Annotated in this window: 102 protein-coding genes, 3 tRNA genes and 2 pseudogenes (1 of these 107 cut by a window edge); 50 read left to right on the top strand and 57 right to left on the bottom strand. The window is 62.7% G+C overall.

Annotated elements, in window-relative coordinates; all coding sequences use genetic code 11:
- From EN885_RS16650 to EN885_RS16635, 4 genes are all read right to left on the bottom strand, one after another.
- Positions 1 to 907: the 5' portion of an ABC transporter permease gene (locus EN885_RS16650; RefSeq protein ID WP_128242844.1), read on the bottom strand. Its footprint begins 71 nt before the window's first position; only the first 907 of its 978 coding nucleotides appear in the window; the start codon lies at positions 905 to 907; its stop codon lies off the left edge, out of view.
- Complete coding sequence (locus tag EN885_RS16645; RefSeq protein ID WP_126103682.1) at positions 904 to 2445, bottom strand: sugar ABC transporter ATP-binding protein; 1542 nt, start codon at positions 2443 to 2445, stop codon at positions 904 to 906. The genes EN885_RS16650 and EN885_RS16645 overlap by 4 nt, the downstream gene beginning before the upstream one ends.
- Positions 2446 to 2530: 85 nt before the next feature.
- Positions 2531 to 3526 carry a rhamnose ABC transporter substrate-binding protein gene (gene rhaS, locus EN885_RS16640; RefSeq protein WP_126103681.1) on the bottom strand — a complete coding sequence of 332 codons (996 nt, stop codon included), beginning with the start codon at positions 3524 to 3526 and terminating at the stop codon, positions 2531 to 2533.
- A gap of 45 nt (positions 3527 to 3571) precedes the next feature.
- Positions 3572 to 4381 (bottom strand): DeoR/GlpR family DNA-binding transcription regulator, encoded by an 810-nt coding sequence (locus tag EN885_RS16635; protein WP_095488051.1) that lies wholly within the window; start codon positions 4379 to 4381, stop codon positions 3572 to 3574.
- 212 nt (positions 4382 to 4593) lie between these two features.
- On the opposite strand from EN885_RS16635, the gene EN885_RS16630 reads away from it, so the two are divergent.
- The 3 genes from EN885_RS16630 to ggt all read left to right on the top strand — a co-directional run bounded on the left by EN885_RS16630 (position 4594) and on the right by ggt (position 10334).
- Positions 4594 to 6696 (top strand): bifunctional rhamnulose-1-phosphate aldolase/short-chain dehydrogenase, encoded by a 2103-nt coding sequence (locus tag EN885_RS16630; RefSeq protein WP_128242843.1) that lies wholly within the window; start codon positions 4594 to 4596, stop codon positions 6694 to 6696.
- Between the two features lie 158 nt (positions 6697 to 6854).
- Positions 6855 to 8147, top strand: a complete 1293-nt coding sequence (gene rhaI, locus EN885_RS16625; RefSeq protein ID WP_128242842.1) for an L-rhamnose catabolism isomerase — start codon at positions 6855 to 6857, stop codon at positions 8145 to 8147.
- 447 nt (positions 8148 to 8594) lie between these two features.
- Positions 8595 to 10334 (top strand): gamma-glutamyltransferase, encoded by a 1740-nt coding sequence (gene ggt / locus EN885_RS16620; protein WP_128242841.1) that lies wholly within the window; start codon positions 8595 to 8597, stop codon positions 10332 to 10334.
- 9 nt (positions 10335 to 10343) lie between these two features.
- Here ggt and EN885_RS16615 read toward each other — a convergent pair whose 3' ends face one another.
- A complete protein-coding gene (locus EN885_RS16615; protein ID WP_164547040.1) occupies positions 10344 to 10688 on the bottom strand; it encodes a hypothetical protein in 345 nt (114 codons plus the stop codon).
- Between EN885_RS16615 and EN885_RS16610 the strand changes: the two genes are divergently transcribed.
- A complete protein-coding gene (locus tag EN885_RS16610) occupies positions 10665 to 10940 on the top strand; it encodes a hypothetical protein (RefSeq protein ID WP_128242840.1) in 276 nt (91 codons plus the stop codon). The two genes, EN885_RS16615 and EN885_RS16610, sit on opposite strands and share 24 nt — an antisense overlap.
- Here the strand turns inward: EN885_RS16610 and EN885_RS16605 are convergent.
- Positions 10937 to 13090: a TonB-dependent siderophore receptor gene (locus tag EN885_RS16605; protein WP_164897860.1), complete on the bottom strand. Its 2154-nt coding sequence runs from the start codon at positions 13088 to 13090 to the stop codon at positions 10937 to 10939. The two genes, EN885_RS16610 and EN885_RS16605, sit on opposite strands and share 4 nt — an antisense overlap.
- 234 nt (positions 13091 to 13324) lie before the next feature.
- Here EN885_RS16605 and EN885_RS16600 point away from each other — a divergent pair, with 234 nt between their 5' ends.
- The 3 genes from EN885_RS16600 to EN885_RS16590 are packed head-to-tail and all read left to right on the top strand — an operon-like array spanning position 13325 to position 17143.
- Entirely contained in the window at positions 13325 to 14200 is an 876-nt protein-coding gene (locus EN885_RS16600; RefSeq protein WP_128242867.1) for an ABC transporter substrate-binding protein, read from the top strand.
- The gene (gene fhuB, locus EN885_RS16595; protein WP_128242838.1) at positions 14193 to 16238 is read left to right on the top strand and encodes a Fe(3+)-hydroxamate ABC transporter permease FhuB; all 2046 of its coding nucleotides are present in this window, start codon (positions 14193 to 14195) and stop codon (positions 16236 to 16238) included. The genes EN885_RS16600 and fhuB overlap by 8 nt, the downstream gene beginning before the upstream one ends.
- 23 nt (positions 16239 to 16261) lie before the next feature.
- Positions 16262 to 17143: an alpha/beta hydrolase-fold protein gene (locus EN885_RS16590; protein ID WP_128335195.1), complete on the top strand. Its 882-nt coding sequence runs from the start codon at positions 16262 to 16264 to the stop codon at positions 17141 to 17143.
- A 444-nt stretch (positions 17144 to 17587) separates the two neighbouring features.
- Here the strand turns inward: EN885_RS16590 and EN885_RS16585 are convergent, their stop codons facing one another.
- From EN885_RS16585 to EN885_RS16580, 3 genes are read right to left on the bottom strand one after another with little or no spacing between them, the layout of a single operon-like run.
- Complete coding sequence (locus EN885_RS16585) at positions 17588 to 18040, bottom strand: VOC family protein (RefSeq protein ID WP_206616828.1); 453 nt, start codon at positions 18038 to 18040, stop codon at positions 17588 to 17590.
- A gap of 5 nt (positions 18041 to 18045) precedes the next feature.
- Positions 18046 to 18390 (bottom strand): hypothetical protein, encoded by a 345-nt coding sequence (locus EN885_RS33865; RefSeq protein ID WP_206616827.1) that lies wholly within the window; start codon positions 18388 to 18390, stop codon positions 18046 to 18048.
- A gap of 40 nt (positions 18391 to 18430) precedes the next feature.
- A complete protein-coding gene (locus tag EN885_RS16580; protein ID WP_128242836.1) occupies positions 18431 to 18766 on the bottom strand; it encodes a hypothetical protein in 336 nt (111 codons plus the stop codon).
- Positions 18767 to 19845: 1079 nt separating this feature from the next.
- Here EN885_RS16580 and EN885_RS16575 point away from each other — a divergent pair.
- The gene (locus EN885_RS16575; protein ID WP_128242835.1) at positions 19846 to 20034 is read left to right on the top strand and encodes a hypothetical protein; all 189 of its coding nucleotides are present in this window, start codon (positions 19846 to 19848) and stop codon (positions 20032 to 20034) included.
- Positions 20035 to 20040: 6 nt separating this feature from the next.
- Here the strand turns inward: EN885_RS16575 and EN885_RS16570 are convergent, their stop codons facing one another.
- The 12 genes from EN885_RS16570 to EN885_RS16515 all read right to left on the bottom strand — a co-directional run bounded on the left by EN885_RS16570 (position 20041) and on the right by EN885_RS16515 (position 27472).
- Complete coding sequence (locus tag EN885_RS16570) at positions 20041 to 20481, bottom strand: hypothetical protein (protein ID WP_095483500.1); 441 nt, start codon at positions 20479 to 20481, stop codon at positions 20041 to 20043.
- A 259-nt stretch (positions 20482 to 20740) separates the two neighbouring features.
- Complete coding sequence (locus tag EN885_RS16565) at positions 20741 to 21277, bottom strand: MgtC/SapB family protein (RefSeq protein WP_095483501.1); 537 nt, start codon at positions 21275 to 21277, stop codon at positions 20741 to 20743.
- Positions 21278 to 21610: 333 nt separating this feature from the next.
- Positions 21611 to 21686: transfer RNA gene (locus EN885_RS16560), tRNA-Phe, on the bottom strand.
- A gap of 197 nt (positions 21687 to 21883) precedes the next feature.
- Entirely contained in the window at positions 21884 to 22081 is a 198-nt protein-coding gene (gene yacG, locus EN885_RS16555; RefSeq protein WP_095483502.1) for a DNA gyrase inhibitor YacG, read from the bottom strand.
- A gap of 31 nt (positions 22082 to 22112) precedes the next feature.
- On the bottom strand, positions 22113 to 22739 hold the full coding sequence (locus EN885_RS16550; RefSeq protein ID WP_128242834.1) for a Maf-like protein: 627 nt from the start codon (positions 22737 to 22739) through the stop codon (positions 22113 to 22115).
- Positions 22740 to 22766: 27 nt separating this feature from the next.
- Positions 22767 to 22985: a translation initiation factor IF-1 gene (infA, locus tag EN885_RS16545; RefSeq protein ID WP_006200926.1), complete on the bottom strand. Its 219-nt coding sequence runs from the start codon at positions 22983 to 22985 to the stop codon at positions 22767 to 22769.
- Between the two features lie 92 nt (positions 22986 to 23077).
- The gene (locus EN885_RS16540; protein ID WP_281035144.1) at positions 23078 to 23542 is read right to left on the bottom strand and encodes a low molecular weight phosphatase family protein; all 465 of its coding nucleotides are present in this window, start codon (positions 23540 to 23542) and stop codon (positions 23078 to 23080) included.
- Between the two features lies 1 nt (position 23543).
- Entirely contained in the window at positions 23544 to 24029 is a 486-nt protein-coding gene (locus EN885_RS16535; RefSeq protein WP_126103672.1) for a UPF0262 family protein, read from the bottom strand.
- Positions 24030 to 24035: 6 nt separating this feature from the next.
- On the bottom strand, positions 24036 to 25328 hold the full coding sequence (gene hisD, locus EN885_RS16530) for a histidinol dehydrogenase (protein WP_128242832.1): 1293 nt from the start codon (positions 25326 to 25328) through the stop codon (positions 24036 to 24038).
- 10 nt (positions 25329 to 25338) lie between these two features.
- A complete protein-coding gene (locus EN885_RS16525) occupies positions 25339 to 25770 on the bottom strand; it encodes a DUF2948 family protein (RefSeq protein ID WP_095483507.1) in 432 nt (143 codons plus the stop codon).
- A 91-nt stretch (positions 25771 to 25861) separates the two neighbouring features.
- A complete protein-coding gene (murA, locus tag EN885_RS16520) occupies positions 25862 to 27154 on the bottom strand; it encodes a UDP-N-acetylglucosamine 1-carboxyvinyltransferase (RefSeq protein WP_128242831.1) in 1293 nt (430 codons plus the stop codon).
- Between the two features lie 129 nt (positions 27155 to 27283).
- Entirely contained in the window at positions 27284 to 27472 is a 189-nt protein-coding gene (locus EN885_RS16515) for a hypothetical protein (RefSeq protein ID WP_095483509.1), read from the bottom strand.
- Between the two features lie 214 nt (positions 27473 to 27686).
- Between EN885_RS16515 and EN885_RS16510 the strand changes: the two genes are divergently transcribed.
- Positions 27687 to 27761: transfer RNA gene (locus tag EN885_RS16510), tRNA-Thr, on the top strand.
- 771 nt (positions 27762 to 28532) lie between these two features.
- The gene (locus EN885_RS16505; RefSeq protein ID WP_095483510.1) at positions 28533 to 28832 is read left to right on the top strand and encodes a DUF1236 domain-containing protein; all 300 of its coding nucleotides are present in this window, start codon (positions 28533 to 28535) and stop codon (positions 28830 to 28832) included.
- Here the strand turns inward: EN885_RS16505 and EN885_RS16500 are convergent.
- A pseudogene (locus tag EN885_RS16500) lies at positions 28823 to 29705 on the bottom strand (transglutaminase family protein). The gene EN885_RS16505 and the pseudogene EN885_RS16500 overlap by 10 nt on opposite strands.
- A 70-nt stretch (positions 29706 to 29775) precedes the next feature.
- Positions 29776 to 30666 (bottom strand): transglutaminase family protein, encoded by an 891-nt coding sequence (locus EN885_RS16495; RefSeq protein ID WP_095483512.1) that lies wholly within the window; start codon positions 30664 to 30666, stop codon positions 29776 to 29778.
- Positions 30667 to 30884: 218 nt separating this feature from the next.
- Between EN885_RS16495 and EN885_RS16490 the strand changes: the two genes are divergently transcribed.
- Positions 30885 to 31085 carry a hypothetical protein gene (locus EN885_RS16490; protein ID WP_095483977.1) on the top strand — a complete coding sequence of 67 codons (201 nt, stop codon included), beginning with the start codon at positions 30885 to 30887 and terminating at the stop codon, positions 31083 to 31085.
- Between the two features lie 145 nt (positions 31086 to 31230).
- On the opposite strand, the gene EN885_RS16485 is transcribed toward EN885_RS16490, so the two are convergent.
- Both EN885_RS16485 and EN885_RS16480 read right to left on the bottom strand, forming a co-directional pair.
- On the bottom strand, positions 31231 to 31431 hold the full coding sequence (locus tag EN885_RS16485) for a CsbD family protein (RefSeq protein ID WP_095483513.1): 201 nt from the start codon (positions 31429 to 31431) through the stop codon (positions 31231 to 31233).
- Between the two features lie 191 nt (positions 31432 to 31622).
- Positions 31623 to 31886, bottom strand: coding sequence for a hypothetical protein (locus tag EN885_RS16480; protein WP_029348484.1), 264 nt, complete (start codon positions 31884 to 31886; stop codon positions 31623 to 31625).
- Between the two features lie 220 nt (positions 31887 to 32106).
- Between EN885_RS16480 and EN885_RS16475 the strand changes: the two genes are divergently transcribed.
- Positions 32107 to 32391 (top strand): DUF3606 domain-containing protein, encoded by a 285-nt coding sequence (locus tag EN885_RS16475; protein WP_095483514.1) that lies wholly within the window; start codon positions 32107 to 32109, stop codon positions 32389 to 32391.
- On the opposite strand, the gene EN885_RS16470 is transcribed toward EN885_RS16475, so the two are convergent.
- Entirely contained in the window at positions 32348 to 33349 is a 1002-nt protein-coding gene (locus tag EN885_RS16470; RefSeq protein ID WP_128242830.1) for a YihY/virulence factor BrkB family protein, read from the bottom strand. The genes EN885_RS16475 and EN885_RS16470 overlap by 44 nt on opposite strands.
- 339 nt (positions 33350 to 33688) lie before the next feature.
- On the opposite strand from EN885_RS16470, the gene EN885_RS16465 reads away from it, so the two are divergent.
- From EN885_RS16465 to EN885_RS16450, 4 genes are all read left to right on the top strand, one after another.
- A complete protein-coding gene (locus tag EN885_RS16465) occupies positions 33689 to 34291 on the top strand; it encodes an outer membrane protein (protein WP_245461339.1) in 603 nt (200 codons plus the stop codon).
- A 352-nt stretch (positions 34292 to 34643) separates the two neighbouring features.
- Positions 34644 to 35957, top strand: coding sequence for an NAD(P)H-dependent oxidoreductase (locus tag EN885_RS16460; protein ID WP_128242829.1), 1314 nt, complete (start codon positions 34644 to 34646; stop codon positions 35955 to 35957).
- A 104-nt stretch (positions 35958 to 36061) separates the two neighbouring features.
- On the top strand, positions 36062 to 36304 hold the full coding sequence (locus EN885_RS16455) for a type II toxin-antitoxin system VapB family antitoxin (protein ID WP_128242828.1): 243 nt from the start codon (positions 36062 to 36064) through the stop codon (positions 36302 to 36304).
- On the top strand, positions 36304 to 36696 hold the full coding sequence (locus EN885_RS16450) for a type II toxin-antitoxin system VapC family toxin (protein ID WP_095483519.1): 393 nt from the start codon (positions 36304 to 36306) through the stop codon (positions 36694 to 36696). The genes EN885_RS16455 and EN885_RS16450 overlap by 1 nt, the downstream gene beginning before the upstream one ends.
- A 15-nt stretch (positions 36697 to 36711) precedes the next feature.
- On the opposite strand, the gene proC is transcribed toward EN885_RS16450, so the two are convergent.
- The 3 genes from proC to EN885_RS16435 form a co-directional block, all read right to left on the bottom strand.
- Positions 36712 to 37527 (bottom strand): pyrroline-5-carboxylate reductase, encoded by an 816-nt coding sequence (proC, locus tag EN885_RS16445; protein WP_128242827.1) that lies wholly within the window; start codon positions 37525 to 37527, stop codon positions 36712 to 36714.
- A gap of 74 nt (positions 37528 to 37601) precedes the next feature.
- Positions 37602 to 38921 (bottom strand): O-antigen ligase, encoded by a 1320-nt coding sequence (locus EN885_RS16440; protein ID WP_128242826.1) that lies wholly within the window; start codon positions 38919 to 38921, stop codon positions 37602 to 37604.
- Positions 38890 to 39888 carry a glycosyltransferase gene (locus EN885_RS16435; protein WP_128242825.1) on the bottom strand — a complete coding sequence of 333 codons (999 nt, stop codon included), beginning with the start codon at positions 39886 to 39888 and terminating at the stop codon, positions 38890 to 38892. The genes EN885_RS16440 and EN885_RS16435 overlap by 32 nt, the downstream gene beginning before the upstream one ends.
- Before the next feature lie 174 nt (positions 39889 to 40062).
- Between EN885_RS16435 and EN885_RS16430 the strand changes: the two genes are divergently transcribed.
- From EN885_RS16430 to EN885_RS16420, 3 genes are read left to right on the top strand one after another with little or no spacing between them, the layout of a single operon-like run.
- Complete coding sequence (locus EN885_RS16430) at positions 40063 to 41235, top strand: glycosyltransferase family 4 protein (RefSeq protein WP_128242824.1); 1173 nt, start codon at positions 40063 to 40065, stop codon at positions 41233 to 41235.
- On the top strand, positions 41232 to 42050 hold the full coding sequence (locus EN885_RS16425; protein ID WP_128242823.1) for a WecB/TagA/CpsF family glycosyltransferase: 819 nt from the start codon (positions 41232 to 41234) through the stop codon (positions 42048 to 42050). Before EN885_RS16430 ends, EN885_RS16425 begins: the two co-directional genes overlap by 4 nt.
- Positions 42047 to 42967: a DUF6492 family protein gene (locus tag EN885_RS16420; RefSeq protein ID WP_128242822.1), complete on the top strand. Its 921-nt coding sequence runs from the start codon at positions 42047 to 42049 to the stop codon at positions 42965 to 42967. Before EN885_RS16425 ends, EN885_RS16420 begins: the two co-directional genes overlap by 4 nt.
- Positions 42968 to 43049: 82 nt before the next feature.
- Here the strand turns inward: EN885_RS16420 and EN885_RS16415 are convergent, their stop codons facing one another.
- Both EN885_RS16415 and EN885_RS16410 read right to left on the bottom strand, forming a co-directional pair.
- Complete coding sequence (locus EN885_RS16415) at positions 43050 to 44198, bottom strand: alpha-hydroxy acid oxidase (RefSeq protein ID WP_128242821.1); 1149 nt, start codon at positions 44196 to 44198, stop codon at positions 43050 to 43052.
- 165 nt (positions 44199 to 44363) lie between these two features.
- Positions 44364 to 45659 carry a lipopolysaccharide biosynthesis protein gene (locus tag EN885_RS16410; RefSeq protein ID WP_128242820.1) on the bottom strand — a complete coding sequence of 432 codons (1296 nt, stop codon included), beginning with the start codon at positions 45657 to 45659 and terminating at the stop codon, positions 44364 to 44366.
- A 196-nt stretch (positions 45660 to 45855) separates the two neighbouring features.
- Here EN885_RS16410 and EN885_RS16405 point away from each other — a divergent pair, with 196 nt between their 5' ends.
- The 4 genes from EN885_RS16405 to EN885_RS16390 all read left to right on the top strand — a co-directional run bounded on the left by EN885_RS16405 (position 45856) and on the right by EN885_RS16390 (position 52241).
- Positions 45856 to 48429, top strand: coding sequence for a Wzz/FepE/Etk N-terminal domain-containing protein (locus tag EN885_RS16405; protein WP_128242866.1), 2574 nt, complete (start codon positions 45856 to 45858; stop codon positions 48427 to 48429).
- A gap of 118 nt (positions 48430 to 48547) precedes the next feature.
- Positions 48548 to 49447, top strand: coding sequence for a bifunctional methylenetetrahydrofolate dehydrogenase/methenyltetrahydrofolate cyclohydrolase FolD (gene folD, locus EN885_RS16400; RefSeq protein WP_128242819.1), 900 nt, complete (start codon positions 48548 to 48550; stop codon positions 49445 to 49447).
- A 17-nt stretch (positions 49448 to 49464) separates the two neighbouring features.
- On the top strand, positions 49465 to 50463 hold the full coding sequence (locus EN885_RS16395; RefSeq protein WP_095483530.1) for a GlxA family transcriptional regulator: 999 nt from the start codon (positions 49465 to 49467) through the stop codon (positions 50461 to 50463).
- A 110-nt stretch (positions 50464 to 50573) separates the two neighbouring features.
- On the top strand, positions 50574 to 52241 hold the full coding sequence (locus EN885_RS16390; protein WP_128242818.1) for a VWA domain-containing protein: 1668 nt from the start codon (positions 50574 to 50576) through the stop codon (positions 52239 to 52241).
- A 62-nt stretch (positions 52242 to 52303) separates the two neighbouring features.
- On the opposite strand, the gene edd is transcribed toward EN885_RS16390, so the two are convergent.
- From edd to zwf, 3 genes are all read right to left on the bottom strand, one after another.
- Positions 52304 to 54148: a phosphogluconate dehydratase gene (gene edd, locus EN885_RS16385; RefSeq protein WP_128242817.1), complete on the bottom strand. Its 1845-nt coding sequence runs from the start codon at positions 54146 to 54148 to the stop codon at positions 52304 to 52306.
- A 72-nt stretch (positions 54149 to 54220) separates the two neighbouring features.
- Positions 54221 to 54937 (bottom strand): 6-phosphogluconolactonase, encoded by a 717-nt coding sequence (gene pgl / locus EN885_RS16380; RefSeq protein ID WP_128242816.1) that lies wholly within the window; start codon positions 54935 to 54937, stop codon positions 54221 to 54223.
- Complete coding sequence (gene zwf / locus EN885_RS16375) at positions 54919 to 56388, bottom strand: glucose-6-phosphate dehydrogenase (RefSeq protein WP_126103655.1); 1470 nt, start codon at positions 56386 to 56388, stop codon at positions 54919 to 54921. Before zwf ends, pgl begins: the two co-directional genes overlap by 19 nt.
- Positions 56389 to 56694: 306 nt before the next feature.
- Here zwf and EN885_RS16370 point away from each other — a divergent pair, with 306 nt between their 5' ends.
- Together EN885_RS16370 and EN885_RS16365 are read left to right on the top strand one after the other, a co-directional pair.
- Positions 56695 to 57441: an SDR family oxidoreductase gene (locus EN885_RS16370; RefSeq protein ID WP_128242815.1), complete on the top strand. Its 747-nt coding sequence runs from the start codon at positions 56695 to 56697 to the stop codon at positions 57439 to 57441.
- A 99-nt stretch (positions 57442 to 57540) separates the two neighbouring features.
- A complete protein-coding gene (locus EN885_RS16365) occupies positions 57541 to 58842 on the top strand; it encodes a Mur ligase family protein (protein WP_095483536.1) in 1302 nt (433 codons plus the stop codon).
- Between the two features lie 28 nt (positions 58843 to 58870).
- On the opposite strand, the gene EN885_RS16360 is transcribed toward EN885_RS16365, so the two are convergent.
- The 4 genes and pseudogenes from EN885_RS16360 to EN885_RS16345 form a co-directional block, all read right to left on the bottom strand.
- Entirely contained in the window at positions 58871 to 59698 is an 828-nt protein-coding gene (locus tag EN885_RS16360; RefSeq protein ID WP_164759002.1) for an SH3 domain-containing protein, read from the bottom strand.
- Positions 59699 to 59892: 194 nt separating this feature from the next.
- Positions 59893 to 61179, bottom strand: a complete 1287-nt coding sequence (locus EN885_RS16355) for an FAD-binding oxidoreductase (protein WP_128242814.1) — start codon at positions 61177 to 61179, stop codon at positions 59893 to 59895.
- Between the two features lie 98 nt (positions 61180 to 61277).
- Positions 61278 to 61639: pseudogene (locus EN885_RS16350) on the bottom strand (four helix bundle protein).
- 21 nt (positions 61640 to 61660) lie between these two features.
- Entirely contained in the window at positions 61661 to 63097 is a 1437-nt protein-coding gene (locus EN885_RS16345; RefSeq protein ID WP_164547036.1) for a glutamine synthetase family protein, read from the bottom strand.
- 148 nt (positions 63098 to 63245) lie between these two features.
- On the opposite strand from EN885_RS16345, the gene EN885_RS16340 reads away from it, so the two are divergent.
- On the top strand, positions 63246 to 63962 hold the full coding sequence (locus tag EN885_RS16340) for an HAD family hydrolase (protein WP_126103649.1): 717 nt from the start codon (positions 63246 to 63248) through the stop codon (positions 63960 to 63962).
- 27 nt (positions 63963 to 63989) lie between these two features.
- Here the strand turns inward: EN885_RS16340 and EN885_RS16335 are convergent, their stop codons facing one another.
- From EN885_RS16335 to aceA, 3 genes are all read right to left on the bottom strand, one after another.
- On the bottom strand, positions 63990 to 64379 hold the full coding sequence (locus EN885_RS16335; RefSeq protein ID WP_245465510.1) for a response regulator: 390 nt from the start codon (positions 64377 to 64379) through the stop codon (positions 63990 to 63992).
- 312 nt (positions 64380 to 64691) lie between these two features.
- Positions 64692 to 64934 carry a hypothetical protein gene (locus EN885_RS16330; RefSeq protein ID WP_095483542.1) on the bottom strand — a complete coding sequence of 81 codons (243 nt, stop codon included), beginning with the start codon at positions 64932 to 64934 and terminating at the stop codon, positions 64692 to 64694.
- Positions 64935 to 64997: 63 nt separating this feature from the next.
- Complete coding sequence (aceA, locus tag EN885_RS16325) at positions 64998 to 66287, bottom strand: isocitrate lyase (protein WP_095483543.1); 1290 nt, start codon at positions 66285 to 66287, stop codon at positions 64998 to 65000.
- Between the two features lie 246 nt (positions 66288 to 66533).
- Here aceA and EN885_RS16320 point away from each other — a divergent pair, with 246 nt between their 5' ends.
- The 6 genes from EN885_RS16320 (at position 66534) to EN885_RS16295 (ending at position 73563) form a co-directional block, all read left to right on the top strand.
- Positions 66534 to 67988 (top strand): helix-turn-helix domain-containing protein, encoded by a 1455-nt coding sequence (locus EN885_RS16320; protein ID WP_128242813.1) that lies wholly within the window; start codon positions 66534 to 66536, stop codon positions 67986 to 67988.
- Between the two features lie 148 nt (positions 67989 to 68136).
- Complete coding sequence (locus tag EN885_RS16315) at positions 68137 to 69078, top strand: DMT family transporter (protein ID WP_127205507.1); 942 nt, start codon at positions 68137 to 68139, stop codon at positions 69076 to 69078.
- 373 nt (positions 69079 to 69451) lie between these two features.
- A complete protein-coding gene (locus EN885_RS16310; RefSeq protein ID WP_095483546.1) occupies positions 69452 to 70549 on the top strand; it encodes a polyamine ABC transporter substrate-binding protein in 1098 nt (365 codons plus the stop codon).
- Between the two features lie 75 nt (positions 70550 to 70624).
- Entirely contained in the window at positions 70625 to 71764 is a 1140-nt protein-coding gene (locus tag EN885_RS16305; RefSeq protein ID WP_095483547.1) for an ABC transporter ATP-binding protein, read from the top strand.
- A 9-nt stretch (positions 71765 to 71773) separates the two neighbouring features.
- The gene (locus EN885_RS16300) at positions 71774 to 72748 is read left to right on the top strand and encodes an ABC transporter permease subunit (protein WP_128242812.1); all 975 of its coding nucleotides are present in this window, start codon (positions 71774 to 71776) and stop codon (positions 72746 to 72748) included.
- Positions 72745 to 73563 (top strand): ABC transporter permease subunit, encoded by an 819-nt coding sequence (locus EN885_RS16295; RefSeq protein WP_126103645.1) that lies wholly within the window; start codon positions 72745 to 72747, stop codon positions 73561 to 73563. Before EN885_RS16300 ends, EN885_RS16295 begins: the two co-directional genes overlap by 4 nt.
- 70 nt (positions 73564 to 73633) lie before the next feature.
- Here the strand turns inward: EN885_RS16295 and EN885_RS16290 are convergent, their stop codons facing one another.
- A complete protein-coding gene (locus EN885_RS16290) occupies positions 73634 to 75484 on the bottom strand; it encodes an AsmA family protein (RefSeq protein ID WP_095483550.1) in 1851 nt (616 codons plus the stop codon).
- 182 nt (positions 75485 to 75666) lie between these two features.
- Here EN885_RS16290 and EN885_RS16285 point away from each other — a divergent pair, with 182 nt between their 5' ends.
- Positions 75667 to 77637 carry an acetoacetate--CoA ligase gene (locus tag EN885_RS16285; RefSeq protein ID WP_128242811.1) on the top strand — a complete coding sequence of 657 codons (1971 nt, stop codon included), beginning with the start codon at positions 75667 to 75669 and terminating at the stop codon, positions 77635 to 77637.
- Between the two features lie 281 nt (positions 77638 to 77918).
- Here EN885_RS16285 and EN885_RS16280 read toward each other — a convergent pair whose 3' ends face one another.
- Positions 77919 to 81596 carry a PAS domain S-box protein gene (locus tag EN885_RS16280; RefSeq protein WP_128242810.1) on the bottom strand — a complete coding sequence of 1226 codons (3678 nt, stop codon included), beginning with the start codon at positions 81594 to 81596 and terminating at the stop codon, positions 77919 to 77921.
- 253 nt (positions 81597 to 81849) lie between these two features.
- Between EN885_RS16280 and EN885_RS16275 the strand changes: the two genes are divergently transcribed.
- Both EN885_RS16275 and EN885_RS16270 read left to right on the top strand, forming a co-directional pair.
- A complete protein-coding gene (locus EN885_RS16275; protein WP_128242809.1) occupies positions 81850 to 82308 on the top strand; it encodes a phasin in 459 nt (152 codons plus the stop codon).
- A 452-nt stretch (positions 82309 to 82760) separates the two neighbouring features.
- Positions 82761 to 82837 (top strand) — tRNA-His (locus EN885_RS16270).
- 47 nt (positions 82838 to 82884) lie between these two features.
- On the opposite strand, the gene EN885_RS16265 is transcribed toward EN885_RS16270, so the two are convergent.
- Both EN885_RS16265 and EN885_RS16260 read right to left on the bottom strand, forming a co-directional pair.
- Complete coding sequence (locus EN885_RS16265; protein WP_095483554.1) at positions 82885 to 84354, bottom strand: ROK family protein; 1470 nt, start codon at positions 84352 to 84354, stop codon at positions 82885 to 82887.
- Positions 84355 to 84504: 150 nt separating this feature from the next.
- On the bottom strand, positions 84505 to 85410 hold the full coding sequence (locus EN885_RS16260; RefSeq protein ID WP_128242808.1) for a tagatose-bisphosphate aldolase: 906 nt from the start codon (positions 85408 to 85410) through the stop codon (positions 84505 to 84507).
- A 277-nt stretch (positions 85411 to 85687) separates the two neighbouring features.
- Between EN885_RS16260 and EN885_RS16255 the strand changes: the two genes are divergently transcribed.
- From EN885_RS16255 to EN885_RS16235, 5 genes are all read left to right on the top strand, one after another.
- Entirely contained in the window at positions 85688 to 86593 is a 906-nt protein-coding gene (locus EN885_RS16255) for a sugar-binding domain-containing protein (protein WP_095483555.1), read from the top strand.
- A 467-nt stretch (positions 86594 to 87060) separates the two neighbouring features.
- Positions 87061 to 88041, top strand: coding sequence for an ABC transporter substrate-binding protein (locus tag EN885_RS16250; protein WP_095483556.1), 981 nt, complete (start codon positions 87061 to 87063; stop codon positions 88039 to 88041).
- 101 nt (positions 88042 to 88142) lie between these two features.
- Positions 88143 to 89204, top strand: a complete 1062-nt coding sequence (locus EN885_RS16245) for a ribose ABC transporter (protein ID WP_128242807.1) — start codon at positions 88143 to 88145, stop codon at positions 89202 to 89204.
- Positions 89197 to 89952, top strand: coding sequence for an ATP-binding cassette domain-containing protein (locus tag EN885_RS16240; RefSeq protein WP_127289236.1), 756 nt, complete (start codon positions 89197 to 89199; stop codon positions 89950 to 89952). The genes EN885_RS16245 and EN885_RS16240 overlap by 8 nt, the downstream gene beginning before the upstream one ends.
- Before the next feature lie 636 nt (positions 89953 to 90588).
- Positions 90589 to 90843, top strand: a complete 255-nt coding sequence (locus EN885_RS16235; RefSeq protein WP_095483559.1) for a DUF768 domain-containing protein — start codon at positions 90589 to 90591, stop codon at positions 90841 to 90843.
- Between the two features lie 93 nt (positions 90844 to 90936).
- Here the strand turns inward: EN885_RS16235 and EN885_RS16230 are convergent, their stop codons facing one another.
- The 3 genes from EN885_RS16230 to EN885_RS16220 all read right to left on the bottom strand — a co-directional run bounded on the left by EN885_RS16230 (position 90937) and on the right by EN885_RS16220 (position 94713).
- A complete protein-coding gene (locus tag EN885_RS16230) occupies positions 90937 to 92055 on the bottom strand; it encodes a P1 family peptidase (protein ID WP_128242806.1) in 1119 nt (372 codons plus the stop codon).
- Between the two features lie 68 nt (positions 92056 to 92123).
- Positions 92124 to 93689, bottom strand: coding sequence for an exodeoxyribonuclease VII large subunit (xseA, locus tag EN885_RS16225; protein WP_128242805.1), 1566 nt, complete (start codon positions 93687 to 93689; stop codon positions 92124 to 92126).
- 67 nt (positions 93690 to 93756) lie between these two features.
- Positions 93757 to 94713, bottom strand: a complete 957-nt coding sequence (locus EN885_RS16220) for a LysR substrate-binding domain-containing protein (RefSeq protein WP_128242804.1) — start codon at positions 94711 to 94713, stop codon at positions 93757 to 93759.
- Positions 94714 to 94944: 231 nt separating this feature from the next.
- On the opposite strand from EN885_RS16220, the gene EN885_RS16215 reads away from it, so the two are divergent.
- Positions 94945 to 95235, top strand: a complete 291-nt coding sequence (locus EN885_RS16215) for a DUF1127 domain-containing protein (RefSeq protein ID WP_128242803.1) — start codon at positions 94945 to 94947, stop codon at positions 95233 to 95235.
- A 120-nt stretch (positions 95236 to 95355) separates the two neighbouring features.
- On the opposite strand, the gene EN885_RS16210 is transcribed toward EN885_RS16215, so the two are convergent.
- A complete protein-coding gene (locus EN885_RS16210) occupies positions 95356 to 96447 on the bottom strand; it encodes a DUF937 domain-containing protein (protein WP_128242802.1) in 1092 nt (363 codons plus the stop codon).
- A 258-nt stretch (positions 96448 to 96705) separates the two neighbouring features.
- Here EN885_RS16210 and EN885_RS16205 point away from each other — a divergent pair, with 258 nt between their 5' ends.
- A complete protein-coding gene (locus tag EN885_RS16205) occupies positions 96706 to 97449 on the top strand; it encodes a class I SAM-dependent methyltransferase (RefSeq protein WP_164897859.1) in 744 nt (247 codons plus the stop codon).
- Between the two features lie 23 nt (positions 97450 to 97472).
- Here EN885_RS16205 and EN885_RS16200 read toward each other — a convergent pair whose 3' ends face one another.
- The 3 genes from EN885_RS16200 to EN885_RS16190 all read right to left on the bottom strand — a co-directional run bounded on the left by EN885_RS16200 (position 97473) and on the right by EN885_RS16190 (position 100364).
- Entirely contained in the window at positions 97473 to 98846 is a 1374-nt protein-coding gene (locus EN885_RS16200) for a glutamate--cysteine ligase (protein ID WP_127289246.1), read from the bottom strand.
- Positions 98847 to 98950: 104 nt separating this feature from the next.
- Positions 98951 to 99685: a 16S rRNA (uracil(1498)-N(3))-methyltransferase gene (locus EN885_RS16195; protein WP_126103632.1), complete on the bottom strand. Its 735-nt coding sequence runs from the start codon at positions 99683 to 99685 to the stop codon at positions 98951 to 98953.
- Between the two features lie 31 nt (positions 99686 to 99716).
- The gene (locus tag EN885_RS16190; RefSeq protein WP_128242800.1) at positions 99717 to 100364 is read right to left on the bottom strand and encodes a hypothetical protein; all 648 of its coding nucleotides are present in this window, start codon (positions 100362 to 100364) and stop codon (positions 99717 to 99719) included.
- Between the two features lie 87 nt (positions 100365 to 100451).
- On the opposite strand from EN885_RS16190, the gene EN885_RS16185 reads away from it, so the two are divergent.
- Positions 100452 to 101150: a type 1 glutamine amidotransferase gene (locus EN885_RS16185; RefSeq protein ID WP_128242799.1), complete on the top strand. Its 699-nt coding sequence runs from the start codon at positions 100452 to 100454 to the stop codon at positions 101148 to 101150.
- Positions 101151 to 101419: 269 nt separating this feature from the next.
- Positions 101420 to 101551, top strand: a complete 132-nt coding sequence (locus EN885_RS34690; protein WP_281032964.1) for a hypothetical protein — start codon at positions 101420 to 101422, stop codon at positions 101549 to 101551.
- A gap of 101 nt (positions 101552 to 101652) precedes the next feature.
- Here EN885_RS34690 and EN885_RS16175 read toward each other — a convergent pair whose 3' ends face one another.
- The 3 genes from EN885_RS16175 to EN885_RS16165 are packed head-to-tail and all read right to left on the bottom strand — an operon-like array spanning position 101653 to position 104457.
- Positions 101653 to 102426, bottom strand: a complete 774-nt coding sequence (locus EN885_RS16175) for a metallophosphoesterase (RefSeq protein ID WP_127289793.1) — start codon at positions 102424 to 102426, stop codon at positions 101653 to 101655.
- Positions 102427 to 102461: 35 nt separating this feature from the next.
- Positions 102462 to 103598, bottom strand: coding sequence for an alpha-hydroxy acid oxidase (locus EN885_RS16170; RefSeq protein WP_128242798.1), 1137 nt, complete (start codon positions 103596 to 103598; stop codon positions 102462 to 102464).
- A gap of 55 nt (positions 103599 to 103653) precedes the next feature.
- Entirely contained in the window at positions 103654 to 104457 is an 804-nt protein-coding gene (locus EN885_RS16165; protein WP_127289252.1) for an FCD domain-containing protein, read from the bottom strand.
- A 196-nt stretch (positions 104458 to 104653) separates the two neighbouring features.
- On the opposite strand from EN885_RS16165, the gene EN885_RS16160 reads away from it, so the two are divergent.
- The 5 genes from EN885_RS16160 to glcF all read left to right on the top strand — a co-directional run bounded on the left by EN885_RS16160 (position 104654) and on the right by glcF (position 111060).
- A complete protein-coding gene (locus EN885_RS16160; RefSeq protein ID WP_127289254.1) occupies positions 104654 to 105976 on the top strand; it encodes a DUF3422 family protein in 1323 nt (440 codons plus the stop codon).
- Between the two features lie 292 nt (positions 105977 to 106268).
- Complete coding sequence (locus tag EN885_RS16155) at positions 106269 to 107765, top strand: FAD-linked oxidase C-terminal domain-containing protein (RefSeq protein WP_128242797.1); 1497 nt, start codon at positions 106269 to 106271, stop codon at positions 107763 to 107765.
- Positions 107766 to 108005: 240 nt separating this feature from the next.
- Entirely contained in the window at positions 108006 to 109262 is a 1257-nt protein-coding gene (locus EN885_RS16145) for an FAD-binding protein (RefSeq protein WP_128244375.1), read from the top strand.
- Positions 109259 to 109660, top strand: coding sequence for a DUF4870 domain-containing protein (locus EN885_RS16140; protein ID WP_127289258.1), 402 nt, complete (start codon positions 109259 to 109261; stop codon positions 109658 to 109660). The genes EN885_RS16145 and EN885_RS16140 overlap by 4 nt, the downstream gene beginning before the upstream one ends.
- Before the next feature lie 68 nt (positions 109661 to 109728).
- Positions 109729 to 111060, top strand: coding sequence for a glycolate oxidase subunit GlcF (gene glcF / locus EN885_RS16135; protein WP_127289260.1), 1332 nt, complete (start codon positions 109729 to 109731; stop codon positions 111058 to 111060).
- A gap of 18 nt (positions 111061 to 111078) precedes the next feature.
- Here the strand turns inward: glcF and EN885_RS16130 are convergent, their stop codons facing one another.
- Positions 111079 to 111999 carry a bifunctional 5,10-methylenetetrahydrofolate dehydrogenase/5,10-methenyltetrahydrofolate cyclohydrolase gene (locus EN885_RS16130; RefSeq protein WP_128244376.1) on the bottom strand — a complete coding sequence of 307 codons (921 nt, stop codon included), beginning with the start codon at positions 111997 to 111999 and terminating at the stop codon, positions 111079 to 111081.
- A gap of 282 nt (positions 112000 to 112281) precedes the next feature.
- Positions 112282 to 113028, bottom strand: coding sequence for a L,D-transpeptidase (locus tag EN885_RS16125; protein ID WP_126103623.1), 747 nt, complete (start codon positions 113026 to 113028; stop codon positions 112282 to 112284).
- 213 nt (positions 113029 to 113241) lie between these two features.
- Between EN885_RS16125 and EN885_RS16120 the strand changes: the two genes are divergently transcribed.
- On the top strand, positions 113242 to 113877 hold the full coding sequence (locus tag EN885_RS16120; RefSeq protein ID WP_126103622.1) for a DNA-3-methyladenine glycosylase I: 636 nt from the start codon (positions 113242 to 113244) through the stop codon (positions 113875 to 113877).
- Positions 113878 to 114121: the final 244 nt, after the last annotated feature.

Here is a 114121-nt window from a genome sequence, read left to right as displayed (position 1 = left end):
CCAGGATGATGGCGCTGCCCGAAATCGCCATCTGCCAGAAGGGCGAGATGTTGATGACCGGCAGCGCGTTGGAGATGATGCCGAGGAACAGCGCGCCGAGCACCGCGCCGCCGACCGAGCCGATGCCGCCGGCAATCGAGATGCCGCCGATGACGCAGGCTGCGATGATGTTGAGCTCGTAGCCGTTGGCGACCTCGACCGAGGCGATGACGTAGCGCGAGATCCAGAGATAGCCGCAGAGACCGGCGGCCATCCCCGAAATGCAGAAGACGACGAACTTGGTCCGGCCGACATCGATGCCGGCATAGACCGATGCTGTCGGGTTGACGCCAATGGCGTAGATCGAGCGGCCGAGCGCGGTGCGCGTCATCAAGAGGAAGAAAAGTGCGATGACCAGTATGGCGATCCACGACAGGACCGGAATGCCGAGGAAAGCCGCGCGTTGCAGGCCGATGAAATCAGGGCTCATCTGATCGGCATTGACCCAGGCGCCGCCGGAAATGACGAAGGTGACGCCGCGATAGATGGTGAGCGTGCCGAGCGTCACCACGATCGAGGGAATATTCAGCCGCCACACCAAAAACCCGTTGATGGCGCCGAGCACCAGTCCAACCAGAAGTGCGATGACGATCAGCAGCGGGATCGGGATTGCCGGATGCGCGGCGTTCAGCATCGCCACCACCATGCCGGTGAAGCAGAGATTGGATGCCATAGACAGGTCGATCGAGCGGGTCAGGATCACCACCATCTGACCCAGCGCCAGGATCATCAGGATCGAGGTGTCGTTGAACACCTGGCGCAGATTCACGGGGGCGGCAAAGCCCGGGAAGCGCATCGAGATCAACCCGATCAGCACGACGATTGCCGCGAGCAGCCAGACTTCGCGGTATTTGAGAAGAGCCTTCATGCCGCGATCCCTGCTGCCGTCTTGACCAGCGTTTCCGCGTCGAGCCCCTTGTTGTCGTAGACCGAGGCGATGCGGCCCTCGCGCATGACGACGACCCGGTCGGACATGCCGAGGATTTCGGGCAGTTCGGACGACACCATGATCACCGACAGGCCTTGCGCGACGAGCTCGGCCATGAAGCCGTGCACGGCGGCCTTGGAACCGATGTCGATGCCCTTGGTCGGCTCGTCGAGGATGATCACCTTGGGGGCGGTCGCCAGCCATTTGGCGATGACGATCTTCTGCTGGTTGCCGCCCGACAGCGTGCCGACATCCTGGCTGAGCGAGGAGGCGCGCAGGTCGAGGCGCTCGGTGTAGGAGCGAGCCAGCGCGAACTCCTCGCTCAGCCGCAACATGCCGGATTTGGATGTGCGCCTGAGCGAGGGCAACGAGATGTTCTGGAAGATCGGCAGGCCGATTACCACGCCTTGCTTGCCGCGTTCTTCCGGCACATAGACGATGCCGGCGTCGATCGAATCCGCCGCCGATTTCGGCTCGATCGCCTTGCCTTCCAGCGTGATCGTGCCGCTGCTGGTGCGGGTGATGCCTGATATCGCTTGCATCACTTCGCTGCGGCCGGCGCCGACAAGGCCGTAGAAGCCGAGAATTTCGCCTCTGTGCAGCTCGAAGCCGATGTCGTCGAACTCGGTTGGATGCGACAGGCCGGAGACAGTGAGCACCGGCGCGCCGATCTCGGCCTTGCGCTGCGGAAAGATGTGATCGACGGCGCGACCGACCATCATGCGCACGATCTGGCTCTGGCCGGCGTCCTTGATCAGGCCTTCGCCAACCATCTCGCCGTCGCGGAACACCGTATAGCGGTCGGCGATGCGGTAGATCTCGTCGAACTTGTGGCTGATGAACAGGATGGCCTTGCCTTCGCTCTTCAGGAATTCGATCAGCAAGAAGAGTTCCTCGATCTCCTTCAGCGAAAGCGCCGCGGTTGGCTCGTCCATGATGACGATCTGCGCGTCGATCGACATGGCGCGGGCGACCGCGACGAGATGCTTGTTGGCAATGCCGAGATCCTTCAGTCGCGCGTCGGCGTCGATGTGCCCGGCACGCATCGTATCGAGCACCTCGCGGGCATTCTTGCGCATGGTGCGCCAGTCGATCGTGCCGAAGCGCGACCGCGGCGCATGGCCGAGAAAGATGTTCTCGGCCACCGTCAGGTCGTCGAACAGCACGGTTTCCTGGTGGATGGCGGTGATGCCGTGCCCGAAGGCGGCATGAGCGCTGGGCAAGGTCACGGCCTGGCCGTCGATACTGATGGTGCCTGTGTCGGGCTGGTAGATGCCGGTCATGATCTTGACCAGCGTCGACTTGCCGGCGCCGTTCTCGCCGATCAGCGCGGTGACTTGGCCGGGGTAGAGCGACAGGCTGACATCGTGCAGCGCGCGCACGCCGGGAAAACTCTTCGAAATGCCGGACAGGGTCAGGCGCGGAGCCGGAGCCAAAGGCTGCTCGGTCGTCGGGTTGAGTTGGGCTGTCGTGTCCATAGTCGTATCAAGCCCTGAAGCAAGGTTCGTTTGAAGGTGCGGCGGGACCTGAGGTCCCGCCGCACCGGCTTGAAGGGCTCCAGGATCAATAGATCTTGGAGAACTCTTCGATGTTCGACTTGTCGAACTTGAAGGGCGGAGCCATCGCGGCCGAGTTGGTATCGTCGAGCGTGACTTTTCCGACGCGGCCGATCGACAGCGTGGCACCCGGCTTGGCTTCTTCCTTCTTCACCGCCAAATCATGGGCGAGGTAGACGGCCGAGTAGCCGAGGTCGATCGGGTTCCATAGCGCAACCGCTTGGCTGGCGCCGTTGTCGATGAACTTCTTGAACTCCGACGGCAGCGCCAGGCCGGTGACGTTGACCTTGCCGATCAGGTTCTCGTCGGTCACCACCTGGGCGGCAGCGACGACGCCGACCGTGGTCGGTGCGATGATCGCCTTGAGATTCGGATAGGACTTCAAAAGGCCCTTGGCCTCGTCCGTGCTCTTGGCCGAGTCGTCGTCGCCATAGACGGTGGCGACGAGGTTGATCTTGGGGAATTTCTCCGGCAGCACCTTCTTGGCCGCGTCGATCCAGGCGTTCTGGTTGGTCGCGGTGGACGAAGCCGACAGGATGGCGACATCGCCGCCTTCCGGCAGGTAGTCGGCGGCAAGCTTGATGATGGTCTCGCCGATCAGGTTGGTGTCGGACGGGTTGAGATGGAGCTGGCGGCCTTCCGGGGCGACGCCAGAATCCCACGAGATGACGGTGATCCCGCGATCCATCGCCTTCTTCAGCGCCGGAACCAGCGCGTCGGCGTCATTGGCCGAAATGGCGATGGCGTTGACCTTCTGGGCGATCAGCGAATTGATCACTTCGATCTGCGCTTCGGCGGTCGCCTTGGTCGGGCCGGTGTAGATGATGTCGACGCCGCCGAGTTCCTTGGCCGCCTCTTCGGCGCCCTTGTTGGCGGCATCGAAGAAGCCGTTGCCGAGCGACTTGACCACCAGCGCGATCTTGACGTTCTCGGCATAGGCGGCATTCACGAACATGGCGGCCGAAAACGCCGCCGTAACCATCAATTTCCTAAGAAAGCTCATCGAATGTCCTCCCTTGAGCGTTGCATTCCATCGCCGCTGCGGGCCTCAGGCCTGCAGCGAAGATTCTTCCTTATTGCTTGCCGCTGTGCGGGCGACGATCAACGTCACACCAGCGGCCTCCAACATCTTGGCCTCGCGATCCTCGATGCCGTCGTCGGTGATGACGGTGGCGATGCGCGACAGGCCGCACAGGATCAGGCTCGAGCGTTTGCGGAACTTCGACGAATCGACCAGCACCACCAGCTCGTCGGCCTGGTCGATCAGTTTTTGCTCGGCCTGGATCAGCAGCGGATCGCCTTCCATCAGGCCCAACGGCCCGAGCCCTTGCGCGCCCATGAACATGCGGCGGGCATAGAAATTGCGCGTCACGTCATTGTCGAAGGGCGACAGGATGATGTTCTGCTCGCGGTAGATGGTGCCGCCCGACAGCATCACCGTGTTCTTGGAGTGCTTGAGCAGGTGCTCGGCGATCGGGAAGGAATTGGTGAAGATCGGCATGCGGCGGCCGGTCAGGAAATGCACCATCTGGAAGGTGGTGGTGCCGCCATTGATGATGATCGGCTCGCCTTCCTTGCACAACTCCACGGCTTCCCGCGCGATCGCCCGCTTCTGCGAAGCGTTGATCGTCTCGTTGACGGAAAAAGGCCGTCCGGCAAGGCCGATAAACTGCGGTGGCGAGATTGCCTCGGCGCCGCCGCGCACGCGGCGCAGGCGCTTTTGCACATGCAGCGCCGCGATGTCGCGCCGGATCGTCGCCTCGGACGAGTCCGTCAGGTCGACCATTTCCTGCACCGTCACCACAGGCTTTTCCTGGACGGCGGACAAAATGATCCTGTGGCGCTCTTTCTCGTGCATGGTTCCTCCCTGCCGGAGCATCTAGGCACCCAAAACGCGCAGTGTCAATCATTTCCGATCATATAATTCCATTGTGCAGTGCAATATGATCAATCTTGATCGTTTATGATTGACAATGCCGCCGCTTCCGTGGACATTCGACCAAAGCTGACCCGCTATGCGGTGGCTTGACCGCACCGTTTTGCGCGTCTCACGTCACGGGAGGATTACCTATGCTCGACAAGCGCTCCGGCACGCGCCTCGCCAATCTTTGGGATGAGGCGAAAGCCCAAGCAATGAGCGAGCCGGAACGTCTCGTCTATCGCTCGAATGTTCTCGGCTCCGACAAGCGCGTCACCAACTATGGCGGCGGCAACACCTCCTCCAAGATCTGGCAAAAGGATCCGCTCACCGGCGAGGACGTCGAAGTGCTGTGGGTCAAGGGCTCGGGCGGCGACAGCGCCTCGATTAAAACAGACGGCTTCGCCACTCTCTACATGGACAAGCTGCGCGCGTTGAAGGGCCTCTATCGCGGCGTCGAGCATGAGGACGAGATGGTCGGCTATCTGCCCCATTGCACGTTTAATCTTAACCCACGCGCGGCCTCGATCGACACGCCGCTGCACGCGTTCGTGCCGAAGCCCTATGTCGACCATATGCATCCGGACGCCATCATCGCCATTGCCGCAGCGAAGGATTCCAAGGCGCTGACCAGGGAGATCTTCGGCGACACGATCGGCTGGCTGCCATGGAAGCGTCCGGGCTTCGAGCTTGGCCTCTGGCTGGAAAAATTCTGCATCGAGAACCCCGAGGCCAAGGGTGTCGTGCTGGCGAGCCATGGCCTGTTCAGCTGGGGCGAGACGCCTCAGGAATGCTACGAGACGACGATCTCGGTGATCAACCAGGCGATCGACTGGTTCGAGCGCAAGTCTGAAGGCAAGCCGATTTTCGGTGGTGAAGTGGTCAAATCGCTCGACGCGCCGGCGCGTCGCGCCGTGGCGGCAAGGCTGATGCCGAGGATCCGCGGCCTGATCTCGGAGAAGAGCCACAAGCTTGGCCATTTCGACGATTCGCCCGCCGTGCTCGAATTCGTCAATTCGAAGGATTTGCGCCCACTGGCGGCCCTCGGCACCTCCTGCCCCGACCATTTCCTGCGCACCAAGATCCGGCCGCTGGTCATCGAGTTCGATCCCAAGAATCCCGATGTCGATGCCGTCATCGCCCGTCTCGCCGACGACGTGGCGGAGTATCGGGTTGGCTATCAGGCTTACTATGACAGGTGCAAGCATGCGGATTCGCCACCCGTGCGTGATCCGAATGCGGTGGTCTACCTGATGCCCGGCGTCGGCATGTTCACCTTCGCCGGCGACAAGGCGACGGCGCGCATATCGGGCGAGTTCTACGTCAACGCCATCAATGTCATGCGCGGCGCCTCGACGGTGTCGGCCTATGTCGGCCTGCCCGACCAGGAGGCTTTCGACATCGAATACTGGCTGCTCGAAGAGGCAAAGCTGCAGCGTCTGCCGAAGCCGAAAGCCCTGGCCGGCCAGATCGCGCTGGTCACCGGTGGCGCCGGCGGCATCGGCCGGGCGACAGCCAACCGGCTGCTGCGCGAAGGCGCCTGCGTCGTGCTGGCCGATATCGACGAAGCCGCCCTTGCCAGCGCCAATGGTGAGTTGGCCCAAGCTTATGGCAAGGATTTCGTGCGGCCGCTGGTCATCAATGTCACCGCTGAAGACCAGGTGATCTCCGGCTTCGCCGAGACCGCGGTCGAGTTCGGCGGCATCGATATTCTGGTGTCGAATGCCGGCCTGGCAACCTCGGCGCCGATCGAGGAGACGACGCTGGCGCTGTGGAACAAGAACATGGACATCTTGTCGACAGGCTATTTCCTCGTTTCGCGGGAAGCATTCCGGTTGTTCCGCGCGCAGAAGATCGGCGGCAACGTCGTCTTCGTCGCCTCCAAGAACGGCCTTGCAGCCTCGCCCAATGCCGCTGCCTATTGCACGGCCAAGGCCGCCGAGATCCATCTGGCGCGCTGTCTGGCGCTGGAGGGCGCGGAAGCGCAGATCAGGGTCAATGTCGTCAACCCGGACGCGGTGCTGCGCGGCTCGAAGATCTGGACCGGCGAGTGGAAGGAACAGCGCGCCGCCGCCTACAAGATGTCGACCGACGATCTCGAGGAGCATTACCGCTCGCGCTCGATGCTGAAGCGTTCGGTGTTCCCCGAAGACATCGCCGAGGCGATCTATTTCTTCGCCTCCGACATGTCGGCCAAGTCGACCGGCAACATCGTCAATGTCGACGCGGGCAACGCCCAGAGCTTTACGCGCTAATAGTTTGAAGGCGGTGCTGCCCCTCACCCTTACCCTCTCCCCGTGAAGAACGGGGAGAGGGGGTCGCCAGCGGCGGAGCTTCACCTTCTCCCCGGGAAGAAGGTACCGGCAGGCGGATGAGGGGCAGCGCCAACCGAACGCATTTGGGAGGAAACTAAGTGTCCGAAACCATCATCTCCGCCGACATCGTCGACAAGGACAACGCCGCGCGCAAGGCCGACCTCGAGCGCGATTACAGTTCGCTCGGCGAACGCCTCGACCATCGCGGCATCGCCATCGACGCGATCAGAAACAAGGTCGAAAAATTCGCCGTGGCGATCCCGTCCTGGGGCGTCGGCACCGGCGGCACTCGCTTTGCCCGCTTTCCCGGCGCCGGCGAGCCGCGCGACATTTTCGACAAGATCGAGGATTGCGCCGTCATCCGGCAGTTGACGCAGGCGACGCCGACCGTCTCGCTGCACATTCCGTGGGATAAGGCCGATCCGAACCGGCTGAAACAGGCGGCCTCCCGCTTCGGCCTCGGCTTCGACGCGATGAATTCGAACACGTTTTCCGACGCCCGAGACCAGGAGCTTTCCTACAAATTCGGCTCGCTGTCGAATGCCGATGCCGCAACGCGCCGGCAGGCGGTCGAGCACAATCTCGAATGCATCGAGATCGGCAAGACGCTGGGCTCCAAGGCACTGACGGTATGGATCGGCGACGGCTCGAATTTCCCCGGCCAGGTCAATTTCGCCAAGGCGTTCGAGCGCTATCTCGACGCTATGAAGGAGATCTACGCTGGACTGCCGGACGACTGGAAGCTGTTCACCGAGCACAAGATGTACGAGCCGGCTTTCTATTCCACCGTCGTGCAGGATTGGGGCACCAACTACATCATCGCCAAAGAGCTCGGCGACAAGGCCTTCTGCCTGGTCGACCTCGGCCACCATGCGCCCAACGTTAACATCGAGATGATCGTGTCGCGGCTAATCCAGTTCAAGAAACTCGGCGGCTTCCATTTCAACGATTCGAAATATGGCGACGACGATCTCGACGCCGGCTCGATCGATCCTTATCGGCTGTTCCTCGTCTTCAACGAGCTGGTCGATGCCGAGCTTTCCGGTGCCGAAGGTTTTGATCCGGCCCACATGCTCGACCAGAGCCACAATGTCACCGATCCGATCGAAAGCCTGATGCTGTCGGCGGTCGAGGTGCAGCGCGCCTATGCGCAAGCGCTGCTGGTCGATCGCAAGGCACTGGAAGGCTATCAGGACGCTAACGACGCGCTGATGGCGACGCAGACGCTGAAAGCCGCCTATCGCACCGATGTCGAGCCGATCCTCGCCATGGCGCGGCTGAACACGGGCGGCGCCATCGATCCGGTTGCCGCCTACCGGGCGGCCGGCTACCGGGCCAAGGTCGCGGCGGAACGGCCGGCGGTTGCCGGCGGCAGCGGTGGGATTGTTTGATGTCGGCCTGAAACAAAAAACCCGCCAGTGGCGGGTCGCGGCGCAAATCAGCACCGTATAGAAATCAATAGCACAGTTGCCGGCACAAAGCAAGAACAGATTGCTTGCTTTCAGCCTTGGAGGTTGGCGAAAACCGAAGGTGAAGTCCGATCTCCCCCCTTGCGGGGGAGATGTCCGGCAGGACAGAGGGGGGTGCTGTCCCTCCGACTGTCAAACAATCGTAGTCAAGTCCTCAGACTTGTTTCCGGTTGGGAATAGCTGAAATCGAAAGTTGGCGATCCTTCCCACCCCCCTCTGCCCTGCCGGGCATCTCCCCCGCAAGGGGGGAGATCGGCAGCTTCGCCGACGGGGGCATGACGGCATCCCCGAATCTTTCCCTCACAGCCATGGACTCGTCCCCTCCGACAGGGTCTTCTAGGCACATCCAACGCCCCTCGGAGAACGGCCATGCACCACACCCGCCGAACGTTGATCGCCGTCAGTCTTTCCCTCACCTTGACCTTTGCGCCGCTGGTGGCCGCATTCGCCGCCTCGCCACAGCCGGCGAAGGGCGAGCATGGCATGGTGGTGACCGCCCAGCATCTTGCGTCGGAAGTCGGCGTCGAGGTGCTGAAGAAAGGCGGCAACGCCGTCGATGCGGCGGTTGCCGTCGGCTACGCGCTGGCTGTGGTCTATCCGAACGCCGGCAATATCGGCGGTGGCGGCTTCATGACCATCCGCTTCAAGGACGGCCGCTCGACCTTTCTCGATTTCCGCGAGCGGGCGCCGCTCGCCTCGACGAAGACCATGTATCTCGACAAGGACGGCAAGCCGGTGAAAGGCGCCAGCCTTAACGGCTATCTCGCGGTCGGCGTGCCGGGCTCGGTGGCCGGCTTCGAGATGGCACGGGAAAAGTACGGCACGCTGACGCGGCAGGACCTGATGGCGCCGGCGATCGGCTATGCCAAGGACGGCTTCGTGCTAGAGCAGGGCGATGTCGCCTCGCTCGAAGGCGGCGCCGAGCGGCTGGCCAAGGACCCAGCGGCCGCTGCCATCTTCCTGAAGCCGGACGGCAAGCCTTATGCCATCGGCGAGCGCCTTGTTCAGGCCGATCTCGCCGCCTCGCTCTCGGCCATTTCGGAGCAAGGTCGCGATGCCTTCTACAAAGGACCGATCGCCGACGGCATCGTTAGGGCGAGCGCGGAGAAGGGCGGCATTCTGGTCAAGGCGGATTTCGAGAACTACGCGGTTCGCGAGCTCGAGCCGGTGACCTGCAACTACCGTGGCTATGAGATCACCTCCTCGCCGCCGCCGAGTTCCGGCGGCGTCATCATCTGCGAGATACTCAACGTGCTGGAAGGTTATCCGCTGTCCTATCTCGGTGCCGGTTCTGCCGAAACCGTCAAAGTCATGGTCGAGGCGATGCGCCATGCCTATGTCGATCGCAACTCGGCGCTCGGCGACCCCGACTTCGTCGACAATCCGGTCGAAAAGCTGCTCGACAAGAATTATGCGAAAGAAATCCGCGAAAAGATCGATCCGTTCCGGGCCGGCGTGTCGCAGGAATTGATGCCGAAGGGTTTTGGCGAGAGCCAGGAAACGACGCATTATTCGATCGTCGACAACGACGGCAACGCCGTCGCGGTGACTTATACGCTGAACGGTTCGTTCGGCGCCGGCGTTGTCGCCGACGGCACCGGCATCCTGCTCAACAACGAGATGGACGACTTTACCCAGAAACCGGGCGTGCCCAATCTCTACGGCCTCGTCCAGGGCGAGGCGAATGCGATCGAGCCGAGAAAGACGCCGCTGTCGTCGATGAGCCCGACCATCGTCGCCAAAGACGGCAAGCCGTTCATGGTCATCGGCAGCCCCGGCGGCTCGCGCATCATCACCATCACGCTGGAAGCGATCGTCAATGTCGTCGATCACGGCATGAACATCCAGGAGGCGATCGACGCGCCGCGCATCCATCACCAGTGGCTGCCCGACACGGTTTATATCGAACCGTTCGGCCTGTCGCCGGATACCGAAAAACTGCTTGCCGGCATGGGCTACCACCTCGATGTCGCCGAGGCGACCTGGGGCCAGGCGGCCGGTATCCTGGTCGGCGGCAAGAGCCTGGCCGAGATCGAAAAGGGCGGCGGCGCCCGCTACAATGGCGCTATCGACAGCCGCGCCGCATCCGGCGAGGCAATCGGATATTGATTTGTTTGGTCAGATGACCAAGGTGACGGTGGACGCAATCAGCATCACCGCCGCCACGCCGACGAACAAGGCATAGATACGCGGCCGATCGAGCAGAAGCGCATTTCCGGATATCCACGCCGCGGTGGCGCCGCCAAGCGCGTACAGGAAGCCGTTGCGGTGCCCCAAGGCCAGCGACGCGGCCATCAGCCCGCCGATGATGAGGGCGCCGAACACGATGATCACGGCGACCGCGTATTTCTCGAAATCGTTGCTGGCCACACCCGGACCCATTGCGTTCAACGTCGACAGGTCGTCCGGGTCGAAGGGGTTGGCCGACCCATATTCGTCTTGACCGACAGGCTCGCGCATCATTCATTCTCCTTGAAGCGGCAACAAATCATCAAGCCTTGCCGAGCGCAACTGGATCGCGCCGCGTGGAATGCGATCGGCACGGTCTTCAACACTTTCTGGCGGCGGCTTGCTACCGGTTTTTTGGATTTATGTCGGGTCGTCCTGCCGTTCCAGGCGATCTGCCCGGCTGGAATCGCCGGTCGGAGCCGTTTCAGCATGCAATGCGTTCATGCAGGAAAAATGATGCCAGAGGCCGCCGCCGCTGCCCCCTAGAACTTCATGCTGAGGCTGCCCTTGATGACGCGGCCTTCGCCATAGATGCAGCTGAGGTCTTGACTGCTGCCGGCCCTATAGCAAGTCGAGTAGTAGGTCTTGTCGAACAGGTTGGAGACGTTGAGCGCGGCCTGCCAGCCGTTCTTCTTGTAGCGCAGTGCCGCATCGACCAGCGTGCGGCCGGGCACGCTGGTTGCGTTCGCGTTGTCGCCGAAGCTTGCGCCGATGTAACGCACGCCGGCGCCGACGCTCAAGCCCTCAAGCATACCGCTGCCGACCTGGTAATTGGCCCACAGCGACGCCTGGTGTTCAGGCACCAGCGACGGGCGGTTGCCGACGACGGCGGGGGCATCCTTGGTTATCTCGGCGTCGAGATAGGTGTAGGCCGCAGTCATGCTCAGGCCGGATGCGAGGTCGGCATTGGCCTCGATCTCGAGGCCGCGATGGCGGACTTCTCCGGTTTGAACTTGAAACTGACCGACAGAGGTCACGACATTGGTCTTGCGCAGGTCGAACAGCGAAGCAGTGATGAAACCAGGGAAGAAGGTCGGTTCGTACTTCACGCCGACTTCGTATTGCTTTCCCAACGAAGGCTGGAACGCGTCTCCGGACTGGGACTGGCCGATATTGGTGGTGAAGGATTCGGCATAACTGGCATAGGGCGTCAGGCCATTGTCGAAAAGATAGCCGATGCCGGCATTGCCGGTGAAGGCATGGTCGTTCTGGTCGTAGCTGCCCCCGTTGCCGCTGCGGTCCTCATTGGTCTGGTCGATCCAGGCCTGTCGGCCGCCGAAAGTCAGCACCCAGTGGTCGGCGATCCTGGACTGGTTCTGCGCATAGAGGCCGACTTGGCCGATCGTCTCGACGCGATCCACAAGGATGCCGGCGGGTGGCGTGATCGGGATCGAGTAATCCGGGTTCAGGATGTCGAGATCTGGCCCTTGCCCATAATGGTTTATACCGTCGACGGACTGCCTGTTGTAATCGAGACCGAACAGCAGCTTGTTTTCGACCAGCCCGAAGTCAGCCTTGTATTCGGCCTGGTTGTCGACGCTGAACAGCCGTGCCGTTTCGTCCACCGTGAACAGGGTGCGCGCCATCGTGTGGTCGTCGATCATCGCCGGGCCGCCGAGCCAGTCTCCAAAATAGAGTTGCCGGTAGTCGGTATCCTGCTGGGAGTAGCGTAGGTTCTGCCGCACCGTCCAATGGTCGTCGAACTCGTGACTGAACTGGTAGCCGATCGAGCCGTGGTTGGCGTCGAAGCGGTCGAAGTCAGGCGAGCCGGTGAAGAAGCTGCGCGGCAGGCCGTAGCCCACGGGAAGGAACTGACCGGGCGCCAGCCTGTCCCACTGGTAGTTGGCGAGGATGGTGAGCGAGGTCTGCGCGTCCGGCTGCCATGTCAGCGCCGGTGCGACGAAGATGCGGTCGTTGCGCGAATAGTCGGTTTCGATCGCGCCGTTGCGCACCAGCCCGGTCAGCCGGTAGGACCACACGCCGGCCTCGTCGACCGGCCCGCCGATGTCGAGCCCGGCCTCGACCGTGTCGAAGCTGCCGTAGCTGAGGAAGCCGTCATAGATCGGCGTATCCGTCGGTCGCTTGCTGATGGCGTTGACCATGCCGCCGGCTTCGTTCTCGCCATAGAGGACTGATGACGGCCCCTTTAGCACTTCGACGCGCTCCAGCCCGTAGGGCTCGATCTTGAAACCCGAAAAGTCGATCACCTTCTGCGGCAGCCCGTCGCGGTAGATCGCCGAGGTGCAGAGGTCGAAACCGCGGATCAGGCACTGGTCGAAGCGGTTGTCGACGCCCCAAGGCGAGGTGGTGACGCCGGCAAGATAGGATAGCGCGTCCTCAAGCTGCCCGGGCTGGCGGTCGTCGAGTTGCTTGCGGGTCACCACCGACACCGACTGCGGAATTTCCCTCAGCGGCGTGTCGGTCTTCGAGCCGGTGGTGGTGTTCTTGGCGATATAGCCGTCATCCGGGCCGATCGGGCTGTCGGTCTGTCCCTCGATATTGATCGGGTTGAGCTCGACCGTATTTTCCTGCGCGAAGGCCTGGGTGCAGAGCAGGGTCGAGAGGCATGTCGCAGCGATCAGGGAGCCTTGGCTTAGAATGCCGTTTCGCCGACCTTTCGCACGATATGCGCTCAACCTCATCTCGATCACCCTCACTGTCTGCGAAGCGCGCGGCATCGATTCGGCCGGCGCAATAAATGTTGACTCTTTTAGTCATCTTCAATGTTGACTATTAAAGTCATGTTTCATAGTCAACCGGTATCGACCGACGGCAGCCAAATTCCGGAAATGCCCACACCGCGTTTGAAGGGAGAGACCAGGACCGTGCCTGAACGTCACATCCAGACGGCCATCCGCCCTTGCAACCGAATGACCCGGCGCGCGGCGCTCGGGCTTTTCGCGCTGCCCTTCGCCGGCGTTGCGCCCTCGACGGTCGAGGCGAAACCGCTGCGCATCGTCTGCCTGGATGACGGGCTGGCCGAGACCTTGCTCACGCTCGGCGTCAATCCGGTGGCCATTGCCGGTCGCGATGTCTGGGAGAACTGGGTGGTCGAACCGCCGCTGCCGCCGGAGATCGCCGATGTCGGCACCTTGCTGGAACCCAATCTCGAACTGCTGCAGCAGCTTGCCCCCGACATCATCCTGTCGATGCCGTATCTCGACGGCATCAAGCCGCTGCTCGAACGCGTCGCGCCGGTGACGACGATCGGGCTCTACACCGAAGCGGGACAGCCCTATCAGCGCGCCGTCGAGGCAACCCGCCAGCTGGCCGGGCTTGTCGGCAAGGAAAGGGAAGGCGAAGCGCTGATCACAGCGACGGACGCCTATTTTTCAGAAGTTCGCCGGGAGCTGGCGCCGCTTTCGGCGCGGCCGATCTATGTCGTCAGCTTCTTGGATCCGCGCAATGTGCGCGTCTACGGCAGGAAAAGCCTGTTTCAAGAGGTGTTCGACCGTATCGGACTGCGCAATGCCTGGACCGGCGAGACCAACTATTGGGGGTTTTCGACCGCCGGCATCGACGGCCTGGCGACCGCGAACGACGCGCGCCTTGCCTATCTCGAACCCTTGCCCGAGGGCGCCGGCGGCACGCTGACCGAAAGCCCGGTCTGGAACGCCATGCCTTTTGTGCGCAACCGCTCTATCATGCGTCTTCCCGCCGTCCTGATGTTCGGCGCGCTGCCGTCCGCCACCCGTTTTGCCCGCGTCCTGGCCAAGGCGATGACCGGGGAAGCTGCCAATGGCTGAAGACGCAGCGGCCGTAGCGGAAGACGGCAGGCTGGCCGGCCGGACATGGTCGCGCCGCATGTTCGGCAATCAGCCGGTGGTCGCGATCCTGCTCTGTGCGGTGCTGTCGGCGGCAGCGGTTGCTGCAACTGTCTCCAATCTCACCGTGCAGCTGCCTTCGGCACTTTGGCAGCAATCGCTCACCGCTCCCGATATCGAGGACATGCGGCAGGTTCTCGTCCATTATGCCTTTCTGCCCAGGCTTGCGGTCAGCCTTTTGTGCGGTGCCGCCCTTGGGCTAGCCGGAACCGTTCTGCAGCAGGTCTTGCGCAACCCGCTGGCCTCGCCGGAAACCGTCGGCGTCTCGGCCGGCGCCTATCTGGCTCTGGCATTGGCGACGCTTCTGGCACCCTCCCTGCTTGCCTATGGCCGCGAATGGGTGGCGCTTGCCGGCGCTTTTGTCGCCATATCGGCCGTCTTCGCCCTGTCCTGGCATAAGGGCCTGTCGCCGCTTTCCGTCGTGCTGGCAGGGCTGGTCGTCAGTCTCTATGCCGGCGCGGTTGGAGCAGCCCTCATCGTGCTGCGGCACGAATGGCTGACCAGCCTGTTTATCTGGGGCGCCGGTTCGCTCGGCCAGCAAGACTGGACCACGACGCTTTGGCTGTTGCCGCGCATCGGCGCTGCGGCTTTGGCGATCGGCCTCATGGTGCGGCCGCTCACCCTGCTTGGCCTCGACGATGAAGGCGCGCGCAGCCTCGGCGTTCCGCTTGGCGTGTATCGTTTCGCTGGGCTGGCTGCTTCCGTCGCACTCATCGCTTTCGTCGTCGCTGCCGTCGGCGTGGTCGGGTTCGTCGGCCTGGCGGCCGCGTCCCTTGCCCGCATCGGCGGTGCGCGCCGGCTGAGCCAACGGCTGGTCATGGCGCCGCTCATAGGTGCAGCGCTTCTGTGGGCCGCCGACCAAGGGGTGCAATTGGCGACCGGGGCGCAGGGCGACCTGCTGCCGACCGGCGCGATCACAGCCCTTCTCGGCGCGCCGCTGCTGCTGTGGCTGCTGCCACGCCTGGCGCTTGGCCTGGAGGTCCCGGCGCTCATCGAGGAGCGCCTGCCCAGAATAGGCCGGCCCGGCCTAGTGCTGGCGACGATTGGCCTGTCCCTGCTTCTGTTGCTTGGGCTGGCCTTGCTCTATGGGCCGGGGCCGGACGGCTGGACGTTCGCCTTCGGCGACCAGTTGCAGCCCTTGTTGTCGTGGCGCTGGCCCCGCGTGTCCGCCGCGTTTGCCGCCGGCGCTATGCTGGCGCTTGCCGGGCTGATGATGCAGCGGTTGACCGGCAATCCGATGGCGAGCCCCGAGGTGCTCGGCATCAGCGCCGGTGCGGCGCTCGGCATGATGGTGGCGCTGTTTTCGCTCTCCGATGCGGGCCGCCCGGCCCAGACCGCGGCGGCGACCGTCGGCGCCTTCGCCGCTCTGCTGGTGACGCTGGCGATCGGGCGGCGCGCCGCCTATGCGCCAGAGCGCCTGCTGCTGGCCGGCGTGGCTTTGACGGCGCTGTTCGATGCGCTGATCCTGGTGCTGACCGCCACCGGCGACCCGCGCGCCGTGAAGCTCCTCAACTGGCTTACCGGCTCGACCTATGGCGTCGATGCCAGTGCTGCGCTTCTGACCGGCGCCATCGCTTTTTGCCTGTTGCTGCTCGCGCCGCTTTTCCTGCGCTGGCTGGATATGCTGCCGCTCGGATCCTCCACCGTCCAGTCGCTTGGCGTCGATGTGCCCAAGACCCGGCTTCTCGTACTGCTGATGGTTGCTGCTCTCACCGCCGCATCGACGCTGATCGTCGGCCCGCTGACCTTCATCGGCCTGATGGCGCCGCATCTCACCCGCCGCCTTGGGATCGCCCGTGCGCTGCCGCAAGCCGCCGGCGCGGTGCTGGTTGGGGCTTTGATCATGGTCGCCGCCGACTGGATCGGTCGCACCGTCATCTTCCCGCGCCAGGTTCCGGCCGGGCTCGTCGCCACGCTGATCGGCGGCCCGGTGCTAATGTGGTTGCTGCGCCGCCGCTGATCCCGATGCAAGAGGCACCACCCATGTCCGAACGACTGGTTTCGACACCCGCATTGATCGCCGACACCACAGTCCACGATCTTGCTCCTATGCATGGCGGCGATCCCTACCGGATATTCCTGCATGTGCCGGCAAAGCCAGAGCCACAGGCCGGCTGGCCGGTTCTCTACATGACCGACGGCAACGCCGTGATCGCCACCGCCGTCGATGCCATGCGCGCCCAGGCGGGTTACCCGCTCGGCACCAATGTCGAGGAGGGGATCGTCGTCGCCATCGGCTATCCCGTGGCGGGCGCCTACGACCCGCCCAGGCGGTCATGGGATCTCGGACCGCCGCCCGGCAAGACCTATCCGCCATTCCATGATGGTGGCCCGGAGGTCAGGACCGGCGGGGCGGAAGAGTTCCTCGCCTTCATCGAGGACGAATTGAAGCCGTGGGTGGCGAACCGCACCAGGATCGACAGTGGCCGGCAGGCGCTTTACGGCCACTCCTTTGGCGGGCTGTTTGCGCTCTATGCCCTGTTCACTCGCCCTCTCGCCTTCCAGACCTGGATTGCTACCAGCCCGGCCATCTATTGGGAGGATCGCCTCATCGACCGCTTTCTGCGGGCGTTCGAGGCCGCCGTGCCGGATGGCTTGAGGATGCAGGTGATCCTGTCGGCCGGCGAATACGAGACCGAAAAGCTGGCGCCGTTCCAGATCGGTGCTGCGGATGAGGCAAAGCGCCTGGAGCACAAGAAGCTGACGCGCACCGACGAATTCGCGCGGCAGATGGCGGAACGCCTCTGCGCGATCCCTGGACTGAGCGCCGGTTTCGAGCTGCATGCCGGCGAAAACCACATGTCCATCCTGCCGGTCACGGTCAACCGTGCCGTTCAGGCGGCGTTCGCGGTGCATCGTCCCTAAACGCAGGTGCTCGGGGCGCGCCAACGCGGCGCCGAGGGCGCCTCTTCCGATCGCAGATCCGTGTGTGCCCGATATGAGGTCCGCTTGAGGTGACTATCGGGCCTGGCGACGGTGGCGCGCAAGTCTCGCCCTCGCAGGGCTTGCTGGAGATGTCGGTGGCGAAGATTGGCCGGCGCCACTTGGGGGGGCGTTGGGGTAAGTTTGCCTGATAGGCGCCGGCCAGGCGGAAATCAGGTCCACCGCAAGGGAATATAGCAGGCGTGGCGAGCGATGGCAGTGGTGTGATCGCGGAAGGTCGTTCGCGCTTCCCGGATGCGGTGACCCATTATGGGTCAACATGTCTGGCACCTGAATTGCACCGCAGGCAATGCCGGGTAACACCCCGGCATCGTCCCCGAATATGGGGCCTCGCCGCTTCGCAAATGGAGCGGTGGGCCTTTTCGGCTAGGACATCGGCGCGGGGTACGATTTGAAAGTCCGCCGCTCTGGCGCATGAGCATGGGATGATTGACCCTGCCCACTTTCCTTCATACGCCTTTTGCACGGCGGCAACATCCAGCTTGCCCATCTTGAGTATTGCCGCATCGCGCGGCCGGCCTTTTCCTTGTCGGCATCGAGCAGCATGTCGATCAGCGGCACCCAGTTGACCTGCCATGACGGGCCAAAGCGATCCTTCAGCCAGCCGCACGGTCCCGGCTCGCCGCCGCCTGCCAGAAGCGCATTCCAGTAGCTGTCGACCTCAGCCTGGTCCTTGCACTCGACGAGGAACGACACCGACTCGTTAAACTTGAACTGCGGTCCGCCATCGATGGCGGTTAAGATCAGGCCATCGAGCTGGAACTCGATGGTCATGATCTCGCCTTCCGGTCCGGGGCTGTCCTTCAGATAATGCGACATGCGCATCACCTTGAGTTCGGGAAGATCGAAACGCGAAAGTCGACGACCTCCATCGCATTGAAGTACCAGAGATTTGGCGAGATGCGGGTGCGGATGGTCATCATGTCCTCCTGTGGCGTGTTGCCCTGCAAGGACGTGTTGAGGACTTCGGGTTCCGACATTCGTGGAGATAAAAACTGACCGTACTCCGAACGGGCCTCGCGTTCGGCTTCACGACGCTCCCGCTGGCGTCGTCTATCTTCGTACTGTTGTCGGCCGAGGCAAGGATGCTGGTCGGCCTTGCGAACAGGCTGATGCCGGTGATCGAGTGATGTGGGCATGAAGTGCCAAGAGCACTGCAGGCGGCTCAAGCCTGCCTGCGCGGCTCGGACGGAACGGAACAACTGTGTGCTATGCTGAGCAGCTTTCGGCAATCTTCCGATATATATTCGGGTAATAATCTTTTCCCTGAATGGGCGTGGGGAACCGGACTTCTACCCGTGTGCGGCCAGAGGTGATGCCGGTGAAGTCGATGCGCCCAATCGCGGTGGTCTCGTTGCCAAGCGTGAGCTGGACTGTTCGCATACTTTCAAATTCTTCCTTCTTCCAATATCCGCCGCTGCGTATCTTGAGGTATGAACAATCGGAAACCGCCTTGTAGTTACCAGAAACGTCGAAGGAACCGGATGGGCTTTCGGGATAGCTCTGGCAACCGGCTGCCGTCAGGCAAACCGCTATCGCAGTCAACGTGCGTTTCGTTGTTAAGTCCTCCATACGCGCATCGTCTCACGCGGCTCGCCTGCATACAAGCGCCTTGGCGGCTTTTGGAATATGCAGCCTGTCGCATATCCTATTGAATTTGCTCGGGTGAAATGGTGCCCAGAGGCGGATTGCGCTCGGCAGCAATCTAGGGTTTTTCTGACTGTCCATCTGATGTTACACACGCCTGTATCACACTGTGCTGAGTTGGCTGTAACTGTTAGGCTATTGGTTGCGGCTCATGAATGCGGGTTCGCCGATATTCATAATCGAGTGTGGGGGATGAGATGGGACGTGGCAGCTATTTGGGTGGAAGCACAGTAATCAATCCGGGCAGCGGATTTTTTAGTCACAGTGGCGGGCCGGGGCGCAACGCGCGGAAGGACGACGGGCGGGACCAACTCGGACCTGCAAAACCAGGCAGTAAGTGTAATTTCGGCCCACTTCGATCTGCCAAAAAGCGGAAGAAACCTCAGTCATCGAGTTCAAAGTGAAGAGCCCGGGGGACAAAGCCCTGGAGAAACAAGCGAAGCAAAAGAGACGACTGGCAAGTGAGGTCAACGAACTGCGGAATTTGATTGTGGCGAGTGTAATCACCGCTGATCAACGTGTCTCAAATTTGGAGCGAGAGCTCGCGAATGCACGATCCTATAGAGCAAGATGCCTGAATGCGCGTAAGATGATCGGAGAAGTCGACTTTGAGCAAGAAGCTGTTGAAACCACAGCACGAGAACTTAGAGCCCTTGCAGAATCTCTGTCGCTAAAGAGCAGAGCGAACTCCGCTCCTGTAAACAAGAGGAAGCTCGGGCGAAAGGTAAGTAAACCGAGCGGTGCGAGGAGGTCCGGCCCAAAGCCGTAAAGCCGTTATCCCGGATCCGACGGGTCGCTCGCGCGAGACATCAAAATTCCGCGACCAGCCGATCCCGCGGGTCAGCGGAATGCGTTGGCTTATCTTCTTGATCTTGTTGGTATGTACAGAGTGCCCTTCCCGACAGTTCATTCCGGAGACATGGGTTACACTTTCGGCCCTTTGCAAGGAGAGCAAGGGTGCCTTGGAGTATAGCCAAATGGATGAGCGGCAGAAGTTCATCGCGCGGGTTCTGGATGGAGAGAAGATGGCGGTGCTGTGCAGGGATTTCGGCTTCACGACGCTCTCCCACCGGCGTCGTCCACCCGGCTGCGGGAATCGCCGCCTCAGTTGGATTCAACCATCGGCGCGCCGCTGTGAGCGCGGCGCCACCGGATCTCAATGGTAACGTTTGTTATTCGGCGCGAGCCGGCGGCAGTTCGAACAGGTTGGCGCCATTCTCCTGGCCTCGCTCGACATAGCCAATTATTCGAAACCATTTTGCGACATCCGGTCTCTGGAGCCAGCTGCGCGAGTGGATGGGAAGGTTGCCGGCGAGCGCCTGGATATGGCGAATGTGCCGCTTGCAGAAGCGAACGGTCGCGGCGCTGAAGAAATCCTCCTGTGCGGCGAATAGCGTATCGGCAGCGTCGCTATGCTCGTGCCACGCGATGATCGCCACGGTCTTTTCACCCTGGACAAGCGCATGAGCACGGCCCTCTTTCAAGTTCATCATAAGATTGTCGTACGCGATCTTGCTGTCCTTGCCGGCCGCGGCGTACTCGTCCGATATCCGCTTGGACAGATCACGGAAAAGGGCTTCCAGATCTCCAACCGTTGCTGCGCGTGCTCTCATTTCTCCTCCTAGAGCCCAGAGGCAGTTTGCCCTAAGCATAGGGGATCACCAAGCAAATCAAATCCGTCATCGGCCCGATGCGAGCAAAGATGTTTCGTCGGGCGAGGCCGGCTGTGTTGCAAAATGGTGCCCTGAGGTGGAATCGAACCACCTCTGGGGTCGAATTTCTCCAGGCAGGCGAGGGATATGACGCGCCAGGGGCCAGCTTGGGATCCGTCACGCACGCCGCGGTTCGTCCTTTGCACGCGGGGCGTTGTCCTCAGCCTTTGCGCCGCTTGGACTTATCTTCTTCCGACATGGGCTTTCCTTGTTCGGTGCTCTCGCCAATCCCGGACTTGGCTGCCAAACTATAAAGAAGGCCTGCCACGACAAGCACCAAAAGCGTGCCGAGGGCCGCCACCTGCCACAGACCGAGCCCGCACGCCACGCCAATTGCGCCGGACAGCCACATGCCTGCACCGGTCGTCAGCCCGTGGATCTCGCCTCTCGAAAACAAAATCGATCCGGCGGCAAGGAACGCGACGCCAGCGGTAACCGCTTCGACAACACGAATCGGATCCACCTTCACCGATTCCTGCAGAAACATCGGCGCGTGAACGATTTCAATCGTCAGAATACCGAAAGTAGCCGCTGCCACGCAGATCAGGATATGGGTGCGAAGGCCAGCAGGCCGATTTCGCCATTCGCGTTCGAAACCGATCGCAGCACCGAAGATCGACGCCAGTAGAAGCCTGGCCGCAATAACCGGAAACGGGACGTATGTCGGATGGCCGAATTCTTGGAGGAGTTGTTGCATGAGTAACCCGGGCTGACCGGACACAACGTGCCCGGACCGGCCAGGTTCCCCAAGGTTTCCTGGAGGGAGCGCCGGCCTCCACCTTATGGCGCACGATCCGATCGACACGCTGGGAAAGGCCCGGCACAATATGCTCATTAAGGCGGAATGCAGTTGCGGCAATGTCCGCTATTGCCGTTCGGCCGACCTGACGATGGTGTATGGCGGCGGGTTCGGTCCGCTAAAGCTGGAGTTCGATTGCAGCCGGTGCAGGCCGGAGATCAAAGTCACGCTGCTCGAAGTTCATCCCGAACCACAGCTTTTTCATAAGTTTCTGAATTTATTTGGGAAAATTGGTGCCCAGAGGCGGATTCGAACCACCGACACGCGGATTTTCAGTCCGCTGCTCTACCAACTGAGCTATCTGGGCCTGTTCCGGCACGCGGGCAGTGTTGCACACCGGATTTCTTGAAAGCGCCGCAGGCGCCCCTTGAAAGCGCGTGGGTTATAGCACGGGAATCCGGCCTGTCCAGCGCTTAAGCGTTGATTTCGAGCGGGAGACCAGCAGTTGTTCGACAGGCTGATTCATGGGGCACGGTCGGGACCAGCGGACTGCTCTGAACGGCCTCATTTGGGAGGGTCACCGTCCGTTTCGTCCTCGTCGTCGCGGGCCGAAATGACGTAGGCGCCCTTGAGCCAGCGGTTGAGGTCGATGTCCTTGCAGCGTGTCGAGCAGAACGGGTAGGTCTCGCGCGCCGACGGCTTGCCGCATTCGGGGCATGGCCGCTTGGGGCGCAGCGGCGTGACTTTGTCGTCCGAGCTCATGGCCGCCCCGAACTCATAGCCGCTCCGAAACTCATGGCCGAACTGACTGCCAGTTGGCGTGCACCTTGAACCCCTCGCCGGTCAGAAGCGCCACCGTCTCATAGAGCGGCAGGCCGACGACGTTGGTGTAGGAGCCGACAAGCTTGACGACGAAGGCGCCGGCCAGCCCCTGGACGGCATAGCCGCCGGCCTTGCCGCGCCATTCTCCTGAGGCCACATAGGCGTCGATCTCGGCGCGCGGCAGCCGCTTGAAACGCACCCTGGTCTCGACCAGCCGCTGGCGCAGCTTGCCGGCCGGCGTGATCAGGCAGATGCCGGAATAGACCCGATGCGAACGGCCGGACAGCAGCCCGAGGCAATTGGCTACGTCGTCGAACGTTTCGGCCTTGGGCAGGATGCGCCGGCCGACGGCGACCACCGTGTCGGCGGCGAGCACGAAGCTGGGCGCATAGTCCTCTTCCGTCTGCAGTGAGGCCAGCGCCTTCTCGGCCTTTTCCTTCGACAGGCGCTTGGCCAGCGAGCGCGGATGCTCGGCGCGCAGCGGCGTCTCGTCGACACCGGCCGGCAGCACGCGATCCGGCTCGATGCCGGCCTGCTGCAACAGCTCGATCCGGCGCGGCGAACCCGAGGCAAGCACGAGCTTCTGCAAAATGCTCATCGCGATCCCGGCCGAACTCTGACGATCTTACTTGAAACGGTAGGTGATGCGGCCCTTGGTCAGGTCGTATGGTGTCATCTCGACCAGGACCTTGTCGCCGGTCAGCACGCGGATGCGGTTCTTGCGCATGCGGCCGGCCGTGTGGGCGATGATCTCGTGTTCGTTTTCGAGCTTCACCCTGAACATCGCGTTGGGCAACAATTCCGTGACGACACCCGGAAACTCGAGGACTTCTTCCTTCGGCATTCGATACCTTTGCTTGGATGGGGATTCCCAGCGCCCCGGCCGGAATTTGGGCGGAACCTATATGATAATCGTGCGCTTGTGAACATGCTTAATCAGCGCGCTTTTTTTGCTTCCGACGCCAGAAAACGGCCGCCGATCCGCGCCTTTAGCCGTTCGCGCACTTCACGATAGGCGGCCATGATCTGCTCACGCGTGCCGCCCACGCCGGTCGGGTCCGGCATCGGCCAGTATTCGACATCGACGGCAAGCGAGCGGGTAAGCTCGAGCGCGGTGTGATGCGCCTCCGGCGACAGCGTGACGATCAGGTCGAAATAGTCGTCCTCAAGATCGTCCAGTGTCCTCGGGTGTCGTCCACCCAGCGAAAGCCCATCCTCGGCCAGCACGGCGTCGACGAATGGGTCGCGTTCGCCGCCGCGCACCCCGGCCGACGCCACGAAAGTGGTCGCCGGAAGCATTTGGCGCGCCAGCATCTCGGCCATCGGCGAGCGCACGGCGTTCATGCCGCAGACAAACAGGATCGAGCGGGGCAGGATCGAGCGGGGCAGAGGGGCTGGCAGTTCAGCCTCGCCAGTGCAGCACGCAGACCAGCGTGAACAGCCGGCGCGCCGTGTCGAAATCGATATCGATCTTGCCGGCCAGCCGGTCCATCAAGGTCTGCGAGCCATCGTTGTGCAGGCCGCGCCGGCCCATGTCGATCGCCTCGATCTGGCTGGGGGTCGAGGTGCGGATGGCGTCGTAGTAGCTTTCGCAAATCATGTAATAGTCCTTGACGATGCGCCTGAGCGGCGTCAACGACAGGATGTGGGTGACGACCGCCGTGCCGTCCTCGCGCGTCACCGCGAAGACCAGGCGGGATTCGGCCAGCGACAGTTTTAGCCGGTAAGGCCCGGCGCCGTCGTCATTGACCGGCTGGAAGCGGTTCTCCTCGATGAGGTCGAAGATCGCCACCGCCCGCTCATGCTCGACATCGGGCGTCGAACGGCCGATCGATTCGTCGAGTTCGACATCGATCAGCCTGCCATGGGTTCGATCGTAGTCGGACATGTCAGTCTACATGTTCAGCCGTATGGCGACGGAGCGTCCATGCGCGTCGAGGCCTTCCGCCTTGGCCAGCGCGATGGCCGCCGGCGCCAGCGCCCGCAACTGCTCCGGCCCGAGCTTCAGGATCGAGGTGCGCTTGACGAAATCGAGCACCGACAGCCCGGATGAGAAGCGCGCCGAGCGCGCCGTCGGCAGCACGTGGTTGGAGCCGCCGACATAGTCGCCAATCGCTTCCGGTGTGTGGCGGCCGAGAAAAACAGCACCTGCATTGCGCATCCGCGCCAGGAAGGCTTCCGGCTCGTCGATCGCAAGCTCGACATGTTCGGCCGCGATGCGATCGACCAGCGGCAGTGCTGCCTCGATTTGGGGAACGAGGATGACGGCGCCGAAATCGCGCCAGCTCGCCGCCGCCGTCTCGGCGCGCGGCAGGCTTTTCAACTGGCGTTCAACCGCCTGTTCGACCGCCGCGCCGAAGATGGGATCGTCGGTGATCAGGATCGACTGCGCCGACACGTCATGCTCGGCCTGGGCAAGCAGGTCGGCGGCGATCCAGTCCGGATCGTTGCTTCCGTCGGCCACGACAAGCACTTCCGAAGGCCCGGCGATCATGTCGATGCCCACTGTGCCGAAGACCTGGCGCTTGGCCGCGGCGACATAGGCATTGCCGGGGCCGACGATCTTGGCGACCGGCTTTATCGTCTCGGTGCCATAGGCCAGCGCCGCGATCGCCTGCGCGCCGCCGACGCGGTAGATTTCGGAGACGTCGGCGAGGTCGGCGGCCACCAGCACCAGTGGAGGTATGGCGCCGCCGGAGGCAGGCACGGCGATGGCGATGCGCTCGACACCGGCGACCTTGGCCGGTATGGCGTTCATCAGCACCGAGCTTGGATAGCTTGCCGTGCCACCCGGCACATAGAGCCCGACGGCTTCGATCGCCGTCCAGCGCCAGCCGAGCTCGACGCCGGCAGCGTCCGTATAACGGTCGTCCTTCGGCCGCTGCCGCTGGTGATGGGCGCGGATGCGGTCGCGGGCGAATTTGAGCGCTTCGATCGTCTGCGGATCCGCTGCGTCGTACGCCTTGGCAATGTCATCCTCGGAGACGGCAATGCCGAGCTTGATCAGGTCGCCGCCGCCGAATTTTTGCGTGTAGTCGACCAGCGCCGCGTCGCCCTCGGCGCGCACTCGTGCGATGATCTCGCGCACCACGGCATCGACATCAGCCGAGACTTCCCGCTTGGTCAAAAGGAACGCGGCAAAACGCTGCTCGAAATCGGCATCGGACAGGCGAAGGGTGATGGCCATCTTGCGCTGCTCAGGCTCTGTGGAAGGGGCGCGAGGTCGCTTCCCAGGCACCACCGATGTCGGCGAGCCGCGCCTCGATGCACTCGACATCGAGCATGATCGCGCCACCGCCTGAAAAGATCAGCTCGACAATGCCGGCCGGCTTGTCGAGGGCGAGAAAGCTGATCGCCAGCAGCGACAGCACCTCATCAGGTTTGTCGCGGGCAATGCCGCTGGTCTTGGCGCCCAGCACCCGGTCGAAATGCAGCACACTTTGCCGCCGCTCATTGTGCTGACGGAACAGGCCCGATTTCGCCTCCCAGACGAAGCGGTTCATGGTCACCACGAAGCGCTTGGCCGCGGGCATGTATTCGAGGTCGCCGACCTTCAGCACGGCGTCCTGGACATGGGCCGAGACGATGCTCAGATCCTGATCGTCGAGCGCGACAAGCTTGAGAGCCATGCGGATTTCACACCTGAAAGTTGACAATTCAACCTTCTGTTAGGCGGTCTTTTCGGTCCGCGCAACCGCGCCGCAAACCTTGCGAAATCGCCTAGCCGGAAATCCGCTCGATCACCGCGCCGCAGCCGGACAGCTTTTCTTCCAGCCGCTCGAAGCCGCGGTCGAGATGGTAGACGCGGTTGACCGTGGTCTCGCCTTCGGCCGCCAGGCCGGCGATGACCAGCGACACCGAGGCGCGGAGGTCGGTCGCCATGACCGGGGCGCCCTTCAGCTTCGAGACGCCGTCGACGATCGCCGTCTGGCCGGAAAGCGTGATGTGGGCGCCGAGCCGGGCAAGCTCCTGCACGTGCATGAAGCGGTTCTCGAAGATCGTCTCGGTGATGCGCGATTTGCCCTTGGCCAAGGTCATCAGGCCCATGAACTGCGCCTGCAAATCGGTCGGGAACGCCGGGAAGGGCGCCGTCGCCACGTCGACCGGCGCAATGCCGGCGCCGTTGCGCCTGACGCGGATGCCGGAATTGGTCTGCGTGATCTCGGCACCCGTCTGGGAAATCACGTCGAGCGCGGTCTGCAACAGGTCGGCGCGTGCGCCTTCGAGCACGACGTCGCCGCCGGTCATCGCGACGGCCATCGCATAGGTGCCGGTCTCGATGCGGTCGGGTATCACCCGGACGCGCGCACCCGACAGCGCTTCAACGCCGTCGATGGTGATGGTCGCGGTGCCGGCGCCGGAAATCCTGGCGCCCATGGCGTTGAGGCAATCGGCGAGGTTGACGATCTCGGGCTCGCGGGCGGCGTTTTCGAGCACCGTCTCGCCTTTGGCCAGCGAAGCCGCCATCATCAGCACATGGGTGGCACCGACCGATACTTTCGGGAAGACGTAGCGGTTGCCGACAAGACGGCCGTTCCTGGTCTTGGCGATGACATAGCCGGTGTCGACGTCGATATCGGCGCCAAGCACCTGAAGGCCTTCCAGGAAAAGATCGACTGGGCGCGTGCCGATGGCGCAGCCGCCGGGCAGGGAGACCTTGGCCTCGCCCATACGGGCAAGCAGCGGCCCGATCACCCAGAAAGACGCGCGCATCTTCGACACCAGCTCGTAGGGTGCCGTGGTGTCGACAATGTTGCGGGCGGAAAAATTGATGGTGCGCGAATAGCCTTCTTGCTGCTTTTCGCGGCGGCCGTTGACCGAATAGTCGACGCCATGATTGCCGAGGATGCGGATAAGCTGCTCGACATCGGCCAGGTGCGGCACGTTTTCCAGGGTCAGCGTGTCGTCGGTCAAAAGCGAGGCGATCATCAGCGGCAGCGCGGCATTTTTCGCGCCCGAGATCGGAATGCTTCCGGCAAGCTTGTTGCCGCCGACAATTCTGATGCGATCCATGGAAGAAACGTCCCCTCGGCCGAAAGGCCGGTTTTCAATCGGTTGAGTCTGTTGTGGCCGGTCTAGACCATTGGCCGGCTTGGTTCAAGAAACAGGATTTCGGGCTTGGGCCCAGCCTGTTGATATAGGTCAATCCTTTTGCGTTTCCCTTAAGGCATCGAGCCCGTCCGGCCGCTTGTCGGCGTCGCCAGTGCGCCGCGAGCGCGACTGCGCCTTGCGCTTCTGCAGATTGGCGCGCAATTGCTCCGCGAGCCGGGTCTTGCGGTCGGTCTTTTTCGATGGACCGCTTTTGTCAGGTGGAATTATCGTGTCGTTCATGGTTCCGTCCCGGCTGACGCTTAAAGCGACGTGCGTCCGCCTGGACGCACAAAGTACGCTTTAATACTTTTTATCTCGCCAATCCGTTCTCAAGGGATAGCCAACATTGTGGCGCCGCCATGTCCGGAAAACCCGCCGGAGCGGGCTTTCACAGATGACTTGCGCTTGGCCTTGCGCTTGCCGGTTCGATATGGCAGAAGCCCCGCCATCAGCGGCTGCGGTAGCTCAGTGGTAGAGCACTCCCTTGGTAAGGGAGAGGTCGAGAGTTCAATCCTCTCTCGCAGCACCAGTTTTCCTGAAGACTCTCAATAGTGTGCTTCGCCTGGTCATTTCTTCTTTCCGGCACCAGCAGGCGAACGAAGGCGCAACACGGCACCAGTATCCGTGGATTTTCCGTGGACTTTATCCCCGTTGCATTTACGAGTCGTGCGGAAATTCAAGCCGTCGACGAGGAGTGACGATGTGTCTCCCGTCGGCTAAAAGACGCGATGCCTGTTGTGGTCTTAATCGGATTGTTTGCGCTCTTGGCGATCGGCAAATTGTTTGAGCCGCTGATCGGTGGGATCGGTTTCTTTTTGTTGATTGGTATCGGGCTGCCCTGCATTATGGCCGCCTACTATTATGCTTGGGACCTTCGGAACCGAGACAAGTTTCGCAGAAAGTGACGGGCAGCCTGCCGAGCGCAAGCTGATGCTGGGTCAAACCTAAGCTGGATCCTGCTACAATCCCCTATGGCCGCTCGATTAGTGGTTATCCTGGTGCTGCTTTTCGCCTTCGCCTACGGATTCGCAAAACTCGTGGAACGTTATGGCGACGCTGGCGACAAGCCCTCTCCGTGTGAACAATGGCCGCATCCTGATTGTCCAGTCCCAAGCGCGCCTCCTCAGGAAGAAACTAAGCCTTGAGCGGGCGCGACCTCAAACGTCAGCGTTGATATGCCGTGGCAGCGGGTTCGCGCCGCGCCACCGGAACAAGAATTGCTCCGCCCCGTTTTAGATAAGTAAGCAACCCGTGGCGGCAGCAATCAAGCACCGCAGCTGAAGGTTGCTCGGAGGCTAATATGGGTAAGCAACTTACATCGGCTGCGGCAGGCATCCTTCTGCTCGTTGGTGTCAGCGCCGCCGCTGCTCAGGACGTCATCATTCAACCCGAGCAGGACACTGTGATCCGGGAATACGTGAAAAAGAAACCGTTGGCATCCCTCAGCCTTCCCGGCGTGGAGCTCAACATCGGCACTGCTCTGCCCGAGACAGTCGAGCTCTACGAGGTGCCGGACGTTCAGTACCGCTACGTAGTCATCGACGGCCGAACCGTCCTGGTCGATCCAGGTACCCGCAAGATTGTGAAGGTCTACGATTGACTTGACCCCTCCCGCTGAAGCCCGTCATGCCGAAAGGTGCGGCGGGCTGGCGCCTTCTCAGGCTCGGCTTGGACTTCTTCTGTGATGACTTCGAAGCGAGTAAGCCGGGAAAGACCGAAGCTCGTTGAGATGGCGACGTCATTCGCATCGCATCCCGTCGCCATCAGGATTCTGCCGATACGAGGCTGGTTATGCCGTGCATCAAAGGTGAACCAATGGCCGCTGAGATAGGCTTGGAACCATGCGTTGAAATCCATGGGATACGGCATCGGCGGTATCCCGATGTCGCCGAGGTAGCCGGTGCAATATCGCGCCGGAATGTGCATGCAACGGCACAGCGTGATTGCCAGATGCGCAAAATCACGACAAACGCCGGCCCGATCGGTTAGCGCGCCGTAGGCGGTCCGCAGCGTGTCCGCGGCCTGGTAGTTGAAGGCGATGTGTTCGTGAACGAAATCACAGATCGCCTGGACGCGCGCCCATCCGGGTGCGGTGTTGCCGAAATTTGGCCCAAGCGAAGTCGCCAAGCCGATCGGTATCGCAATAGCGACTGCCGAGAAGAAACCTGAGCACGTAGTCGGGCAGCTCTTTGATATCGTGCTGGATTGCGTCGGCGACCACAATTTCTGGCTTACCGGTGTCATAGATTTCGAAGTTCGTTGATATCGTCGTCAGCCCGGCGGGCGCTTCTATTCTCGTGCATAGATTGCCGAAAGCGTCGATATAGCCGCGGGCCTCGCTCGGGCGATCGAAGCCGATGATTTGTTCTGTCAAAAGATCGATGCGACGTGAAGGATGGATCTCAAGGACGAGCAGCATCGGTGTCGGCTGCGGACATTCGTAGGCAAGCTTGAAACCGGCGCGGATACGCATGGCAGCTCCAACGCGTTGATTTCAGCAAACTCCAGACTGTCCGAACAGTTCCGCAAAACATTAGGGTTCTCTAATTTCCATTGGTGCCGGCTTCCTTCACCACCTTGACCTCCACCGTCATGCCGAGAAAACTCGACGTGCTGCCGGAGTAGCTTCCAGAAAGAGGGATGGCTTGCTGCGGGTGCCTGGCGACGGCCACCCTGATCAGATCCCGGTTGCCGACAATGCCATTGGTGGGATCGAACTCGACCCAGCCCGCGCCAGGCAAATAGACCTGGCACCAGGCATGCGTCGAACCGCCGCCGAGGACAGAAGCACTATCGCGGTTCGGCACATAGACATAGCCAGTCACAAAACGCGCGGCAAAACCCAGCGAACGAACTGCTTCCATCATAAACAGCGCAAAGTCCCGGCATGTGCCTCGACGCAGGTGCAACGTCATGAGCGGCGGTTGCGTCCCTGGTTCAGTTCGACGGGAATACACAAAGCTCTCGTGGATGGCATAGCAAAGCGTCATCAACAATTTGCCCGTCTCGGTATGCCCTCTGGCACTCACGAACTGTCGTGCCCATTTGCCGATCTCGTCGCCGTCATCGAGATGATGGCGCTCCATGGTTTGAGTGAGGTCGGTTGCCTCGTCGGGATCATAGGAGAAGGGATAGCTGAGTGCCGCTTCATCGATCCGGAAATCAGGCGCATGCTGCGGTGTGTGATCGAGCCGAATGTCTGTCACGAAACGCAGTTCGTCTTCGGAGCCCTTGAAGTCGACTACCGCAACGCAGTTTCCGAAAACGTCGTGGATCCAGCGAATCTCTTTGGGCTCGGGGTTCACAAACAGCGCGTGATCGAGAAGTCGCTGATCGAAACTATCGCGCGGCCTGAACATCAGCCGGTGCTCGCCAAACGTCACCGGTTGCGTGTAGCGATAGACGGTCGTGTGCTTGACTGAAAAAATCGGCATTGGCTTGCGTCGACCACCTGCGATATCAGCGCAATCATATAATCTTTTTCGATGTGCAGCGGACAAAATGGAGTCCTCCGCCTCGACCGGATCGCATCAGGCGCCGTAGGCCTAAGCCTTTTGCAATCTCCAATTGGTAGACTCTCTCAATGCCCCGGAACTTAATCTTTGCGCCAAGGAGGGGCCAAGGCGAGGAACGTCGCAAACGGGAGGAAGTAATGAACGAAGACTACGATCTGGCCATAGGTCACGACAAGCCCTACGAAATAGCTGCTTTCGCTGAAAAGCATGGCCTTACGATAGGGGCTGCCGAGCTGATCCTTTTCGCCTATAGCCCGTCCCGAGCGGCGTGCGATACTGCCGCAACCGCTTTCCTCACGGCAGTCGCCGCACAAGCCAACAGACAATCGGCGCGCTAGCTCTCGTTCCGAACATCCTGAAAGCGACGGTGGCGTAGATCACCTCGCCACCGTCGCATACACGTCGCCCGCCGCTCATTTCGGAGCGGCAGGCTTTGGACGGTGCCGAAGGCTGCGCCGATCGACGGCGCAGCCTTCTGAACGCTCAGGTGAGGCTTCTGGACCAGTCGTCTATCTGGCGCTCTGCCTCTTCCTTGGCAATTCCATACCGCTCCTGAATACGTCCTGCGAGTTGGTCACGATTGCCCTCGATGCGATCAAGGTCATCGTCCGTGAGGTCGCCCCATTGCTCCTTGGCCTTGCCTTTGAACTGCATCCATTTTCCCTTGATTTGATCCCAGTTCATGGATTCCTCCTTTGTTGTCTGGAGGAAATGCAAATGGACACCACACGTTCCCGAACGGCGGATCGCCCATGACGATTATTATGGGCGACGCAGCAAAAGCCGCCGGCCGGAGCCAGCGGGGCGGAGAAGGGGATCGAATGGAACCGTCCGCGTCTTGAAATCACGCTCGACAGAAAGGTTCCCCAGCGGGATCAGCTGGCGCGCGCCAAGGCGATCGATATGACGTTGTCTGCATCCGCCCCCGGTAGATCGAACAACATCGGAAGTTGGCGGGTCATGGCCATTTCAACGATCAACTCTTCAATGGAAGCTGTCGGCAGGTCGGTCTCGACACTATTCGAGATCATCGAGGCAAGCTTGTGGACTGGCACTGGTGCCGACTTCGCACGATCGTCGAGCAACCTGCTGATTTCGATTACAACGTCTGCGTCAATGCTCTTTGGCAATTCGCGCATGGCTTTTCCTCCCTGCCCGTATCATGCGCGTGCCAGAGGGCTGAGTCTCGAAAAATCGACGTATGGAACCGAAGGCGTGCGTCGGTCCGATTGCTTTGCTGCGTCAGGGCTGAGGCGAAAAAGCGAAGTGCACTGGTGTCGCATGCGGCAACGAAATCGCCCCTTTTGCGTTGGCCAATCATACATCGTTCAGCAAACGTGACCAAAAAGGAGAGTAAGCATGACAGCCGACGCGGCGAAGCTCTATCCCCGCCACCGGGATCGGATCTCCGGCAGCGAGGACTACATAGTAGCGCATTTTGCCCGGCAAAACGGTATCACCCCGGCGCAAGTCCATCAGTTGATCAAGAGATATGGAAGCAACCGCGCCAAGCTGGTGGCGGCGGCGAAGGAACTTCGCACGTCGCTTCGATCAGATGTCCCCAAGCCCCTGCTAGGCTCGGGCCGCCGCGCCGGACGTCTCAGCGCCGGTGTTGATGCCAGAAATGGCTTAGAAACGCGGTGAGGAGACTGCTGAAAACAATCCAGCCAAGGATTTCGTTTTCAGACTTTTCAATCCTGGCCGCCGTCGCCAGCTTCTGTTCGTGATCACTTGCTTTGATGGTCGCCTCCAGATCGGATCGGCTGCCATATCGAACCGAGTAGGCTCGTGTAAATTCGGCGCCGAGCAGAAAGATCTCGGACGAATAAAAGACCCACAACAGCACGACGAGCAGCGCACCGGCTGCGCCGTATGACGATGCGGTTGCGCTTGCTCCGATATACCAGCCGATCAGCGACTTGCCGATCGTGAAGAGAAACGCCGTCACCACCGCGCCGATGCCAACGTCGCGCCATCGCAGCGCGCGATCGGGCAGGACCTTGTAGATTGCCGCGAACAAAAGCGCGATCAGGGCAAACGAGACGATCCCGTTGATTGTGCTCAGGATAATGGTGCCGAAGGGCAGATATGCGTTGATGATTTCGCCAAGCGCAGAAATTGCAGCGCTCGCGACCAGGGACACCAGGAGCAGGAAGCCAAGCGCGGCGACGAGCCCAAGGCTTGCGGCGCGGGCCCGCACAAGCCCGGAAATCGATGTCTTAACCGGTTTGACTTTCCAGATTTCGTTCAGCGCAAGCTGCATTTCGCCGAACACGCCGGATGCGGTGACGAACAGCGTGACGAGCCCCAGGATGGCCGCAAGAGTGCCCGCCGTCCGATGGGAGGCATTTTCGATTGTCGCTTGCAAAAGCTCCGCGCTCTGCGGCCCCATCAGACCCGCGAGCTGGGCCGAAAGGGCAAGTTGCGCCGCATCATTTCCGAAGGCCAGGCCAGCGATAGCGACAACGATGAGCAGGATCGGCGCAAGCGAGGTTGTGGCATAAAACGCCATTGCTGCCCCGTGACTCAGGGCGTTGTCATTGATGAAGCCGACAATGCTCTCCGCAAGGAGTGCCCAGCCCTCTTTCGCCAGATTCCACATGCTAGCCTCACCTGCCTCTCAAGCAAGCAATTAGAGGCAGCACGGCAACGGACCAGAGCAGCAGATGGGTAAGTCCGTTTGGATCCGGAGTTTAGGTGATGGATCTTGAGTTGTTTGACGAGGTGCCACTGCGACGACGAGGAGGTAGCAGGCGGCCGAGATTGCAGATCTGGGAGCGGGCGTGGCGCTCTTTTGCGGCAATACGGGCCAGGTTTGACGTGATGAATGTTTTCCTGCAGCGTTGCAGTTCAGCAACAGACTTCGGGGAGATAGCCGGCTACTGTGGGGGATATTCTGGAGCCGACGAGGGGTGCCATGTTTTCTATCAGACGGACTGCTTTGACCGCCACGATGCTGCTTGCCTGGGGCGGATGCGCTCTCGCGGCAGACCCAGTGTATGAGGAGCCCGTGGTCGCTTCAGTCTATGACTGGAGCGGTGTCTACCTTGGCGTGCAAGGCGGATATGGCTGGGCTGATGCGGATGTGACGATTTTCACCAATCCACCACTTGTTGGAACGGCCGATCTGGACGGAGCATTTGTTGGAGCGCTTGCCGGCTATAATTTCCAGTCCGGAAATTTCGTGTTCGGTGTCGAGGGTGACATAAACAAGAGCTGGATCGAGCTCGACGATGACGGAGACGCCGAGATCGACTGGTTCGGGTCCGTGCGCGGACGCGTGGGCTACGCTTGGGATCGCACATTGCTTTTTGGCACGGCCGGTATTGCTTTTGCGCATGGCGAAGTGTCTACGGTTGTGGAAGATGACGATATGAGCTTCACCGGCTGGACCGCGGGGCTCGGTGCGGAACACGCTTTCACCGACAACTGGCTTGGACGGGCCGAGTATCGCTATTACGATTTCGGCACGGAAGACATCACGCGCGGGGAAGTCGACCTGACGATGCACACCGTCTCTGTAGGCCTCGCATACAAGTTCTAGTCTAAACGAAGCCAGCAGACGAACCGACTGCCGAGGGGCGGTCCCGGACGATCCAAGCCGGGCCTCAGGTATTGAGCGCAGGCTCCGGCACCGTCGTCGCTCTCACGGCATGACTGCTTGCGGTGCGGGCGTGAACTCATTTTGTCATGCCAACCTCGCCTGAAATCCCTGTCGGGGCGCGCCGCGCCCGACAGGGGCGTCTCCTCGTCTCTGAACAGTATCCAGGCTGAACCTTATCCGCTCGCGACGTGAGAGCCAGCCACAAGAAATTGCCTACGGCGGCCGGTTTCGTTGGCAAAAGGTGGGCGTTCCCTGCTATTCCCCCCTCAAATCAAAAGCAGTGGACTTGCGCATGACCAATGTCGCCCTGACCGGGCTTGCCCGCGATCTCGCCAAGCGCGCCGCGGAAGGCCGTCCGGTGCGCATCGGCGTCATCGGCTCCGGCGAGATGGGCACCGACCTGGTGACGCAAGGCATGCTTATGCCTGGCATTTCGGTGTGCGCCGTTTCGACCCGGCGCCCGCACACGGCACGTGACGCCATCCGCATCGCCTACGGCGACGAGGCGATGGCACGGGAGGCCGATACGCCGTCGAAGGTCAGCGAGGCGATCGAAAGCGGCAAGATCGCCATCACCTCGAACGAGATGCTGGTGACCAATCCGCTGATCGACGTGGTGATCGACGCTACCGGCAAGCCGGGCGTCGCCGCCGATTTCGACCTGATGGCGATGGAGCACGGCAAGCATCTGGTGATGATGAACGTCGAGGCCGACGTCACCATCGGCTGCTATCTGAAGCAGCAGGCCGACCGGCTCGGCGTTGTCTATTCGGTCGGCGCCGGCGATGAGCCGTCGAGCTGCATGGAACTGATCGAGTTCGCCTCGGCACTCGGCTACACCATCGTCTCGGCCGGCAAGGGCAAGAACAACCCGCTCAACCACGACGCCGTCCCCGATGACTATCGCGCGGAAGCACTGCGGCGCAATATGAACCCGCGCATGCTGGTCGAGTTCGTCGACGGATCCAAGACCATGGTCGAGATGTGCGCCATCGCCAACGCCACCGGGCTGGTGCCTGATATTGCCGGCATGCACGGCCCCAAAGCCGATCGCGATGAATTGGCCAAGGTGCTCATCCCGCGCGCCGATGGCGGCATCCTGTCGAAGAAGGGCGTCGTCGACTACACGATCGGCAAGGGCGTGGCGCCCGGCGTCTTCGTCATCGTCGAGGCGACTCATCCGCGCATCATCGAGCGTATGGACGATCTGCATATCGGCCACGGTCCCTATTACAGCTTCTTCCGGCCGTATCATCTGACCTCGCTGGAAGTGCCGCTCACCGCCGCGCGTATCGCGCTCTACGGCAAGCCGGACATGGTGCCGCTGCCGAGGCCGGTTGCCGAGGTCTGCGCCGTGGCCAAGCGCGATCTGGCGGCAGGAGAGACGTTCGATGCGATCGGCGAGACCTGCTACCGCTCGTGGACCATGACTGTCGAAGAGGCTCGCGCCAACCGCGCCGTGCCGGTCGGCCTGCTCGAAAGCGGCAAGGTGCTGAAACCGGTCAGGAAGGGCGAGCTGCTGACATCAGGCAATTCCGCACCCGACCCGACGACCAGGCTGTTCGCCTTGCGCCGGCTGCAGGATGAGATGCTGTACGGGGCTTGATGCCGTCGAGAGCGGGAGCTATCGGACGGCTTTCGTCCGAGCACGCTGGTATTGTCATGACAAACTCTCTATATTGTAGTGACAGCGAAGCGGAGGCCAATTACATGAATCTTCAGATCAGGGACCCGCGCGCACGCGAACTGGCGCGAGAGCTTGCTGCCAAACGAAAGATTTCGATGACCGAAGCGGTCATCGAAGCGCTTGAATCCGAATTGAAGCGGGAAAGCGGACGCATTCCCCTGGCGGAGCGGCTCGCTGCCATTGCCAACGACTTCAAGGCCAAGGCAGGCCAGGGCGGTCGGGCTATCAACAAGGATGAGATCGACGAAATGTGGGGACATTCCTAATGTTCGTCGACACCTCCGTGGTTGTCGCGATTCTTTCAGGAGAAGAGGATGCCGGCGAATGGAGCAACCGCATCGAGGCAGCGCCAGCAAGGATAACTTCGGCGCTGGTCGTGCTTGAAGCGGCGATGCGGCTTTCAACGATGCTCGCCGTCCAGCCGGTTGTCGCCGGGGACGCGATAGAGGCGTTTCTTCGCGAGGCTGAAATCGAAATCGTGCCGATCGACGCCGGCGATGCCGCGCTCGCGATCCAGGCGTTTTCAGACTATGGAAAGGGGCGTGGGCATCCCGCCCAGCTCAACTTAGCCGACTGCCTTTCTTATGCCTGCGCAAAAAGTCATGGCTCCGCACTGCTCTACAAGGGTAACGATTTTTCGCATACCGATCTCGCGTAATCCGCGAAGCCGCTATTACTTTCCCAACTCGATCGACCTTAGCCGCGCCGCTTCCACCGCTTCGGTGAGCAGGTGGGTCAGCCGGTCCTCGCCCATCAGCACGGCCAGCGCGGCGGCCGTGGTGCCGTTCGGGCTGGTCACCTGCTGGCGCAGCACGCCCGGATCTTCGCCGCTTTCGGCGGCGAGCGAGGCGGCGCCATAGACCGTCTGCATGGCCAGCAGCCTGGCCGTCTTGGTCGGCAAGCCGGCCTTCTCGGCCGCCACGGTCAACGCTTCGATGAAATGGAAGATATAGGCGGGTCCCGACCCGGACACCGCCGTCACCGCATCCATCAGGCCTTCGTCGTCGATATCGGTCACTTCCCCACTCGCCGAAAGCAGATCGGCGACGAAACGCTTGGTGTCGTCGGAAACCAGCCTGTTGGAAAACACCACCATCATGCCCTTGCCAATCGCCGCCGGCGTGTTGGGCATGCAGCGCACGATCGGCGCGCGATCGCCCAGAATGGCCTCGAACGTGGCGACCGGCGTTCCGGCGGCGATGCTGACGAAGGTGGTGCGGCCATCATTGAAGCGCTTGTAGGCGGCGGTCACGTCGCGGATCACCTGCGGCTTCACCGCGATGACGACGAGGGCCGGCACCGCGTCCGCCGGAATGCCGCCGGCATCTGCGGCGGCACCGCAGCCCAGCGCTTCGGCGCGCTTGCGTAGATCGGCATTGGGCTCGACCACGAAAACCGCCGCCGGGGGGAGCTTGCCCGATTTCAGCCAGCCCGAGAGCATGGCGTAACCCATATTGCCGCAGCCGGCGAGAACGAGCCTGATCGTCATGGAAAACCTCCGCTAAAAGGTTCTCCCATAGACGCTCGCGACTAGGCGGGAAAGTCCTCTTGGGATGGATGGCGTCAGGACAGGCCCCGAACTGCCATCGGCCGCAGCGACACCTGCCTCAGGCCGAACATGCCGAACACGAAGAACAACCAGACCGGATCGGCGCGATGGAAGAAGAAGCTTTCGAGGAAGGCGTTCAGCGCTGCGAACAGCGCCACCATCATGAAGAAGTCGCCGAGATAGATGTTTTCCTTGCGCAAGGGGATGCGCATGTAGTCGCGCAGCGGTGCGATCAGGAAAGTGTAGACCGCCACGCAGAGCGCCGGGATGCCCATCAGCACCGCGATGTCGAGATAGCCATTATGGCCATGCACGATGGTTCTGATATCCCAGGCCCGGTCGAAGGGCTGGTCCTGGTTGAGCAGCAGCGGCGTGCCCCAGAAGCTCTCGTAGCCGTAGCCGGTCCACGGCCGCTTCGCCAGCATCTCGCCGGCGAACTCCCACAGCGTCGTCCGCCCGGTGTAGGTCAGGTCGGGGAAATAGAGTGCCGCCAGATGCTTCACCGGCGGCAGGAAGACGATACCCAGCGTGGCGATCGCCGTGGCGATGATCGCCAGCGCAAACAGGATCGGCGTGCCGAGCCGCATGCCGATCAGGCTCGGCAGCACGACGATCAGGATCGAGAACGGCACCAGTCCCGCGGTCGTCTTGGAACCGGTGTGCAACATGAAGATCATCGCCGCGCAGAAGATCGACGCGCCCCATAGCCGCTGTCCGCGCCGGTAGAGGTACAGCCCGGCGAAGCTGAAGCAGGCCATGACAGGTCCGGCGATATTCTTGTGGGTGAACACGCCGCGCCACAGGCCGGCATGTTCCGGCTCCAGCGAAGCGGTGATGTGCAGTGCCTCGTGCGGAAAGACGATGAGGCCGACATAGGAAAGGCCCATGACGACGACGGTGGTAAAGATGATGACTTTCGAGAAAGCCTCGGCGTCACGGGTCAGCGCCAGGATCGTCGCCATTGTCAAAATGCCGATCAGCGTGAACGAAGCGGCGCGCATGGCCGTCGGCGGGTCGGTTGCCATCACCACCGACAGCACGAGGAAAGCCAGCATCAGCAGCCAGGACGGGCTGAGCAGCGAGCGCACCACGCGCGGGTCGGCGAAAGCCATCAGCGAGAAGATCGAGATCGCGCCAAGCGAGCCAAAGCCGAGCTGGTTGACAATGTCGCCACCGTCGCCGGTCATTTCGGCGCCGGCCGGCTGGAAGGGGCGGAACGACACCAGGATGACGGTAAACAGCAGCGCCGCGATCGCGGTCGCGACGCCGTCGCGCGTGAACGCCGCGCTGAGCGGCGCGCGCTCAGTTCTTCTCAGGCTGCCGGTATTGCTCATTGGCATATCCGAATTCGGCAAGCACGCGGCCGAGGGCGACATGAATGGGGTATAAGGCGGCCGCCGATGATCCCGTCCGCATCAGCCTGGCCGCACCGCGAAACGGCGAGGCGGCAAGCAGCGCCAGGCTCTTTAGAAAGACCTTGGTGCCGGCAAACGGCGTGCCAGCCCGTTTCTTCTTCTCGACCAGTGTCGAGATGACGCCATTGCGCAGGCTGCGGGCGCGGATCCAGTCGGCTTCGACGCGTCGGGCCGGGACGCTTTCCCGCACTTGCGCCTCGGCGCACCAGCCAAGCACAAAGCCTCTTTGCGCGGCGCGGCTCAGGAAATCGGAATCGCCGCCGCCTATGAAGTTGAATTTCAGGTCGAGGAAGGGCGGCCCCATGGCGGTGAGCACGTAACGCCCAACCAGCAGATTGCCGGAGGAATAGAGCGCAGGCACACGCCTGGTCTCCCGGTAGGGTGGCGCAAAGACCGGGTGCTCGGCCCATCCAGCATGGGCGGCGTCGGCAAACACAGGCCTTTGCGGGCCACCGACGATGTCGGCACTGAGTGTCTCGGCCGCCGTGCACATGCGCTCGAGCCATTGCGGATCGGCGATCTCGTCATCGTCGATGACCAGCAAGTGCCTGAAATTTGGAAAGTGCAGGATCGCCGTCTGCCAGCCGGCATTATAGGCGCTGCAATTGCCGCGCTCATGCGCAACGATGACCATGCCTGATATCTCGCCGCGCTCGAACAGCGGCAGCGCCGCCCTGGCGCCGGCGCGCGCCTCGGCCTCGTTCTCAATGACGATGATTGCGAAGCGTCTGCCGGTTTGCTGGGCCTTGAGCGATGCCAGCGTCGCCAGCAGCTGCTCGGGCCGTTTGAAGGTCGGCAGCGTCACGACCGCCTCGACGGCCGTCGTGACAAGTCCCGGAGAGCGCCCCACGATCGATACCGAATCGTCCGATGGCAATGGGATCATCCGTGTTCAGCCCGGGATGGTGAGTTTGGTCCTTGATAGCATCGCGACGATAACGTTTCGTTAATCACCTTTCGCGGACAAGCCCGCAAATCCGCGACTCCAGGCCGCCAAATACCTTCACTTAATCAAGGCTTCACCGCGCTTTGCTAGCTGTATCCGCTCAGGATAGGTGAGATGCATCTGCTGTTCGCCACATCGATCGTGCCCGACGGCGCTCTTGCCTCGGGCTATGAGATCGCCAATGCCGCGATCATCGCCGCGTTGCGGCGCGCCGGCGCGCGCGTCACGGTGATCGGCTTCACCTGGCCCGGCAAGCCTGCGAGCGATCCGCAAAACACCATCGTGCTCGGTGCCGTCGATGTGCGCACCGAAAGCGCGTCATCGCTGCAAAAGCTCGCTTGGGTTGCAAAGGCGCTGCTCTCCGGCCTCACTTTCGCGTCGGTCAAGCTGCGCGTGGTCACCGACAGCGAGGTCCAGGCCGCCGTCGATCGCGCCGGCCCTTTCGACGGCTATGTCTTGAATTCCGTGCAGTTCGCCGGCGCCTTCGAAAGCCTCTTCGGCGACCGGCCGTCGATCTTCGTCGCCCACAATGTCGAGCACAGTTCGGCGCTGCAGAACGCCGTTGCTGCCGGCGGTCTCCTCCAGCGCATGTTGTTTCGCCGTGAGGCCAAGCTGCTCAAGGTCATTGAAGCACGGCTTTGCCGCCGGGCACGCTTCGTCTTCACGCTGGCCGAGGAAGATCGCTCAGCGCTCGGCGTCGGCTCCGACGATCGTTCGGCGATGCTGCCGCTGGTGACTTGCGCCGAGCCGCCCGCGCAAAAAACCCTGCGCCGTATCGATTGCGACGCGGCGTTGATCGGCACCTGGACCTGGCAGCCGAACCGCATCGGCCTCGATTGGTTCCTGGACAAAGTGGTGCCGCATCTCAGGCCGGATTTCCGGGTCAGGATCGCCGGCAGCGTGCCGCCGGGCGTCATTTCCACGCATCCCGGTGTCGAATTCGTCGGCCGCGTGCCGGACGCGCAGGCCTTCGTGCGCAGTGCCGCCGTCATCCCGCTGATCAGCACCTCCGGCAGCGGCGTGCAGCTCAAGACCATCGAGACTTTCGAACTCGGCCTGCCTTCCGTCGCCACCAGCCATTCGCTGCGCGGCATCGATCATCGCCCGGTCAATTGCGTCGTGGCCGACGATCCGGTCGCCTTCGCCGGCGCCCTAGAAGCCGCGACGGCCAATGTCAGGGACGTCGACGGAAGCGCTTTCCACCGCCGGCAGGTGAAAGCGCTCGATGCCGCAATCAGGCTCGGCCTGAAAAAGCTCGATCCCATCAGGCAGGAGGTGTTCGCGTGAACATGCACACCGCCCGCGCCGCATTCGGGGTCGACAGTTTGAAATCGATCCTCGGTATATCCGTCCTCGCCATCCGCTGGGACGATGCGGTCGCTCTGCTGACCCGATTGATTGCGGAGCGACGCTTCACCAAGGTCAGCTTTCTCAACGCCCACAATGCCAATGTCGCCTACACGGAGCCGGTCTTTGCCGAGGCGCTCGACGATTTTCTCATCCTGCCTGACGGTGTCGGTGTCGATCTGGCGGCGAAACTGCTCTACGGAACGTGGTTTCCCGACAATCTCAACGGCACCGATTTCATCCCTGCTTTCCTCCAGGCGTCCGTCAGGCCGCTGACCGTGGGGCTGCTCGGCGCGACGCAGGCCAACGCCGAGGCGGCATCGAAGAAGCTGGCAGCGCTCGCGTTGCAGCACAGATTCGTGGTCATCCACGACGGCTATTTCTCCCCCGCAGAGGAGCCGGCAATCGTCGATCGCATCGCCAGATTGCGGCCGGACGTGCTGCTTGTCGCCATGGGCGTGCCGCGCCAGGAATTGTGGATCGCGCGCCACATCGATGCGCGCCACTGCACACTGCCGATCGCCGTCGGCGCGCTGCTCGATTTCCTGAGCGGCGCGGTGCCGCGGGCGCCGCTGTGGATGCGCCGGCTCAGGCTCGAATGGCTGTTTCGGCTGTGGATCGAGCCGGGCCGCCTCTGGCGCCGCTATGTCGTCGGTAATCCTGTGTTTCTGTGGCGCGTCATTGGCCAGAAATTCTTGCGCAGGCCCGCCCCTGCCAGATCAGGCCGCGGAGCAGGCTCCGGAGTGGGCCGTTGAACAGCCGGTTCGTGCCGAGCCCTGCCGCCGCCCCCGATGTCCTTCGCCGGACGCCGACGGCGGCGGTCCTGACGGCAAGCTATGCGCCGGATTTGGAGCGTTGTCGCCTGCTGTGCGAAACCCTCGACCGCTACGTTTCCGGCGTGGCGCACCACTATATTCTTGTCGAGCATCGCGACGTGACGTTGTTTCGCCAGTTGGAGAACAGCCGCCGCACCGTCGTCGACGAGCGGGACCTGTTGCCGCGCTGGCTGCACGCCTTCGACGATCCACTGAGCCTGTTCCGCCGGCGCATCTGGCTCAGCCTGAAGACCATGCCGCTGCGCGGCTGGCATGTGCAGCAGCTTCGCCGCATCGCGATATCAGCGCGTGCCGGGGAAGACGTGCTGATCTTCTGCGATTCCGACGTGGCGTTCCTAAAACCTTTCGACTGCAGCGCCTTCTGGCGCGATGGCAAGGTGCGTCTGTTCCGCCGCGACGGCGTGCTGTCCGAAGGCCATGAGGAACACCGGATCTGGTCGCGCAATGCGGGCTCGGCGCTCGGCATCGAGCCATCAGAGGTTTCCACCCACGATTACATTTCGACGCTGATCGCATGGCGCCGCGAAACAGTGACCGCCATGTGTGCCCGGATCGAGAAGGTCCATGGCCGCAACTGGGTCGAAATCGTCGGTGCGGTGCGCAAATTCTCCGAATGCATGATCTACGGCCGCTATGTCGACGACGTGCTCGCCGGTGCCGGCCATTTCCACGGCTCGGAGGAATTCTGCCGCGTCCACTGGACGGGCGAAGCGCTGTCGGATGACGAGTTCCGCCGCTTCGTCGCCGCCATGGCGCCGGAACAAGTGGCCATCGGCATGCAGTCCTTCATCGGCACGGATATCGGCCGAATCCGCCGCCTGATCGGGCTCGACTAGTCCTTGGGTCAGACCCTGAACGACCGGTTTCGACCCCTTGCCGTTTTCCCGGTAGGGGTGATGAAAGGGTGGAAGTCACCTGTTACAGACGGAAGCGCAGGTTCCGTCGCGTGAGTTCGTTGACCGAGGTGCAGCCCATCAGCTTCATGCCACGCTCGATCTCGATGTGCATCAATTCCAGCGCGCGTTCGACGCCGACCTGCCCGGCGGCCGCCAGTGGGAAGAGATAGTAGCGGCCCAATCCGACGGCTTTTGCGCCCAGCGAGAGCGCCTTGAGCACATGCGTGCCGCGCTGCACGCCGCCATCCATCATCACATCGATTCTGTCTCCCACCGCATCGACGATCTCCGCAAGCTGGTCGAACGCGGTACGCGAGCCGTCGAGTTGTCGACCGCCGTGATTGGAGAGGACAATTCCGGTGCAGCCAATCTCGACCGCACGCCTGGCGTCCTCGACCGACATGATGCCTTTCAGGCAGAACTGTCCGCCCCAGTGCTGCACCATCTCGGCAACGTCGTTCCACGACATTGCGGGGTCCAACATCTCCGTGAAGTAGCGGCTGATCGACATCGCGCCGCCGCCCATGTCGACATGACCGTCGAGCTGCGGCAGCTTGAACCGCTCATGCGTGTAGTAGTTGATCGCCCACGATGGTTTGACCGCGAACTGGGCGATGCCAGCGAGGTTGAGCTTGAAGGGAATAGCGAACCCCGTTCGCTTGTCACGCTCGCGGTTGCCGCCGGTGATGCTGTCGACCGTCAACATCATCACCTCTACCCCCGCCTGCTTGGCCCGGGCCATCATCTCACGGTTCAATCCACGGTCCTTGTGGAAGTAGAATTGGTAGACTTGCGGCCCATTGCTGATCCGGCGCGCCTCTTCGAGGCTGACGGTGCCGAGCGAGGAGACGCCGAACATCGTGCCATATTTCGCCGCCGCTGCCGCCACCGCACGTTCGCCCTGATGGTGGAACAGGCGCTGGAGCGCCGTTGGCGAGCAGTAGACCGGCATCGCCAGCTTCTGGCCCATGACGGTCACCGACATGTCCACATTGATCACGCCGCGCAGGACGTTCGGCACCAGGTCGCAGTCGTCGAAGGCAGCCCGGTTGCGCCGATAGGTGACTTCGTCATCGGCCGCACCGTCAATGTAGTTGAAGATCGGTCGGGGAAGGCGCTGTTTGGCCATGCTGCGGAAGTCATGGAAGTTGTGGCAGTTGCTCAGACGCATCTCTCATCACTCTGTTGGCCCGGGCTCAACTCCGTTGGCCTGGGCCCACCTGCCCGATAGCACACTGCTGCGCAATGCCTAAACTGAGGCGGGCTGAACGAGGGACGGCCGCAACGGGCCGGGCGTCGGCGGCCATTGACGGCAGCCGGCCGATTGCGTTTGCCCCTATACCGGCTTGGCCGGTTTGCGCATCGCCGAATAGGTGAGCAGCGTCGAGGCGAGATACAGCAGCAGGAAGACGACGTTGAGCGACAGCACCAGTCCCGGCGTGTCCAGGATGGTGGTCAGCACATAGGTCAGCAGGACCGCCTTCAGGCCGGCAAGCAGGGCCAGGTTGATCGCCCGCACCAGCGTCTGGCCGCGCGCGAACAGAAGCTCAGCCTGATATTCGACCAAATTGCGCAGGCCTGGCACGCAGATCGCCAGCGCCACCAGAGGGGCGGCCTCGGCAACATTCTTGCCCAGCGCGTTGGGAAAGAAATGCAGCACGATGGCGAGCGCCGCCAGCGCCAGCGTCGAGACCAGGAACACGCCGCCTTCGATGCCGCTCTTGACCGAAAGGCGCGACAGAAGTTCTGGCGCCCGCATCATGCGCTGCACCAGCATCATAGAGAAGGTGCGGATCGGGATCGCGGTCAGGTCGACCAGCCGCATGATGATCGCATAGATGCCGGCGAGGTGCGGTCCGCCGATCGCAAGCACCAGCAGCTTGTCGAATTCCATCTGCAGGTAGAACAGCACCTCCGCGCCGGCCACGTAGATGGAGTCGGCGAGCCGCCGCAGATAGAGTTCCAGCCGCAGCCGCAGCCTCTGGCGCGGATAGAAAAATCCGAAGGCGATGAGCAGTGAGGCGGCGTTGGCGCCGATATAATACCAGGACCAGACCCCTATGGTCGGCTGCGCAGCGAACATGAACAGCACGGCGCCGAGCGCCCGCAAGGCCGTTGCCAGGATCGTCAGCAGCGCGGCGCGGCCGAACTTGCCGAGGCCGTTGTTGACGATCAGCGCGACTTCGACCGGTCGCCACAACAGCGCCTCGGCAAAGACGATAGCCGCAAACACCGATAGCGGCACGGTGCTGGCAAAGAAGATCAGGTAGACGCCGTAGGAGGCGGCAGCCAGCAACGGCAGCGATATCACTCCGAGCAGCAGAAAGCCGGCCGTGAAGGTGCCGATCAGATTGGGGCGGATGGTGGCGGTTCGGTAAAGCGCCGAGATGAAGCCGAAGCCCAAAATGCGCGACAGCATCACGCCGGCCGCCGAAGCGGTCGCGAACACGCCGAACTCGGCGATGGACAGCGTGTTGGCCAGCGCGATGAAATAGGCGAGCGAAAACACCAGCCGCCCGCCTGCGCCGCTGATCGCCGAGAGATAGTCGCGAACCAGTCCCCGTCGCTCGGCCACGAAAGCGCCGATCCGGGCGAGGGGCCGCCTTTGCGGGATGTTGCCAGCCTGAGTCATGTGTCGGAGACAGCATAGGTTGGAAAGTTTAACGCGCCGTTCTGAACGCTTTTGTTGCTTCAAGAAGGACACAACCGAAGAGGGAAACCTCATCTTCAAGGCAGAGAAATTAACCTTTTGTTTCCTATGCTTGTTTAGCGTGGCTTAACGAATGGCTGACCGCGCGTCCAAGCCGCCAGGGGCAAGCTCCACGACAATGGTCGACAGGCAAAACCGTGAAGATTGGAAGCGCGAGCGATCCTTGCTGGCGCTCGGCCAGGCGATGCGCGGCGAAGACGACGCTGAACCATCGCTGGTTTCGATCGGGGACCGGGCGGACCCGTCATGGCGCGAGGATGCCGCCACGCGCCATCGTTTCGCGCGCTCACGCCGGGAGGCGCGAGCGCATCCGGAACTCTCCGCAGCTCCAGAGCCCTCGGCACCCCAGGAACGCCCGGTAGCTTCGGAATTCTCGGCAGACGATGAAACAAGCCAGCCTCGAGCCGGCTATGCATCCGCTTCGGCCGCCCGGATACCGCTTGAGACCGACGAGGCCGTTGAAGCAGACTATGCGGAAGCCAGGCTGCGGGAGGAGCCGGTTGCTGCCGGTGTTTCCGGGGACCGCCGTTTCGATGCCGATCCCCGACATGCCGCGTTCGAGCCTCGATACACCGGTGACGAGTCTCGATATGCCGCGTCCGAGCCTCGATACACCGGCGACGAGCCTCGATATGCTGCATTCGAGCCTCGATATCCATTCGAGTCCCGATATGCCGGTGACGAGCAGCGGTCTTCCCGCGACGACGGACAAGAATGGAAGCCGTTGATCGATCCGATGCAGGTCGTCCGCGGCATTGCCCGGTCGAAGCTGCTGATCGTCGCCATGACCATACTGGGCGCCACGCTTGGCGTTGCGATCGCGCTGTCGACGCCGAAGAAATACGAAGCCACCGCAGAGCTGATCGTCGACCCGCGCGACCTGAAGCTCACCGACCGCGATCTTACCCAATCGGTGGTTGCATCCGACGCCACGCTGGCCATCGTCGAAAACCAAGTTCGCGTGCTCATCTCCGGCACTGTTCTCAACAAGGTCGTGGACAAGCTCAATCTCGTCAACGATCCGGAGTTCAACGGGCAAGATTCCGGCGGCCTGGGCGTGATGACGCTCATCCGGTCGATCCTGTCGCGCAATGACGAGCCGGGTGCCGATGCGGACCGCCGCCGTGCGCTGGCCGTCGGCAATCTGGCCGAAAGCCTTTCGGTCGAGCGCGGCGGCAAGACCTTCGTCATCTCCGTCAGCGCCACCACGCAAAATGGCGAGAAGTCGGCTCTCATCGCCAACACGATGACGGACGTTTTCCTGCAGACGTTCGGTCAGATCCAGTCCGACACCGCTGGCCGCGCGACCAACGAGCTGACCGGCAGGCTCGACGAGCTGCGCAAGGGCGTGGAAGTGGCCGAGCGCAAGGTCGAGGATTTCAGGGCCACGCATGACCTCGTCGACGCGCAAGGTCACCTAATCAGCGACGACGAGATGCTCAAGCTCAACCAGCAGCTTGCCATCGCCCGCGCGCGCACGCTGGAACTCAACGCCCGTGCGGCGTCGGCGCGCTCGATCGACGTGAATTCTGTTCTGAGCGGCACCTTGCCGGAGGAAATCAACTCCAACACCATGAGCGAATTGCGCTCGCAATATGCGACGCTCAAGCAGGAGGCCGACCGCGCCGCGATCCGGTTCGGGCCGCGCCATCCCGAGCTCCAGGCGCTTAATGCCCAGCTTGCCGGCTCGCGCGATCGTATCGACGGGGAACTGCGCCGCATCGCCTCTTCGCTGCAGGTCGACCTGAAGCGCGCCGTGCAGCTCGAACAGGATCTGGCCTCCCGGCTGGCGCAGTTGAAGGTCCGCAGCGGCGACGTCAACAGCGACCTGGTCACCCTGCGCGAACTGGAGCGCGAGGCCGCCGCCAAACGCTCCGTCTATGAGCAATATCTTCTGCGCGCCAAGGAAACCGGCGAGCAGAAGGACATCAACACCGCCAACATCAACGTGATCTCCAAGGCCTTCGCCCCGCTCGAGCCAAACGGACCGTCGCGCGCCGTGACGGTGCTTGCCGGCCTGCTGGCGGGCCTCGCCTCTGGTGTCGGTCTTGGCGCCATGCGCGGTGCCTATGCGAGCCTGCGCGAAACCGCCAATGCGCGGCCGCGTCGCAGGACGGCCGAGCGCCCGACACCCATTGAAGACAAGGGATACGAGGCGCCGCCGCCCGTTCCGCCAGTCGAGGCCACCAGGCGTTCAGGTCCGATCAGTGCGCTGCTGTCGGCGGTGAGCAACATCGTGCCGCGCAAGGTGAGCAGAGAAGACCCTGCCAACACGCGTTCCGGCTCACCGGCCAGTGGCTCACCGGCAGTCGCCGAAAGCGCGAAGCGGAATCCGATCTATTCCGCTCGCCCGGAACCGGCGTCTCCCTTCGCGCCGCGTCGGCCGGCGCCTGCCGGCTACGAGCAGCCGCAAGCCGAGCAGGGCGCCTATGCTTCGCACCCGCAACAGATGTATCCGGCCCCGCCAATGCAGGCGTACCCCTATACGCAGCCGCCGAAGCCCGATGCCGGGCAAGTGCCTTATCCGCAGCAGCAGTCGATCTATCCCCGAGCCCCATGGGACAAGGCAAATCAGGCTTCGGAAGCCGCTGCACAGCAAGCCTCTATCGAGGAAATCCGAGCCAGCCTGCGCGAATTCCGCGAAGCCGTTCGCGAACTCACCGAAAGCCGATCGGGCCGCCGCTATTTCTGAGCGCCGAATAAAAGCCATCGGTTTCGAGTTAACGGCATAAGACGGCGCTTTGACGGGATTGCCCGGCCGGATTTTCGTGAAAATGCCGCCCGAAGAAGAATGATGTTGAAGGTGCTTCATGGCCGAGTTGATTGACGGAAAACGCATCGCCGAAGACGTGGTGCAGCGTGTCAAGGCCTTGACTGTCGAGCTGATGGAAAAGGGTGCGCGGAAGCCGGGTCTCGCCGTGGTCATCGTCGGCGAGGATCCGGCGAGCCAGGTTTACGTCGCCTCCAAATCCCGCACCGCCAAGGAATGCGGCTTTCATTCGGTCCAGCACACGCTGCCGGCCGAGATCTCCGAACAGGAGCTGCTTGATATCATCGGCGAGCTCAACGCCGATCCGGCCATCAACGGCATCCTGGTGCAGCTGCCGCTGCCTGGCCATGTCGATGCCGGCAAGGTTATCCAGACCATCGCGCCGCAAAAGGATGTCGACGGCTTCCACTTCATCAATGTCGGCAAGCTCGGCACCGGCGAACTGGAGACGGCGTTCGTGCCTTGCACACCGGCCGGCTCGATGCTGCTGATCGAGCGCGTGCGCGGCAAGGATCTTTCCGGCCTCAATGCGGTGGTCGTCGGCCGCTCCAACATTGTCGGCAAGCCGATGGCCAATCTTTTGCTCGCCGCCAACTGCACCGTCACCATCGCGCACAGCCGCACGAAGGACTTGGCTGCGCTGGCGCGCACCGCCGACATTCTCGTTGCCGCTGTCGGAAAACCTGAAATGGTCAGGGGTGATTGGGTCAAATCCGGTGCTACCGTCATCGACGTCGGCATCAACCGCATCGCGGCGCCCGAAAAGGGCGAGGGCAAGACCCGCCTGGTCGGTGACGTCGCCTATGCGGAAGCGGCGAAGACGGCCGGCGCCATCACGCCGGTGCCTGGCGGCGTCGGACCGATGACCATTGCCATGCTGATGGCCAACACGCTAGCTTCTGCCTATCTCGCGGCCGGGTTGAAACGGCCCTCCTTCTGATCCTGGAAAGCGCAGCTTTGCCGAACCTCACTGTTCCCTCAGAGCGGCCGGTCACGAACGATCCCGTTCAAGGCGGCCGGCAGTTCGGGTTCCTGCTGGTCGACAAGTTTTCCATGTTCTCGCTGGCCGCCGCAATCGACACGTTCCGGTCGGCGAACCGGCTGCTCGGCCGCGACTTCTATGGCTGGACGACCGTGTCGGCCGACGGCGATGCCGTCATGGCCTCCAACGGCCTGCCGCTCAAGATCGACTACGCTGTCGCCGATCTGCCGCCGGTCGATATCCTTTTCGTCTCGGTCGGGCTGACGACGGAGTTTCCCGGCAAGAGCAAGGTGCTGGCAGCGCTGCGCAGCTGGGGCCGACGCGGCAACGCGCTCGGCGCACTCTCGGTCGGCTCCTATCTGCTCGCCGAGGCAGGCCAGCTCGAAGGCTATCGCTGCACCATCCACTGGGAAAACCGCGCCGGCTTCGTAGAGCGGTTTCCCGACATCAACTGCACCGGCAATGTCTTCGAGATCGACCGCAAGCGCTACACCTGCGCCGGCGGCACCACCTCCATCGACCTGATGCTGGAGATCGTGCGCGGCGATTTCGGCTCGAGCCTCGCCAACGGCGTCGCCAACCAGTTCCAGCACGAGCGCATCCGCTCCGCCGGAGATCGCCAGCGCGTCGGCCCTGAGCGCGACCTGACCGGCAAATCGGAAAAGCTGCGGCGCATCGTCGAGCTGATGGCCGATCATCTCGACGAGCCGCTGTCGGCGGTGCAACTCGCCAAGTCGGCGGGTCTGTCGGTGCGCCAGGTCGAGCGCCTGTTCCTGCGTCACCTCACAGTGACGCCCGGTCGCTATTATATGCGGCTCAGGCTTGAGCGCGCGCGCGAATTGCTGCGCCAGACCAACATGCCGATCCTCGACGTGGCGATCGCCACCGGCTTCACCTCACACTCATATTTTGCCCAGAGCTATCGGCTGCAGTTCGGCCGGCCGCCTTCCGAAGAGCGGCGCACGACGTATTGAGGGGTTTGGCTCAAGGGCCGACCCTCCCACACCCTGCGTCCGGGCTTGTGTCCTAGTGCCGCGTCAAATAGCTTCCCGGAACTGACGGTGACTGACTGGGGGAGATTTTCATGGCGGGACTTGCACGGAGCCTCGCCGCGGCGATCCTCCTGTTGTGGATGACGACGCCCGGCCTTGCCGCCGACCGTGTCGTCATCGTTCTCGACGCTTCCGGCTCCATGTGGGCGCAGATCGACGGCAAGCCCAAGCTCGAAATTGCCCGCGAATCGCTCCGAACCGTGCTGCAGTCGGTCCCCGCCGACAAGGAAATCGGCTTCATGGCCTATGGTCATCGCGAGAAGGGCAGTTGCGAGGACATCGAGCTCATCGTGCCGCCGCAAGCCGGCTCGGCAGGTGCTGTTTCCGCTGCCGCCGACAGTCTGAAATTCATCGGCAAGACGCCGCTGACCGCGGCCGTCAAGCAGGCGGCCGAGGCGCTGAAATACACCGAGGACAAGGCCACCGTCATCCTGATCACCGACGGGCTTGAGACCTGCAATGGCGACCCGTGCGCGCTCGGCAAGGAGCTGAAGGCTGCCGGTGTCGACTTCACCGTCGACGTCGTCGGCTTCGGCCTGACCGCGGACGAGGGCAGGCAGGTCGCTTGCCTCGCCGACAACACCGGCGGCAAATACATCCAGGCGTCCGACGAGCAAGCGCTACAGAACGCATTGGTCGAAACTATCGCCGCCGCGCCTGCACCGGCGCCCGAACCAGCGCCTGCGCCGCAACCGGCGCCGGCTCTCGAGCCGGAAAAGCCAGAGTTCAACTTCGTGCCGACCGTGGTGCTAGCCGAGGGTGGCGATCCCGTCACCGACGGCAATTCCTGGGAGATCTACAAGGCGAGCTCCGACGGCACGCGCGGCGATTACGTCACCACCGAATACGGCGCCTACAAGGGCAATCTGGAACCCGACGACTACATAGTTGTCGCACGCGATGGCGAGGCCAGGACCGAACAGAAGCTCAAGGTCGAGGCGGGGCAGGTCTATAAGCCTCTCTTCGCGCTGAATGCCGGCACGCTCATCATTCACCCGCGGCCAAGTGAGGGAGCGGATGTGGCCGATGGCGCAGCTGTCGTGATCGCCTATCCGGGCGTCGATACGCCCCCGACTTATTATGGCGACACGAAAGTCGTGTTGCCGGCCGGCGACCAGAAAGTGACGGTCACGATTGGGCAGGGCGAGGTTACCGAAACCATCTCGCTCACGGCCGGCAGGGTCATCGACAAGGATATCATCGTCGGCGTCGGCCACGTCGTCGCCAACGCCTACTATGTCGCCGGCGGCGACAAGGCCGACGGTTCGGGCATCGGCTTCAAGGTGTTCAAGGCAAAAAAGAAGATCGACGGAACGAGGGAAGAGGTGACTTATGCCTATGGTCCCGACAGCAAGTTCGATCTGCCGCCCGATGACTATGTGTTGATGGCGACGGTCGACCTTGCCGTCGCCGAGCAGCCGTTCAGCGTCAAGGCCGGTGAGAACCAGGATCTGAAAATCGCCATCAATGCCGGCGTGCTGGCGATCACCGCGCCAGGGGCCTCGAAGATCGAGATATTCGATCCGAAAAAGGACATCAACGGCAACCGCAAATCGCTCGGTTACGCCTATGACGAGAAGTATCAGGCGGCGCTGCCGGCCGGCGACTATGCAGTCGTCTCGGAGAAGTTGGACAACAGCTCAAGGGAAAGCACAGTGACGATCAAGGCCGGCGAGCGAGCCGAGCTGACGGTGCAGTAGGGACGTAATTCGACGCCGGCAAAAGGGCGGCCCGCCAGCCACGGCATTGCGCCGCCCTTTTTTCACTGCAGTGCGAGTTCCGCCACGTTGTTTCCGAAGGCGCTGGCGCCGTGATCGGCACGGCCGACCATTTGCCGGAACCCAGCGAAAAGCTCGCGGCCGAAGCCGAATTCATTGGCGATAAGATCGCTGTCCGCCGCCCGTCGCAGTGCGAAATCGCCGGCCGGCACCAGCACTTCCAGCGTTCCGGCCTCGGCGTCGAGCCTGATGATATCGCCCTCATGGATCCTGGCGATCGGCCCGTCCTCGACTGCTTCCGGCGTCACGTGGATGGCCGCCGGCACCTTGCCGCTCGCGCCCGACATGCGCCCGTCGGTGACCAGCGCCACATGCTGGCCGCGATCCTGCAGGACGCCGAGCACGGTGGTCAGCCTGTGCAGCTCCGGCATGCCATTGGCTTTCGGCCCCTGGAAGCGGATGACGGCAATGAAATCGCCGGTCAATGTGCCTGCCTTGAACGCCTCGTTGAGCCCTTGCTGGCTGTCGAACACCTTTGCCGGCGCCTCGATGATGCGCCGCTCCGGTTTCACGGCGGAAGTCTTGATGACGGCGTGGCCGAGATTGCCCGAGAGCATTTTCAATCCGCCCGTTGGCTGGAACGCTTTCTTGAACGGCGCCAGCACCTTCTCGTCGCCGCTTTCGCGGGGTGAGGCCTCGCGCACCACGCCGCCATCGGCGCCGAGCTTGGCTTCGACCGCATAAGGACGCAGCCCTTCGCCCCAGACCGTCTGGACGTCCTCGTGCAGGATGCCTTCGTCGAGCAGTTCGCGGATCAGGAAGCCGAGCCCGCCGGCCGCATGGAAATGGTTCACGTCGGCAAGGCCGTTCGGATAGACCCGCGCCAGCAGCGGCACGGCTTCCGAAAGGTCCGAAATATCCTGCCAGGTAATGGCGATGCCGGCGGCGGCCGCCATGGCGATCAGATGGATGGTGTGATTGGTCGATCCGCCGGTGGCATGCAGGCCGACGATGCCGTTGACGATCGAGCGCTCGTCGATCATCCGGCCGACCGGCGTGTAGGCGTTGCCGAGCGCGGTGATCGCCAGCGCCCGCTTCGTCGCCTCTCGGGTCAGCGCGTCGCGCAACGGCGTGCCGGGGTTGACGAAGGAGCCGCCTGGCGTGTGCAGGCCCATGATCTCCATCAGCATCTGGTTGGAGTTCGCCGTGCCGTAGAAGGTGCAGGTGCCTGGTCCGTGATAGGATTTGGACTCGGCCTCGAGCAGCTCGGCCCTTCCTGCCTTGCCTTCGGCGTAGAGCTGGCGAACCTTGGCCTTCTCGTCATTGGGCAGGCCCGTCGTCATCGGCCCGGCCGGGATGAACACCGCCGGCAGATGGCCGAAAGTCAGGGCTGCGATTACCAGCCCCGGCACGATCTTGTCGCAGACGCCGAGATAGACGGCGGCGTCGAACATGTTGTGCGACAGGCCGATCGCCGCGGCCATGGCGATCACGTCGCGCGAGAACAACGACAGCTCCATGCCGGGCTGGCCCTGCGTGACGCCGTCGCACATCGCCGGCACGCCGCCGGCGACTTGGGCAATGCCGCCGGCCTCGCGCGCCGCGTCTTTGATCAGCGCCGGAAAAGTCTCGAAAGGCTGATGTGCCGATAGCATGTCGTTATAGGAGGTGATGATGCCGAGGTTCGGCACTTGGTCGCCGCCAAGTGCCACCTTCTCCGAAGGGCTGCAGACGGCAAAGCCATGGGCGAGGTTGCCGCAGGAAAGCACGGCCCGGTTGGCGGTGCGGTTCGAGGCCTCGGCGATGCGGCCGAGATAGGCCTCGCGACCAGGTCTGGAGCGTTGGCGGATGCGCTCGGTGATGGCTTCGATGTCGCGTCTCGCGGTCATGACGTCGGTCCTTTCACGCGAGGTCCCGCAAACACCTTCCGGCTATCTGCCGGGACCCTCGGCAAGTTGAAATCAGGGTGCCCAGAAAACCTCTACGGGCCTCTCGGCTGCGTCGAGCACGGCGCGAATGGGCTTTCGTGTTGCCGATGCCATCGCGCTCTCGAATGCCTTGCGCTTGTCCTCGCCCTCGATATGCAGTGCGATGAAGCCGGCTTCGACGAGCCGCGCCAGCGCCAGCGTCAGCCGCGGCTCGCCGGCGCTTGTCGCGTGAACCGGGAGCACGATCCTCGTCGAAGACGGGTCGAGCAATTTTGCCAGGTCGTCGGCATCGGGAAAGAACGAGGCGGTGTGGCCGTCGGTTCCCATGCCAAGCACGACGACGTCGAGCGGCCAAGGCAGCGACCGCAACATCCTGCTATCGGACTCCGACGCATCCTCGATGGTTGCTGCCTCTTCGTAGAGCGGCACGAAACGTGCGGCTGCAGCCGCGTTTTGCAAAAGATTAGCGGCGACCAGCCCGGCGTTGGAGCGCGGCGAGGAGGCCGGCACGCAACGCTCGTCGACCAGCGTCACCGTGACCTTGTTCCAGGCGATCGGGATATTCGAAAGCGATGCGAAAAATCTCGCCGGTGTCGTGCCGCCGGAAACAGCGAGCAGCCCTGTGCCGCGCTCAGCGATTGCATTGGTCAGGCGGCCTGCAACGTGGCCGGCAAGTGCTGCCGCCAGGTCCTGGCGTCCGGCAAACGCGTGCCAGTTGTAGGCGGCGCTGTTCAATTGCTCTCGTGCCATGTCCGCCCGTCGCGTTCGATCAGCGCAATCGAGGCCGAGGGGCCCCATGTGCCGGCCGTGTAGCCCTGTGCCTCTTGCCTTCCGCTTTCCCAGGCATCCTGGATCGGGTCGATCCATTTCCACGCCGCCTCGACCTCGTCGCGGCGCATGAACAGCGTCTGGTTGCCGCGGATGACATCCATGATCAGGCGCTCATAGGCATCGGGCGCGCGGCCGTCGAAGGATTGCGCGAAGCTCATGTCGAGCGGGATCTGGCGCAGCCGCATGCCGCCCGGCCCCGGATCCTTGATCATGATGAACTGCTTGACGCCTTCGTCGGGTTGCAGCCTGATGACCAGCTGGTTGGCGGAGATCGGCCCGGCGCTGTCGCCGAAGATCGAGTGCGGGATCGGCTTGAATTCGATGACGATCTCCGAGACGCGGGTCGCCAGCCGCTTGCCCGTTCTGAGGTAGAACGGCACGCCCGCCCACCGCCAGTTGCCGATTTCGGCCTTGAGCGCAACGAATGTCTCGGTGTTGCTGTTCTTGCCGAGCTCCTCGACATAGCCTTTCACCGGCCCGCCGGCCGAGGCCCCGGCACGGTACTGCCCGCGCACCGTGTGCTTGGGCGCTTCGTTGCCGTTGATGCGTTTCAGCGCGCGCAACACTTTCAGCTTTTCGTCGCGCACGGCATCGGCATCCATCGACGACGGTGCCTCCATGGCGACGAGACAGAGAAGCTGCAGCATGTGGTTCTGCACCATGTCGCGCAACGCGCCGGCCTTGTCGTAATAGGTGACGCGATCCTCGAGGCCGACCGTCTCGGCGACGGTGATCTGGACATGGTCGACATTGGCGGAATTCCACAGCGGCTCGTAGAGCGCGTTGGCAAAGCGCAGCGCCATCAGATTCTGCACCGTCTCCTTGCCGAGATAGTGGTCGATGCGGAAGATCTGGCTTTCATGGAAATCATCGCCGACCAGATCGTTGAGCGCGCGCGCCGAGGCGAGATCGCGCCCGATCGGTTTCTCCAGCACGATGCGCGAGTTCGGCGTGATCAGCCCGTTCTCTTTCAGCTTATGCGAGATGTCGCCGAACAGCGCCGGCGCGACTGCCAGGTAGAAGGCGCGGATGCATTCGCTGTCGCCGATCGCCTTCTTCAATTTGTCGAAGCCCGCGCCAGTGGTCGCATCGGCCGAGACGTAGGAAAGCCGGGCAAGGAACGTCTTCAGCTCCGCGGCGTCGATATCGGCCGGTCTCACATGGTCGGAAATCGCCTGCCTGGCGAAATCCCGAAATTCCTCGTCGGTCATTTTCGAGCGCGACGTGCCGATGATGCGCGTCGGTTCGGAAAACTGATGGTCGCGCTGGCGATGATAGAGCGACGGCAAAAGCTTGCGTTCCGACAGATCGCCGGTGCCGCCGAAAATGATGAAGTCGAAAGGGTCGACGGGAATGATCTGGCTGGTCATGGTCTGTCCGCTTTGACGCCGGTCGCTGTGACGCGGCTGATATAATCTAATCGATTTAGATTTTCCAGTGCCACGGCGTCACACTCCAAGGCCAATCGGCCTTTGCCGATTGGTCCTGATGTGTGCCCTTGACACTGGCGCAACCCGGACGCTTGTCGGCGAGGTGGTTCCGGGAGGCCTTCGCAGATGCAGCATAAAGCGGGACCGAGCTGAAAGCCAAAGGAGAAATCGAGAGTATATTGATCTTTCGGCCGCCATCGCCGGCGGTTGGCCGAGCCATCGTCTTCAATCATGAGTGAGAAAACCATGCGCCTGGAAAACAAAGTTGCCATCATCACCGGTGCCGCGTCAGGTTTCGGCGAAGGCATGGCCAAGCGTTTTGCCGAAGAGGGCGCGAGCGTCGTTGTCGCCGACCTCAACGCCAAGGGCGCCGAACGCGTCGCCAACGAGATCGGCCGCGCGGCGATCTGGACCCAGACGGACGTCTCGTCGCGTTCCGAGTTCGACGAGATGGTCCATGCCGCAAAGAGTGCCTTCGGCCGCATCGATATCATGGTCAACAATGCCGGCTACACCCATAGCAATGGCGACATGCTCGAGGTCGACGAGACGACCTTCGACCTGATCACGGCTGTCAACATGAAGGCGATCTACCACGCCGCTCTGGCGGTCGTGCCGATCATGGATCGGCAGGGCGGCGGCGTCATCCTGACCACGGCCTCGACGGCCGGCATCAGGCCGCGGCCCGGCCTTACCTGGTACAACGCGTCGAAGGGCTGGGCGATCACCGCGACCAAGTCGATGGCGGTGGAGCTCGCGCCCAAGAACATCCGCGTCAACTGCCTGTGTCCGGTCGCCGGCGAGACCGGCATGCTGGGAAAATTCATGGGCGCCGACACGCCGGAAATCCGCGAGAAATTTCGCGCGTCGATCCCGCTTGGCCGGCTTTCGACGCCGCTCGACATAGCCAACGCGGCGCTCTGGCTGGCGTCGGACGAGGCGGCTTTCATCACCGGCGTGGCGTTGGAGGTCGATGGTGGACGTTGCATCTGAGCCCTCCGGCCATATCGGGCTTCAACATGCCTGGCTTCAATTGACTTGACCATCCAGCGAAAGGCATAAGACGGCAATAGGGTGGGGTTTGGTGGCGCGATGAACGCTAGATTGCGGAAAGTTCGCGAAGACCTGGGGCAACGTCTCAGAGTCTATAAAGCAAGACGCGCTCGGGCAAAAAGCAGCGCGACTTTCATCGGCATTACCGGCAGTTCGGGTAAGTCGACGGCAGCGAGTTTGCTCGGACACATACTGGCCAGCCATGGCTCAGTCTATGCACAGGTTCTCGCCAACACGATCAAGTCGCTGGTAAGCACGCTTTACAAGCGCATGAAGACTGATGGTGAGGTCGACTACGTCGTTTTCGAAGCCGGAGCCCATGGACCCGATACGCTCAAGCCGATGGCGGATATGTTGCAGCCGCATGTGGCTGTGGTCACCATGGTTCGCCTCGAACATTTTACAGCTTTCAGGACCCTGGAGAACGTCGCCGGGGAAAAGCGCGCATTGGTCGATGCGCTGCAGCCGGGCGGCTTCGCTCTGCTCAATGCGGATGATCCCCATGTGATCGGCATGGCTTCCGCCACTCCGCATCGCGTCGTCACTTTCGGCCTGTCGGAACAGGCCGACTACCGCGTGACTAATGTCCATGCCGCCTATCCGGATAGGCTGGCGCTGGCCGTCCATTGGCGTGGCGGCGTGCTAGAGCTGAAGACGCCGTTCCCAGCCGAACATTTTTGGCTGCCGACCGCCGCAGCAGTCAGCGTAGCGCTGGAGCTTGGCGTTCCTCCCGAAAAAGTGGCGGCAAGGGTGGCGACATTCCAGCCGCTGCCAAATCGATGCCAGGTGCTCATCACCAATGGCGGTCCGCAATTCATCGTCGACGCCGCCAAGTCGCCCTGGCATTCGATCAATCTTGCGTTCGACATGATGGCCAAGGCCACTGTCGAGCGGAAGCGCATCGTTCTGGGGCAGATTTCAGACTATGCGGGCTCGACCAGAAAATACCATTACGCCTACAAGACGGCGCGAGAAATCGCAGACCAGGTCATCTATGTCGGCGACAATGCGCATCGCTCTGGAGCCGGGCAAGACGATCGTGACGCCGGCCGCTTTCACGAATTGCGTATGCCCAAGGAGGTCTCGGACCACATCAAGCGGACGGCCGTCGCCGGTGAGCTCATTTTACTCAAGAGCTCGTCCCGTCTTCACCTAGAGAGGATCGCGCTGGCCTGGAAGCACGACGTCAAATGCTGGGTTCCCGTCTGCGGCAAGCGGGAAGGCTGCGATACGTGCGGTCTGTTCGAAGTGCCGTTCGAAGAGCATCGCAGCCATGTCAGGGAACGCAGGCATGCCAGACGATGGCAACGCTTTCGGCGTCTGCTCGGCCGCCAACCATAGTACGGAAGCCATCTGAGCCCGACCAGCCCTACGCGCCAGTCTTGATAAAGCTCTTGTAGATCCAGCCGCGTTTGCCGTTGTAGACGATCTGGCACCATTTCTTGCAGCCCATCACCTGAACCGAGGTCTTGGCGGGAACGGTGACTATGGGGGCCGCATTCTTCTTCGGTCCGGTGCGCATGGTGACGGCCCTTAGGATGCGTCCGGTGTCTGCCGCGCTCACTTTCTTGGCCTCGACCTTGGCTTGGGTGCCATCGTTCTGCGTGGCCGCCGGCAATTGCGGCTTAGCAGTGGGAATGGCGGCGGTTTGCGCACCGTCCGGCGCCGTCTTGTTGGGAGCCGCGACTTTGGCAAGCAATGCTGCGGCTTTGTTTTTCGCTGCCGGATCGGCGAATGCCGCCGCAGTGGACGGCTTGTCTGCCGTTGGTTCGACTTGGCCCGCCATCTGGCCGGATGCGGTCTTCTGCCTCGATCCTGTCCAGCGAGGATCATTGGGCGCCAGCGCCGGTATCTCGGCCTCAGCCGCAACCACCGCCGGCGAAACCGCATCGGCCTTGCCCGTGGCCGGCTGCACCGCGGCGACCGTCGAGGCAGCCGCCGGCACGATCTTCGTCGTTTTTACCGGAACGCTTGGAACGATCTGCTCGGGGCTCGCGACAGCTTGTCTCTCATTGGCCGGCAATGCCAGCCATAGCGCCACCGCGGCCACGCCAAGCAGCGCTGCTGTGCCAAGCGCGGCGATTACCAGATGCAAGTTCGACCGGACTTTCTGCCAAAACCTAGGCCTCATGTCGTAGCCAAACTGCATCGCAAAGCGCCGTCGTTCCGGCGCGCCGAAACTGAAGGGCTCTCTCACTCTTGCAACCTCCATTTGCGGGCCGACGTTCAATGGAAAACCGGCGTTAGATCGGTCCCAAAACCAAAAAGCGGGCAGGCCCGCAAATTCCCCCGTTTAACTGCCCACGGCCCTCATCTTTTGCCTGCGATTGTGGCATCACTGCGCCCTTGCACGGAATTCTGCATGTTCGCGAGGGATTCTGCAACCTGTGGTTAGATCCGGTCCCTCAAGGCATACCAATTGAGCGCAAGAAAGAGCAGGGGTGCGCGGAAGCGACGGCCACCGGGAAAGGCCGGGATTTTTAGATCCTCGATCAGCCTCAGCCGGTCCCGGTTGCCGGCAACGGTTTCGGCATAGAGCTTGCCGAAAAAGTTCGACAGCATGACGCCGTGGCCGGAATAGCCGCCCACCGAGATCACATTGGGCATCACCTCGCGCACAAAGGGTTTTCTCGGCATCGTGATGCCGACATAGCCGCCCCAGCCATGGGATATCTCGACATCCCTGAGGTCAGGGTAAAGCTCGGCGATCTGCCGGCGGATGTGGACATGGATGTCTTTCGGATCGTTGACGGCGTAGATCTCGCGCCCGCCGAACAGCAGCCGCCCATCCGTCGATTTGCGGAAGTAGCGCACGACGAAGCGGGAATCATCGACCGCCTCACCGCCCGGCAGCACTTTTGTGTCGGCCCCGAGCGGCACCGTCGCGCCGATGAAGGAGCCGATCGGCATGATGTGCGCGGCACTGATCGGCTCGAGCGTGCCGCCATGGGCGTTGACGCCGATCAGACATTTCTCGGCCGATATCGTGCCTTTCGGCGTCGTCACTTTCACCTTGCCGCCAAGGGACGCGATGCCGGTCGCCGGCGTCTGCTCGAACAGCTGCGCGCCCGCCTGCGCCGCCACCTTTGCCGTGCCGATCGCCAGCTTCAGCGGATGGATGTGCCCTGTGCCGGTGTCACGGGTGCCGCCGAAGTAGCGCGTCGAGCCCAACCGCTCCGCCGTCTCCTTCGCGTCCATGAAGGTGATGTGCGGATAGCCGAAGCGGTTCGCCATGATCTCGGCATGCGCCTTATAGTCGTCGACATAGCGCTGCTTGTGCGCCACCGACATCTGGCCGGGCATGTAGTCGATCTCGATCTTGTTGACGGCGGCGAATTCGAAGAGATGCGCCTTGGCCTCTTCGGCGAGGTCGAGCAGCGCTTTGGCGCGGGAAAAGCCGTATTCCGCTTCCAGTTCCTCGGCCCAGGCGCGCTGGCCGGTGCCGAGCTGGCCGCCATTGCGGCCCGATGCGCCGTCGCCGAAACGATGCGCTTCGATCAGCACGACATTGCTGCCGGCCTTAGCGAGATGCGCCGCCGCCGACAGGCCGGTGAAGCCGCCGCCGACGATGACGACATCGCATGTCCGATCGCCGTCGAGCGCCGGATATTCGGGCCGTGGGCCGGCCGTGTCCTCGTACCAGGAGCGGCCGGGGGAGATTGGGGATTGGTAGGGCATGATGACCGAGTAGGGGAGTAGGGGAGTAGGGCAGTAGGGCAGTAGGGCAGTAGGGCAGTAGGGCAGTAGGGCAGTAGGGCAGTAGGGCAGTAGGGAAGCTATTCGGCTGACAGTTTGCGGATTAGAAGTCGAAGAAGCTTTCCCACACTTTCGGTACTCGACAACAATGAAGTCGCTGTAGCTTTCGGTGCGATACCGATATGCTCAGCGATCACAAGCTGAGGTTCTAGTTCTTTCAGTGATCCTTGAGCAATACGGAGAAATTGTTGATAGGAGCCTCTCTGCCATAGCCTTCCGCTATGTTCGCCGGTACCGAAGTTGCAGCGCGCCGCACTTGGCTGGTCAGTCCATAAAGTTCCTCTTTCGGCCAGGATTTCGTCGCGCCGTAAACCGCCACCGCAAGGTCCATTGCCTGCTGCCAAACAATTAGATCCTTGTAGGAACCCGTTTTCTCAGCCATTTCCCCTACTCCCCTACTCCCCTAAACATTTAGCAGCAGATACTCCCGCTCCCACGGGCTGATCACTTCCATGAAGGTCTCGAATTCCGCCCGCTTGATCGCCGCATAGGTCGCGGCAAACGACTTGCCGAGCAGCGCGCAGAGTTCCTCGTCGGCTTCCAATAGGTCGACGGCTTCGAGCAGGCTGCGCGGCAGGTCGATCTCGGCATCGTTGGCGGTGGTGAGGACAGGCGGCTCGGCCTTGATCTTGTTGGTCATGCCGATCAGCCCGCAGGCGAGCGATGCGGCCAGCGCCAGATAGGGATTGGCGTCGGAAGAGGGGATGCGGTTCTCGACGCGCCTGGCCGCCGGGTCGGAACGCGGAACGCGGAACGCGGTGGTGCGGTTGTCGTAGCCCCATTTGTTGTTGACCGGCGCCGAAGCCGACTGGGTCAGCCGGCGGTAGGAATTGACATAGGGCGCAAACATCACCAGCGCGTTCGGCACGTGTTTCTGCATGCCGCCGATGAAATGAAAGAAGGCCTCGGTTTCCGAGCCGTCCTCGGCAGAAAAGACATTCCTGCCGGTTTTCTTGTCGATGATCGACTGGTGGATATGCATGGCCGACCCAGGCTGCCCCTGGATCGGCTTGGCCATGAAGGTAGCATAGATATCGTGCTTCAGCGCTGCCTCGCGGATGGTGCGCTTGAACATGAACACCTGGTCGGCGAGCTCGATCGGATCGCCATGGCGCAGATTGATCTCGAGCTGGCCGGCGCCTTCCTCGTGGATCAGCGTATCGATTTCCAGGCCTTGGCTTTCGGAGAAATGATAGATGTCGTCGATCAGTTCGTCGAACTCGTTGACGCCGGCGATCGAATAGCCGGCGCCGCCGCCGATCGCTCGTCCCGAACGCCCGACCGGCGGCGTCAGCGGGTAGTCCGGATCGGGATTCTTGCGCACGAGGTAGAACTCGATCTCGGGCGCCACCACCGGCTTCAGCCCGCGCTTGTCGTAAGCGGCAAGCACACGCTTCAGCACGTTGCGCGGCGTGAACTCGACCGAGCGGCCGTCCTGGTGGACGAGGTCGCAGATGACCGCCGCCGTCGGGTCCTCTTCCCACGGCACCACGGTCAATGTCGAAAGATCCGGCATCAGCTTGAGGTCACCGTCGTCCTCCGGATAGTGGAAGCCGTTGCCGTCCTCCGGATAGCCGCCGGAGATCGTCGTCATGAACACCGCCGAGGGCAGCGCCAGCGAGGTGTTTGAGGTGAATTTCTTCGACGGCATCATCTTGCCGCGCGCAACACCCGCCTGATCGGGCGTGATGCACTCGATATCCTCGATGCCGCGCCACTCCAGCCAGGCGCTGACTTCCTTCCAGTTCTTCACGCCGCGCTGATTTTTCACGAAGGCAGGCGTGCGGATACGTCCTCCGCGGCTCGACGGACGGACTTCCTTTTTTGCAGGCGGCATCATTCACCAGATTGGGTTGCGGATTTTGGAGTATAGCCGTGGGCGGTGATGGAAGGGAAGGGGAGCCGGCCCTGCGTTCGTCTGGCAGTTGAAAACCGCTTCGAGCAGCTTAGGTTCGACGCAAATTAAATGACCTCGGTGAAGACGTCGAATGCAGAACAATCATGAATTGACCACGATCGGCTTCGATGCCGACGATACGCTCTGGCAGAATGAGCAGTTCTTCCGCATCACCGAGAGGCGCTTTGCCGCGCTGCTCGCCGATCATGCCGAGGAGGGGCACATCTCGGCAAGATTGTTGGAGGCGGAGAAGCGCAACCTCGCCGTCTACGGCTTCGGCATCAAGGGGTTTACCCTGTCGATGATCGAAACGGCGATCGAGATTACCGGGGGCCGGGCGCCGGCCTCGGTCATCGCCGAAATTCTTGCCGCAGGCCGCGAGATGCTCGGCCATCCGATCGAGCCGCTGCCCCATGCGCGCGAAACCGTGGAAAAGCTGGCGAGCGCATATCGCCTGGTGCTGATCACCAAGGGCGACCTCTTCGATCAGGAGCGCAAGCTGGCGCAATCGGGCCTCGGCGACCTGTTCGACGCCGTCGAGATCGTCAGCGACAAGAGCCCTGCCACTTATACCAGGATCTTCGGCCGCCATGGGGATGGCGCGGAAAAAAGCATGATGGTCGGCAATTCGCTCAAGTCGGATGTGGTGCCGGCCATCGAGGCGGGCAGTTGGGGCATCCACGTGCCGCATGAATTGACCTGGGTGCTGGAACATGTCGAGCCGCCGGTCACCGCGCCTCGCTTCCGCCAGATAGCCGATCTCTCGGAACTGCCCCGGCTGATCGAAAACATCGGGAAAGCCGGCTGATCGTCTTGGCGTCGGGCCGGGTGCTGGCTAGTTACGTCCGAGCTCGACCAGGCGGTCGATCACCGGCTGCAGTCGTTCGGTCGTGATCGGTTTGACGACCACCGCATCGACGACGCTCGACAGACCGAGGCTCTCTGGTGTGCCGTTCTTGGTCGAAAGCAGGATCACCGAGGGGAGCGACTTGCCAGAAGTGCGTCGCAGCGCGTCGATACCCGACATCAGCGCGTCGCAGTCCTTGTTGTCCGCGCCGCCGTCGAGGACGACAGCTCCGGGAATGAGCGATCGCAACGTCGTTGCTGCCGTCTCGGGCGATTCCGAGATCGGCTTGAGCCCGGATCGTTCGACGATTTTCGAAACCACCACCCGGTTGACCGGCGACTTTCCGACGACGAGCACGCGGGTGAAATCCGTGAGCATCTCGGGATCCACATTCCGGCTCACCAAACTCAGGTGGTTTACAGTCTTGGTATCGCGATTCACGGGGCGCATGAGCGGGGCGGGCACTCGACTGGTTTCAATGCAGGGTTGAAACTTTAGAGACAATTGCCGTGAGATCGCTGCCTATGTCAAGCTGAAATGGCGAACATCGAGAATATCGCAAGAAACGTTAAAATTTAAAGCAAGTTCTGTTTTTTGCCCGTATGCAAACTGGCCGTGCAAACGCAAATCACCTGCGCAGAGACTGCGCAGGTGATTCCGGATCCACAATAGGCTTTGCTTGGACTTCGGTCAGCCGTGGCTCCGCTGCGTGACGATCACCGGGATCAGCAGATCGCCCCAGTTGCCGTCGCCGCCATGGTGCCGTGCCGAGCGCACGAGCTCAACCGACACACCGGCCTCGACCGCCTTCATCACCGACTGGTTGAGCCTGTGCAGGTCGTTCGCAAGCATGCGGATGGTTGCTTGCTGGTCGACGCTCATGGTGGTGGCCTGTTCTTCGGCCCGTTCCTTGACGCGGCTTATCGATGCCATTGGTCTGCTCCTTCTGCGTATTTATACCCCTTCGGGGGCGTTCCTCTGTTCGTTGCGTTCCTGCTATTCCGCCGCCGGTTTGAACTGGGCGTGCTCGGTCGATTCATGCATGGCCGTGGTTGAAGACCGGCCACCGGTGATCGCCATCGACACGGCGTCGAAATAGCCGGTGCCGACTTCGCGCTGGTGCTTGGTCGCGGTGTAGCCGTGGGCTTCCGCCGCGAATTCAGCCTCCTGCAACTCGGAATAAGCCGCCATCTGCCGCGCCTTGTAGCCGCGGGCGAGTTCGAACATGCCGAAATTGAGCTGGTGGAAGCCGGCCAGCGTGATGAACTGGAACTTGTAGCCCATGGCGCCGAGCTCCCTCTGGAACTTGGCGATCGTGGCGTCGTCGAGGTTTTTCTTCCAGTTGAACGACGGCGAGCAATTATAGGCGAGAAGTTTGCCGGGATGATGCCTGTGCACGCCCTCGGCGAACTTCTTGGCCTGCGCCAGATCGGGCTTGGAGGTCTCGCACCAGATCAGGTCGGCGTAGGGCGCGTAGGCGACGGCCCGCGCAATGCAAGGCTCGATGCCGTTCCTGACTTGATAGAAGCCCTCCACCGTGCGGCCGGCGCCATAGTCGACGAAGGGCTGGTCGCGCTCGTCGATGTCGGAGGTGAGCAGCTTTGCCGCTTCCGCATCGGTGCGCGCGACGACCAGCGTCGGCGTGCCCATGACGTCGGCAGCAAGCCGCGCGGCGTTGAGGTTGCGGATGTGTGCGGCGGTCGGGATCAGCACCTTGCCGCCGAGATGGCCGCATTTCTTTTCCGACGCCAGTTGGTCCTCGTAGTGGACGCCGGCGGCACCCGCCTCGATGAAGGCTTTCATGATCTCGAAGGCATTGAGCGGCCCGCCGAAACCGGCTTCCGCATCGGCGACAACAGGCGCGAACCAGGTGTCGACCGAAAGCCCCTTGCCTTCGGAGGTCTCGATCTGGTCCGCACGCTGCAGCGTGCGGTTGATGCGCTTGACCAGTTCGGGCGCGGCATTGGCGGGATAAAGCGACTGGTCCGGATACATGGCGGAGGCGGTGTTGGCGTCGGCGGCGACCTGCCATCCAGACAGGTAGATCGCCTTCAGCCCGGCCCGGACCTGCTGCATCGCCTGGTTGCCCGACATGGCGCCGAGCGCGTTGACAAAGTCCTCCTCGTGGATGAGCTGCCAAAGCCGGTTGGCGCCCATTTCGGCGAGGCTCTGCCGGATCTGGACCGAACCGCGCAGTCGCTTCACATCGTCCGGCGAATAGGGCCGCTCGATGCCGTCGAAGCGGCCTTCCGGCGCCGAGGGGACGAGGTTGTAAAAATCGGTCATTGGTCGCTCCGGATAAATCGTTACTGGGATAGAGAACGCCGCCTCATGCAGATTTCGCGCCGTTTTGGTGTGACAGCATTTACATTTCGGCGCGAAACAGGCGAGAGAAACCGTAGATTTGGCTGAGGAATAAGAGAAAACCTGTGTTGCGTTTGACAGCCAGGCGCTGTAAATTTGTCATGATTGTAAAGACCGGCGTGACATCGCCGTGCAGAAGCAATGTAAATTTCTGTCAAGGACAGTCGAGTGGCCGATCAAAAGATCTTCGCCGGGCCGCGCATCCGCCGTATCCGCAGCGCCAAGGGCCTGACCCAGACGGCGATGGCCGAAGGGCTCGGCATCTCGCCGTCCTATCTCAATCTCATCGAGCGTAACCAACGGCCGCTGACGGTCCAGCTGATCCTAAAGCTGGCATCTGTCTACAAGGTCGACCCGCATGAATTGCAGGGCGAGGCGAGGGGGTCGGTCGCCGCCCTGAAGGAAGTGTTTTCAGACCCGCTGCTGGTCGGCGAATTGCCTGGTGACCAGGAGCTGATCGAGCTTGCCGAGGCAGCGCCCAACGCTTCCGCCGCGGTGATAAAACTGTTTCGCGCCTATCGCGAGCAGGCCGAGCGCCTTTCCGACCTCAACGAGCTTCTCGCGCGTGAGGGCAAAGCGACGGCACTCTCCGGCGCCCGCTTGCCGATTGACGAGGTGCACGAGATTTTCGAGCGCCGGCCGAACCATTTTGCCGCGCTCGAAGAGGAGGCCGAGGCATTCACGTCGGTGCTCGATCCCGGCGACGATCTGCTCGGTGCGCTCAAGGCCTGGCTGAAGCGCGAATACGGCATCGTGGTCAAGGTGCTGCCGGTCGCCACCATGCCGAACTGGCGCCGCCGTTACGACCGCCACTCGCAGCGTCTGTTTCTGTCCGAGCGCCTGTCGCCGTTCGACCAGTTGCGCGAGGTGGCGATGGAGGCCTGCCTGATCCGCATGACGGTCACGGTGGCAGGCGAGATCCAGGCGCTGAAGCTGACCACGGATGAGGCCCGCCGGCTCGCCCGCTTCGAGCTTGGCCGCTACGCCGCCCACGCGCTGATGATGCCCTACCAGTCCTTCCATGCGGCCGCGACCCGCGCGCGGTACGACATCGACGTGCTGCGCTCGCGCTTCGGCGTCTCCTTCGAGCAGGCGGCGAACCGCCTGACAATGCTGCAGCGGCCGGGCACGCCGGGCGTCCCGTTCTTCATGCTCGAGGTCGACAGTGCCGGCAACCGCTTCCGTAAGGCGGGCAGCCAGGGTTTTCCCCAGAGCCGCTTCGGCGGCGGCTGTCCGAAGCTCCCCGTGCATGCCGCCTTTACCCAGCCCGGCCAGATCTTCGTCGAGGCGGTGGAAATGCCCGATGGCGCCGAGTTCCTCTGCGTCGCCCGCACGCTCGAAGGGCCGCAAGGCTCGTTTTCGGAGCGCCCGCGCCGTACCGCGCTTCTGCTCGGCTGCGACATCGGCTTTCGTGACGAGATCGTCTACGGCACGGCACTGCCGGGGCCAGCCGCCGCAACGACAGGAAAAGCCGGACAGGGCATCAATCCGGCCACACCGATAGGCCCGGCCTGCCGGCTGTGTGAGCGCATCGGCTGCCTCGCCCGCGCCGAGCCGCCGGTGACGCGCCCGCTCGGCCTCGACGAAATGGTGACCGGGCTGAGCGCCTTCGATTTCCAGTGAGGCCCCAGATCGCCGACTGCCGCCTTTGCCACAACCGTCGCCGTCCGGTGGACCACGCTCCGCCGCTGCCTTTGCGCTACGCGAATGAAGCACGTTCTTGTCGTCCGTTGCGCATCGTGCCGCCCTCAAATCGTCGACAGTCGCGCCCATGACCGATACCGCATCATCACCGATTGCCGTCTCGCCGCGCGAGGAGCGCGTCGGCTTCCTGTTGATATTTCTGTCGGCGCTGATGTGGAGTTTCGGCGGCGCCATCGCCCGCTTCATCGAAGCGGGCGACAGCTGGACGGTGGTGTTCTGGCGCTCGGTCTGGGCCGCCGCCTTCCTGGTCTGCTTCATGATCTGGCGCGACGGTTGGCACGGCACGGTGAAGCTGTTCCGCGGCATGGGCCTGCCCGGCCTTGCCGTGGCGTTCTGCTTCGCCACTGCATCGACTTGCTTTGTCGTGGCGCTTGCCTACACCACCGTCGCCAACATCCTTTTGATGCAGGCCGGCGTGCCGCTGCTGGCAGCGCTGTTTGCGTGGGTGCTGTTTCGCGAACGGGTGGCCGCCGCGACGTGGGTGGCGATTGCAGCCGTCATTGCCGGCGTTGCCATCATGGTATCGGAATCGCTCGATGGCGCCGTGTCGCCCGTCGGCGACGGCTTGGCGCTGCTCATCGCGGTGATGTTTTCGATCGCCACCGTCATCACGCGGCGCTTTGCCCATGTGCGCATGACGCCAGCGACCTGCCTCGGCACGATGCTTGCCGCCGCATTCGCGGCGTCCCAGGCATCGCAATTCGGCGTTTCCAGCAGCGACATGGGCTTCCTGTTTGCGTTCGGCGTGGTCAATCTGGGTCTCGGCCTTGCCTTCTTCGCCACCGGCGCCCGGCTTGTTCCGGCGGCGGTCGCGGCACTCCTCGGCACCTTCGAGCCGATCCTCGGCCCGATCTGGGTCTGGCTCATCCATTCCGAGGTGCCGTCGGGACGCACCATCCTCGGCGGCACGGTCGTGGTCACGGCGCTGCTCGTCCATATCGGCCTCGAATTCAAGCGTCAGGCGCGACCCGTGCGGCCGGGTGTCACCGGCATGCCGTCGCCTAATTGATGCAGCGCACGCGCCAAAGCGAGATGAGCCATTGACAACGCCGCAGCCGCGCGGGCAGGCTGCCAATACGGCAACAACAAGACAGGCGTATCTTGCCAAGTCTCCCCTCCGGCCCGATCGAGACCGGACAACATCGTCGTATCCCTGCCCGCGTCGTGGCGAGAGCCTCTGACGGCGCTGGAACGCCATCTGGATCACGACATGGGAACGGGGGGCATGGGAACGGGGGCTTTGGCCGCTGCACATCGAACCACCAAGGTGTCGGCGGTTCGTGCTTGTCGCTTGCCGGAAAGCCCAATAATCTGAAGCAAATGTCCAGCCGCGCAGCCCCGCGACGAGCTGGCGATGGAACACTCATCAAAGGAGAGACTCAATGACCCGCAAAGCGTTCTGGCTTTCGGCGACCTCGGCATTTCTGACGCTTTTCACCCTCGGCGCTCATGCCCAGGACCGTGTCGTCAACGTCTATAACTGGTCGGATTACATCGACAGCTCGATTATCGAGGATTTCACCAAGGAAACGGGCATCAAGGTCACCTACGACACGTTCGATTCCAATGAGCTCCTGGAGACGAAACTGCTTGCCGGCGGCAGCGGCTACGACGTTGTCGTGCCGACCGCCAATTTCCTCGCACGCCAGATCCAGGCAAGTGTGTTCCAGAAGCTCGACAAGTCGAAGCTGCCCAACATTTCCAACATGTGGGACATCGTCTCGGAGCGCACAGCCAAGTACGATCCGGGCAACGAATATTCGATCAACTACATGTGGGGCACGGTCGGCCTTGGCTATAACGTCAAGAAAGTGCAGGAAGCGCTCGGGACCGACAAGATCGACAGCTGGGACGTGTTCTTCAATCCGGAAAAACTGGCCAAGCTGAAGGATTGCGGCGTCTATGTCCTCGACTCCCCGAGCGACATCCTCCCGAACGCCTTCAAATATCTGGGCATCGATCCCGAGACCACGTCGCTGGACGATTTCGCCAAGGCGGAAGAACTGATGCTTAAGATCAGGCCTTACATCCGCAAGTTCCACTCGTCGGAATATATCAACGCACTGGCCAATGGCGACATCTGTCTGGCCGTCGGCTGGTCGGGCGACGTGTTCCAGGCGCGCGACCGTGCGACCGAGGCCAACCATGGCGTCGAGATCAGCTATTCCGTGCCGAAGGAGGGTGCCGAAATGTGGTTCGATCAGATGGCAATCCCGGCCGATGCGCCGCATGTCGCCGAGGCGCATGAATTCCTGAACTACATGATGAAGCCGGAAGTGATCGCCAAGTCGAGCAACTATGTCTTCTACGCCAACGGCAACAAGGCATCGCAGCAGTTCATCAGCAAGGAGATACTCGAGGACCCGGCGATCTACCCGGACGAGGCGACGCTGGCGAAGCTGTTCACCATCTCCCCTTACGATTCCAAGACCCAGCGCGTGGTCACCCGCACCTGGACCAGGATCGTCACCGGGCAATAAGAGACGATCAAGGACCCCGGCACAGCGTGCCGGGGTCAAATCTTTTTTGGGGATAGAACCAGGACGGAGTGGGACATGAAATCGCTTGGCAGCATCCGCAGGGATTTCGCGCCATGGAACGATCCGAACGCCAAGCCATACATCCAGTTCGACAAGGTCACCAAGAAGTTCGGTGACTTCACCGCCGTCAATAATTTGTCGCTGACCATATTCGAGCGCGAGTTCTTTGCCCTGCTCGGGGCGTCGGGTTGCGGAAAATCGACGCTTCTGCGGATGCTCGCCGGCTTCGAGGAGCCGACCGCCGGCCGCATTCTGCTCGATGGCCAGGATCTGCGCGGCATCCCGCCATACCGGCGGCCGGTCAATATGATGTTCCAGTCCTACGCGTTGTTCCCGCATATGACGGTCGAGAACAACATCGCTTTCGGCCTCAAGCAGGACGGCATGCCGAAGCCCGAGATCGCGGCGCGCGTTGGAGAGATGCTGAAGCTGGTCAAGCTCGAGCAGTTTGCCAAGCGCAAGCCGCACCAATTGTCCGGCGGCCAGCGCCAGCGCGTCGCGCTTGCCCGCTCGGTCGCCAAAAGGCCGAAGGTGCTTCTGCTCGACGAGCCGCTTGGCGCGCTGGACAAGAAGCTGCGCGAGGAAACACAGTTCGAGCTGATGGATCTGCAGCAGTCACTCGGCCTCACCTTCGTCGTCGTCACCCACGACCAGGAAGAGGCGATGACCATGGCCGACCGCATTGCCATCATCGACAAGGGCGAGGTGATGCAGGTGGCGACGCCGGCCGAGGTCTACGAGGCGCCGGGTTCCCGCTTCGTCGCTGGGTTTGTCGGCAACGTCAACATGTTCGAAGGCAAGATCGCGCGTGGCGAGGCCGGCGCGGCAAGCATCGACGCCGGCAACGGCATCACCATCCGGACCGAGAATGCCGGCGATGCCGCCACCGGCGCGGCCGTCGCCTTCGCGATCAGGCCGGAGAAGATCAAGATATCGTCGAAGAAGCCGGCCGGAGCCGTCAACGCCATCGAAGGCGAGGTCTACGATATCGCCTATCTCGGCGACATGACCGTCTATCACGTCAGGCTCGACGACGGCCACGTGGTGCGGGCAAGCACGATGAACGCGGCCCGCATCACCGAGGATCCGCTGAGCTGGAACGACCGTGCCTGGGTGTCGTTCCGGCCGGACGCCGGCGTTGTGCTGACGCGATAGGGGACGGTCATGTCGAACGCCGCTGTCGCCGCTGCAGCAACCTCCCAGGCCACCGATGCTGGCAAATCCGCCTTGGCCAGATTGAGTGCCGCCTTCATTGGCCGTCTCGTCATCATCATCCCGTATCTCTGGCTGGTGTTCTTCTTCCTCATTCCGTTCGTCATCGTCTTCAAGATTTCGCTGTCGCAGACGGCAATCGCCATACCGCCCTACACGCCGGTGCTTGGCTTCGGCGACGGCCTTTCCGGTTTTCTCGCCCAGCTGAAACAGCTCAGCGTCGATAACTACACATGGCTGACGCAGGATGCGCTGTACTTCAATGCCTATGTGACGAGCGTCATCGTTGCCGCCATCTCGACGGTGCTGACATTGCTTGTGGGCTACCCGATCGCCTATGGCATGGCCCGCGCGCCGGCGACGCTTCGTCCGACTTTGCTGATGCTGGTGATCCTGCCGTTCTGGACCTCGTTCCTGATCCGCGTCTACGCCTGGATCGGCATTCTCAAGCCCGAGGGGCTGCTCAATCAGCTGCTGCTCGCCACCGGCGTCATCAGCCAGCCGCTCATCGTCCTCAACACCTACACGGCGATCTTCATCGGCATCGTCTATTCCTATCTGCCGTTCATGGTGCTGCCGCTCTATTCGTCCTTGGAAAAGATGGATTACTCGCTGATCGAAGCGGCCAAGGATCTTGGCTGCCCGCCGACCAGCGCGTTCTGGAAGATCACCTTTCCGCTGTCGGTGCCCGGCGTCATCGCCGGCTGCCTCCTGGTGTTCATCCCCGCCGTCGGCGAGTTCGTCATTCCCGACCTGCTCGGCGGATCGCAGACGCTGATGATCGGCAAGACGCTGTGGAACGAGTTCTTCGCCAATCGCGACTGGCCAGTGTCGTCGGCCGTCGCTGTCATCCTGCTGTTGCTGCTGATCGTGCCGATCATGCTCTTCCAGCGGGCGCAGGCCCGCGCCCAGGAACAAGACAAATGAACCCGACCTGGAGCCGTTTCAACATCACCTCGATCGTGCTGGGCTTTGCCTTTCTTTACCTGCCGATCGTCCTGCTCATCGTCTTCTCCTTCAACGAGTCGAAACTGGTCACCGTCTGGGGCGGTTTCTCGACCAAATGGTACGTCGCGCTGTTCCACAACCAGGGCCTCATGGACGCCACCTGGGTAACGGCCCGCGTCGCCGTCATCTCGGCCACCGTGGCGACAGTGCTCGGCACACTGGCGGCTCTCACCTTGACGCGCTACACGCGCTTCAAGGGCCGGATGCTGTTTTCCGGCATGGTCTTTGCGCCGCTGGTCATGCCGGAAGTCATCACCGGCCTGTCGCTGCTGCTGCTCTTCGTCGCCGTCGGTCTCGACCGCGGCTTCCTCACCGTCACGCTTGCCCACATCACCCTGACAATGTGCTTCGTCGCCGTCGTCGTGCAGTCGCGCCTGGTCACCTTCGACCGCTCGCTGGAAGAAGCCGCGATGGATCTGGGCGCGCCGCCGGTGAAGACCTTCTTTCAGATCACGCTGCCCGTCATCATGCCTGCGATCGTGTCGGGCTGGATGCTGGCGTTCACATTGTCACTCGACGATCTGGTCATCGCCAGCTTCACCTCAGGGCCTGGCGCCACCACGCTGCCGATGAAGATCTACAGCCAGGTTCGTCTCGGTGTGACGCCGGAGATCAACGCCGCCTGCACCATCCTGATCGCGGTCGTGGCGGTTGGGGTCATCATCGCCTCGCTCGCCAACAAGCGTCGCGAGGTGCAGCGCCAGCGCGACGAGCAGGCCGCTCAGCGGGGGTGACGAAAGAAGCGGCAACCCAGAAAAAGCCGGCAGGACGCACTTCCGACGACGACCGCAGCAGCCTCGTTGCCTATTCTCCGGAAACCCCGCGGCTTATCGGCGAAATGAATGGCGTGCTCCACGTTCCGCCGACGAAGAACGAAGATTGGTTGGGACCCTGGTTGTTTGTCTGCGTGGCTGGCTGGTCCGCCTGAATGATGCCGCCGGACAGCGCCAGCCCGCGCCCGGCGTAGGAGGCGATGCCGGAAAGCCAGACCTTGTACTTCGCCGAATTCGCTTCGGCCTTGTCGATCCTCGCCACACCGTTCGAAATGCTTGCCTTGAGTTCGGCCCCGTCGATCGGCAGCGTTCCGTCGGAGACATCGTCGAGCGCGAAGAACCCGCCCTGTTCGTTGTGCTTGAGAAACGCCGGCAGGTCGAGCCGGCTCAAGGCGCCCTGGCCGAATTTCGCCGAAACCGAGCCGTCGGCGTTTTCGAAAATGGAATCCCAGGTTCTGCCCGGGCCCTTGAGGATGACCGAAACGGTTCCCCTGCCGATCGGCACCAGCCGCGTCATTCCGGCTGCGGTGCCAAAAGCGCCGCCATCGACATCGGAGGCGAGCAGCCTGATCTCGACCTGCGTGCCCCCCGGCTTGCGGTCGAAACGAAGACTGCTCTGGATGTTGCCGCCAAAGGCCGATGCATCGGAAATATCGAAGACCGCAAGACCGTCCTTGACCTGGGCGGTGGCGGCGACGTCGGCAAGCTGGATGGTGCCTGCGGTGGCCTGCGCTGCCGACAATCTGAGATCGAGATCGATCCGGTCGGCGACGCTTATGTCGATTTCGCCGGGACCAGCGCCGTCCGCAGGCGCCAAGGGTGTGAAGGCGGAGAGAAACGATCGCAAGTCGAGCGTGTCGAAGGCGAGCGTGCCGGCGATCACCGGCCGCGCCTCGCCAAAGGAGAAGTCCAGCGCACCCATCCCTGGATTGTCGTCCAGAGCGATCTCGGTGTTTTCGAGTTTAATGCGGCCGGAGGTCGCGGTGACCTTGCTGGAAACGGAAACCGAGCCGATTGCCGCGCCCGGCGCGATGCCGGCCCGCGACCATTCGAGCACGCGCCTGAGCGAGGGCGCAGCAAATTTCGCCTGACCGTCGAAATAGGCGTTCTCGGACATGCTGGCCACGCCGTCGAACGAAAAACTGGCAGGGGCCGCCTTGAAGGAAAGCGTCATCGGCGCAGCACCGCCCCCAAACAGCACCAGCGGGTTCGACGAAGCGGCGTCCACGGCGACGCTTTCGCCGCGCCAGATCCCGGTCGCCGACAGCGTCGCATTGCTGTTCATTGCGGCCCAGTTCGCCTGTCCGCTCAGGCTGCTCAGTATCTCAGTGTCCTTGCCATCGACGGAGGTCACCACGCGGCCGTTCCTGAACTCCACGGTGCCGAACGGATCTGCCGGCAGCTTGCTCAAGTCCGGCTTGGCTGGATTGGCGCTGACCACGGCGCGAGCGGTGTCGATGGAACGCGTGATGCGCCCGCCCGACGGCAAGGCGGGCAGGAAAAGCCCATTTGCTGCGCGTTGAACCCTGATCGTCGGCCGGATCAGCCGCGCCGTCGAGAACACCACGTCGCCACGCAATGCCGCCATGGCCGAGAGATTGACCTCGACCCGTTCGGCTTCGATCACAGGCGGCGCGTCGGTCTCTGTCCACTGCGAGAGCGTCACGTCGGCCAGGATGGCTCGAAAATTCGGCCAGACCTCGATCCGCGGCGCGCCGTCAATGGTGACCCTGAAACCGCTCCACGCACTCATTTCCCAGGCGATGCGATCGCGCACGATGCGGGTCGAGGCGACGAGCGGCAGCGCGGCGACGGCCAGCGCGATGACGAGCACGGCAACGCCGATCGCCCATATTCCGCGCCGGATCAAAGATGATGACATGTCGCCCCGTATGCTTCCGTTCCGACAAAATCGCCCGACGGGTGTAACCCACGGCTGACGCATTTCAAGTCTTTATGGCCCAGCGATGGCATTTGCGCACATCCACATCGCTCGGCCGAACAAAATCTTGCTCTGCTGACCTGCGATATGCATAAGCGACGGTGACCGCGGGAGGATTGATCATGGCTGGCGAAGCACCGCTCTGGGCACCGACGAAAGACCAGGTCGACGCGGCGCCGATGACCGCCTTTAAGACGGCCGCCGCGGCTGGAACCGGCAAGGGTTTTTCATCCTATGCCGATCTACACCGCTGGTCGATCGACGATCGCGAGGCATTCTGGAGCCTGGTCTGGGATTTTTGCGGGATCGTGGGCGACAAGGGCACCAGCGGGGGCGAGCGCGTGCTCGTCGATGGCGATAAGATGCCCGGCGCCGCGTTTTTTCCCGACGCGAAGCTGAACTTCGCCGAGAACCTCCTGAAGAAGACCGGCCCCAGTGACGCTATCGTCTTTCGCGGCGAGGACAAGGTCGAGCGCCGGCTCTCCTGGAATGAGCTGCATGCGCTGACCTCGCGGCTGCAGCAGCTTTTCCTGTCGCTTGGGGTGAAAAAGGGCGACCGCATCGCCGCCATGATGCCCAACATGCCGGAGACCGTCGCCGCCCTGCTGGCGACAGCCTCGATTGGCGCGGTCTGGTCGTCCTGCTCTCCAGATTTCGGCGAACAGGGCGTGCTGGACCGGTTCGGCCAGATCGAGCCTGTCGTCTTCATCGCGCCCGACGGCTATTGGTACAATGGCAAGGCGATCGAGGTCGCCGACAAGATCGCGGCCGTTGCGGCAAAGCTTCCCACCGTCCGCAAGGTCCTGATCGTCGACTATCTCGGCACTTCGAGCGATGTCGCGGCGACCGTCGAGAAGGCTGCGGCGCTGGACGAGGCACTCTCATCCTTCGCGGCCAAGGCGGTCGCTTTCGAACGGTTGCCGTTCGCGCATCCGCTCTACATCCTGTTTTCTTCCGGAACGACCGGCATCCCCAAATGCATCGTCCATTCGGCCGGCGGAACGCTGATCCAGCATGTCAAGGAAGAGCGGCTTCATGCCGGCCTGCTCGACGGCGACCGCTTCTTCTATTTCACCACCTGCGGCTGGATGATGTGGAACTGGCTGGTGTCCGGCCTCGCGTCGGGCGCAACCCTTCTGCTTTATGATGGCTCGCCCTTCTACCCCGACGGCAATGTGCTGTTCGATTTTGCCGACGCCGAGAAGATGACCTATTTCGGCACCTCGGCCAAATTCATCGATTCCGTGCGCAAGGCCGGCCTCAAACCGATCCGCACGCATGATCTTTCCACCGTGCGCACGATCTCCTCCACCGGCTCGCCACTGTCGCCGGAAGATTTTCGCTTCGTCTATGAGGGCATTAAGCACGACGTGCATCTCGCCTCGATCTCCGGCGGCACCGACATCGTATCCTGTTTCGTGCTCGGCGTGCCGACGGAACCGGTGTGGACCGGAGAGATCCAGGGACCCGGTCTCGGTCTCGCCGTCGATGTCTGGGACGACGATGGCCGCCCGCTCAGGCAGGAGAAGGGTGAGCTCGTCTGCACCAAGGCGTTTCCTGCTATGCCAATCGGTTTCTGGAACGATCCCGAAGGCAAGAAATACCACGCAGCCTATTTCGAGCGCTTCGACAATATCTGGTGCCACGGCGACTTCGCCGAATGGACCGCCCATGGCGGCCTGATCATCCATGGTCGCTCCGACGCGACGCTCAATCCGGGCGGTGTGCGGATCGGCACGGCGGAGATCTACAATCAGGTCGAGCAGATGCCGGAAATCCTGGAAGCGCTGTGCATCGGCCAGGATTTCGACAATGACGTGCGCGTTGTGCTGTTCGTGCGGCCGGCTGCCGGCGTTGAGCTCGACGCCGAGCTGGAAAAACGTATCCGGGCGAAAATCCGCAGCGGGGCGAGCCCGCGCCACGTTCCCGCCAGGATCGTCGCCGTCGCCGACATCCCACGCACCAAATCGGGCAAGATCACCGAACTCGCGGTGCGCGACATGGTGCATGGCCGCGCCGTCAAGAACAAGGAGGCGCTGGCCAATCCAGAAGCGCTCGAGCTGTTCCGCGATTTGCCGCAGCTTGCCGACTAAGCAAACAGAGCGGCGCCGCCATTCGGCTTGGTAGGCGCCGGTCGAGCATGGTTAACGAAATATCTCGCTCGAATTTACCTAGATTTCATGAGTGGTACACATTGGTAAATTTTCGGCGACGCCGGTAAGGTTTTGTTAAGGGCCGGCACCGATAGTCGTGCGTAACTTGAGGGAGAAATCCCGTTCCTCGAAATCCCCAGAGGATCTGAATTCGCTCAAGCCCCCGTTGTAACAGCAATCCCATCATTCAAGGCGTCCTGTTGGACGCCTTTTCTTTTAGATCAATCCGCGAGCACGCGGGTCGACGGAAAAGCGACTTCGACCAGAGTGCCCTCGCCGGGCGTCGAGTTGATGGTGAATCGAGCGCGGTTCGCCTCGACCATGGCCTTGGTCAGCGGCAGCCCGAGACCGGTGCCGTCGCCGCGCCCGCGCTTCAGCGCGTTGATCTGTTTGAACGGCTTCAGCGCTTGCTCGATCTCGGACTGGCTCATGCCGATGCCGGTGTCGCGCACCCGCATCACGACGTCGCCGGAGATCTCATAGGCGGTCGACACGATTACCTGGCCGCCGGCCTGCGTGTAGCGGATGGCATTCGACAGGATGTTCAGCGCGATCTGGCGCACGCTGCGCAGGTCGGCCACCACTTCCGGCAGCCGTGAGGCGAAGCTGGAGCGGATGATGACACGTTCGCGGTTGGCTTGCGGCTGCATCATCGCCACCGTCTCGGCCAGCGTGTCGTTGAGCGACACCGCCTCATAGGCCATCTCCTGCTGGCCGGCCTCGATCTTCGAGATGTCGAGCAGGTCGTTGACCAGGTCGAGCACGTGGTTGCCCGACCGGTTGATGTCGCGCAGATAGTCGCGGTAGCGGTCATTGGCGACCGGCCCGAATTTCTCGTCGACCATCAGCTCGGAAAACCCGATGATGGCGTTGAGCGGCGTGCGGATCTCGTGGCTGATGCGGGCGAGGAAGTCGGTCTTCTGCGAGGAGGCGCGCTCGGCCACGGCGCGCGCCTGGGTCAGATCTTCTTCGGCTCGCTTCCACTGGGTGATGTCGCGCACCACCGCGCAGAACCCGCTGTCGTTGGGCAGCCTGCCGATGGTCATGAACAGCGGGATGAAACGCCCCTGTGCCTCGCGTCCGATCACCTCGCGGCCGTCATTCATCACGCTCGCCACGCCGGGCTCGGACAGTCCGTCGAGATAGTCGCGTGCCGCGCGCTGGCTTTCGATCGCAAACAGCGAAAAGAAGGGTTTGCCGGTCACCTCATCGCTGTCAAAACCGAACAGCGCTTCCGCCGGGCGGCTGATCGAGCGGATCGTTCCGTCACGGCCGATCAGCACGACGCCGTCGGTCGCGGTGTCGATGATGGTGCGCATCTCGGCGATGCGCGCCTTGAGCTCGGAAACATCAGGCTGCGTCTGGTCGTCGGCGCCACCCTGCGGAATAGCCGCTGCCTCGTCGTCGCCGGAACGGCGCACGACCAGCATCAGCGCCTTGCCGCCACGCCACGGTACCGAGCGCAGAATAGCCTCGATCGGGAACTCCTGACCGTCATGCGTCTTCAACCGCAGCGCGTGATCGGTGCCATCGGAGGCGCTGTCGTCATAAGGATCGGCAAACAGCGCGCCGAGGCCACCTGCATCCTCCAGATCGTCGAGCGTGTCATAGCCGGTCAGGCTGAGGAATTCCTCATTCGCATAGTGAAGATCGTCACCGGAATGGATGAGCAGGGGCACCGGCAGCTTGCCGAGAATCGAAATGTCCGCAGCGTTGTTGTCGTCTGCGGTCGAAAAAGCCGATGGCACGAACCCTTCGAGCTTGAGCGACGGCACCTGCAGGCGCGGCCGCTCGACGGGCGCCGGCTCCATGTCACCGGCATGGCCGATGTCATCGGCTGACGAATCGGTTTCATCGTCATCGGACCGCGCCCAGTCCTCGCTGTCTTCTGCGTCACGGAAATCGGCAGCCGTCATGCTGTCGTCGTCTTCGGCGGCGATCGATCGACTGTCCGAGTCAGCGATTTCCTGCGTCGCCCTGTCCGGCTCTGCAACCGGCGCACCGCCGCTGTTGTCGGCGACATTATCCCGGTCGGCATAGTCGAGCAGCGAGCCTGAGATGTCGCGCACGGTTGATTCCGGCTGCTCGCCTTCGAGCCTTGCGACATCCTTCTCGTCTTCGCCATCGGTTTCGGTCGGTTCCGCCGCCGCCGGTTCTGCCGGCTTTGCAGCGTCGGGCTGTTCGGTCGGCGGATTGTCCTTCTTGAGCCGCTCGCCGATTTCACGGAATGCACTGCGTTCCAGCGTCGACAGGCCTTTGTCATTGGCCGGCTGCCTGTGCTCGGCCAACCGGATCACCTTGTCGGCAAAGCGCCGCTCCGGCTTCGGCACGATGGTCAGCGCCGGCACCTCGCCCTTGAATGGGTCGGTGTCCTCAGGCGTTTCGGCGACTTCCGGCTCGACGGCTGCGGGGGTTTCGGCATTAGGGACAAGCGCCATGCCGATCGCTTCCGGATCGACCACCGCATCGCTGGAGCGGGCCACGCCGAAACCACGAAAACCTTCGAAGGCACGGCTTCGGCTGTAGACAGGCAGCGCCGCCAGGTCGACGGGTATCTTGAAATCGGTGCCGGCAACCGGCCACAGCACCGAGCGGCCGGACCAGGTGTCGCGTCGATCGAGCAGGCCCGCGATCTCGCCGGACGCATCGAGGTCGAAGGTGGCCGCGACGTCCCTGAAGCGCCGGCCGATCACATCGGCGGCAGGCTTGCCGACGAGTTCCGCGAATTCCGGCGACAGGGCACTGAACCTGCCCTCGGCGTCGGTGCGCCAGACGAAACGCAGGGGCGCCGCCGCGCGGTCGGTCGGGGGGATGGCACGGTCGGCCGGGGAGGCGGCCCTGGTGGCATCCTGCGCGGTATTCTCCGCCGAAGCGTCCGACGCGGCCGGTGCCTCGACAGGCCCGGATGCGTTCGGTCGGCCCGGCTCTTGTGTCTCACCCTCGCTGGCGCTGAAATACCAATGGTCAAGCTGCGTGGGGGCTCCGCCGGCCGCAGGGCGGGCGCTATCGGCTGCTTCCGGGCTCTGCTCGGTCGCATCGGGCCCAGTCGCATCAGGTCCAGTCGAATCGAGTTGGGGCGAACTGGGAATGTCATGCTCCACCGACACCGAAGTGTCTTCGCCGGCTGCCGGAGCAGTCTCCGCCGGCGCGTTGTCCTGTTCTGCTTTTGGCTGGACTGCGACATCGGCCGCCGCCGCGCCACAGGTGCGCTCGCCAGCAGAGGCTTCTTCGGAGTCAAGCTGGTTCTCGTCGATCACCACCAGCAGGTGCCGCTCATCCGTCAGCCGGGCGAGACCGGCCGGATAGGAAATGGTGCCGCCTGGAACGAGGCGTTTGACGATGCGATCGCTCTCGTTCGCCACATCGGCCACGAGCGCTGCCAGCGTCTCGGGCAAGATGCCGAGCGCCGAAAAACCATCGGAAGCGGCCTCGATGTTGCCCTTGGCGTCGACGAAGGCGATGAAATGACCGTCTTCGGTAAAGCCGCTGATGGCCCGAGCGGCGATCTCGGCAGCGCTGCGCGAGCCGGTCTGTGCCGCCGGCACCGCCAGCATGATCGCGTTTTCGCCGTCAGGCATGGTCACGGCGCTGGCCAGAAAGCCAACCGCGCGGCTGGTTAGGCCGGTTGCCAGCCGCACCGTGATGGCGCGGTCGCGGCCGATCTGTGGAAAACCGCTTGTCGCCATGATCTGGCGCCGGGCGATCAGTGGCAGCCCTGTCGAGGCGCCGATGATGGCCTCGATGTCCGGGTAGCCGAACGCCGCCGCCCCTGGTCCGTTTGCCCAGATCACCTGTTCGAGATCTGCCGACAGAAGGGCGATCGCGTCGCCTGCGGCAAAGCGCTGGCGGACCGCGTCGAGCACGGCGACGTCGAGGAAGGAATAATTTTCGGACGGCATGCGCTTGGCGGACCCTCACGGAACGGGCAGTTTTTCCAGTTAACGTTTTGTTAATAAAAGCCGACGGCGCGAAGGTCCACAAGCCATAGCGTGCAACCGCTGGAATCTCTGGGCTCGTGGTTAACGCAGGGAAAGAATTTTATGGTGCACTGCAACAAGGATATTGCAATGCACAAAAATTGCCTTTATATTGCCATCATACATGAACGAGACGGCTTTCTGTCAAAGCCGCTGCCACTGCAAAGGATGGAAAATGTCCAGGACCAAGACTACTGAAACGATCGAAAACGTTGAATTCCCGAGCTTCGATGCTTCCAAGGCCACCGACCAGATCCGCGCTTTCGCCGAAAAGGGCGTCGAGCAGTCGAAAGAGGCCTATGCCAAGCTGAAGACCGGTGCGGAAGAGACCCAGAAGGCTCTGGAGTCGACCTTTGAGACCGCCAAGACCGTTTCCAACGACCTGTCGCTCAAGACCATCGCTGCTCTGCGCGCCAATACCGAAGCCGGCTTTTCGCATTTCGAAGCCCTGATCGGCGCCAAGTCGCTGTCGGAAGTCGTCGAGCTGCAGACCGCATTCCTGCGCAAGCGCGTCGAGATGGCCGTCGAGCAGGCAAAGGATTTCCAGACCGTCACCTCCAAGGCGGCCGAAGACGTCTCCAAGCCGATAAAGACCGCCTTCGAGAAGGCGATGAAGGAAATTAAGGCCGCCTAATATTTGCGCATATTTCGAAGATGCAACAAAAGGTCGCATTTCTTCGAATAGGATTATGTGAAATATAGTGGTCAAGCGAAATACCCGGTGGGTGGAACCTCCTCCCTCTGCTCTCCGGGGTGACCAGCCAGCACACCTCCTCCCGCTGGCTCGTAACAGGAAAAGGCCGGCACCTCCTCCCGCCGGCCTTTTTCTTTGCCCGGCGAAAAGGCGACGCCGTTGCCGGAGCGATCTTTGCCTACAGCACCGCGCGTCCTCTTGGAGGCGCACAGGACGGCGTAGAACTTTGGATTTTGCGCGTGATCCTTTCCGAAAATCGATTCTGATTTTCGGGGTCATGCGCGGCCAAAAGCCTTGAATTAAACTCCGATAGCCCGTATGGACGCATCGCCGAACGACAGAGCGGGTCCCGGAGAATGAACGGTCCATCTCGATCCCGCTCGGGCAAACGTGCCGTTGTAGCTCAGATGGTTAGAGCGCCGGATTGTGGATCCGGAGGTCGCTGGTTCGATCCCAGCCAACGGTACCATTGGCTTGTCGGTTAAATCACTGAATTTGTTAGGGCGGCTGCGCTGCCTATGTGTCAGCCGCAATCGTCGCCTTTAGCCACTGCGTGATGGCATCGAAAGCGATCGGTTTGGTCGTGTCGACGTCAAACAGCGGTCCGCGCCGCAGCGGCGCGGCACGCTTGGCCAGTTCGATCAGTTCGGGGATGTAGGCCGCGCCGGGATGGCCGGCGGGGCGCTGGTCGAGCCGTGCGCGATAGCGCTCGGCCAGAACCTCGCCGGGCGCGTGACACCAGATTTCGGCGGTCTGCTCGACGCCAGCCCTGCGCAGGTGATCCTCGAGCACCTGGCGCGGCTGGAAACCGAACCAGGCATCGACGATAACTGTGGTGCCCGCCGGAGCTTCGCCGACGATCGACCAGATCGCCTCGTAACTGGCGCGGCCGAGCGTGCGGTTGAATTCACGGTCGCCGCCGCCGAGCGCCTCGAGGAACGGGTTCTTGACCGTATCGAGCGTGAGCAACGGCCATCCCATCCGGTCGGCGATACCGCGCGAGACCGTGCTTTTGCCGCTGGCAGGGATGCCGTTGACCAGCACGGCGCGTCTGGTGGGCACGGCACGCCGGCCGGGATCGAGCCGAGCGGACGGCAGGGACACCGGCGACGCCTGCGTGACCGTCGCCTCAGCGGCGAGCGCTTGCAGACCGGCGCCAATGACGCCGGCGTCGTCGCCGAGTTGCGCCGGTTCCACCGGGCATTGGTACCAGGGAGCCAAAGCCGGGGCGTTGGCAAGTGCCCTGTGGGCCGCCAGGCCAAGTCCGCCGCCGAGCAGGACTAGATCGGGGGCGAACATGGCCACGGCCGAATCGATTGCGGCACGCAGCGGCCTGGCCCAGGCTTCGAGTATGCCGCGCGCCAGCGTGTCACCGCCCGCATCCCGGGCAAAAAGCTGATCGACCGAAACATCCGGACCGAGGCCTGCCCGCGCGATGTGACGGCCAAGCGCGGTGCCTGAGCTGGTGGTTTCAACGCAGCCGCGCCGGCCGCAGACGCACGCTTCGCCTGATATGTCGACAGTGATATGGCCGAGCTGCCCAGCCGTCCCCTTGCCGCGGACGATCTGCCGATCTAGAGCCACGGCACCACCAATGCCGGTCCCGATCGTGAACATGACGATGCTTTCACGGCCTCTGGCGGCGCCGAGAGCCATTTCCGCGACCAGTGCCATGTTGCAATCATTGTCGATCAAGACGGGCTTGCCTGCCAGGCTTTCCAGTCGTTGCGCCAGGGGGATCGAGGCGAGGTTGACGTAGCCTCCGGACAAGACCGCGCCAAGCCGGGCATCGACGCGTCCGGGGACGCCGATGCCGATGGCGGCAACTTCGGGAGAATCGAGCCGGCGCACCATTTCGGCGATCCGGGAGAGCACAAGCTCCGGATCCGGCGCGCTCTTCTCGGAAATACGATCGAGGATTTCGCCTGTGCCGGAAATACGGGCGGCGCGCAGATTGGTGCCGCCGATATCGATTCCTATGGCCATCGAACTAGAGCCTGTTCCATTTCGACTAAATCGAAATGGGGCTCTATCTTGCTGTTTGACCATGATCTTTTCCGAAAACCGGTCCCCACTTTTCGGGATCATGGTCTGAGGCATGACGTCCCGTGCGTGCCTGGTGTGAACGCCGAACGGCTAAGCGGCTTTCTGCCTGTAGTTTCCGATCACCGCCTGAAGCTCGCGCAATCTCGCCACAGCGATGGTCTTAAGCCTTTCCCGCTGAATGTCACGGTCAAGCGAGATGCAGTCCTTCCACAGCGACCGACCGGCGATGACACCTGATGCGCCGTTCTTCATCGCGATCTCGACCTGGCCCAGGAACGTTGCGTGGTTGACGCCGGCGGAGAGGACCGCCCATGGCACCTCGCCAGCCATGCTGCTGATCCTTGCGCAGGCTTCCGGCGTTCCGGGATAAGGAAGCTTGAGCACCTTTGCCCCGCATTCCAGCGAAATCCGGGTGCCCTCTTCGACTAGCCAGGGGATCTTGGCCGTATAGTCTTCAAGGCGTTCCCCTTCGACCTGATAGGTCAGGAACTCGACGACAAGCAGGAGGTCCTCTTGCGCGAAGTCGGCGATGCATTGGCGCAGAATGGCGACATTGTGCTCATTCGCCTCAGGCCTGTCAGCCCTGAGATAGACCATGATCTTGCCGCCGGTACCGCCGAGCTCGCGGACGCGGCGCGCGTCGATGTGGGGAACGAGGCGCGACAGGCGGTAGCCGGCGGGCGAGACGTCGAAGCCTGAGGCGTCGAGGCCGATGAGCAGCGCCGTATCGCGGTTCAGCACCCCTTCATCGACAACCCGCGGCACCGCGCAGAGCGGGTCGAGCAGCACGCAGGACGCCTGGCTGGCCAGGTATCGCGTGATGTCCGACTTGGTGTCGCCCAGCATGTCGTTGGTGATCTTGGCCTGTTCTGCAGGGTCCGACGCAAGCAAGGTACGCATGCCGCCGCGCTGGTCACAGGCGATGGCCATCATGGCCCCATCCTTGCCGCATATCTGCTGGTAGCCGCGCAACTCTGCGGTCGTCATCTTTGTCATGGTCTTCTGTCCGATGTTGGCGCCCATTCACCAGGGCGCAGATCCGTGGAACAAGAAAGGTTCAGTTTTTAACTGCCTCTCGGCAGCGAGTTTTTGCCGCTTTGATGCGCTATCGACCGAGAAATTTGGCCTTGGCCCGTGGAAACGGGCCCACATTGCGAGTCAGCCGAATTTGCGCGATAACTCCCATCCGTCGATGGGTCTGTAACACATTGCTGAAAGGAATTGCAAGCTGCCTGTCCCTCCCGCACAAGATGCAGCCGCCGCATCGCGGACGATGCTGCATACGGTCGCCAAACTGCACTACGAAGCGGAGATGTCGCAGGTCGATATCGCGCGGCGGCTTGGTGTCTCCACCGCGACCATATCGCGTCTTCTGCAGCGGGCGAGGGCAGAGGGCATCGTGCGGATCGAGGTTCTCGATCTTGCAACGCCCGAAGGCATCACCACGCAGCTGGTCGAAGGGCTGGGACTTCGCGACGCGGCAGTCATCGAAACACCAGCAGCCGGTGCGCTGACGGCGCTCGCCGCGCCGCTCGGCGCCTTGCTTAAGCAAGCGGAACTGACGGCCGGGTCGGTGGTCGCCATCGGCTGGGGGCGAGCCATTCGCGAGGTGATCCGGGCAGGCCTGCCGCGCATTCCCGGCGTTCTTACCGTCGCTGCCACCGGCGGCATGCAGCAGCAGGCGCCGCATTTTCAGATCAACGAGTTTGTGCGGCTTGCCGCCGAAGAGTTTGGCGGGACGCCGCATTTCATCCATGCGCCCTATCTGCCGTCCACCGAGTTGCGTGAGGTCTTCCTCGGCGATGCGGCCATCCGCGACAGCGTCGCGCTTTGGGACCGGACCGACGTTGCGATCGTCGGCATCGGCCTGCCCCATGCCATCAATCCGCCCGAGGCGAGCGCGGCCACGCTGAGCGAGCAAGCCCTGTTCCACGCGGCTGGAGACGTTATCAGGCATTATTTCGACGCCGAAGGTTCCCTTATCCCGTGGGAAGGGGAGAGCCGGATGATCGCTATGTCGCCGGCCCAGCTTCGAGCCGTCCCTCTGGTGATCGGTGTCGCCGCCTCGCCGGAGAAGGCGACCGCCATTATCGGTGCCGTCCGCGCCAGGCTTATCAATGCTCTGGTAACGGACACGAAGACTGCCCAGGCCATTCTCGAGGCTCTCTTGCCTCAATAGAGGCGGGCGCGCCGATCGGCACACCTGATCGATCCCAAACGTGGCTCGCCAGCCCATCGCCGTGAAATCATCAGTTGTGCCGTCAAAGCGTTGGGGCAATAGTCTGCGTAAGGGGCTCTGCGGAGCAGACAAATGTCGTCCGGTTTGAAAGCGTTTCCAGCCAGGAAATACCAGGTTGCAATTTCTTTCAGCAAAGTGTTACAACTTTGTGGCTAGGCACGCATGTGCGCCGAGCGGCGTTATTCCTTCGACCTTGCGGAGGCTAGGAACGGGACTGCGCGTATCAGGCTGGTCGGGTTTCGACTGGCTGATCTAACGACTGGGGGCGCTCGGGAGGAAGCTGCCCATAACAGCAAGCAGGCGAAACCCGTTTCTCGCCGCCAGCATTTCACGTAGCCGGAACGGATTGACGGCCATGTCGATGTCGATCGCAACGGCAAATCTGCCAACATTATGAGGAGGATGTTATGAAGAAGATTGTTGCCGCCCTTGCGGCTCTCGCCATCTGCGCAACGGCGCTGATCACGCCTGCTTTGGCGCAGGACAAGAAGTTCACCGTTGCTCTCGTCCCCGGCCTTACCACCGACGGCTTTTACATTACCATGCGCAAGGGAGCCCAGGCAGCGGCCGATGCCCTTGGCGTGACCCTGGTTTTCCAGGGCGCCCCGGATTTCAATCCGGTGACGCAAGTCCCCGTGCTTGACGCGGTCATCGCCAAGAAGCCGGACGCTATCCTGATTGCGCCGACCGACAAGGTTCAATTGGTCGAGCCGCTTCGCAAGGCCAATGATGCCGGCATCCCGGTGATCACCGTCGACACCTTCATCGGCAGCGGCGTCTATCAGACCGGTGCCGGCGAGGCGGATTTCCCGCTGTCCTATATCGCCTCGGACAACATTCTCGGCGGCGAGATCGCCGCCCGGGCATTGGCCAAGGCCATAGGCGACAAGGGCAAGGTCTACGTTTCGAACGTCAAGCCTGGCATTTCGACCACCGATCAGCGTGAAGAGGGCTTCAAGAAGGAGATGGCGGCCAATCATCCCGGCATCACCGTCCTCGAAACCCAGTTCAATGACAACGACGCCAACAAGGCCGCCTCGCAGCTGCAGGCTGTGTTCGCGCGCAACTCCGATCTCGTTGGCGTGTTCGGTGCAAACCTGTTCTCGGCGCTCGGCGCGGCGAATGGCGTCCAGCAAGCTGGGCAGACCGGCACCATCAAGGTCGTGGCGTTCGACGCGCCGACTAGCATCGTCGACAACATCAACACCGGCTTGGTGGACGTGGCGATTGCCCAGCATCCGGCTGAGATCGGCTATTTTGGTGTCGTTTCGGCCTATGCCCACCTGACCGGCCAGTCGATCCCGGTTGCGATCGGCACCGGCTTCACGATCATGGACAAGTCGAACATCGCCGATCCGAACATCTCAAAGTACCTCTATTCCGAATGAGTCCAAACCAGCTTGATCTCCTCCCGGCTTGCCGGGAGGAGATCTGCGCCGGGTCTCTGGGACCCCGTTGACGGAGGCCGCGCCGCGGATCGGATATATCAATGACCTCAACATCACCAATCGAGCAAAGCGAAACGCATGTCGCCCCTCAGGCCGACCATGGTGATCCGGCCAGGACCTGGCTCGGACACATCGCTGAAGGGCGCGCCTGGCTGTTTCTCGCCGGCCTGATCATCTGTTTCGAGGTTTGGTCGAGGCTCTCCTTCGGCGCGACCTTCGTGCTCAATCCGTTCAACGTGCAATCCATCGCGATATTTGCCGTGGCGCCGCTGCTGCTTGCGACCGGACAGACATTCGTAATCATTTCGGGAGGCATCGACCTCTCGCTGGGCTTCATCATGGGCCTTGCGGCCGTCGTTGCGGCCCACGCTACGAACATGGCGGGAGCCGTAATCCCGCTGCCACTGGCAATGCTGGCGGGTATTCTGGCGGCCGTGATTGTCGCAGGCTTGCCTGGTGTCATCAACGGCTTGCTGATCTCGCGCCTGAGAGTTCCGCCTTTTATCGGCACGCTCGGCATGTTCGGCGTGGCGCGCGGCGTTGCTTTCCTGTTGGCCGGCGGCACGACGGTGCCGGTCCAGAATTCCTGGTTCGCGCTGCTCGGCAACGGCAGGTTCTACGGCGTGCCTTATCTCGTCATCATCGCCGCCGTTTTCGTTGTCGTGATGCACTACATCCTGAGCCAGACCCGATTCGGTCAGCACAACTACGCTATCGGCGCCAATGTGCAGGCAGCGCGTCGTGCCGGCATCGACATCAGGGGCCATACCTTGCGTCTTTATGTGCTTTCGGCGATGTGCGCAGGCCTCGGTGGCGCGCTCTATGCAGCGCGCTTCACTGCGGGCGCGGCACAGGCTGGCGAGCCGTTGCTGCTCGACAGCGTCGCAGCTGTCGTGATCGGTGGCGCCAGCCTGTTCGGCGGATCCGGCACCATCTTCGGGACGGTCGCCGGAGCGCTGGTGATCGCGGTCATCCAATACGGACTGGTTTTCGTTAATGTCGAGCCGTTCTGGCAATTCATCGCCGTCGGCTTCGTCATCATCATTTCCGTTCTCATCGACCAGGCGCAGCGCCGGTTCAGTGGAGCCCGTCAGGATGAATAGCCCAGCCCAAACCACCCCCCTCTTGGAAGTCCGGAACCTTTCCAAGCACTTCGGCGCCGTCCGCGCGCTCAACGATTTCTCCATGGTCGTGCGGCCGGGCGAAGTGGTGGCCCTGGCGGGCGACAACGGCGCCGGCAAGACGACGCTGATCAAGGCGATATCGGGCGTCTTTCAGCCGACGGGCGGTGAAATTCTGCTGAGGGGTCAGCCGGTGACGTTTGCGACGCCGCATGAGGCGCGCGAAAAAGGCATCGAAACCATCTATCAGGATCTCGCTCTCGCCGACAATTTGTCCATCGGCGCCAATATCTTTCTCGGCCGTGAACCCATGCGCAAGGCCTTCGGCTTCCTGCCGGTGCTCGATCGCAAGGCCATGGCGGTTGCCGCCAAGCAGACCATGGGCCGGCTGGATTTCCATGTCAGTCGGCTCGACGCCCCGGTCAGCAATTTCTCCGGCGGTCAGCGGCAGGCCGTTGCCATCGGCCGGGCCGTCTATTGGGACGCGCAGATCCTGATCATGGACGAACCGACTGCGGCCCTCGGCGTTCCCGAACAGCGCAAGGTCATCTCGCTCATCCACCAGCTCAAGGCGCAAGGCCGAGGCGTGATCTTCATCTCGCACAATCTGCAGGACATTTTCGCCGTTTCCGACCGCATCGTCGTGCTGCGCCGGGGCGTTCAGGCCGGCGAGCGCAAGATCTCGGAAACCAACCATGACGAAGTCGTCAAGCTCATGGTTGGCGGATAGGCCGAACTTTTCGACTGCTGAAACAACGCACTTCCCGAGCAAATCAGCTTTCCGGGTGGCGAGCCGGCCAAGCCGGCAATTCTCCGGCGAGAAGCGACCGCGACAGGATCGCTGGCACAGCTACCGCGCCTAGCCGCTCAGCATCTCAATGCGCCCGGTCGATTTCCGGCGAAATATGCTCGCTCCCAACGATGACAAAATGCCATCCAGAGACGCTCGGCGCAGTGGAAATAAGCAGGATGGCGAGCAGAGTCGACATTGAATGAGGATGTCACTATATAGCGGCGGCTTTGGCCGCGTATCCTAGGGTTGCGCAGCGAACGGCGCCGCAAACGTGCTACGTATTGTGACACCTATTGTCATACAAATTGACTGGAATACCGGAAAAAAGCAAGTAGAAACAATGGCGCGATCCGGGACTTGATCCCAGCCAACGGTGCCAATCTCCCAAGAAAATAGAATCTCCTCAAGAATTAGAATGTGCTCCTTGAACCTTCGATTTCCTTCAGCTCTGTGGAGCTTGGGCAAGATCGGCTTGCCGGGTGACGACGACTCGGTTGGAATGGGAGCGTGCATCTTTCCGGGGATACCGGCGTTTATGATTACCAACCGGCGCAGCCGCCAGGGAACAGCAGTATGAGTGAACACGCGATCGAGTTCTTGCAGGAATGGATCGGCGAAAAGGTCCACTGCCACGCCTCGCCGGACAGGATCGAGAAGCAAGCCGAGACCCTCGCCAGGGAATGTGCCGCCAAGGCGGCTGAGGCCGGCATACCGCTGGAGGATATCCAGGAAGAGGTCGGCGATATCAAGGAGCTTATAGCGTCGAAGCTGGAAGAGGCGGCTGAGGCCGACCAGGACGAAAAGAATTCGGACAAGCCTGCCGGGTGATCTGCCGACCCGGCGAAAGGCCGGGGAAAGCATTATTGACCCGGCTCAACCATATGCAAGAGCGGTGCGGCGCGTGTGACGCGCCAGGCAGTCTTACGTCCCCTGACGACTTGCATCGAATCTGCCCTCGAGCCATGCCTTCGGCAGCGCCGGCACGAAATTGCCGTCGCGCCCGGTCATGTCGTCATTGGCGACCAGCGCATTGAGGATCGCTTCCTCCACGCCTTGGATCACGGCGTCGAAGAACGGATCGATCTCGCTATCCGGGACAAAATCGGCGCTGGCGATGCGGCCTGACGGCGCCAATGCCGCCTCGCGGTTGGCGGTCGAAAAGCCCAGGAAAATATCGCCCGAGCTATGATAGCCGAAGCCGCCGGTCATGGCGACGCCGAGCGGCACCCGGCGGGCCAGCCGCTTCACTTGATGCGGCAGGAACGGCGCATCGGTGGCGACGACCCCGATGATAGAACCCTTCTCGGCGCGCGGCGTGCTTTCGCGGATCGCCGGTTCCACGAGATCGGGCCCGGCGCGCAGGCCGCGAATGGTAAAATTGCTCCGCTTGCCGAAATTCGCCTGCACGAACGCACCGACCGTGTAGCGCTGGTCTTGCCATTCGACGATGCGCGATGCCGTGCCGGAGCCGGCCTTGAAACCGAAGGCGATCATGCCGGTGCCGCCGCCGACGCTGCCTTCCTCGATCGATCCGCTGGTCGCGCCATCGAGCGCCGCAGCAACATGCTCGACCCTGAGATGGTGGCCGTTGATGTCGTTCAGGAAGCCGTCGTAGGTTTCCGCCGCCACCGGCAGGCCCCAGGCGCTGTCGAGCGCGGCCGGCAGCACGCGCTGCATCCAGTGCAGCGTCGCGTCGCGTGAAACGCCGCAGGAGTGCGTGTTGGTGATGGTGATCGGGAAATTGAAGGCACCCGTCTCCTCGATGATGTGCGAGCCGGTCAATTCGCCATTGCCGTTCTGGCTGAAGATCCCGGCAAAGACCGGCGTGGCGAGATCTGCGTGCGGTCTGGGCAGGATAGCGGTCACGCCGGTGCGCACCGGTCCCTGGCCGACCACCAGCGCACCATCGCCCGAAATCAGCGTCGAATAACCGACTGCAACGCCAGGCACATCGGTGATGGCGTTGAACGGTCCGGGCGTGCCGTCAAAACTTATGCCGAAGGCTCTCGCGCGCGGCTTGCCGGAAGGCGTCGTGATGATTGTTGGTCATTGCCATTCAGAAAGTCATGCGCGCTCAGAATTCATGGGCGCTCGGAAATAATGGCCACTCAAAACAGAGAGCCTTGATTGCCAGGCTCCTTGGCTTTGGCGGCCGGCTTTGCAATTGTTTTCGACCGTGCGGCACCGCTGGTCGCAACCGCATCGGCGGTTCCGTCGGCGAACTCCAGCGAAAGTGCCATGCCCGACGTCACTTCCGCCGCTTGCTTGATCACCGCACCGTCGGCGTCTTTCACCAAGGCAAAGCCCCGCGCCAGCACCGCCTTATGCGACAGCGTCGCCAGCAGCCGGTCGGCCTGGGTCAGTTTCCCGCGCAAGCGTTCGAGCCGCACCGAAATCATCCGGTCCTGTCGCCGCGACAGTGCCGCCAAGATATCTACCTGCAATTTCTGCCGCCTTGCGATCGGCGCGGGCGACAGCCGTGCGGCGGCGCGCGAAAACCGCGTTCGCCGCTCGCGCACGATGGCGAAGAACGCCGCTTGCGCGCGGGCGAGATCGCGGCCGGCCAATGTACGGGCCTCGTTCATGCGTCGCGACAGAGTGGCCGGCGTCAGCCGCTGTGCCTGAAGCCTAGCTCGCTTGCGTTGGACGCTGACGGACAGCGCCCGGCCAAGCCGGCTCGTCGCCTCGTCGAAGCGCCGGCGCGGCAGCGCCAGCAACTGGTCGGGCGAAGGCAGTGCACGGGCGGCGGCACGGACCGCCTGGCGCTTGCGTTCGAAATTGCGCGATACCGCGGTCTTGAGCCGCGCACCAAGGCCGGCAAGCGTCACTTCGAGGTCGGCGCGCACGGGCACGGCGATCTCGGCGGCACCCGTCGGTGTCGGCGCCCGCACATCCGCCGCCAGGTCGATCAGCGTCCAGTCCGTTTCATGGCCGACAGCGGAGATCACCGGAATACGCGAGGCGGCGACGGCACGAGCCAGCGCCTCGTCATTGAACCCCCAAAGATCCTCGAGGCTGCCGCCGCCGCGCGCCACGATCAACAGGTCGGGCTGCGGGATGACGCCATCGTGCGCCAGCGCGTTGAAGCCGTTGACGGCGGCGGTCACTTCCTTGGCCGTCGTCTCGCCCTGCACCCGCACCGGCCAGACGAGCACATGCAGCGGAAACCGGTCCTTGATCCGGTGGATGATGTCACGAATGACCGAGCCGGTCGGCGAGGTGACGACGCCGATGACGCACGGCATGAACGGCAGCAAGCGCTTGCGGCCGGCATCGAACAGGCCTTCGGCCTGCAGCCGGCGCTTGCGCTCTTCCAGCAGCGCCATCAGCGCCCCGGCGCCGGCCGGCTCCAGATTGTCGATGACGATCTGGTAGTTGGACTTTCCGGGATAGGTGGTGAGCTTGCCGGTGGCGATCACCTCCATGCCCTCTTCGGGGCGAAATTTCAGTCGGCCCATCGTGCCCTTCCACACCACGGCGTCGAGCCGCGCGCGGTCGTCCTTCAGGCAGAAATAAGCATGACCGGAGGAATGCGGCCCGCGATAGCCGGATATTTCGCCACGCACCCGCACATTGCCGAAGACGTCCTCAACCGTGCGCTTCAGCGCGCCGGAAATCTCGCTCACCGTGTATTCGGTGGCGTTGGTGCGTGATTCGGATGCTGCGTCGCTCATTGGCCGATTGGGGGGCGGTTGTGCGTCCGCGTCAAGCCGTAGGTGCTCAGCGCCGACCCCGGGTCCTTCACCAGCCCGGCAAGATCTGGTTCGGCTTGTTCCGCTTCATCTTCGAAAAGGCGAGTGCGGCGAAGTCGAAGGTTCCCGTCTCTTCGCCGAGCGGCACGGAAATATTATCGAGGCTTTCCGAAATGTGACGGGTTAGCGCGTCGACGATCTCCGGCCGCGACGTCTGGCCGCGCATGATGCCTATGCGGCAATCGGGCAGGGCGCCGAACCCGTCGGCGTCGCCCAAAACTCGCATGCCGGGCCGCAGCGCACATTCCGGCAGCACCGAGATCGCCAGGCCGGAAAGCACCGCAGCTGTGATGACGGTGGCCGAGAAGCTGGTGAACAGGATGCGGTAGTCGCGGTTCTGCCGGTCGAGCACGTCGACGGCAGCCCGCCGCCAGATGCAGTTCGGCCGCCCGAAAGCCATCGGCAATGTGTCCTGCTCATGTGTCGCGTGGTTGGCCGAAGTGACCCACAGCAGCGGTTCGCGCCGCACCACTTCCGACTGGCCGTGCGCGTCATTGTGCGTCACCAGCGCCAGATCGAGATTGCCGCGCTTGATATGGTCGACCAGCCCGGGTGTTGGCTCGCAGATGACCGTCAGCTCGACACGTGGATTGGAACGGGCGAAGCGGGCCATGATCTCGGGCAGGAAGCGATCGGCATAGTCGTCCGGCGTGCCGATGCGGATCGTGCCTTCGAGCCGCCGGTCGTCGAAGGCGGCCAGCGTTTCCCGATTGAGGAACAGCAGCCGTCTTGCGTAGGAGAGCAGCCTGTCGCCATCTTCGGTCAGCCTGTTGGTGCGCCCGTCCTTTTCGAACAGCGGCTTGCCGATCCGTTCTTCCAGCCGGCGCATCTGCATGGACACCGCCGACTGCGTCCGATGCACCTCTTCCGCCGCGCGGGTAAAGCTGCCGGTGTCGACGATCGAGACGAAGGTCTGCAACTGATCGAGATCGAGTGGCGCTTTCATCGGTCCAATCCATCATTAGTGTTGATGCTAAAGATTAGAAACATTCGTTGGATTAATCAATCAAGCGGTGGCAGATTCAGCATTGTCCACATCAAGGCAGTGCATGTCGCCTAAGTGGTCACCGTTTTTGGGACGACGACGTGCATCTTCTACGTGGATCGGGACCGGAACGGCCGCTGTTGCCAGCGCCGATCGCCCCGTTTCGTCCGTTCAAATATGAAGGAGGCTGATATGGCTACGTTAGACTTCGCCACCGAGACTTCGCGCATCACGTCGCGTCCGGCTATTGCGACGCGCGCGGCCAATGCCATTTCCAACGTCTACCGCGCCTGGAAAAACCGCCGCGCTTTCTATCGCCTTGGCGAGATGTCGGACTCCGAACTCGCCGACATCGGCTTGACGCGCGCCGATCTCCACGTCGCCATCGACGTACCGTTTGGCCGCGATCCGACCGAAAGGCTACGCGTCATCGCGACCGATCGCATGGACACGATCGAGGATCTTGCCCGCAAGGTGGCCTAAGGGGGGCGCGCTGTAGGATTTCGCAGGCGCCCACTCCCTGCCGGTTCCCCGCCTGCACACTGCCCGGCCCTCTCGAGGGCTGGGCATTTTCTTTTTGGGCGGCGCTGACCTGATGTTGGCCTACCGCCGATCCATGCCTCGCTTGAACTGATCGAAGATCGATTCCATGCCCTTCTGGTAATCGTCGCGCTGCTGCGCGCCTGTCTCGAACATCTTGCCGAACAAGTCGTCGAACGGATTCTGTGGCCTGCCGCTTGGGCTGGCCTGCGGCTGCGGCGCCTGGCGCTGCTGGGGCGCCTGACGCGGCTGCGGCTGAGACTGCTGCGCGCCACCGCCGAACATATCCTGCAGCACCTTGCCGAGCGGATTGTCGCCGCCATAGGGATTGGGTGCCTGCTGCGGCTGGGTCTGCTGCGGCTGCTGCGTGCCGCCGCCGAACATATCCTGCAGCACCTTGCCAAGTGGATTGTCGCCACTGGGGTTTTGCGTCTGCTGTGGCTGGCCTTGCGGCTGCTGCGCGCCGCCGCCGAACATGTCTTGCAGCACCTTGCCGAGCGGATTGTCGCCATAGGGGTTCTGCGTTTGTTGGGGTTGCGGCTGCTGCGCGCCACCGCCGAACATGTCCTGCAGCACTTTGCCAAGCGGATTGTCGGCTGGGCTTGCAGGCTGCGGCGCCTGGCGCTGCTGTGGTGCCGGCGCCTGTGCGCCTCCACCGGCCTGCCGCATCATCTGCTCGATGATCTCGCCGAGCGGATTGCTGCCGCCGCCGAATCCGCCTGCTGCCTGCATCTGATTTGTGGTCTGCTTGAACAGGCCGCCCATCACCATCGAAGCCACCGCCGGCAGCATCTGCTGCAAAACCTGCTGGCTGACGCCGCTCGCCTGCGCAGCCTGGCTGGCAACGGCGCGGGACAGGTCCTTGGAGCCGAACAGATGCCCCAGAATGCCATTGCCTTCATCGACGCCCTGCGGCGAGAAAGCCCGGCTCGCGTCCTCGAAATACTTGGCGTGCTGGCCGCTGGCCATTGCCGTCATGAACGAGCCGAGCCCGTAAGGGTCGGACGTGTTGCGCTTCAGCCCCTGTGAAAAGGCCGGCAGCAGCGCCTCGACCGCCGATTGCGTTTGCTGCTGCGAAAGCCCGAACTGTTGGGCCAGGGCCTGCATGCCGTTGCCGTTCTGCGCCTGCGTCAGAATGTCGAACAAGGAAGGCATTGGTTTCTCCTCGAAAATCCGCGCCTGCAGAAACCTAGACCGTTTCCCACGTTTGTTGAAGGGGCACCGCAAGCGTGCGTGCTCCATCGCCTTACGGAACTTCAAACATCCTGAATGAAGTTCTGACATCGGTGTGCACGGGTGCCCTCCGACATGGCGGATCTGAGGCTCCTGTCACGCCATCAGCGTCAGGTGGTCATTGCGTCTTGCTCCGGGCTCCGAAACGATGCGAGAACGAAAAGGAGGGCAACCCGGTATTTGATCGAGCCGACCATGCATCATGATTACTTTGCCGAAAAGTCCTTCTCGCATGACTGGACATCTACGCATATCCCGAAATGGCAGCGCTTGTTCAAGGCTATCAAGAACAGAGATCTTGAAATACTTGAGATAGGCTCGTTCGAGGGTCTGTCGGCTGTGTTTTTCCTTTCGTTTTTCAAACGGTCGAAGATTTGCTGTGTCGACACATTCGCCGGGAGCAAGGAACACGTGACGAGCGGTTCTGAGTATGAAGCGGATATGAGTTCCGTCGAATCAAGGTTCGACAAGAATCTCGCTCCCTTCGGAAGCAGGCTGGAGAAGCTCAAGGGACTATCGATCGAAATCCTGCCGAAGCTTCGTCGTGAAGGCCGGAGATTCGGGCTGGTCTATGTCGACGGCGACCACCAAGCCGCCAGCAGCTTTGCCGATGCGTCGCTGGCCTGGCAGATTCTGGAAACGGGCGGCATCATGATTCTGGACGACTATGTCTGGATGCCGGATCGACCTGCCGCGGATCGGCCGCAGGCTGGCATCGATGCGTTCCTTGGGTCGATAGAAGGCCAGTTCGAGGAGCTGCGGCGAGGTTATCAGATCATTATTCGCAAGACGCCATCGCAAGCCCGCCTGGCCGGTTCGGATTTGTTCGGATCTCGGCCGCAGGAAATCATGACTGGCGGGGCCGTCGAATTGACCTTGGCGGGGCGTCTCCGTGCAGCTTTAAAGAAATTCGGGAAACGTTAAGTCGCCTCCTCCGACATAAACCCTTAATACGCATATTCCATGAACACCGGCTCGATCGAGCCGCCCCAGCGCGTATGATAGGCGGAGAGCAGCTCTTCGGCGCTCGTGGTGCCGCGTGCGACGACTTCGTCCAGTGTGCTGAGGAACGAAGTTTCGTCGTAGCCGTCGCGGTTCTTGCGGCCGCGGTTCTTCAGCCCCATGCGCGAGATGACGAGCACGTCGCGGGCGATCTCGCGCAGTGTCGTGTTGCGGAACGGCGCCGAAATGCCCCGCTCCGGCACGGCGTTGCGCATCGCCAGCACTTCTTCATAGCTCCAGCTCGAGGTCAGCGCCTCGGCCGCGTCGAGCGCCGCCGCATCATAGAGCAGCCCGACCCAGAAGGCCGGCAGCGCGCAGATGCGCCGCCACGGTCCGCCATCGGCGCCGCGCATTTCAAGGAAACGCTTCAATCGCACGTCGGGAAACAGCGTCGACAGATGGTTCGCCCAATCGCCCATCGTCGGCAGCCCGTCGGGGATCTCGTTGCGGGCCGCGCCTGCCATGAACTGGCGGAAGGTGACGTGCGTCATGTCGTGGTAGTGGCCGTCGCGGATGACGAAGTACATCGGCACGTCGAGCGCCCATCCGACATAGTCGGCGAAGCCGAAGTCGGGCGAGAAGCAGAATTCGAGCAGGCCCGAGCGCTGGTTGTCGGTGTCGCGCCAGATGTCGCCGCGCCAGCTCTGGAATCCGTTGGGCCGACCCTCGGTGAAGGGCGAGTTGGCGAACAGCGCCGTCGACAGCGGCTGCAGCTTCAGTGACACCTGCATCTTGCGGCGCATGTCGGCCTCGCTCTCGAAGTCGAGATTCACCTGGATGGTGCAGGTGCGGTACATCATGTCGAGGCCTTTGGTGCCGACCTTGGGCATGTAGCGCGTCATGATCTCGTAGCGCGATTTCGGCATTTTCGGCGTCTCGGCCAGCGACCATTTCGGGCTGCCGCCGAGGCCGAGGAAGCGGATGCCCATCGGCTCGGCGATCTCGCGCACCTGTGCCAGATGTGCATTGCCTTCGCGGCAGGTCTGGTGGATTGTCTCCAGCGGCGCGCCGGACAGCTCGAACTGGCCGCCGGGCTCCAGCGAGATCGCGCCCTGGCCGGTCGGCTCGACCAGGCCAATGATGCGACCGGCATCCATGATCGGATCCCAGCCGAGTTTCTCCTGCATGCCTTCGAGAATGGCGCGGATGCCGCGCTCGCCGCCATAGGGCACCGGCGCATTGCCGTCGACATAGAACGGGAATTTCTCGTGTTCGGTGCCGATGCGCCATTTGTCGCGCGGTTTGTTGCCTTCGGCCAGATGCTCGACAAGCTCGTCGACGCCTTCGATGGGCCGGAAATCGGTTGTGTCGCGCGCCATTACAAGTCCTCTGTAGGCGGCCGGACGACCGCCGGCGCTAGATGGACGAAATGTCAGTAGACGATCAAGCGAAAAATCCTGAGCCACAGGGTAACTGGGATTAATCACCAATCCCCGACCGTCGCCTGTATCACCGCCAGTGCCGCCACCGCAGCCGTATCGGCGCGCAAGATGCGCGGACCGAGCGGGATGGCGGTTACGAAAGGCAGCGCCCTCAGCATCCGTCGTTCCTCGTCGGAAAACCCGCCTTCAGGCCCGACCAGCAGCCCGAATTTCTTCTCCCGCACCGCTTGCAGCGCGGGCAGAGGATTGTTGGTCGAGGCATCCTCGTCGCAGAAGATCAACCGCCGCTCCTTGTCCCAGCCGGTCAGCAGGCGTTCGAACTTTTCCGCTTCGCGCACGTCCGGCACCGCCAGGATGCCGCATTGTTCGGCAGCCTCGACGACATTGGCGCGCAGGCGCTCGATGCCGGGCTTTGCCACTTGCGTGTGCTGGGTGATGACCGGCTGCAGGACGCCGGCGCCCATCTCGACCGCCTTCTGCACCAGATAATCGACCCGTCCCTGTTTCAATGGCGCAAAGCAATAGACGAGATCGGGCAGCGGCGGCTGCGGCCGCTGCAAGGTAAGCACCTTCAGGCGTACCGCCTTCTTGGATCTGGCGGCGATTGCCGCCGACCATTCGCCGTCACGGCCGTTGAACAACAGGATTTCGGCGCCCTCGCCGAGCCGCAGCACATGCATCAGGTAGTGGCCCTGCTGCGGGCTCGCCTCGAACTCGATATCCGGTCCGAGGTCGTCCGGCACGAACAGCCGCTGCATCTTGTAATTGGCGCGCATCGCTGAGGAATGGGCGAGCCGGCTCTTGGCGTCAAGTCTCGGCCGAGGGATGCCAAACCGGCTCGTAGCCTTGCCTCAGCACGGAAACGGTGGTTATCGGCGTGAGCAGGCGAATTGGACGGCCTGCAAAACCGCCGAACCCCACCGGTTCGCCATAGCCGGCGAACGACCAGCGCAATACCTCGCCGCCCCGTATCGCATAGGCGCTGCCGCCGTTCGCGACCATGGCGCCGTCCGGCAACCCGGCAAGTTCTTCTGCGGCTACGACGGGTGCCCGCCCACCTGCGGCGAGCCGCTCCTTATGCAGCCGCTTGTCGACCTGCGGTGCGCGTGGCTCAGCAATGGCGAAGGCTACGCCGAAGCGCTGGACGAAATCCCTCGCCCGCGCACGCCGGCAGAAGAAGCAGGGCCGATGCCCGGCAGAGAGCGCGGTCACCTCGTCCAGGAAGAACAATTCGGTCCAGCCGGGTTTTCCCCCTGGCCTGTTGCGGCCCATCGGCTCGCGCCGCACACCGCGGAATTCGCAGACGCAGATGATCCAGGCATGCAGCGCCCAGCGCTTTTTCAGCAGTGTCTTCGTTTCGGGGTCATGGATGATGCCGCGGTTGCCCATGAACAGGCCGCGCTCCGGCACGGCATGGAGGACGCCGAACGGGTCTACGCGGTTCTGTAGTGGCATAGCTTTCTCCCCGAATACGCATCTTGGCTGCAATGATGACGGCATGATATCGCTCGTCGCATCATTTTCTTGTCAGCAGGTTTTTCAATGCGGGTGCTGGTGGTCCAGAATTTCGACAATGAGGGCCTTGGCCAGATCGGCGCAGCTCTTGTCGAGGCGGGTGCCGACATCGATCTGCGCCGGCCCTATTGTGGCGAGACGCTGCCGCAGGACAGCGATGCGCACGACGCCATGGTCGTGCTCGGCGGCGCCCAGAATGCGTTGGACGACGAGATTTGCCCGTATTTTCCGGGGTTGCTCGACCTGACGCGCGATTTCGCCGACAAGGATCGCGCCGTTCTCGGTATCTGCCTTGGCAGCCAACTGGTCGCGCGCGCCTTTGGCGGCGAGAACCGGATCGGCGGCGCCTCGGAATTCGGCTGGCATAAGGTCTCGCTGACGCCGGCCGCCAAGGCCGATCCGGTGCTCGGCGCGCTACCCGAAAATTTCCCCATCTTCGAATGGCACGATGACACCTTTGCACTGCCTGAAAACGCTGTGCGGCTCGCCGGCAACGACGTCGCCGAGAACCAGGCGTTTCGCATCGGCCGCGCCGTCTATGGCTTTCAGTTCCATTTCGAGGCGGACCGGCCGATGGTCCGCGACTGGAGCAGGTCCTTTGCCCCGCTCATAGCCGAGCGGCACCCTGACTGGAGTGACCAGCTCGACGACGAAATGGCCCGCAACGGAGCGGATGCCGATGCCGCCGGGCTGGCCATCGCCCGCGCCTGGGTGGCGACGATCTGACGGCTTGTCAGGCCGACGTTGCATATTTGGCACGCTGGCAAGAATCCGCTGTGGACAGCTTGTTTCGTCCTTGGCTTGTGGCCGCCCGCCACCCTAGAAGGCACGCGCTCTGCATCTTCCGTGCAACCGCGATGAACCCTTTGTGTCACTCGCGCGACACATCGCCGATACAGAACATCCCTAGAAGCGCGAAATCGTACTTTCCGTTTCAACCCATTGGTAACCCGCCTCGTGCACAGATGCAGAAAGCTCAACAAGAGATGACGTCCGTGAAAGCAGCGCTTCTGTCCTTTGCCATGTTGTCGGCCATCGTGTTGTGCGGCCTCGGCACCTATGCCGGCGACGCAGCCGCCAACCACAACGCCGTCGACGGCTACGGCGTCACCGCCGCGCTTCGCTAGCGCTTGTTACCCAGAAGCCTGCCTTTGGAGTTGATCCGAGGATGCTCAGCGGTTTTGGGATAACGACATCAACAAGCAAGGACTTGAAGCGCGACCCGCCTTTAAGCCCTTTCACCTGACACCACCAGGATACGCTTGTCCGCGCCGTCCACGACGAGCGCGGTGAGGTTTCCCGTCTGGTAGGCGAGCGTGTCGATATTGACGCGGTTGATCATCACCTCGGCCTCCGGCACCGGTGTGTGGCCATGCACCACGATCTTCGGATGGAGGCCTGGATGGTTGTGGAAGATATCGCGGATCCAGATCAGGTCCTGCGTAGTCTGACTTTCCAGCGCAATGCCTGGCCGGATGCCGGCATGGCAGAAGAAGAAGTCGCCGAACGTCAGTGAAAACGGCAGCGACTGCAAGAAGTCGACATGGCTTTTCGGCACAGCCTCGACAAGTGCTGCATGGCCTTGCCGCAGTGCCGCCTCGGACCTGCCAAACCACGCGCCGCCGCCTTCATTGATCGCCACCCCGTAGGATTGCGCGGTCTGGATGCCGCCATAGCGCATGAAAAGCCCGTCCGCATCGGGGGCATCGAGGAAGTCGAGGAAGCCGATGTCGTGGTTGCCGGCGAGCATCAGGTGGCGCGGGTCGCGTTTTCGCGCTTCGATCAGGAAATCAAGGACCCCCTTGGAGTCCGGGCCGCGGTCGACATAGTCGCCGAGATAGATGACACGCCAGTCGGCTGGTCGCGCCTGGATGATCTCGGCCGCAATCCGGCGGTACATGGCGACCAGCAGATCGAGCCGGCCATGCACGTCGCCGACCGCATAAAGGCGCATGCCTTCCGGTCCGCGCGCGTCGAGAAAGTGGATGCCGGGGGCGGTCAATGCTTCCATCTCCGTGATCATGCCGTCACGGGAGTCTAACGCCGAAGCTGATCCTTGCCCATGTCGGTTACCAGACGCTTTCCGCACAGCGCCAGCGTTATGTCCATCTCCTTGCGGATAATTTCCAAGGCTTTTGTAACCCCATCCTTGCCGAGCGCGCCCAGGCCGTAAAGGAAAGGCCGGCCGATATAGGTGCCCTTGGCGCCGAGGCACAGCGCTTTCAGCACATCCTGGCCCGAGCGGATGCCGCCATCCATGTGGACCTCGATCGTGTCGCCGACCGCGTCGGCGATCTCTTCGAGCACTCCGATCGATGACGACGCACCGTCGAGCTGGCGTCCGCCATGATTGGAGACGATGATCGCGTCGGCGCCCGTCTTGGCTGCCATCAGCGCGTCTTCCTTGTCGAGGATGCCCTTCAGGATCAGCTTGCCGCCCCAGCGTTCCTTGATCCAGGCAACGTCCTTCCACGACAGATGCGGGTCGAACTGCTCCGTCGTCCATGACGACAGCGAGGTGAGGTCGCCGACGCCCTTGGCGTGGCCGACGATGTTGCGGAAGGTCCGGCGCTTGGTGCCCGCCATGCCAATGCACCAGCCCGGCCTGGTCGCAATCTGCCAGATGTGTTTCGGCGTGAAGCGCGGCGGCGCCGAAAGCCCGTTGCGGATATCCTTGTGGCGCTGGCCGAGGATCTGCAGGTCGAGCGTCAGCACCAGTGCCGAGCATTTCGCAGCCTTCGCCCTGTCGATGAGATCGAGGACGAAATCCTTGTCGCGCAGCACATAGAGCTGGAACCAGAACGGCTTCTTGGTCACGGATGCGACATCCTCGATCGAGCAGATGCTCATCGTCGACAGCGTGAACGGCACTCCGAATTCCTCGGCCGCCTGCGCCGCCAGCATCTCGCCGTCGGGGTGCTGCATGCCGGTCATGCCGGTCGGCGCCAGCGCCACCGGCATCGCCACCTTCTCGCCGATCATGGTCGATTCCAGCGAGCGGTTGCTCATGTCGACCAGCACGCGCTGGCGGAATTTGATCTTTTGGAAATCCTCCTCGTTGGCCCGGTAGGTGCTTTCGGTCCATCCACCTGAATCGGCATAGTCGAAGAACATCTTCGGCACGCGGCGGCGCGCCAGGTCCTTGAGATCGGCGATGGTGAGGATCATGCTCATGGGCTTCCCGCTGGTTCTCGCTAATTCGTCGTTGTTGATTTTGTCTGCCCGGCGCTCACGTGCGTTTCCTTGCCGGCTCGCCGTCGCCGGCTTCGGAGCGCTGCATGAGCCTCAGCCGCGACACGCGCTGCCAGTCGCCGCTGCGCTCCGCCTCGGCCATGGCGCGTTCGACATGGGTGATGTGGTCCATCGCCGCCTGCCGTGCGGCCGCCGGATCGCCGGCCTTCACCGCTGCGTAGATCGCCCGGTGCTGCGAAAGCAGCGCCTCGCGCGCGCCCGGCACGTTGAACACCAAGAGCCGGTTCTGGAACACGCCCTCCGACAGCAGCCGGTAGCACGAGCGCAGCGTGTGCAGGAGGATGATGTTGTGCGCGCATTCGCAGATCGCGTGGTGGAACTCGACGTCGATTTCCGCCTCGTCGTCGAAGTTGCCGGTCCGGTGCGCCTCGTCCATGCGCGCCATGATGCGGTCGAGCAGCGCCAGGTCGTCGGCTGTGGCGCGCCGCGCCGCATACTCGGCCGCCACCGCCTCGATCTCGCGACGGTATTCCAGATAGTCGGTCGCCGCCTTGCGGTGCATGGAGATCAGGTCCGTCACCGGCTTGGTGAACAATTGGCCGATGACGTCGGCGACATGTGTGCCGCCGCCGGGCCGCGTCGTCAGCAAACCGCGTCCTTCCAGCGCCTTCAGCGCGTCGCGCAGGATCGGCCGCGACACCTCGAACTGGCGTGCCAGCTCGCGTTCGCCCGGCAGCCTGTCGCCGGTGCGCAGAACGCCTTCGAGGATCAGGCTCTCGATCTGCTGCACCACCTCGTCGGCGGTGCGGGAATGCTCGATCCTGGAGAAAATTTCGCTCAACGGGGATGCCTGGGGATTGAAGCGGTGTCGCAAGATAAAGCCAGCGTCGCCAACTGGTCAAATTATTTATCCAATTTTCCCGACCGAGTCGGTTTCGCTGCTGTCGCCGCATATCGCGTTCGGCTAACTTGTTGTTTGCGTCCCTTGGCAATTGGCTCTAGAGGGACGACGATTGCGCAAGCCCGGGGGACCAGCCGTGGCAGATGACCCGTCCAAGCTCGAATTTCAGCCCCGCGTCAAGGGCAGCGTCATGGGCTTTCCGGCGCATGAGGGACGGCCTGGCGCGCTTGGCGAGGTTCACGCCCGTCCGCATCCGCTGGTCGAGAAACCGCGCGTGCTGGTGCAGCTTTCCTTCATGACCGAAGCCGGATCCGGCGTCGACCAGGCGGTGCTTTCCGAACTGTCGCGACGCCTCGGCATCGCCGCGCCCGACCCCCACGCCCGCCACCACGCGATGAAGTGGGGCAAGGGCTCGCTGCGCTGGGAACGGCACACGGAATTCTCGACCTATCTGTGGGAAGGGCCGCTGGCCGCGAGCGGCCAGCGCCAGGAAGATTCGCCTTTCGGCAACGGGTTTTCGCCGCCGGGAACGGTGATATCCGGCATCAGGCTCGAAATACGCAAATGGACGCAGGCGAGCGAAAAGCTGATCGCCGGCTTCGACCCGACCAGCCTGTGCTATTCGCTGGTCGAGCGCGGCAACGCCGCTATCGTCACCGATTTCCGCCAGGACGGCGACGGCATGACCCGCATGCTGGTGCTCGACCGCGGCCTGACGCCGGCACGCACCGGCGCGCTGGCGCAACGGCTGATCGATATCGAAACCTACCGCACGCTGGCCATGCTTGGCCTGCCGCTGGCGCTGACCTTGTCCGGTCGCGCCCGCCGCATCGAAGACAGGCTGGCTCAGACCACGCTGGAAATGAAGGTCGCCGAGACCCGCGACAGCCAGACGCTGCTTGCCGACCTGACCGAGCTGGCCGCCGAGCTGGAGGCCGACGCAGCCTCCAGCCTCTACCGCTTCGGCGCCAGCCGCGCCTATGACGGCATCGTCCGCGAGCGCCTGGAGGCGCTGGAGGAGGAGGCGGTGCCCGGTTACGACACCTGGGGCGGGTTCCTGCAGCGTCGCGTCGCCCCCGCCATGCGCACCTGCCGTTCGGTCGAGGAGCGTCAGGCCAATCTGTCGACGAAGCTCACCCGCGCCACCACGCTGCTGCGCACCTGGGTCGACGTCGAGGTCGAGAAGCAGAACCGCGGTCTGCTGGCGTCGATGAACAACCGCGCCCGTCTGCAATTGCGCCTGCAGCAGACGGTGGAAGGTCTCTCGGTCGCTGCTGTCTCCTATTATGTCGTCGGCCTCATCGGCTACGTCGCCAAGGGCGTTTCGATCTTCGGCCATGTCTTTGCGCCGGAGGTCGTCACTGCCGCCTCGGTGCCGCTTGCCATCTTGCTCGTCTGGTGGGGCGTGCGCCGTGTCCGCCGCATGCACTCAGAACCGGCGAAGCATCCAGGCGAGTAGGCAGGCAATCTCCCCCCTTGAGGGGGAGATGTCGCCGAAGGCGACAGAGGGGGTCGTCTCGCATGGAGCGCCAACGCTCTACCGACAAGAAATGACGTTGGCACTTTACGCGCCTGGACCCCCTCTGACCGCTTCGCGGCCATCTCCCCCTCAAGGGGGGAGAAAGCCAGCGGCAGATTGCCGCCGCAGAAGCCGGTCCCGGCGTCGGCTTCCGATTTCGGCCAAGCAGGATTTGCAACACGCACCCGCCACTGGTAAAAGATTTTTACCAGTCAATCGAAGGAGGCTGTTGATGTCCGGCCTGCTGATGCCGAAGCCAGACGACGCCACGATGCGCCGGCGCGACGAGATCGTCGCCGATATGCGCATCATCGTGCCGGGCGAAGGCGTCGTCGACGCCGCCAATTCAATGCGCGCCTTCGAAAGCGACGGCCTCACCGCCTATCGGCAATTGCCGCTGGTCGTGGTGCTGCCCGAAACGGTGGCGCAGGTTTCGCGCGTGCTGAAATATTGCAACGACCGCAACATCCGCGTTGTGCCGCGCGGCTCCGGCACGTCGCTGTCCGGCGGGGCGCTGCCGCTCGAAGACGCGGTGCTGCTAGTCATGAGCCGGTTCAACCGCATTCTCGAGATCGATTTTCCCAACCGCATCGTCGTCGCCCAGCCGGGCGTCACCAATCTCGGCATCACCACCGCCGTCGAGCAGGAGGGTTTTTACTACGCCCCCGATCCATCCTCCCAGATCGCCTGCTCGATCGGCGGCAATGTCGCGGAAAATTCCGGTGGCGTGCATTGCCTGAAATATGGCCTTACCGCCAACAATGTGCTCGGTATCGAGATGGTGTTGATGAATGGCGAGGTGGTGCGGCTCGGCGGCAAGCATCTCGACGCGGAAGGCTACGACCTGCTCGGGGTCATGACCGGTTCCGAAGGGCTGCTGGGTGTCGTCACCGAGGTCACCGTGCGCATCCTGAAGAAGCCGGAGACGGCGCGCGCGCTTTTGATCGGCTTCCCGACCAGCGAGCAGGGCGGCCAATGCGTCGCCGACATCATTGGCGCCGGCATCATCCCGGGCGGCATGGAGATGATGGACCGCCCGGCGATCCACGCAGCCGAGGATTTCGTCCATGCCGGCTATCCCTTGGATGTCGAGGCGCTGCTGATCGTCGAGCTCGACGGGCCGGGCGTCGAGGTCGATCATTTGATCGGCCTTGTCGAAGCCATCGCCTACAGGAACGGCTCGACCACCTGCCGCATCTCGCAGTCGGAGCAGGAGCGGCTGAGCTTCTGGGCCGGCCGCAAGGCAGCCTTCCCGGCGGTCGGCCGCATCTCACCCGACTATTACTGCATGGACGGCACCATCCCGCGCAAGGAACTGCCGCGCGTGCTCGCCGGCATGCGCGAGCTCTCCGAGAAATACGGGCTCGGCGTCGCCAATGTCTTCCATGCCGGCGACGGCAACCTGCATCCGCTCATCCTCTATGACGCCAACATGCCGGGCGAGCTCGACAAGGCGGAAAGCTTCGGCGCCGACATCCTGCGGCTCTGCGTCAAGGTCGGCGGCGTGCTGACCGGCGAGCACGGGGTAGGGGTGGAGAAGCGCGACCTGATGCCGGAAATGTTCAACCAGATCGACCTCGACCAGCAGATGCGGGTCAAATGCGCTTTCGATCCCAACCATCTGCTCAATCCGGGCAAGGTGTTTCCGCAGTTGCGCCGCTGCGCCGAGCTCGGACGCATGCACGTGCATCGGGGGCGGGTGGCGTTTCCGGACATTCCGAGGTTTTGAGGTGATGGCGTCTCACCTCTCCACGTCGGCGTTCCTTCGCGCCCCCCTCTGTCCTGCCGGACATCTCCCCCACAAGGAGGGAGATTGGCCGTCATTTTCGCTTTCGCCAATCCCCAACGTTGCTGAACGAGCGCCGGCGGCGAAGCTGGCAATCTCCCCACAAGTGGGGGAGATGTCCGGCAGGACAGAGGGGGGCGCGAAGGAACTCGACTTATTTTCCTTCGAGGTGGTTATGTCGCCATGACCACCTTCACCCCTTCGACCGCAGCCGAAACCCTCTCCACCGTCGCCTGGGCTGCGGCAGAAGAATCGCCGCTCGAAATCCTCGGCCATGGCTCTAAGCGCGGCATCGGCCGTCCGCTGCAAACCGAGCACACGCTCGACCTGTCGAAATTGTCCGGCGTCACGCTTTACGAGCCGGCCGAACTGGTGCTGTCGGCGAAGGCCGGCACGCCGCTCGCCGAGATCGAAAAATTGCTTGCCGAAAACGGCCAGCAGCTGGCCTTCGAGCCGCTGGACTATGGCCCGCTGCTCGGCGGCGAAAAGGGAAAAGGCACGATCGGCGGCGTGCTGGCCTCGAACCTGTCCGGCCCGCGCCGGCTGAAGGCGGGGGCGGCGCGCGACCACATCCTCGGCATAGCAGCCGTCTCTGGTCGCGGCGAGGCGTTCAAGTCCGGTGGCCGCGTGGTCAAGAACGTCACAGGCTATGACCTCTCCAAGCTCATGGCCAACAGCTGGGGCACGCTGGCTGTGTTCACCGACGTCACCTTCAAGGTGCTGCCAGCCGCCGAGACCGAAGTCACGCTCACTCTGCGCGGCCTGCTCGACGATCACGCCGCAGCCGCCATGGCGCTGGCGCTCGGCTCCAGTGCCGAAGTGTCGAGCGCTGCCCATCTTCCCGAACGCGTTGCCGCGCGGGTCGCCGGCGGCAGTCTCGGCAGCGCTGCCGCGACATTGCTGCGGGTCGAGGGTTTCGGTCCGTCGGTCGCCTACCGCATTGCCGCGCTGAAAGATCTGCTCAGGAATGCCGGCCCGCTCGAGGAAATTTCGGGCGATATCTCGCATTCCGTCTGGCGCGATATCAGAGATTGCGCGCCGTTTGCCGACGGCCTGGCAAAGCCGGTATGGCGCGTCTCGATGGCGCCGGCGCAAGGCCACCAGATGGTGTTGGCGCTGCGCATGCAGGCGGCGGTCGATGCCTTCTATGACTGGCAGGGCGGATTGATATGGCTGCGCATGGAGCATGGCGATCCCGAAGCCGATCTTCTGCGTGGACTGGTGAGACAGCATGGCGGCGGCCATGCGACGCTGGTGCGCGCCGCCCCGTCGCATCGCGCCGCTTTGCCGGTGTTCGAGCCGCAGGCGCCGCAACTGGCGGCGTTGGCGGCGCGGCTCAAAGCCGAGTTCGATCCTAAGAATATCCTCAATCCCGGCCGTATGGCGTCGGCTGCAAGCTCTGTTACTCTCGGCCCGGCAACCGAGGGAGGAGCATCATGAGCGACATCAATCCAGGCCCGACCGACTCAAGCAAACCCGCGCCGCGCCAGACCGACCGCTGGCTGGAGCCCGGTCCGACCAACGCACTGATCATTTACATTCTGTATCTCGCCGGCCTGGTGATCGGCGTCACCGGCCTTGTCGGCATCGTTCTTGCCTATATCAACCGCGGCAAATCGGGCGGCTTCGTCGAGAGCCACTACACATTCCTGATCCGCACCTTCTGGATCGGCCTGCTCTACGCGCTGATCTCGGTTGTGCTGATGATGGTGGCGATAGGCGTCGTGCTGATGTTCGCCGTCGCCGTCTGGTTCATCGCCCGCTGCATTCTCGGCCTGCAGGCGCTGCAGCGCGGCGAGCCGGTCAAAAACCCGGAAAGCTGGTTCCTCGGACTTTAGAGCATGATCCCGAAAAGTGGGAACCGGTTTTCGGAAAAGATCATGCTCAAACGGTAAGGACTCTTTGCGTGCAGACCAATTTTTCGCTTGCCCAGCTTGCCGATCCGCATGTCGCGGAATCGGAAAAGATCCTGCGCAAATGCGTGCATTGCGGCTTCTGCACAGCCACCTGCCCGACCTACGTGACGCTTGGCAACGAGCTGGATTCGCCGCGCGGGCGGATCTACCTGATCAAGGACATGCTGGAGAACAGTCGCCCCGCCGACAAGGAGATCGTCACCCATATCGACCGCTGCCTGTCCTGCCTCGCCTGCATGACCACCTGTCCGTCGGGCGTCAATTACATGCATCTGGTCGATCATGCCCGCGCCCATATCGAAGAGACCTACAAGCGCCCGCTGCTCGATCGCCTGACACGCGCCATGCTGGCTTTTGTCCTGCCTTATCCCAAGCGCTTTCGCGCTGCGCTCAAGCTGGCGAAGCTCGGCCAGCCATTCGCCGGACTGTTCGAAAAGATCCCGGCGCTGAAGCCGCTGGGCGCGATGCTCAAGCTCGCTCCGGCATCAGTCCCGGCGGCCTCGCCAATGGCTTCGCCGGGCATCCATGCCGGGCAGGGCACGAGAAAAATAGGCCGCGTCGCCATACTCACCGGCTGCGCGCAATCCGTGCTCGATCCCGCCATCAACGACACGACGATCGCGCTGCTGACGCGGCTGGGCGTCGAGGTCGTGGTCCCCGAGGGCGAGGGCTGCTGCGGCGCGCTGGTGCATCACATGGGCCGCGAGGAGGCAGCGCTTGCCTCGGCCAGGCAGAATGTCGACGCCTGGACGCGAGCCATCGACCAAGGCGGCCTTGACGCCATCGTCATTACCGCGTCCGGCTGCGGCACCACGATCAAGGATTATGGTTTCATGCTGCGCCTCGATCCGGCCTATGCCGACAAGGCGGCGCGGGTATCGGAGTTGGCCAGGGACATCACCGAATATCTGGCGAGCCTCGACCTGCCGGAACCCGTTCGCAAGCCGGGCACCATCGTCGCCTATCACTCCGCGTGCTCGATGCAGCATGGCCAAAAAATCACCCGCCAGCCGAAGGAGCTTCTGGCCAAAGCCGGCTTCGTCGTGCGCGAGCCGCGCGAGGGCCATCTCTGCTGCGGCTCGGCCGGCACCTACAACATCCTGCAGTCCGAGATTTCGGTTCAACTGCGTGACCGCAAGGTCAGGAATATCGAGGCAACGGGTGCTGAAATCGTCGCCACCGGCAACATCGGCTGCATCACCCAGATCGCTTCGGCGGCGAAGATGCCGGTGGTGCACACGATAAAACTGCTCGACTGGGCCTATGGCGGACCGCAGCCGGAGGGCGTTACGGACAGCAGGGCAGTCGTGGCAGCGGAATGACGTGGTTCAGGCTGCTTTCTACTCAGCAGCGAGCTTGTCCACCACACCGTAGGTCGCCTGGTAGCGTGCGCGCTGGCGGCTGAGCGCCACCATCGTATTGCGCAAAAGAATCGCCACGGTGATCGGACCGACGCCGCCCGGCACCGGTGTGATCCAGGACGCCACCTCCTTGACGCTCTCGGTATCGACGTCGCCGACGATGCGGCTCTCCCCGTCGGGTCCCGTCTCGGCATTGATGCCGATGTCGATGACGGCCGCCCCGGGCTTGACCATGTCGGCCTTGATCAGCCGCGGCTTGCCGACCGCGACGAACAGCGCGTCGGCGCGGCGGGCATGCGCTGCCACCGAGCGCGTCATGTGGTGGCAGACCGTCACTGTCGCGCCCTCGCTCATCAGCAGGAAGGCGATCGGCTTGCCGACGATCTCGGAGTGGCCAACGATGACGACCTCGAGCCCCTTGAGATCGAGACCGGTTTCCTTAAGCAGCTCGACCGAAGCGGCGGCCGTGCACGGCGCGAGGTCTAGCTGGTTGTAGACGATGTTGCCGATAGAAGCTGGATGCATGCCCTCGACGTCCTTGAGCGGATGCACCGCCGCCTGAAGGGTCTTGATCGGGATATGCGCCGGCACCGGCCGCTGGATGATGATGCCGGTGACGCGCGGATCGGCATTAAGGCCGTGGATCGCCGCTTCCAGTTCGCCGGCGGTGATGTCGGCGGCAAACCGCCTTTCCTCGAAGCCGATGCCGGCCAATGCTGCCTTGGCGCGCTGGTTCCGGACATAGACATCCACCGCAGCTGTGTCGCCGACGGTGATCGAAATCAGTTTGGGCGGAAAGCCTTCGGCGGTGGCGATCGCTGCATCCTCACGCACGGAGGCGATGATGCGTTGGGCGACCGGGCCGCCTCTGAGGTAGCGGTTGTCATCGGACAGGGACATGCGTGAACCTTCTGTCTGAAAGTGTTGCTGCCGACATAGCAAAACTCTTGGGATAATGGCAGCTCGAAAGCGAACCGCTATGACTGTCGTGCGACGTACCGGCGAATCTGCGAAATGCCAGCCAAGCGGATGTCAGGAGAAACAGAAAGGGCAGCGCGGCTTGCCGCGCTGCCCTTTCGTGACTGGCCGCATCCCCACACGGCCCGTCCCCCGTTGTTCTTTCAGCTGGCCTCAAAAAGCCAAAGCTAATGTCTTTCTAGCCGAGATGATTGGTGACCGCAACTATATCACCACAACCGTTGTGCCAACATTGACCCGTTCATAGAGGTCGACAACATCTTCGTTGCGCATGCGAATGCAGCCCGACGACACCGCGCCGCCGATCGTCCATGGCTGGTTGGTGCCGTGGATGCGGTAGAGTGTCGAGCCAAGATAAAGCGCGCGTGCGCCGAGCGGATTCTCGGCGCCGCCGGCGACATAGGTCGGCAGATAACGGCCCTTGGCGGCCTCGCGCGTGATCATCTCCGCCGGCGGCCGCCATTCGGGCCAGACCTTCTTCTGCGAGATCTTGTGCTTGCCGGCCCATTCGAAGCCCGGCTTGCCGGTGCCGACGCCATAGCGCCGTGCCTTGCCGTTGTTCTCGACCAGATAGAGAAAATTCTCTGTCGTATCGATGACGATCGTGCCCGGTTTGTGCGGACCGTCATAGGCGACTTCCTGCGGCAGGTAGATCGGGTCGATCTGCGGGCGCGCGACCATGCGCTTCTTGGACGGCGCCTGCACCGCGGCCGTATGCAGCTGAGCCGGTTGCGCCTGCCGTTGAGAACGGCGCTGCGGCTTTTGCATCTCTTGCCGGTTTTGGCGGACGATGCCCGGCGCGCGGCCAAGCTGCAGCACCCAAGGCGCCGAAAGGTCGGGGCTCACCATCACCGGCGGCCTGTCGGCATAGCGGTCATTGGCGCTGGAGGATGTAGCGGCAGCGGCCAGCGCGGCTGCGGCGCCGAGCAGCGGAAACAAAAATGTCTTCATTGGAACGCACCTTGATCGTCGAACATCCGGGGGCGCAAAAGCGTCCCCGATTTCGTGGACATTGGGCGCGGAGCGGCAACCGAAACGTGAATCGGAATGCGTAAAATGCTCCATTGTCAGTAAACCTTTCGGTGTGGTTACTGGCCGGTTCAGGAATCTGGTAAAGCCGGAGTAAAAGGCGCGCTAAGGCGCATTAACGAATGGAATTCCGCCATGGATGAGAAGACAGGCCTGCTCGCCGGCCCCGATGGTATCGCGCGCTGCTTCTGGCACGGCAATCTGCCGGATTATCTGCACTACCACGACCATGAATGGGGCCGGCCGGTCACCGATGACCGCAGACTGTTCGAAAAGATCTGCCTCGAAGGCTTTCAGTCGGGTCTGTCCTGGCTGACCATATTGCGCAAGCGCGAGAATTTCCGCGAGGCGTTCGCCGGCTTCGATATCGATAAGATCGCCGCCTTCACCGACGAGGATGTCGAGCGCCTGCTCGGCAATGCCGGCATCATCCGCCACCGCGGCAAGATCGTCTCCACCATCAACAACGCCAAGCGCGCGCGTGAAATGGCGGACGAGGCCGGCTCGCTGGCCGCCTGGTTCTGGAAGTTCGAACCCGGCCCGGACGAACGGCCCGAAATCGTCGATCTCGCCCATCTGCGCGCCAATCCGACCACGGCGGTTTCTGTGCGGATTTCGAAGGAGCTGAAGAAACGCGGCTGGAGCTTTGTCGGCCCGACCACCGTCTACGCCTTCATGCAGGCCATGGGGCTGGTCAACGACCATCTCGAGGGCTGCGTCTGCCGCGAGCAAGTCGAGGCGGAGCGGAAGGCGTTCAAGCGGCCGAAGTAGCTCCTTCTTGCCTTCTCCCCTTGTGAGGGCTTTGCACGGGGAGCGAAGTGGATTTCGGTGGTCAGTGAGGGCCTTTTTGAAGGCCGGCAGAGCGGTTTTCCGCGGCCCTTGCGAGGCCTTTGTCGGTTTAGGCAGCCATCCTGCCGGATTGTGGACGCACTCCTCCCTCATGTCCGCCTCTCATCGGGTGGATAGAGGACGCCAATCATGGTGCGCAGATTGTAAGCGCAGGCGGCCAGTATGC

Origin of the sequence: Mesorhizobium sp. M6A.T.Cr.TU.014.01.1.1 (assembly GCF_004022765.1) — a bacterium.
In the GTDB taxonomy this organism is placed as follows: domain Bacteria; phylum Pseudomonadota; class Alphaproteobacteria; order Rhizobiales; family Rhizobiaceae; genus Mesorhizobium; species Mesorhizobium mediterraneum.
This window is presented reverse-complemented; position numbering and strand designations above follow the sequence as displayed.

What these genes read in the sequence shown, in the direction of transcription:
- EN885_RS16215 (WP_128242803.1), top strand. Translation starts at nt 94,945, where the DNA reads ATGGCTACGTTAGACTTCGCCACCGAGACTTCGCGCATCACGTCGCGT.
- EN885_RS16405 (WP_128242866.1), top strand. Translation starts at nt 45,856, where the DNA reads ATGGTCGACAGGCAAAACCGTGAAGATTGGAAGCGCGAGCGATCCTTG.
- EN885_RS16125 (WP_126103623.1), bottom strand. Translation starts at nt 113,028, where the DNA reads ATGAAGACATTTTTGTTTCCGCTGCTCGGCGCCGCAGCCGCGCTGGCC.
- EN885_RS16255 (WP_095483555.1), top strand. Translation starts at nt 85,688, where the DNA reads ATGCTGCATACGGTCGCCAAACTGCACTACGAAGCGGAGATGTCGCAG.
- EN885_RS16280 (WP_128242810.1), bottom strand. Translation starts at nt 81,596, where the DNA reads ATGCCGTCCGAAAATTATTCCTTCCTCGACGTCGCCGTGCTCGACGCG.
- rhaS (WP_126103681.1), bottom strand. Translation starts at nt 3,526, where the DNA reads ATGAGCTTTCTTAGGAAATTGATGGTTACGGCGGCGTTTTCGGCCGCC.
- EN885_RS16365 (WP_095483536.1), top strand. Translation starts at nt 57,541, where the DNA reads ATGAACGCTAGATTGCGGAAAGTTCGCGAAGACCTGGGGCAACGTCTC.
- pgl (WP_128242816.1), bottom strand. Translation starts at nt 54,937, where the DNA reads ATGGCACGAGAGCAATTGAACAGCGCCGCCTACAACTGGCACGCGTTT.
- EN885_RS16495 (WP_095483512.1), bottom strand. Translation starts at nt 30,666, where the DNA reads ATGCCGATTTTTTCAGTCAAGCACACGACCGTCTATCGCTACACGCAA.
- EN885_RS16120 (WP_126103622.1), top strand. Translation starts at nt 113,242, where the DNA reads ATGGATGAGAAGACAGGCCTGCTCGCCGGCCCCGATGGTATCGCGCGC.
- EN885_RS16505 (WP_095483510.1), top strand. Translation starts at nt 28,533, where the DNA reads ATGGGTAAGCAACTTACATCGGCTGCGGCAGGCATCCTTCTGCTCGTT.
- hisD (WP_128242832.1), bottom strand. Translation starts at nt 25,328, where the DNA reads ATGGCCATCACCCTTCGCCTGTCCGATGCCGATTTCGAGCAGCGTTTT.
- EN885_RS16615 (WP_164547040.1), bottom strand. Translation starts at nt 10,688, where the DNA reads ATGATGCGCGAGCCTGTCGGTCAAGACGAATATGGGTCGGCCAACCCC.
- EN885_RS16245 (WP_128242807.1), top strand. Translation starts at nt 88,143, where the DNA reads ATGACCTCAACATCACCAATCGAGCAAAGCGAAACGCATGTCGCCCCT.
- EN885_RS16410 (WP_128242820.1), bottom strand. Translation starts at nt 45,659, where the DNA reads ATGACTCAGGCTGGCAACATCCCGCAAAGGCGGCCCCTCGCCCGGATC.
- EN885_RS16355 (WP_128242814.1), bottom strand. Translation starts at nt 61,179, where the DNA reads ATGCCCTACCAATCCCCAATCTCCCCCGGCCGCTCCTGGTACGAGGAC.
- EN885_RS16185 (WP_128242799.1), top strand. Translation starts at nt 100,452, where the DNA reads ATGCGGGTGCTGGTGGTCCAGAATTTCGACAATGAGGGCCTTGGCCAG.
- EN885_RS16260 (WP_128242808.1), bottom strand. Translation starts at nt 85,410, where the DNA reads ATGACAAAGATGACGACCGCAGAGTTGCGCGGCTACCAGCAGATATGC.
- EN885_RS16630 (WP_128242843.1), top strand. Translation starts at nt 4,594, where the DNA reads ATGCTCGACAAGCGCTCCGGCACGCGCCTCGCCAATCTTTGGGATGAG.
- EN885_RS16295 (WP_126103645.1), top strand. Translation starts at nt 72,745, where the DNA reads ATGAACCCGACCTGGAGCCGTTTCAACATCACCTCGATCGTGCTGGGC.
- fhuB (WP_128242838.1), top strand. Translation starts at nt 14,193, where the DNA reads ATGGCTGAAGACGCAGCGGCCGTAGCGGAAGACGGCAGGCTGGCCGGC.
- EN885_RS16300 (WP_128242812.1), top strand. Translation starts at nt 71,774, where the DNA reads ATGTCGAACGCCGCTGTCGCCGCTGCAGCAACCTCCCAGGCCACCGAT.
- EN885_RS16645 (WP_126103682.1), bottom strand. Translation starts at nt 2,445, where the DNA reads ATGGACACGACAGCCCAACTCAACCCGACGACCGAGCAGCCTTTGGCT.
- edd (WP_128242817.1), bottom strand. Translation starts at nt 54,148, where the DNA reads ATGACCGCGAGACGCGACATCGAAGCCATCACCGAGCGCATCCGCCAA.
- EN885_RS16200 (WP_127289246.1), bottom strand. Translation starts at nt 98,846, where the DNA reads ATGGCGCGCGACACAACCGATTTCCGGCCCATCGAAGGCGTCGACGAG.
- EN885_RS16390 (WP_128242818.1), top strand. Translation starts at nt 50,574, where the DNA reads ATGGCGGGACTTGCACGGAGCCTCGCCGCGGCGATCCTCCTGTTGTGG.
- EN885_RS16550 (WP_128242834.1), bottom strand. Translation starts at nt 22,739, where the DNA reads ATGAGCATTTTGCAGAAGCTCGTGCTTGCCTCGGGTTCGCCGCGCCGG.
- EN885_RS16190 (WP_128242800.1), bottom strand. Translation starts at nt 100,364, where the DNA reads ATGCCACTACAGAACCGCGTAGACCCGTTCGGCGTCCTCCATGCCGTG.
- ggt (WP_128242841.1), top strand. Translation starts at nt 8,595, where the DNA reads ATGCACCACACCCGCCGAACGTTGATCGCCGTCAGTCTTTCCCTCACC.
- yacG (WP_095483502.1), bottom strand. Translation starts at nt 22,081, where the DNA reads ATGAGCTCGGACGACAAAGTCACGCCGCTGCGCCCCAAGCGGCCATGC.
- EN885_RS16290 (WP_095483550.1), bottom strand. Translation starts at nt 75,484, where the DNA reads ATGTCATCATCTTTGATCCGGCGCGGAATATGGGCGATCGGCGTTGCC.
- EN885_RS16600 (WP_128242867.1), top strand. Translation starts at nt 13,325, where the DNA reads ATGACCCGGCGCGCGGCGCTCGGGCTTTTCGCGCTGCCCTTCGCCGGC.
- EN885_RS16535 (WP_126103672.1), bottom strand. Translation starts at nt 24,029, where the DNA reads ATGTCCGACTACGATCGAACCCATGGCAGGCTGATCGATGTCGAACTC.
- EN885_RS16370 (WP_128242815.1), top strand. Translation starts at nt 56,695, where the DNA reads ATGCGCCTGGAAAACAAAGTTGCCATCATCACCGGTGCCGCGTCAGGT.
- EN885_RS16315 (WP_127205507.1), top strand. Translation starts at nt 68,137, where the DNA reads ATGACCGATACCGCATCATCACCGATTGCCGTCTCGCCGCGCGAGGAG.
- EN885_RS16310 (WP_095483546.1), top strand. Translation starts at nt 69,452, where the DNA reads ATGACCCGCAAAGCGTTCTGGCTTTCGGCGACCTCGGCATTTCTGACG.
- zwf (WP_126103655.1), bottom strand. Translation starts at nt 56,388, where the DNA reads ATGACCAGCCAGATCATTCCCGTCGACCCTTTCGACTTCATCATTTTC.
- folD (WP_128242819.1), top strand. Translation starts at nt 48,548, where the DNA reads ATGGCCGAGTTGATTGACGGAAAACGCATCGCCGAAGACGTGGTGCAG.
- proC (WP_128242827.1), bottom strand. Translation starts at nt 37,527, where the DNA reads ATGACGATCAGGCTCGTTCTCGCCGGCTGCGGCAATATGGGTTACGCC.
- EN885_RS16285 (WP_128242811.1), top strand. Translation starts at nt 75,667, where the DNA reads ATGGCTGGCGAAGCACCGCTCTGGGCACCGACGAAAGACCAGGTCGAC.
- EN885_RS16480 (WP_029348484.1), bottom strand. Translation starts at nt 31,886, where the DNA reads ATGCGCGAATTGCCAAAGAGCATTGACGCAGACGTTGTAATCGAAATC.
- EN885_RS16130 (WP_128244376.1), bottom strand. Translation starts at nt 111,999, where the DNA reads ATGTCCCTGTCCGATGACAACCGCTACCTCAGAGGCGGCCCGGTCGCC.
- EN885_RS16460 (WP_128242829.1), top strand. Translation starts at nt 34,644, where the DNA reads ATGACCAATGTCGCCCTGACCGGGCTTGCCCGCGATCTCGCCAAGCGC.
- EN885_RS16210 (WP_128242802.1), bottom strand. Translation starts at nt 96,447, where the DNA reads ATGCCTTCCTTGTTCGACATTCTGACGCAGGCGCAGAACGGCAACGGC.
- EN885_RS16485 (WP_095483513.1), bottom strand. Translation starts at nt 31,431, where the DNA reads ATGAACTGGGATCAAATCAAGGGAAAATGGATGCAGTTCAAAGGCAAG.
- EN885_RS16440 (WP_128242826.1), bottom strand. Translation starts at nt 38,921, where the DNA reads ATGAGCAATACCGGCAGCCTGAGAAGAACTGAGCGCGCGCCGCTCAGC.
- murA (WP_128242831.1), bottom strand. Translation starts at nt 27,154, where the DNA reads ATGGATCGCATCAGAATTGTCGGCGGCAACAAGCTTGCCGGAAGCATT.
- aceA (WP_095483543.1), bottom strand. Translation starts at nt 66,287, where the DNA reads ATGACCGATTTTTACAACCTCGTCCCCTCGGCGCCGGAAGGCCGCTTC.
- EN885_RS16345 (WP_164547036.1), bottom strand. Translation starts at nt 63,097, where the DNA reads ATGATGCCGCCTGCAAAAAAGGAAGTCCGTCCGTCGAGCCGCGGAGGA.
- EN885_RS16220 (WP_128242804.1), bottom strand. Translation starts at nt 94,713, where the DNA reads ATGAAAGCGCCACTCGATCTCGATCAGTTGCAGACCTTCGTCTCGATC.
- infA (WP_006200926.1), bottom strand. Translation starts at nt 22,985, where the DNA reads ATGCCGAAGGAAGAAGTCCTCGAGTTTCCGGGTGTCGTCACGGAATTG.
- EN885_RS16590 (WP_128335195.1), top strand. Translation starts at nt 16,262, where the DNA reads ATGTCCGAACGACTGGTTTCGACACCCGCATTGATCGCCGACACCACA.
- EN885_RS16570 (WP_095483500.1), bottom strand. Translation starts at nt 20,481, where the DNA reads ATGAGAGCACGCGCAGCAACGGTTGGAGATCTGGAAGCCCTTTTCCGT.
- EN885_RS16475 (WP_095483514.1), top strand. Translation starts at nt 32,107, where the DNA reads ATGACAGCCGACGCGGCGAAGCTCTATCCCCGCCACCGGGATCGGATC.
- EN885_RS16635 (WP_095488051.1), bottom strand. Translation starts at nt 4,381, where the DNA reads ATGCACGAGAAAGAGCGCCACAGGATCATTTTGTCCGCCGTCCAGGAA.
- xseA (WP_128242805.1), bottom strand. Translation starts at nt 93,689, where the DNA reads ATGAGCGACGCAGCATCCGAATCACGCACCAACGCCACCGAATACACG.
- EN885_RS16430 (WP_128242824.1), top strand. Translation starts at nt 40,063, where the DNA reads ATGCATCTGCTGTTCGCCACATCGATCGTGCCCGACGGCGCTCTTGCC.
- EN885_RS16145 (WP_128244375.1), top strand. Translation starts at nt 108,006, where the DNA reads ATGACCACCTTCACCCCTTCGACCGCAGCCGAAACCCTCTCCACCGTC.
- EN885_RS16515 (WP_095483509.1), bottom strand. Translation starts at nt 27,472, where the DNA reads ATGAACGACACGATAATTCCACCTGACAAAAGCGGTCCATCGAAAAAG.
- EN885_RS16250 (WP_095483556.1), top strand. Translation starts at nt 87,061, where the DNA reads ATGAAGAAGATTGTTGCCGCCCTTGCGGCTCTCGCCATCTGCGCAACG.
- EN885_RS16435 (WP_128242825.1), bottom strand. Translation starts at nt 39,888, where the DNA reads ATGATCCCATTGCCATCGGACGATTCGGTATCGATCGTGGGGCGCTCT.
- EN885_RS16330 (WP_095483542.1), bottom strand. Translation starts at nt 64,934, where the DNA reads ATGGCATCGATAAGCCGCGTCAAGGAACGGGCCGAAGAACAGGCCACC.
- EN885_RS16155 (WP_128242797.1), top strand. Translation starts at nt 106,269, where the DNA reads ATGTCCGGCCTGCTGATGCCGAAGCCAGACGACGCCACGATGCGCCGG.
- EN885_RS16585 (WP_206616828.1), bottom strand. Translation starts at nt 18,040, where the DNA reads ATGTCGCATTATCTGAAGGACAGCCCCGGACCGGAAGGCGAGATCATG.
- EN885_RS16525 (WP_095483507.1), bottom strand. Translation starts at nt 25,770, where the DNA reads ATGGCTCTCAAGCTTGTCGCGCTCGACGATCAGGATCTGAGCATCGTC.
- EN885_RS16455 (WP_128242828.1), top strand. Translation starts at nt 36,062, where the DNA reads ATGAATCTTCAGATCAGGGACCCGCGCGCACGCGAACTGGCGCGAGAG.
- EN885_RS16415 (WP_128242821.1), bottom strand. Translation starts at nt 44,198, where the DNA reads ATGCGTCTGAGCAACTGCCACAACTTCCATGACTTCCGCAGCATGGCC.
- EN885_RS16240 (WP_127289236.1), top strand. Translation starts at nt 89,197, where the DNA reads ATGAATAGCCCAGCCCAAACCACCCCCCTCTTGGAAGTCCGGAACCTT.
- EN885_RS16195 (WP_126103632.1), bottom strand. Translation starts at nt 99,685, where the DNA reads ATGCGCGCCAATTACAAGATGCAGCGGCTGTTCGTGCCGGACGACCTC.
- EN885_RS16140 (WP_127289258.1), top strand. Translation starts at nt 109,259, where the DNA reads ATGAGCGACATCAATCCAGGCCCGACCGACTCAAGCAAACCCGCGCCG.
- EN885_RS16275 (WP_128242809.1), top strand. Translation starts at nt 81,850, where the DNA reads ATGTCCAGGACCAAGACTACTGAAACGATCGAAAACGTTGAATTCCCG.
- EN885_RS16235 (WP_095483559.1), top strand. Translation starts at nt 90,589, where the DNA reads ATGAGTGAACACGCGATCGAGTTCTTGCAGGAATGGATCGGCGAAAAG.
- EN885_RS16170 (WP_128242798.1), bottom strand. Translation starts at nt 103,598, where the DNA reads ATGAGCATGATCCTCACCATCGCCGATCTCAAGGACCTGGCGCGCCGC.
- EN885_RS16450 (WP_095483519.1), top strand. Translation starts at nt 36,304, where the DNA reads ATGTTCGTCGACACCTCCGTGGTTGTCGCGATTCTTTCAGGAGAAGAG.
- EN885_RS16575 (WP_128242835.1), top strand. Translation starts at nt 19,846, where the DNA reads ATGGATGAGCGGCAGAAGTTCATCGCGCGGGTTCTGGATGGAGAGAAG.
- EN885_RS16305 (WP_095483547.1), top strand. Translation starts at nt 70,625, where the DNA reads ATGAAATCGCTTGGCAGCATCCGCAGGGATTTCGCGCCATGGAACGAT.
- EN885_RS16265 (WP_095483554.1), bottom strand. Translation starts at nt 84,354, where the DNA reads ATGGCCATAGGAATCGATATCGGCGGCACCAATCTGCGCGCCGCCCGT.
- EN885_RS16340 (WP_126103649.1), top strand. Translation starts at nt 63,246, where the DNA reads ATGCAGAACAATCATGAATTGACCACGATCGGCTTCGATGCCGACGAT.
- EN885_RS16335 (WP_245465510.1), bottom strand. Translation starts at nt 64,379, where the DNA reads ATGCTCACGGATTTCACCCGCGTGCTCGTCGTCGGAAAGTCGCCGGTC.
- EN885_RS16490 (WP_095483977.1), top strand. Translation starts at nt 30,885, where the DNA reads ATGAACGAAGACTACGATCTGGCCATAGGTCACGACAAGCCCTACGAA.
- EN885_RS16565 (WP_095483501.1), bottom strand. Translation starts at nt 21,277, where the DNA reads ATGCAACAACTCCTCCAAGAATTCGGCCATCCGACATACGTCCCGTTT.
- EN885_RS16470 (WP_128242830.1), bottom strand. Translation starts at nt 33,349, where the DNA reads ATGTGGAATCTGGCGAAAGAGGGCTGGGCACTCCTTGCGGAGAGCATT.